General features: G+C 69.5%; 114 protein-coding genes, 3 tRNA genes and 1 pseudogene (1 of these 118 cut by a window edge). 42 read left to right on the top strand and 76 right to left on the bottom strand.

Going from position 1 to position 112,212, the window contains the following annotated elements; translation table 11 throughout:
* Positions 1–157: pseudogene (locus ACIHAX_RS04280) on the bottom strand (tRNA (N6-isopentenyl adenosine(37)-C2)-methylthiotransferase MiaB); the annotation flags it as partial.
* Positions 158–416: 259 nt separating this feature from the next.
* Here ACIHAX_RS04280 and ACIHAX_RS04275 point away from each other — a divergent pair.
* The 7 genes from ACIHAX_RS04275 (at position 417) to ACIHAX_RS04245 (ending at position 6,778) form a co-directional block, all read left to right on the top strand.
* Positions 417–1,145 (top strand): amino acid ABC transporter ATP-binding protein, encoded by a 729-nt coding sequence (locus ACIHAX_RS04275; RefSeq protein ID WP_355071010.1) that lies wholly within the window; start codon positions 417–419, stop codon positions 1,143–1,145.
* A gap of 51 nt (positions 1,146–1,196) precedes the next feature.
* Positions 1,197–2,033: a glutamate ABC transporter substrate-binding protein gene (locus tag ACIHAX_RS04270; RefSeq protein WP_355070239.1), complete on the top strand. Its 837-nt coding sequence runs from the start codon at positions 1,197–1,199 to the stop codon at positions 2,031–2,033.
* Between the two features lie 107 nt (positions 2,034–2,140).
* Positions 2,141–2,821, top strand: coding sequence for an amino acid ABC transporter permease (locus ACIHAX_RS04265; RefSeq protein ID WP_355070237.1), 681 nt, complete (start codon positions 2,141–2,143; stop codon positions 2,819–2,821).
* Positions 2,818–3,720, top strand: coding sequence for an amino acid ABC transporter permease (locus tag ACIHAX_RS04260; protein WP_364426824.1), 903 nt, complete (start codon positions 2,818–2,820; stop codon positions 3,718–3,720). The genes ACIHAX_RS04265 and ACIHAX_RS04260 overlap by 4 nt, the downstream gene beginning before the upstream one ends.
* A gap of 200 nt (positions 3,721–3,920) precedes the next feature.
* Positions 3,921–5,441 (top strand): flavin monoamine oxidase family protein, encoded by a 1,521-nt coding sequence (locus tag ACIHAX_RS04255; protein ID WP_397275717.1) that lies wholly within the window; start codon positions 3,921–3,923, stop codon positions 5,439–5,441.
* Positions 5,431–6,378 (top strand): DMT family transporter, encoded by a 948-nt coding sequence (locus ACIHAX_RS04250; protein ID WP_397275715.1) that lies wholly within the window; start codon positions 5,431–5,433, stop codon positions 6,376–6,378. The genes ACIHAX_RS04255 and ACIHAX_RS04250 overlap by 11 nt, the downstream gene beginning before the upstream one ends.
* Positions 6,326–6,778: a heme-binding protein gene (locus tag ACIHAX_RS04245; RefSeq protein WP_397275713.1), complete on the top strand. Its 453-nt coding sequence runs from the start codon at positions 6,326–6,328 to the stop codon at positions 6,776–6,778. Before ACIHAX_RS04250 ends, ACIHAX_RS04245 begins: the two co-directional genes overlap by 53 nt.
* A gap of 482 nt (positions 6,779–7,260) precedes the next feature.
* Here ACIHAX_RS04245 and recX read toward each other — a convergent pair whose 3' ends face one another.
* The 3 genes from recX to ACIHAX_RS04230 form a co-directional block, all read right to left on the bottom strand.
* The gene (recX, locus tag ACIHAX_RS04240; protein ID WP_379251273.1) at positions 7,261–7,917 is read right to left on the bottom strand and encodes a recombination regulator RecX; all 657 of its coding nucleotides are present in this window, start codon (positions 7,915–7,917) and stop codon (positions 7,261–7,263) included.
* Between the two features lie 196 nt (positions 7,918–8,113).
* The gene (recA, locus tag ACIHAX_RS04235) at positions 8,114–9,157 is read right to left on the bottom strand and encodes a recombinase RecA (protein WP_039799269.1); all 1,044 of its coding nucleotides are present in this window, start codon (positions 9,155–9,157) and stop codon (positions 8,114–8,116) included.
* Between the two features lie 170 nt (positions 9,158–9,327).
* Entirely contained in the window at positions 9,328–10,350 is a 1,023-nt protein-coding gene (locus ACIHAX_RS04230) for an Lrp/AsnC family transcriptional regulator (RefSeq protein WP_355070227.1), read from the bottom strand.
* Between the two features lie 98 nt (positions 10,351–10,448).
* On the opposite strand from ACIHAX_RS04230, the gene ACIHAX_RS04225 reads away from it, so the two are divergent.
* The gene (locus tag ACIHAX_RS04225) at positions 10,449–11,858 is read left to right on the top strand and encodes an MFS transporter (protein WP_364426840.1); all 1,410 of its coding nucleotides are present in this window, start codon (positions 10,449–10,451) and stop codon (positions 11,856–11,858) included.
* Positions 11,859–11,926: 68 nt separating this feature from the next.
* Here ACIHAX_RS04225 and ACIHAX_RS04220 read toward each other — a convergent pair whose 3' ends face one another.
* Genes ACIHAX_RS04220 through ACIHAX_RS04210 form a run of 3 tightly spaced genes read right to left on the bottom strand, consistent with a single transcriptional unit; the run spans position 11,927 to position 13,776 of the window.
* Positions 11,927–12,376, bottom strand: a complete 450-nt coding sequence (locus tag ACIHAX_RS04220) for a nuclear transport factor 2 family protein (protein ID WP_355070223.1) — start codon at positions 12,374–12,376, stop codon at positions 11,927–11,929.
* A 24-nt stretch (positions 12,377–12,400) separates the two neighbouring features.
* Complete coding sequence (locus tag ACIHAX_RS04215) at positions 12,401–13,285, bottom strand: pyridoxamine 5'-phosphate oxidase family protein (RefSeq protein ID WP_397275709.1); 885 nt, start codon at positions 13,283–13,285, stop codon at positions 12,401–12,403.
* A 29-nt stretch (positions 13,286–13,314) separates the two neighbouring features.
* A complete protein-coding gene (locus tag ACIHAX_RS04210; RefSeq protein ID WP_355070219.1) occupies positions 13,315–13,776 on the bottom strand; it encodes a VOC family protein in 462 nt (153 codons plus the stop codon).
* A 154-nt stretch (positions 13,777–13,930) separates the two neighbouring features.
* Here ACIHAX_RS04210 and ACIHAX_RS04205 point away from each other — a divergent pair, with 154 nt between their 5' ends.
* Entirely contained in the window at positions 13,931–14,446 is a 516-nt protein-coding gene (locus ACIHAX_RS04205) for a CGNR zinc finger domain-containing protein (protein WP_356962441.1), read from the top strand.
* Between the two features lie 3 nt (positions 14,447–14,449).
* On the opposite strand, the gene ACIHAX_RS04200 is transcribed toward ACIHAX_RS04205, so the two are convergent.
* The 7 genes from ACIHAX_RS04200 to ACIHAX_RS04170 form a co-directional block, all read right to left on the bottom strand.
* Positions 14,450–15,688, bottom strand: a complete 1,239-nt coding sequence (locus ACIHAX_RS04200; RefSeq protein ID WP_397275707.1) for a phosphotransferase — start codon at positions 15,686–15,688, stop codon at positions 14,450–14,452.
* The gene (locus tag ACIHAX_RS04195) at positions 15,685–15,879 is read right to left on the bottom strand and encodes a DUF3046 domain-containing protein (protein WP_355070215.1); all 195 of its coding nucleotides are present in this window, start codon (positions 15,877–15,879) and stop codon (positions 15,685–15,687) included. The genes ACIHAX_RS04200 and ACIHAX_RS04195 overlap by 4 nt, the downstream gene beginning before the upstream one ends.
* Before the next feature lie 64 nt (positions 15,880–15,943).
* Positions 15,944–17,101, bottom strand: a complete 1,158-nt coding sequence (locus ACIHAX_RS04190) for a nucleotide disphospho-sugar-binding domain-containing protein (RefSeq protein WP_364426851.1) — start codon at positions 17,099–17,101, stop codon at positions 15,944–15,946.
* Between the two features lie 59 nt (positions 17,102–17,160).
* Positions 17,161–17,334, bottom strand: coding sequence for a hypothetical protein (locus ACIHAX_RS04185; protein WP_355070211.1), 174 nt, complete (start codon positions 17,332–17,334; stop codon positions 17,161–17,163).
* A gap of 231 nt (positions 17,335–17,565) precedes the next feature.
* Positions 17,566–18,189, bottom strand: a complete 624-nt coding sequence (locus tag ACIHAX_RS04180) for a PRC-barrel domain-containing protein (RefSeq protein WP_397275704.1) — start codon at positions 18,187–18,189, stop codon at positions 17,566–17,568.
* Positions 18,190–18,268: 79 nt separating this feature from the next.
* A complete protein-coding gene (locus ACIHAX_RS04175; protein WP_355070207.1) occupies positions 18,269–18,436 on the bottom strand; it encodes a hypothetical protein in 168 nt (55 codons plus the stop codon).
* Positions 18,437–18,602: 166 nt separating this feature from the next.
* The gene (locus ACIHAX_RS04170) at positions 18,603–20,120 is read right to left on the bottom strand and encodes a bifunctional phosphatase PAP2/diacylglycerol kinase family protein (RefSeq protein ID WP_397275702.1); all 1,518 of its coding nucleotides are present in this window, start codon (positions 20,118–20,120) and stop codon (positions 18,603–18,605) included.
* A gap of 245 nt (positions 20,121–20,365) precedes the next feature.
* On the opposite strand from ACIHAX_RS04170, the gene ACIHAX_RS04165 reads away from it, so the two are divergent.
* Positions 20,366–20,566, top strand: a complete 201-nt coding sequence (locus tag ACIHAX_RS04165; RefSeq protein WP_067809022.1) for a hypothetical protein — start codon at positions 20,366–20,368, stop codon at positions 20,564–20,566.
* 10 nt (positions 20,567–20,576) lie between these two features.
* On the opposite strand, the gene ACIHAX_RS04160 is transcribed toward ACIHAX_RS04165, so the two are convergent.
* The 5 genes from ACIHAX_RS04160 to pgsA form a co-directional block, all read right to left on the bottom strand.
* Complete coding sequence (locus ACIHAX_RS04160) at positions 20,577–21,467, bottom strand: hypothetical protein (RefSeq protein WP_355070204.1); 891 nt, start codon at positions 21,465–21,467, stop codon at positions 20,577–20,579.
* Positions 21,468–21,605: 138 nt separating this feature from the next.
* Positions 21,606–22,427 carry a PspA/IM30 family protein gene (locus tag ACIHAX_RS04155; protein ID WP_355070202.1) on the bottom strand — a complete coding sequence of 274 codons (822 nt, stop codon included), beginning with the start codon at positions 22,425–22,427 and terminating at the stop codon, positions 21,606–21,608.
* A gap of 199 nt (positions 22,428–22,626) precedes the next feature.
* A complete protein-coding gene (locus tag ACIHAX_RS04150; protein ID WP_364426860.1) occupies positions 22,627–23,076 on the bottom strand; it encodes a helix-turn-helix transcriptional regulator in 450 nt (149 codons plus the stop codon).
* Positions 23,077–23,188: 112 nt separating this feature from the next.
* On the bottom strand, positions 23,189–23,716 hold the full coding sequence (locus ACIHAX_RS04145; RefSeq protein WP_356961469.1) for a nicotinamide-nucleotide amidohydrolase family protein: 528 nt from the start codon (positions 23,714–23,716) through the stop codon (positions 23,189–23,191).
* On the bottom strand, positions 23,713–24,372 hold the full coding sequence (gene pgsA, locus ACIHAX_RS04140; protein ID WP_364426864.1) for a CDP-diacylglycerol--glycerol-3-phosphate 3-phosphatidyltransferase: 660 nt from the start codon (positions 24,370–24,372) through the stop codon (positions 23,713–23,715). The genes ACIHAX_RS04145 and pgsA overlap by 4 nt, the downstream gene beginning before the upstream one ends.
* 142 nt (positions 24,373–24,514) lie before the next feature.
* Here pgsA and ACIHAX_RS04135 point away from each other — a divergent pair, with 142 nt between their 5' ends.
* Positions 24,515–25,081, top strand: a complete 567-nt coding sequence (locus ACIHAX_RS04135; protein WP_355070195.1) for an amino-acid N-acetyltransferase — start codon at positions 24,515–24,517, stop codon at positions 25,079–25,081.
* 25 nt (positions 25,082–25,106) lie between these two features.
* Positions 25,107–25,391, top strand: coding sequence for a YciI family protein (locus ACIHAX_RS04130; protein ID WP_355070193.1), 285 nt, complete (start codon positions 25,107–25,109; stop codon positions 25,389–25,391).
* A gap of 4 nt (positions 25,392–25,395) precedes the next feature.
* On the opposite strand, the gene ACIHAX_RS04125 is transcribed toward ACIHAX_RS04130, so the two are convergent.
* Positions 25,396–26,376, bottom strand: coding sequence for a TerC family protein (locus tag ACIHAX_RS04125; RefSeq protein ID WP_355070191.1), 981 nt, complete (start codon positions 26,374–26,376; stop codon positions 25,396–25,398).
* A 671-nt stretch (positions 26,377–27,047) separates the two neighbouring features.
* Between ACIHAX_RS04125 and ACIHAX_RS04120 the strand changes: the two genes are divergently transcribed.
* Positions 27,048–27,120: transfer RNA gene (locus ACIHAX_RS04120), tRNA-Trp, on the top strand.
* Positions 27,121–27,147: 27 nt separating this feature from the next.
* Positions 27,148–27,224: transfer RNA gene (locus tag ACIHAX_RS04115), tRNA-Leu, on the top strand.
* Between the two features lie 6 nt (positions 27,225–27,230).
* Here the strand turns inward: ACIHAX_RS04115 and ACIHAX_RS04110 are convergent.
* Both ACIHAX_RS04110 and ACIHAX_RS04105 read right to left on the bottom strand, forming a co-directional pair.
* Positions 27,231–29,837, bottom strand: a complete 2,607-nt coding sequence (locus ACIHAX_RS04110) for a DNA translocase FtsK (RefSeq protein WP_364426870.1) — start codon at positions 29,835–29,837, stop codon at positions 27,231–27,233.
* Between the two features lie 117 nt (positions 29,838–29,954).
* Positions 29,955–30,578, bottom strand: a complete 624-nt coding sequence (locus ACIHAX_RS04105; protein WP_364426873.1) for a TIGR03085 family metal-binding protein — start codon at positions 30,576–30,578, stop codon at positions 29,955–29,957.
* 410 nt (positions 30,579–30,988) lie between these two features.
* On the opposite strand from ACIHAX_RS04105, the gene ACIHAX_RS04100 reads away from it, so the two are divergent.
* Positions 30,989–31,369, top strand: a complete 381-nt coding sequence (locus tag ACIHAX_RS04100; RefSeq protein WP_356961462.1) for a DUF4189 domain-containing protein — start codon at positions 30,989–30,991, stop codon at positions 31,367–31,369.
* Between the two features lie 26 nt (positions 31,370–31,395).
* A complete protein-coding gene (locus ACIHAX_RS04095) occupies positions 31,396–31,953 on the top strand; it encodes a hypothetical protein (RefSeq protein ID WP_355070182.1) in 558 nt (185 codons plus the stop codon).
* 63 nt (positions 31,954–32,016) lie between these two features.
* On the opposite strand, the gene ACIHAX_RS04090 is transcribed toward ACIHAX_RS04095, so the two are convergent.
* A complete protein-coding gene (locus tag ACIHAX_RS04090; protein ID WP_397275695.1) occupies positions 32,017–33,975 on the bottom strand; it encodes a ribonuclease J in 1,959 nt (652 codons plus the stop codon).
* Complete coding sequence (gene dapA, locus ACIHAX_RS04085; protein ID WP_364426881.1) at positions 33,972–34,880, bottom strand: 4-hydroxy-tetrahydrodipicolinate synthase; 909 nt, start codon at positions 34,878–34,880, stop codon at positions 33,972–33,974. The genes ACIHAX_RS04090 and dapA overlap by 4 nt, the downstream gene beginning before the upstream one ends.
* A gap of 148 nt (positions 34,881–35,028) precedes the next feature.
* On the opposite strand from dapA, the gene ACIHAX_RS04080 reads away from it, so the two are divergent.
* Complete coding sequence (locus ACIHAX_RS04080; protein WP_356961457.1) at positions 35,029–35,472, top strand: hypothetical protein; 444 nt, start codon at positions 35,029–35,031, stop codon at positions 35,470–35,472.
* A gap of 10 nt (positions 35,473–35,482) precedes the next feature.
* On the opposite strand, the gene ACIHAX_RS04075 is transcribed toward ACIHAX_RS04080, so the two are convergent.
* The 8 genes from ACIHAX_RS04075 to ACIHAX_RS04040 all read right to left on the bottom strand — a co-directional run bounded on the left by ACIHAX_RS04075 (position 35,483) and on the right by ACIHAX_RS04040 (position 42,138).
* Complete coding sequence (locus tag ACIHAX_RS04075; protein WP_379251309.1) at positions 35,483–36,682, bottom strand: winged helix-turn-helix domain-containing protein; 1,200 nt, start codon at positions 36,680–36,682, stop codon at positions 35,483–35,485.
* Positions 36,683–36,714: 32 nt separating this feature from the next.
* The gene (locus ACIHAX_RS04070; protein ID WP_397275691.1) at positions 36,715–37,734 is read right to left on the bottom strand and encodes a hypothetical protein; all 1,020 of its coding nucleotides are present in this window, start codon (positions 37,732–37,734) and stop codon (positions 36,715–36,717) included.
* Positions 37,727–39,049, bottom strand: coding sequence for a sensor histidine kinase (locus tag ACIHAX_RS04065; protein ID WP_397275689.1), 1,323 nt, complete (start codon positions 39,047–39,049; stop codon positions 37,727–37,729). The genes ACIHAX_RS04070 and ACIHAX_RS04065 overlap by 8 nt, the downstream gene beginning before the upstream one ends.
* Positions 39,013–39,732, bottom strand: a complete 720-nt coding sequence (locus tag ACIHAX_RS04060) for a response regulator transcription factor (RefSeq protein ID WP_355071007.1) — start codon at positions 39,730–39,732, stop codon at positions 39,013–39,015. Before ACIHAX_RS04060 ends, ACIHAX_RS04065 begins: the two co-directional genes overlap by 37 nt.
* A 73-nt stretch (positions 39,733–39,805) precedes the next feature.
* Positions 39,806–40,258: a flavodoxin family protein gene (locus ACIHAX_RS04055; protein WP_355070171.1), complete on the bottom strand. Its 453-nt coding sequence runs from the start codon at positions 40,256–40,258 to the stop codon at positions 39,806–39,808.
* A gap of 28 nt (positions 40,259–40,286) precedes the next feature.
* Positions 40,287–40,787 (bottom strand): hypothetical protein, encoded by a 501-nt coding sequence (locus tag ACIHAX_RS04050; RefSeq protein ID WP_355070169.1) that lies wholly within the window; start codon positions 40,785–40,787, stop codon positions 40,287–40,289.
* Positions 40,788–40,824: 37 nt separating this feature from the next.
* Positions 40,825–41,571, bottom strand: a complete 747-nt coding sequence (dapB, locus tag ACIHAX_RS04045) for a 4-hydroxy-tetrahydrodipicolinate reductase (RefSeq protein WP_397275686.1) — start codon at positions 41,569–41,571, stop codon at positions 40,825–40,827.
* Between the two features lie 99 nt (positions 41,572–41,670).
* Positions 41,671–42,138: a hypothetical protein gene (locus tag ACIHAX_RS04040; protein WP_355070165.1), complete on the bottom strand. Its 468-nt coding sequence runs from the start codon at positions 42,136–42,138 to the stop codon at positions 41,671–41,673.
* Positions 42,139–42,193: 55 nt separating this feature from the next.
* Here ACIHAX_RS04040 and ACIHAX_RS04035 point away from each other — a divergent pair, with 55 nt between their 5' ends.
* Positions 42,194–42,628, top strand: a complete 435-nt coding sequence (locus tag ACIHAX_RS04035; RefSeq protein ID WP_356961451.1) for a MarR family winged helix-turn-helix transcriptional regulator — start codon at positions 42,194–42,196, stop codon at positions 42,626–42,628.
* 50 nt (positions 42,629–42,678) lie between these two features.
* On the opposite strand, the gene ACIHAX_RS04030 is transcribed toward ACIHAX_RS04035, so the two are convergent.
* Positions 42,679–43,791 (bottom strand): alcohol dehydrogenase catalytic domain-containing protein, encoded by a 1,113-nt coding sequence (locus ACIHAX_RS04030; RefSeq protein WP_397275683.1) that lies wholly within the window; start codon positions 43,789–43,791, stop codon positions 42,679–42,681.
* 91 nt (positions 43,792–43,882) lie between these two features.
* On the opposite strand from ACIHAX_RS04030, the gene ACIHAX_RS04025 reads away from it, so the two are divergent.
* Positions 43,883–44,275: a DUF4440 domain-containing protein gene (locus tag ACIHAX_RS04025; protein ID WP_397275681.1), complete on the top strand. Its 393-nt coding sequence runs from the start codon at positions 43,883–43,885 to the stop codon at positions 44,273–44,275.
* Between the two features lie 307 nt (positions 44,276–44,582).
* On the opposite strand, the gene ACIHAX_RS04020 is transcribed toward ACIHAX_RS04025, so the two are convergent.
* Complete coding sequence (locus tag ACIHAX_RS04020; RefSeq protein WP_356961448.1) at positions 44,583–45,071, bottom strand: FBP domain-containing protein; 489 nt, start codon at positions 45,069–45,071, stop codon at positions 44,583–44,585.
* A gap of 198 nt (positions 45,072–45,269) precedes the next feature.
* On the opposite strand from ACIHAX_RS04020, the gene ACIHAX_RS04015 reads away from it, so the two are divergent.
* Positions 45,270–46,226, top strand: a complete 957-nt coding sequence (locus ACIHAX_RS04015; protein ID WP_355070156.1) for a YihY/virulence factor BrkB family protein — start codon at positions 45,270–45,272, stop codon at positions 46,224–46,226.
* Between the two features lie 132 nt (positions 46,227–46,358).
* Positions 46,359–46,787 carry a low affinity iron permease family protein gene (locus ACIHAX_RS04010; protein WP_355070154.1) on the top strand — a complete coding sequence of 143 codons (429 nt, stop codon included), beginning with the start codon at positions 46,359–46,361 and terminating at the stop codon, positions 46,785–46,787.
* Positions 46,788–46,833: 46 nt separating this feature from the next.
* Here the strand turns inward: ACIHAX_RS04010 and ACIHAX_RS04005 are convergent, their stop codons facing one another.
* Positions 46,834–46,983 carry a hypothetical protein gene (locus ACIHAX_RS04005; RefSeq protein ID WP_355070152.1) on the bottom strand — a complete coding sequence of 50 codons (150 nt, stop codon included), beginning with the start codon at positions 46,981–46,983 and terminating at the stop codon, positions 46,834–46,836.
* 380 nt (positions 46,984–47,363) lie between these two features.
* On the opposite strand from ACIHAX_RS04005, the gene ACIHAX_RS04000 reads away from it, so the two are divergent.
* Entirely contained in the window at positions 47,364–48,317 is a 954-nt protein-coding gene (locus tag ACIHAX_RS04000) for a helix-turn-helix transcriptional regulator (protein ID WP_355070148.1), read from the top strand.
* Between the two features lie 43 nt (positions 48,318–48,360).
* On the opposite strand, the gene ACIHAX_RS03995 is transcribed toward ACIHAX_RS04000, so the two are convergent.
* The 5 genes from ACIHAX_RS03995 to ACIHAX_RS03975 all read right to left on the bottom strand — a co-directional run bounded on the left by ACIHAX_RS03995 (position 48,361) and on the right by ACIHAX_RS03975 (position 52,020).
* Positions 48,361–49,182, bottom strand: a complete 822-nt coding sequence (locus ACIHAX_RS03995; protein WP_355070146.1) for an RNA polymerase sigma factor SigF — start codon at positions 49,180–49,182, stop codon at positions 48,361–48,363.
* Between the two features lie 89 nt (positions 49,183–49,271).
* The gene (locus ACIHAX_RS03990; protein WP_397275676.1) at positions 49,272–49,769 is read right to left on the bottom strand and encodes an STAS domain-containing protein; all 498 of its coding nucleotides are present in this window, start codon (positions 49,767–49,769) and stop codon (positions 49,272–49,274) included.
* Between the two features lie 150 nt (positions 49,770–49,919).
* A complete protein-coding gene (locus ACIHAX_RS03985) occupies positions 49,920–50,573 on the bottom strand; it encodes a PAS and ANTAR domain-containing protein (RefSeq protein ID WP_397275745.1) in 654 nt (217 codons plus the stop codon).
* A gap of 317 nt (positions 50,574–50,890) precedes the next feature.
* The gene (locus ACIHAX_RS03980) at positions 50,891–51,889 is read right to left on the bottom strand and encodes a PfkB family carbohydrate kinase (protein WP_356961441.1); all 999 of its coding nucleotides are present in this window, start codon (positions 51,887–51,889) and stop codon (positions 50,891–50,893) included.
* Positions 51,889–52,020 (bottom strand): hypothetical protein, encoded by a 132-nt coding sequence (locus ACIHAX_RS03975; protein ID WP_364426928.1) that lies wholly within the window; start codon positions 52,018–52,020, stop codon positions 51,889–51,891. Before ACIHAX_RS03975 ends, ACIHAX_RS03980 begins: the two co-directional genes overlap by 1 nt.
* A gap of 204 nt (positions 52,021–52,224) precedes the next feature.
* On the opposite strand from ACIHAX_RS03975, the gene ACIHAX_RS03970 reads away from it, so the two are divergent.
* Entirely contained in the window at positions 52,225–53,334 is a 1,110-nt protein-coding gene (locus tag ACIHAX_RS03970; protein ID WP_397275674.1) for a glycosyltransferase family 9 protein, read from the top strand.
* A 168-nt stretch (positions 53,335–53,502) separates the two neighbouring features.
* On the opposite strand, the gene ACIHAX_RS03965 is transcribed toward ACIHAX_RS03970, so the two are convergent.
* Positions 53,503–53,578: transfer RNA gene (locus tag ACIHAX_RS03965), tRNA-Gly, on the bottom strand.
* 70 nt (positions 53,579–53,648) lie between these two features.
* Positions 53,649–54,863 (bottom strand): MFS transporter, encoded by a 1,215-nt coding sequence (locus ACIHAX_RS03960; protein ID WP_355070136.1) that lies wholly within the window; start codon positions 54,861–54,863, stop codon positions 53,649–53,651.
* A 93-nt stretch (positions 54,864–54,956) separates the two neighbouring features.
* On the opposite strand from ACIHAX_RS03960, the gene ACIHAX_RS03955 reads away from it, so the two are divergent.
* On the top strand, positions 54,957–55,286 hold the full coding sequence (locus ACIHAX_RS03955; protein ID WP_355070134.1) for a helix-turn-helix domain-containing protein: 330 nt from the start codon (positions 54,957–54,959) through the stop codon (positions 55,284–55,286).
* 21 nt (positions 55,287–55,307) lie between these two features.
* Here the strand turns inward: ACIHAX_RS03955 and ACIHAX_RS03950 are convergent, their stop codons facing one another.
* From ACIHAX_RS03950 to ACIHAX_RS03930, 5 genes are all read right to left on the bottom strand, one after another.
* Positions 55,308–55,730 carry a hypothetical protein gene (locus tag ACIHAX_RS03950; protein WP_397275672.1) on the bottom strand — a complete coding sequence of 141 codons (423 nt, stop codon included), beginning with the start codon at positions 55,728–55,730 and terminating at the stop codon, positions 55,308–55,310.
* A gap of 146 nt (positions 55,731–55,876) precedes the next feature.
* Positions 55,877–57,217, bottom strand: coding sequence for a pitrilysin family protein (locus ACIHAX_RS03945; RefSeq protein WP_355071003.1), 1,341 nt, complete (start codon positions 57,215–57,217; stop codon positions 55,877–55,879).
* Between the two features lie 38 nt (positions 57,218–57,255).
* The gene (locus ACIHAX_RS03940; RefSeq protein ID WP_355070130.1) at positions 57,256–59,544 is read right to left on the bottom strand and encodes a polyribonucleotide nucleotidyltransferase; all 2,289 of its coding nucleotides are present in this window, start codon (positions 59,542–59,544) and stop codon (positions 57,256–57,258) included.
* Between the two features lie 925 nt (positions 59,545–60,469).
* A complete protein-coding gene (gene rpsO / locus ACIHAX_RS03935) occupies positions 60,470–60,739 on the bottom strand; it encodes a 30S ribosomal protein S15 (protein WP_039799352.1) in 270 nt (89 codons plus the stop codon).
* 227 nt (positions 60,740–60,966) lie between these two features.
* Positions 60,967–61,938 carry a bifunctional riboflavin kinase/FAD synthetase gene (locus tag ACIHAX_RS03930; RefSeq protein WP_355070128.1) on the bottom strand — a complete coding sequence of 324 codons (972 nt, stop codon included), beginning with the start codon at positions 61,936–61,938 and terminating at the stop codon, positions 60,967–60,969.
* A 403-nt stretch (positions 61,939–62,341) separates the two neighbouring features.
* On the opposite strand from ACIHAX_RS03930, the gene ACIHAX_RS03925 reads away from it, so the two are divergent.
* The 4 genes from ACIHAX_RS03925 (at position 62,342) to ACIHAX_RS03910 (ending at position 65,380) form a co-directional block, all read left to right on the top strand.
* Positions 62,342–62,821, top strand: a complete 480-nt coding sequence (locus ACIHAX_RS03925) for a cupin domain-containing protein (protein WP_355070126.1) — start codon at positions 62,342–62,344, stop codon at positions 62,819–62,821.
* A gap of 1 nt (position 62,822) precedes the next feature.
* Positions 62,823–64,010 (top strand): PLP-dependent aminotransferase family protein, encoded by a 1,188-nt coding sequence (locus ACIHAX_RS03920; RefSeq protein ID WP_397275670.1) that lies wholly within the window; start codon positions 62,823–62,825, stop codon positions 64,008–64,010.
* Positions 64,007–64,501 carry a hypothetical protein gene (locus ACIHAX_RS03915; RefSeq protein WP_397275668.1) on the top strand — a complete coding sequence of 165 codons (495 nt, stop codon included), beginning with the start codon at positions 64,007–64,009 and terminating at the stop codon, positions 64,499–64,501. The genes ACIHAX_RS03920 and ACIHAX_RS03915 overlap by 4 nt, the downstream gene beginning before the upstream one ends.
* Before the next feature lie 210 nt (positions 64,502–64,711).
* Complete coding sequence (locus tag ACIHAX_RS03910; protein WP_355071001.1) at positions 64,712–65,380, top strand: metal-dependent transcriptional regulator; 669 nt, start codon at positions 64,712–64,714, stop codon at positions 65,378–65,380.
* Between the two features lie 272 nt (positions 65,381–65,652).
* Here ACIHAX_RS03910 and ACIHAX_RS03905 read toward each other — a convergent pair whose 3' ends face one another.
* A complete protein-coding gene (locus ACIHAX_RS03905; protein WP_355070120.1) occupies positions 65,653–66,735 on the bottom strand; it encodes a tartrate dehydrogenase in 1,083 nt (360 codons plus the stop codon).
* 10 nt (positions 66,736–66,745) lie between these two features.
* Positions 66,746–68,218 (bottom strand): NAD-dependent succinate-semialdehyde dehydrogenase, encoded by a 1,473-nt coding sequence (locus tag ACIHAX_RS03900; RefSeq protein ID WP_355070118.1) that lies wholly within the window; start codon positions 68,216–68,218, stop codon positions 66,746–66,748.
* A 134-nt stretch (positions 68,219–68,352) separates the two neighbouring features.
* On the opposite strand from ACIHAX_RS03900, the gene ACIHAX_RS03895 reads away from it, so the two are divergent.
* On the top strand, positions 68,353–69,594 hold the full coding sequence (locus ACIHAX_RS03895; RefSeq protein ID WP_355070116.1) for an aminotransferase class III-fold pyridoxal phosphate-dependent enzyme: 1,242 nt from the start codon (positions 68,353–68,355) through the stop codon (positions 69,592–69,594).
* Between the two features lie 59 nt (positions 69,595–69,653).
* Positions 69,654–70,148 carry a DUF3830 family protein gene (locus ACIHAX_RS03890; RefSeq protein ID WP_364426957.1) on the top strand — a complete coding sequence of 165 codons (495 nt, stop codon included), beginning with the start codon at positions 69,654–69,656 and terminating at the stop codon, positions 70,146–70,148.
* Between the two features lie 47 nt (positions 70,149–70,195).
* Here ACIHAX_RS03890 and ACIHAX_RS03885 read toward each other — a convergent pair whose 3' ends face one another.
* Both ACIHAX_RS03885 and ACIHAX_RS03880 read right to left on the bottom strand, forming a co-directional pair.
* Positions 70,196–71,596, bottom strand: coding sequence for an amidase (locus ACIHAX_RS03885; RefSeq protein ID WP_364426960.1), 1,401 nt, complete (start codon positions 71,594–71,596; stop codon positions 70,196–70,198).
* Between the two features lie 12 nt (positions 71,597–71,608).
* On the bottom strand, positions 71,609–72,574 hold the full coding sequence (locus tag ACIHAX_RS03880; RefSeq protein ID WP_397275664.1) for a D-2-hydroxyacid dehydrogenase: 966 nt from the start codon (positions 72,572–72,574) through the stop codon (positions 71,609–71,611).
* A gap of 86 nt (positions 72,575–72,660) precedes the next feature.
* Here ACIHAX_RS03880 and ACIHAX_RS03875 point away from each other — a divergent pair, with 86 nt between their 5' ends.
* From ACIHAX_RS03875 to ACIHAX_RS03865, 3 genes are read left to right on the top strand one after another with little or no spacing between them, the layout of a single operon-like run.
* Positions 72,661–73,401 carry an Asp/Glu/hydantoin racemase gene (locus ACIHAX_RS03875; RefSeq protein WP_356961417.1) on the top strand — a complete coding sequence of 247 codons (741 nt, stop codon included), beginning with the start codon at positions 72,661–72,663 and terminating at the stop codon, positions 73,399–73,401.
* A gap of 14 nt (positions 73,402–73,415) precedes the next feature.
* Complete coding sequence (locus ACIHAX_RS03870) at positions 73,416–74,147, top strand: maleate cis-trans isomerase (RefSeq protein ID WP_397275662.1); 732 nt, start codon at positions 73,416–73,418, stop codon at positions 74,145–74,147.
* Positions 74,134–74,799 (top strand): GntR family transcriptional regulator, encoded by a 666-nt coding sequence (locus ACIHAX_RS03865; protein WP_397275660.1) that lies wholly within the window; start codon positions 74,134–74,136, stop codon positions 74,797–74,799. The genes ACIHAX_RS03870 and ACIHAX_RS03865 overlap by 14 nt, the downstream gene beginning before the upstream one ends.
* Positions 74,800–75,003: 204 nt before the next feature.
* Here ACIHAX_RS03865 and truB read toward each other — a convergent pair whose 3' ends face one another.
* From truB to rimP, 11 genes are all read right to left on the bottom strand, one after another.
* On the bottom strand, positions 75,004–75,918 hold the full coding sequence (truB, locus tag ACIHAX_RS03860; RefSeq protein WP_397275658.1) for a tRNA pseudouridine(55) synthase TruB: 915 nt from the start codon (positions 75,916–75,918) through the stop codon (positions 75,004–75,006).
* Positions 75,918–76,586 (bottom strand): 4'-phosphopantetheinyl transferase Npt, encoded by a 669-nt coding sequence (npt, locus tag ACIHAX_RS03855; RefSeq protein ID WP_355070100.1) that lies wholly within the window; start codon positions 76,584–76,586, stop codon positions 75,918–75,920. Before npt ends, truB begins: the two co-directional genes overlap by 1 nt.
* Before the next feature lie 57 nt (positions 76,587–76,643).
* Positions 76,644–77,603, bottom strand: coding sequence for a metallophosphoesterase (locus tag ACIHAX_RS03850; protein ID WP_356961411.1), 960 nt, complete (start codon positions 77,601–77,603; stop codon positions 76,644–76,646).
* A gap of 58 nt (positions 77,604–77,661) precedes the next feature.
* Positions 77,662–78,987, bottom strand: a complete 1,326-nt coding sequence (locus ACIHAX_RS03845; RefSeq protein ID WP_397275742.1) for an MATE family efflux transporter — start codon at positions 78,985–78,987, stop codon at positions 77,662–77,664.
* 472 nt (positions 78,988–79,459) lie between these two features.
* The gene (locus ACIHAX_RS03840; protein WP_397275655.1) at positions 79,460–80,461 is read right to left on the bottom strand and encodes a bifunctional oligoribonuclease/PAP phosphatase NrnA; all 1,002 of its coding nucleotides are present in this window, start codon (positions 80,459–80,461) and stop codon (positions 79,460–79,462) included.
* A gap of 13 nt (positions 80,462–80,474) precedes the next feature.
* Positions 80,475–80,918 (bottom strand): 30S ribosome-binding factor RbfA, encoded by a 444-nt coding sequence (gene rbfA / locus ACIHAX_RS03835; RefSeq protein WP_355070094.1) that lies wholly within the window; start codon positions 80,916–80,918, stop codon positions 80,475–80,477.
* Between the two features lie 88 nt (positions 80,919–81,006).
* A complete protein-coding gene (locus tag ACIHAX_RS03830; protein WP_067810001.1) occupies positions 81,007–81,297 on the bottom strand; it encodes a DUF503 domain-containing protein in 291 nt (96 codons plus the stop codon).
* A 74-nt stretch (positions 81,298–81,371) separates the two neighbouring features.
* Positions 81,372–84,395 (bottom strand): translation initiation factor IF-2, encoded by a 3,024-nt coding sequence (infB, locus tag ACIHAX_RS03825; RefSeq protein WP_364426981.1) that lies wholly within the window; start codon positions 84,393–84,395, stop codon positions 81,372–81,374.
* A 106-nt stretch (positions 84,396–84,501) separates the two neighbouring features.
* On the bottom strand, positions 84,502–84,834 hold the full coding sequence (locus ACIHAX_RS03820; protein WP_355070089.1) for a YlxR family protein: 333 nt from the start codon (positions 84,832–84,834) through the stop codon (positions 84,502–84,504).
* 122 nt (positions 84,835–84,956) lie between these two features.
* Positions 84,957–85,985: a transcription termination factor NusA gene (gene nusA, locus ACIHAX_RS03815; protein WP_355070087.1), complete on the bottom strand. Its 1,029-nt coding sequence runs from the start codon at positions 85,983–85,985 to the stop codon at positions 84,957–84,959.
* Positions 85,982–86,647 carry a ribosome maturation factor RimP gene (rimP, locus tag ACIHAX_RS03810; RefSeq protein WP_355070085.1) on the bottom strand — a complete coding sequence of 222 codons (666 nt, stop codon included), beginning with the start codon at positions 86,645–86,647 and terminating at the stop codon, positions 85,982–85,984. Before rimP ends, nusA begins: the two co-directional genes overlap by 4 nt.
* Positions 86,648–86,807: 160 nt before the next feature.
* On the opposite strand from rimP, the gene ACIHAX_RS03805 reads away from it, so the two are divergent.
* Both ACIHAX_RS03805 and ACIHAX_RS03800 read left to right on the top strand, forming a co-directional pair.
* Positions 86,808–87,404 carry a hypothetical protein gene (locus ACIHAX_RS03805; protein WP_364426987.1) on the top strand — a complete coding sequence of 199 codons (597 nt, stop codon included), beginning with the start codon at positions 86,808–86,810 and terminating at the stop codon, positions 87,402–87,404.
* The gene (locus tag ACIHAX_RS03800; protein WP_355070081.1) at positions 87,401–87,835 is read left to right on the top strand and encodes a ferritin-like domain-containing protein; all 435 of its coding nucleotides are present in this window, start codon (positions 87,401–87,403) and stop codon (positions 87,833–87,835) included. Before ACIHAX_RS03805 ends, ACIHAX_RS03800 begins: the two co-directional genes overlap by 4 nt.
* A gap of 102 nt (positions 87,836–87,937) precedes the next feature.
* Here ACIHAX_RS03800 and ACIHAX_RS03795 read toward each other — a convergent pair whose 3' ends face one another.
* Both ACIHAX_RS03795 and ACIHAX_RS03790 read right to left on the bottom strand, forming a co-directional pair.
* Positions 87,938–89,689, bottom strand: a complete 1,752-nt coding sequence (locus ACIHAX_RS03795) for an acyl-CoA dehydrogenase family protein (protein ID WP_355070079.1) — start codon at positions 89,687–89,689, stop codon at positions 87,938–87,940.
* Between the two features lie 187 nt (positions 89,690–89,876).
* Positions 89,877–91,634, bottom strand: coding sequence for a proline--tRNA ligase (locus ACIHAX_RS03790; RefSeq protein ID WP_355070077.1), 1,758 nt, complete (start codon positions 91,632–91,634; stop codon positions 89,877–89,879).
* 58 nt (positions 91,635–91,692) lie between these two features.
* Here ACIHAX_RS03790 and yaaA point away from each other — a divergent pair, with 58 nt between their 5' ends.
* A complete protein-coding gene (gene yaaA, locus ACIHAX_RS03785; RefSeq protein ID WP_356961402.1) occupies positions 91,693–92,436 on the top strand; it encodes a peroxide stress protein YaaA in 744 nt (247 codons plus the stop codon).
* 107 nt (positions 92,437–92,543) lie between these two features.
* Here yaaA and ACIHAX_RS03780 read toward each other — a convergent pair whose 3' ends face one another.
* Positions 92,544–94,139: a PucR family transcriptional regulator gene (locus ACIHAX_RS03780; protein WP_397275650.1), complete on the bottom strand. Its 1,596-nt coding sequence runs from the start codon at positions 94,137–94,139 to the stop codon at positions 92,544–92,546.
* Positions 94,140–94,297: 158 nt separating this feature from the next.
* Between ACIHAX_RS03780 and ACIHAX_RS03775 the strand changes: the two genes are divergently transcribed.
* The 3 genes from ACIHAX_RS03775 (at position 94,298) to ACIHAX_RS03765 (ending at position 97,622) form a co-directional block, all read left to right on the top strand.
* On the top strand, positions 94,298–95,788 hold the full coding sequence (locus ACIHAX_RS03775; protein WP_397275648.1) for a CoA-acylating methylmalonate-semialdehyde dehydrogenase: 1,491 nt from the start codon (positions 94,298–94,300) through the stop codon (positions 95,786–95,788).
* A gap of 9 nt (positions 95,789–95,797) precedes the next feature.
* On the top strand, positions 95,798–97,147 hold the full coding sequence (locus ACIHAX_RS03770) for an aspartate aminotransferase family protein (protein ID WP_397275646.1): 1,350 nt from the start codon (positions 95,798–95,800) through the stop codon (positions 97,145–97,147).
* Positions 97,148–97,208: 61 nt separating this feature from the next.
* Positions 97,209–97,622: a PPOX class F420-dependent oxidoreductase gene (locus ACIHAX_RS03765; RefSeq protein ID WP_355070067.1), complete on the top strand. Its 414-nt coding sequence runs from the start codon at positions 97,209–97,211 to the stop codon at positions 97,620–97,622.
* A gap of 2 nt (positions 97,623–97,624) precedes the next feature.
* On the opposite strand, the gene ACIHAX_RS03760 is transcribed toward ACIHAX_RS03765, so the two are convergent.
* Positions 97,625–99,085 carry an MFS transporter gene (locus ACIHAX_RS03760; protein ID WP_355070065.1) on the bottom strand — a complete coding sequence of 487 codons (1,461 nt, stop codon included), beginning with the start codon at positions 99,083–99,085 and terminating at the stop codon, positions 97,625–97,627.
* Between the two features lie 335 nt (positions 99,086–99,420).
* On the bottom strand, positions 99,421–100,695 hold the full coding sequence (cobA, locus tag ACIHAX_RS03755) for a uroporphyrinogen-III C-methyltransferase (protein ID WP_355070063.1): 1,275 nt from the start codon (positions 100,693–100,695) through the stop codon (positions 99,421–99,423).
* Positions 100,696–100,893: 198 nt separating this feature from the next.
* Here cobA and ACIHAX_RS03750 point away from each other — a divergent pair, with 198 nt between their 5' ends.
* Positions 100,894–101,337 (top strand): nucleoside deaminase, encoded by a 444-nt coding sequence (locus ACIHAX_RS03750; protein ID WP_355070998.1) that lies wholly within the window; start codon positions 100,894–100,896, stop codon positions 101,335–101,337.
* Positions 101,338–101,354: 17 nt separating this feature from the next.
* Here the strand turns inward: ACIHAX_RS03750 and ACIHAX_RS03745 are convergent, their stop codons facing one another.
* Together ACIHAX_RS03745 and ACIHAX_RS03740 are read right to left on the bottom strand one after the other, a co-directional pair.
* Entirely contained in the window at positions 101,355–102,713 is a 1,359-nt protein-coding gene (locus ACIHAX_RS03745; protein ID WP_397275644.1) for a DoxX family protein, read from the bottom strand.
* A gap of 66 nt (positions 102,714–102,779) precedes the next feature.
* Positions 102,780–104,138 (bottom strand): DoxX family protein, encoded by a 1,359-nt coding sequence (locus ACIHAX_RS03740; RefSeq protein ID WP_397275642.1) that lies wholly within the window; start codon positions 104,136–104,138, stop codon positions 102,780–102,782.
* Between the two features lie 239 nt (positions 104,139–104,377).
* Between ACIHAX_RS03740 and ACIHAX_RS03735 the strand changes: the two genes are divergently transcribed.
* Complete coding sequence (locus ACIHAX_RS03735) at positions 104,378–105,508, top strand: phosphotransferase family protein (RefSeq protein ID WP_397275640.1); 1,131 nt, start codon at positions 104,378–104,380, stop codon at positions 105,506–105,508.
* A 2-nt stretch (positions 105,509–105,510) separates the two neighbouring features.
* Complete coding sequence (locus ACIHAX_RS03730) at positions 105,511–106,608, top strand: hypothetical protein (RefSeq protein WP_397275638.1); 1,098 nt, start codon at positions 105,511–105,513, stop codon at positions 106,606–106,608.
* A 29-nt stretch (positions 106,609–106,637) separates the two neighbouring features.
* Here the strand turns inward: ACIHAX_RS03730 and ACIHAX_RS03725 are convergent, their stop codons facing one another.
* From ACIHAX_RS03725 to mqo, 7 genes are all read right to left on the bottom strand, one after another.
* The gene (locus ACIHAX_RS03725) at positions 106,638–107,006 is read right to left on the bottom strand and encodes a cobalamin biosynthesis protein (protein ID WP_355070053.1); all 369 of its coding nucleotides are present in this window, start codon (positions 107,004–107,006) and stop codon (positions 106,638–106,640) included.
* A complete protein-coding gene (locus ACIHAX_RS03720) occupies positions 106,993–108,534 on the bottom strand; it encodes a cobyrinate a,c-diamide synthase (protein WP_397275636.1) in 1,542 nt (513 codons plus the stop codon). The genes ACIHAX_RS03725 and ACIHAX_RS03720 overlap by 14 nt, the downstream gene beginning before the upstream one ends.
* A gap of 79 nt (positions 108,535–108,613) precedes the next feature.
* Positions 108,614–109,228 carry a cob(I)yrinic acid a,c-diamide adenosyltransferase gene (gene cobO, locus ACIHAX_RS03715; protein WP_364427024.1) on the bottom strand — a complete coding sequence of 205 codons (615 nt, stop codon included), beginning with the start codon at positions 109,226–109,228 and terminating at the stop codon, positions 108,614–108,616.
* A gap of 20 nt (positions 109,229–109,248) precedes the next feature.
* Positions 109,249–109,395 carry a hypothetical protein gene (locus ACIHAX_RS03710; protein WP_397275633.1) on the bottom strand — a complete coding sequence of 49 codons (147 nt, stop codon included), beginning with the start codon at positions 109,393–109,395 and terminating at the stop codon, positions 109,249–109,251.
* Entirely contained in the window at positions 109,392–111,404 is a 2,013-nt protein-coding gene (locus ACIHAX_RS03705) for a magnesium chelatase subunit D family protein (RefSeq protein ID WP_397275740.1), read from the bottom strand. Before ACIHAX_RS03705 ends, ACIHAX_RS03710 begins: the two co-directional genes overlap by 4 nt.
* A gap of 156 nt (positions 111,405–111,560) precedes the next feature.
* The gene (locus ACIHAX_RS03700) at positions 111,561–112,016 is read right to left on the bottom strand and encodes a GNAT family N-acetyltransferase (RefSeq protein ID WP_356961386.1); all 456 of its coding nucleotides are present in this window, start codon (positions 112,014–112,016) and stop codon (positions 111,561–111,563) included.
* Positions 112,017–112,035: 19 nt separating this feature from the next.
* A protein-coding gene (gene mqo, locus ACIHAX_RS03695) for a malate dehydrogenase (quinone) (RefSeq protein ID WP_397275631.1) crosses the window boundary here: on the bottom strand, positions 112,036–112,212 show its 3' portion. Its footprint extends 1,338 nt past the window's final position; 177 of the gene's 1,515 nt are visible here — the last part of the coding sequence; the start codon falls outside the window, past its right edge; its stop codon occupies positions 112,036–112,038.

The following is a 112,212-nucleotide window of genomic DNA, read 5'->3' as shown; positions in this document are numbered from 1 at the left end:
CGGGCGCGGCCTTCACGTAGCCCGCGTCCTCCAGCAAACCCGACAAGCGTTCGGAATCGTGCACGTTCATCTGGCAACCGAAGGTGCGGACCTCGTAACTGCGTGCTGTGCCCTCGGCGGGCGCGGGAGACAACACTGCCTGTCCGATCGAATCCACCCGTCCAGGGTACGGGGCGGCCTCCGGTGGCTTTCGCGGGCATCGACGCAGGCTCGGGGCGGTCCACCGCCGACGACGGAGGAACCGCGAAGTTACGCGCACATGTCGAATCGGCGTGGCGAGAGGGTGTGTCGCCGAAAGTCGGGCAAATTTCCGATTTTTGCCTAAGGTCATGACCATGACCGACGACGACGCCGCGCCCGCCACGACCGGGGACGCCTCTGCCGGGGCCGTCAACGCCGCCACCAGCGGCCCACCGATGATCTTGATGCGCAAAGTGGACAAACACTTCGGCGACCTGCACGTACTCAAGGACATCAACCTCGAGGTCCCCAAAGGGCAGGTCGTCATCGTGCTGGGCCCCTCGGGATCCGGCAAGTCGACGCTGTGTCGCACCATCAACCGGCTGGAGCCGATCGATTCCGGCGACATCGCCATCGACGGTGTCCCGCTGCCCGCCGAGGGCCGCGCGCTGGCCGCGCTCCGCGCCGACGTCGGCATGGTCTTCCAGTCCTTCAATCTCTTCGCGCACAAGACGATCCTCGAGAACGTCGTGCTCGCGCCGGTCAAGGTCCGCAAGATCAAGAAGGACGCCGCCCGGACCCGCGCCATGGAGCTGCTCGACCGGGTCGGCATCGCCGATCAGGCCGACAAGTACCCGGCGCAGCTGTCCGGCGGCCAGCAGCAGCGCGTCGCCATCGCCAGGGCGCTGGCGATGAACCCGAAGGTGATGCTGTTCGACGAGCCGACCTCCGCGCTGGACCCGGAGATGGTCAACGAGGTGCTCGAGGTCATGGTGTCGCTGGCCAAGGACGGGATGACGATGCTGGTCGTCACCCATGAGATGGGCTTCGCGCGCCGCGCGGGGAATCGGGTGCTGTTCATGGCCGACGGCCAGGTGGTGGAGGACGCGACGCCGGACACCTTCTTCACCGCCCCGAAGTCCGAGCGAGCGAAGGATTTCCTGGGCAAGATCTTGAGCCACTGACCTGCCGGACACAGCGGCCAGCACACCCACTGGATAGGGAGAAGGAACTCGATGAGGATCAATCGCGCTCTGCGCATCGGTGTCGGGGCGATCGCCCTGACACTTGCCGCCGCGACCGCCACCGCGTGTGGCGGCGGCGGCGACAAGTCCGCCCTGGATCACGCCAAGGACGGCAAGCTCACCATCGGCATCAAGTTCGACCAGCCGGGTCTGGGCCTGCGGAACAAGGACGGGTCCTACAGCGGCTTCGACGTCGAAGTGGCCAAGTACGTCGCCGGGAAACTGGGTGTGCAGCCGAACGACATCACGTTCAAGGAAGCGCCGTCGCCGCAGCGTGAGACCCTGATCGAGAACGGACAGGTCGACTACATCGTCGCCACCTACTCGATCAACGACAAGCGCAAGGAGAAGGTCGACTTCGCCGGTCCGTACTACGTCGCGGGACAGTCGCTGCTGGTGCGCGCCGACAACACCGACATCAACGGCCCGGACAACCTGAAGGGCAAGAAGGTCTGCTCGGTGAAGGGCTCCACCCCAGCCCAGAACATCGAGAAGAACTTCCCCGACACGCAGTTGCAGACCAACGACACCTACTCGCTCTGCCTCGAGGGCCTGCGCGCCGGATCCTGGGACGCGGTGACCACCGACGACATCATCCTGGCCGGTTACGCGGCGCAGAGCAGCGGCGCGTTCAAGGTGGTCGGCAAGCCGTTCACCACCGAGAACTACGGCATCGGGTCGAAGAAGGGCGACAAGGAACTGCGCGACAAGATCAACGACGCGATCGAGGCGATGATCGCCGACGGTTCCTGGAAGAAGGCGTTCGACTCGACCGTCGGCGCCTCGGGCTACCAGGCCCCGCAGCCGCCGACGGTGAATCGGTACTGAGCGTCCGCACCGTTCGCCTCAGCACGGGTGGCCCGTCCCCGACCGGGCCGGGCCACCCGCCGCACCTCCCCTGACCATCGCGACCCGATCGGAGGAACGCGTCCGCCGTGTTCGACCTGATCTCGAGGTACGACAGCCAAATCCTCGAAGCCTTCTGGGTGACCATCCAGCTGACCGTGCTGTCCGCGGTCGGCGCGCTGATCCTCGGCACCGTCGTCGCGGCGCTGCGCGTGTCCCCCGTGCCGGTCGCCCGCTGGGTCGGCACCGCCTACGTCACCATCTTCCGCAATACTCCGCTCACGCTGATCATCGTGTTCATGTCGCTGGGCCTCTACACGACAATGGGCTGGCGCCTCGCCGGCGAGGGCCCGAACTCGCTGGCCCAGAACAACTTCCGCTTCGCGGTCGTCGGCCTGAGCATCTACACCGCCTCCTTCGTCTGCGAGTCGCTGCGCGCGGGCATCAACACCGTGCCGATGGGCCAGTCCGAGGCGGGCCGCTCGCTCGGATTCGGCTTCCTGCAGAACCTGCGGCTGGTCGTGCTGCCGCAAGCCTTCCGCTCGGTGATCGCCCCGCTGGGCAGCGTGCTGATCGCGCTGACCAAGAACTCCACCATCGCCTCGGCGATCGGCGTCGCCGAAGCGGCGACCCTGATGGCGGAGATGACCGAAACCGAGGCCGCGGTGCTGGCGATCGGCGCGATCTTCGCGCTCGGCTTCGTGATCCTGACCCTGCCGACCGGCCTGTTCTTCGGCTGGCTGGCCAAGAAATACGAGGTGTCCCGATGAGCGCAGGCGCTTCGGTCCTGTTCGACGCGCCGGGCCCGAAGGCGAGGCTGCGCAACAACGTCTACTCGCTGCTGGTCGTGGTCGCCGTGGCCGCGACGAGCTGGGTGCTCTATCGCGGTTTCGCCGACAAGGGGCAATTCACCGCGGAGAAGTGGAAGCCGTTCCTGGAGGCGGAGGTCTGGTCGACCTACCTGCTGCCCGGTCTGCGCGGCACCGTCGTCGCCGCGCTGCTGTCCATCGTGTTCGCGCTGATCATCGGCATGATCTTCGGCGTCTTGCGGCTGTCGGACCATCGCGTGGTGCGCTGGGTCGCGGGCACCGTCGTCGAGGTGGCGCGCGCCATCCCAGTGCTGATCCTGATGATCTTCCTGTTCGCGGTGTACTCCCAGTACGACGTGTTCCAGTCCGAGGATCTCGCGCTCGCCGCGGTGGTCACGGCGCTGACCGTCTACAACGGCTCGGTCATCGCGGAGATCGTGCGCGCGGGCATCCGCTCGCTGCCGAAGGGGCAGACCGAGGCGGCCGTCGCGCTGGGCATGCGCAAGAACCAGCTGATGCGGTTGATCCTGCTGCCGCAGGCGATCACGGCCATGCTGCCCGCGCTGGTCTCACAGATGGTGGTCGCGCTCAAGGACTCGGCGCTGGGCTACCAGATCACCTACGTCGAAATCGTGCGCTCCGGCCAGCAACTCGGCGCGGCCGAACAGAACACGATTCCGGCGCTGATCGTCATCGCGATCGTCATGATCGCGCTCAACAGCGCGCTGACGCTGGTGGCGACCAGGCTGGAACGGCGGCTGCGGGCGCGCAAGCGCGGAAAGGGCGGCGGCGCGGTCCTCGCCGCGGACTCGGTCATCACCGATGCCGCGCCCGGCGTCGACCTCGGCCAGAAGCCCTGAGCCGGGCTGCGGAAACCTTGCCGCGCAAGCGAACTGGCTAGCGCGCGGCAATTCCGCACGGGTGCCGGAGTGTTGTGCTCGAGCTGAGCGCAACACTCGTGCCCTCGGCGGCGTCCCGTCAATCTCGTAGGCATACGCCGATCCCCGGTATTCGACCGGTGGGACGGTCATCAGCGCGTCATACCTGCGGGAGTTGATCGATGACCAGCCGTACCTCCGACCTTCTCTTCGACGAGTCCTTCTCCTTCCCCGGCGAACTGCGCCACCCCGGGAACGCGGGCCCCGCACGGGTCGCGGTGATCGGCGCGGGCGCGAGCGGTCTGGCCGCCGCCTACGAGCTGCAACGCCACAGTCTGGACGTGACCGTCTATGAGCGCACGGCACGCCCCGGTGGGCGGGTCCGCACCTGGCGGTTCTGGGACGGCACCCACGGTGAACTCGGTGCGATGCGGATCCCGGGCAACCATCACTGCACGCTGCACTACGTCGACGAGTTCGGCTTGGCCACCAGGCCTTTCGTCAACGCGAATCCGGATGCGTACTACCTGCTGCGGGGCCGTCGGGTGCGCAGGTCCCAGGTGGAACAGGTGCTGCCCGCCTACCAGCTGGAGGAGGCCGAGCGCACCGACCCGCTCCTGGTGCTCGAGCGGCTGCTGCGCGCCGCCTGGCAGGGTCTCGGCGATCATCGGCGCAAGGCCCTGCTGGCCGGTGACGTGGCCGACCCGGAGCTGGACCGGCTCGCGGCGACCTCGCTGTGGCAGTTCACCCGGCAACGCCTCTCGCCGGACGCCTGGGATCTGATCGGGCATGCCAGCGGGCTGCTGCACTACGAGCACGCCTCGCTGCTGGAAGTGCTCGTGGATTACTTCGGGTTGTTCAATGTCGACCAACTGGAGCTGGTGGACGGCACCGATGCGCTCATCCGCGGTTTCACCGACGCGCTGCGCCCGGGCAGCCTGCGGCTGGCCACTCGCATCACCGAACTGCACGTCACCGGCGACGGCGTGCGGTTGCGCGGCGAGCGGCACGGCGCGGCGTTCACCGACGAAGTCGACTTCGTGATCTGCGCGGTACCCGCGCCCGGCCTGGATCAGATCGACATCTCCCCCGCGCTGCCCGCGCCCCAGCGGCAGGCGATCCGCGGCATCAGTTACGCCAGCAGCACGAAGACCCTCGTCCACGTCCGTGCGCGGCACTGGGAGCACGTCGACGGGATCTTCGGCGGCGGCAGCTTCACCGATCTGCCGATCCAGCAGGTGTGGTACCCGTCCGACAACGCTCGGCTCGCCCCCGAGTCGGCCCGCTGGAGTGCGGCGGATCCCGAGCGCTCGCACGCACCGGCCGTGCTCACCGCGGCCTACCTGTGGGAGAACAACGCCCGGCGGTTCGCGGCGCTGCCCGAGACCGACCGCACCAGAATCGTGCTCGCCTCGCTCGAACAGCTGCATCCCGGCCTGACCGCCGTCGTCGACGACGTCGTGCACTGGGCCTGGGACGAGCAGGTCGGCATCGGCGGCGGGGCGTTCGCCTACCTGGCGCCGGGACAGCACGCGCGCTACCTCGCGGAAATCGGCGCACCGCATCCGCATCCGGCGCCGCGGGTGTTCTTCGCAGGCGAGCATCTCTCGGTCGCGCACGCCTGGATCCAAGGCGCGCTGCAATCGGCGCTGGAGTCGGTGCGCCACGTGCTGGATCAGGTGAGCGTGCCGCGTGCGGCTTGATCGCGCGACCTGGGCGCTCGCCTCGGTGAGCACCGTATGGGGCGCCAGCTACACGGTCACCGGCTGGGGTCTGCGCGAACTGGACGTGGTGACCTTCAACGCGATCCGCTTCGCCGCGGCCGCGCCACTGCTGCTGGTCCTCGCGTGCGCCGTGGAGGGCAGGCCCGCCATCGCGAGCCGGTGGTGGCCGCGGCTGGCGCTGTCGGCCGCGATCGGCATCGTGGCGTATCAGCTGGCCTTCAGCGCCGCGGTGGCGCTCACCACGGTCACCGAGTCCGCCATCCTGATCGCTTTGTCGCCGTTCTGGACCGCGCTGCTCGCGCGGCTGAGCGGTGAGCCCGTCCGCGCCGCCGTGCTGATCGGCGCGTGCGTGGCGATGGCAGGCGTGGTCCTGGTCGTCCTCGGCCGCGAGGCGGGCCACGCGGCGCCGAACCGCGCGCTCGGGGATCTGGCCGCTTTGGTCGCGTCCGCGCTGTGGGGCGCCTACCCGGTCGTCACCCGCCCCCTGCTGGTCGATCACAGCCCCCTGCGGGTGACGGCGTGGGCCTCGGTGATCGGCGCCGCGGTACTGCTGCCCGCGGCGTCCGCACTGGCACCGCCGCGCGATGCGCCGAGGCTTTCCGGAACAACCCTGGTATCACTGGCCTTTTCCGTGCTGGCCGTGACCATTTACGGCCTCGTGGCGTGGTACTGGGGCGTGCGGCGGGTGGGGTCGGCGCAAACGATGGTCTTCATGTTCGCGGTGCCGGTGGCGGCGGCGGTGTTCGCCGTCGCGGCCGGCGCAGAACGCGTCACCTGGCCGCAGGTCGCCGGTGCGGGGCTCGTGCTCGCGGCATTGACCTGTAGCCGACGCAATCCGAAAGTCCTCGACACAGGAGTAGGAAATGACGGTTACCACGACCTCGATCACGCTGGAACGCGCGACGCTCATCGTTAGCGAGGCGCTGGCCTACGGCGCCGCGCACGGGTTCGACCCGCTCACGGTGGCGGTTCTGGATCCCGGCGGCCATCTCGTCGCGTTACAACGCCAGGACGGCTCCGGCATCCTGCGACCACAGATCGCGATCGCCAAGGCCTGGGGCGTGCTCGGCCTCGGCGTCTCCAACCGCGAGATCGCCCGCCGCGCGGCGGCCGCGCCGACCTTCTTCACGTCGGTGGCCGCGCTCGCCGAAGGGCGCATCCTCGATGTCCCCGGCGGTGTCTTCATCCGGGACTCGGCGGGCGGGATTCTCGGCGCGGTCGGTTCGACTGGGGCCGAGACTTCCTTGGAGGACGAACGCGCCGCCGTGGCGGGTATCGAGGCCGCCGGTCTATCCGCCGATACAGGAGAGGTGTAGACCGACGATGCCGCACCCGAAACCCGCGCAGCGTTGCACCTCCGCCGCGGCGGTACGAAGGGTACAGACCTCGACCGCCGCGGGCCGGGCCCCGATCGGCTGTCCGAGCAGCGACAATCAGCAAACCGATCGAAAACGCCGTAGTCGCCCGCGTTTTCGCTAGCACGGCGGCTGCGCCGGGCCGTACCCCGAGCAGTAGCCGCACACCGACCATCCGTATCCCGCACAGCCGACCGGCGTGGAGCGCAGTTGTGAGCGGGATAGGGCTTCCCCCCACCGGGCCGGATCCGGTCGGCGCCCACCGTGCGCGCTCCCCCGCACGACCACACATCGCTTCGGCAGCGGTGACCGTGCCGATTCCGGTGAGGTCGGTACCGCCGACGAACTTCCACCAACTCGCTTGGTTCGACTGCCTCAGGTATACGACAACGCCTCGACCTGGTGAAGCACGGCTCCGATCGCCGGGAGCCGCATGGGCGAGTTCAGTCGATGGTCTCGTCGAGATCGCCCTCGAACCCCTGATCGGCCAGTTCGGCCTTGACCACCCGATACGCCGTGGACTGACCGTAGCCACGGCGGGCGAGCATGCCGACGAGGCGGCGAATCATCTTGTCCCGGTCCAGATCTCGCGGCAGAGAGCGCAATTTGCGGCGGACCAGCTCGGCGGCGCGGGTTTCCTCGTCGTCGGTGGTGATGGCGTCGAGGGCGGCCACGGCATCCGATTGCGCGACGCCCTTGCGCCGAAGTTCTTGCGCGAGCGCCTGCTTGCCTTTACCGGAGAAGGTGTGCCGGGAGTGCACCCATTGCTCGGCGAAGGCGGCGTCGTCGACGAGACCCACTTCGCCGAGGCGATCGAGCGCCCGTTCGCTCACTTCGGCCGAGTACCCCTTGGCGGCCAGACGCTGAGCCAGCTCGGCACGGCTGCGGGCGCGAACGGCGAGCAATCGGAGACACGCCTCCTTCGCCTGTTCGACCGTTCCGGCTTCGGATCCGGCCGCCCCCGGATCGGCCGTTGGTCCTTCGGTGAGACCGGAGTCGGCCGAAGGCGAGCCGATACGCGCCCGCGCACCCCGGGGACCACGACGGGACCCAGCCGGGCGCGCCCGCTGCGGATCGGACGCGCCCGGCCGAGTTCCCATGGTGTCCGGCGCAACCGAACCACCTTCGGCCCTCCGGACGAGCTCGGCGTCCTGTCCGCGGGACCGGGCACCGTCTGGCGGACCGGAAGCGGACAAGAGTTCTTCCAGCCGACGCCGCATCTCCTGCACCGCGTCGGCCCGTGGCCGCCCGGAATCGGCCGGACCCGTTCCGGGCGAGCGACGGCTGTGCGTCGGCTCAGAAATCGGCGGGCACCTCCGCGGCCGCATCGGCCGTCACGTCGGCGCCGATGCCGAGCTTCTCCTTGATCTTCTTCTCGATCTCGTCGCGGACGTCGACGTTCTCCAGCAGGAACTTGCGGGCGTTCTCCTTGCCCTGGCCGAGCTGATCGCCCTCGTAGGTGTACCAGGAGCCGGACTTGCGGATGAAGCCCTGCTCGACACCCATGTCGATGAGCGAGCCCTCCTTGGAGATGCCGTGCCCGTAGAGGATGTCGAACTCGGCCTGCTTGAACGGCGGGGAGACCTTGTTCTTCACGACCTTCACGCGGGTGCGGTTGCCCACCGCGTCGCTGCCGTCCTTGAGCGTCTCGATGCGGCGCACGTCCAGGCGCACCGACGCGTAGAACTTCAGCGCCTTGCCGCCGGTGGTGGTCTCCGGCGAGCCGAACATCACGCCGATCTTCTCGCGCAGCTGGTTGATGAAGATCGCGGTGGTGCCGGAATTGTTCAGCGCGCTGGTCATCTTGCGCAGCGCCTGACTCATCAGGCGGGCCTGCAGACCGACGTGGCTGTCGCCCATCTCGCCCTCGATCTCGGCGCGCGGCACCAGCGCGGCCACCGAGTCGATGACGATGATGTCGATGGCGCCGGAGCGCACCAGCATGTCGGCGATCTCCAGCGCCTGCTCACCCGTGTCGGGCTGGGAGACCAGCAGCGCGTCGGTGTCGACGCCCAGCTTGCGGGCGTAGTCCGGATCGAGCGCGTGCTCGGCGTCGATGAACGCCGCCACGCCGCCCGCGGCCTGCGCGTTGGCCACCGCGTGCAGCGCCACGGTGGTCTTACCCGAGGATTCCGGGCCGTAGATCTCGACGATGCGGCCGCGCGGCAGGCCGCCGATGCCCAGCGCCACGTCGAGCGCGATCGAGCCGGTGGGGATCACCGAGATGGGCTGGCGCGCCTCCTCGCCGAGGCGCATGACGGCGCCCTTGCCGAAGCTCTTCTCCACCTGGGCCAGCGCGAGTTCGAGCGCCTTGTCCCGGTCGTACGCCTGTGGTGCCATGGTCCTGCTCCCCTTTTCGACGGGTAAGTCTCGTTCTGTGGTTGGCGCCTACAGTAGAGCGCGGCACCGACAAGTTCTGGCGACCAGCCTAGACGAACAGGTGTTCGAGTCAAGCGACGCGCCCGGCGCGCAGCACACCGCTCGCGCCCTCTCCGGCGAACGCCGCGCGATCAGCGCACCAGGGCGATCCGGTCGGTGTCCAGCAGCGTCTGCGCCTGTTTGAGCACGCGCAGGGAAGGCGTCACTTCCACGTCGGTGATCCCGTCCAGCGCGCCGAGGCGCTCGGTCACGTACCGGTAGAGATCCGCGGTGTCGCGGCAGATGATCGAAGCGAACACATTGGACGGCCCGGTGGTGGCGGCGACGAACACGATCTCCTGGTGCGTCGCCAGCGCGCGCCCCACCGCGTCCAGATCGGCGGGCCGCACGCGCAGCCAGAGCGCGCCGCGCACGCCGTAGCCCATCCGCTCGATCGCGAAATCGACGTCGAAGTACAGCACGCCCGCCGCGGTCAGCTCGGCCATGCGCCGCGCGACTCGCGGCGCTGTCCACCCGGTTTCGGCCGCGAGCTGGGCGTACGGAGCGCGCCCGTCCCGGCCGAGCAGCGTGAGCATCGCCTCGTCGGCCGCCGAAAGGTGCACCGGTGCGTCCGGTCCCGCGTCCGCGGTCCGGGGCCGGGCGGGGCCGAGTGCGTCGAGCTGGGCGGCGGTGAGCAGGTGCCGATAGCGCGGCCACTCCTCGTCGAGCGGAAAACGATGGATGACCTCGTACGCGGTCAGCGCCAGCACTTGCGGGGCGCGCGGCAGGATCTGCAACAACAGCGCGTCGCGCCGCTCGATCGAGCGCGGCCTGCCCACGCAGGTCACCTCGGAGCCGGTGGACAGCAGGGTCACCCAGCTCAGATCCGGGAACCGGGACAGGGATTCGGCCAGCCGCAGCGCTTTGTCCGGTGTCGATTTCAAGCGCAGCACCCAGCGCGCGTGACCGAGCGGCGCCGCGTTCACCTGTCCGGCCACGTGCAGGATGCCGCATTGCCGCAACGCGCGGTAACGCCGCGCCACCGTCTGCTCGGAGACGCCGAGAGCGCCGCCCAGCCGGGCGAACGGCATCCGGGCGTCGTGAACCAGCGCGTGCACGATCTGTTTGTCCAGGACATCCAGATCAGAAGATTCCCTCGGGCCATCGTCGCGCACAGGAGGAATCTAACGCAATTGCCGCTGTGGCTAGGGGGATCCGTCCGATTGCCGCACGCTTGGCGTCGAAATCATTCGAATCCGCCGTGGAGGCTCCCGTGAGGAAATGGCTCCCCCTGTTCGCCGCGTGCCTCGGCACGCTGATGCTGCTCATCGACGTCACCATCGTGAACGTCGCCCTGCCGGATATCGCCGCCGATCTGGACACCGGATTGTCCGGCTTGCAGTGGGTGGTGGACGGCTACGCCTTGGCGCTGGCGGCGCTGCTGCTGGTGCTCGGCTCGCTCGCCGACCGGGTCGGCGCGAAGCACGCCTACCTGGCCGGACTGGTCGTCTTCGCGATCGCGTCGCTCGGGTGCGGCGTCGCCGAGAACGCGGCGGCCCTCGTCGCGGCGCGGGCGCTGCAAGGCGTCGGCGGCGCGGCCATGTTCGCCACCACGCTGTCGCTGCTGCACGCCACCTACACCGGCCGTGACCGCGGCGTCGCCTTCGGCGTCTGGGGCGCGGTGTCCGGTGCGGCGGCGGGCATCGGAGTGGTGCTCGGCGGCGTGCTCACCGAGGCGTTGTCGTGGCGCTGGATCTTCTTCGTCAACCTGCCCATCGCCGTGCTGGCGATCGGGCTGACCGCCACCGTGTTCCCGCCCGTCCAGCGGCGCGTGGGCCGAGCGGTGGACCTGCCGGGCATGCTGGCCTTCGCGACCGCGGCGACGGCGGTCACCTACGGCGTCATCCGCGGCGGCGAGCACGGCTGGACGGACGCGGCCGCGGTGACGGCGTTCGCGCTGGGCGCCGCCGCGACCGCGATCTTCGGCTGGGTCGAAGCGCGCGGCGCCGCACCGATGTTCCCCTTGGCACTGCTGCGCAACCGCGATTTCGGCGCGACCCTGTTCGGCGCGTCCGGACAGACGTTCGCCGCGTTCGCGAGCACTCCCCTGGTCTCGCTGTGGCTGCAACAGCAACTGCGCATGTCGCCCCTGCACGCGGGTCTGGCGATGCTCCCGATGGCCGCGACCGCGTTCGTGGTGGCGGGCGCCTTCGGTCGGCTGCTGCACGATGTCGCGCCGAAATGGACCATCGGCGCGGGGTTGGTGGTGGTCGGCCTGGGCAGTTGGCTGCTGATGATCGTCGGCGCCGAGTCCTCCTGGGTCGCGCTGATCCCGGGATTCGTGGTGATCGGCATCGGGATCGGCGTCAACGCGCCCGCGCTGGTCTCGGTCGGCATGGCGGCGGTCGCCCCGGAGCAAGCGGGCACCGCCGCGGGTGCGGTGAACACTGCCCGGCAACTGGGCCTAGCGCTCGGCGTCGCGGTGCTCGGCACCGTCTTCCGCGGGGTGGCCGACGCCGCGCAGCCGATGACGTCGCCGCACTTCGTCGCCGGGCTCGACGCGGCGTTCGGCATCGCGGCGGCGGTGGGCATGGGATTCGGACTGGTCGCGTTCGGACTGTTCCACCGGAAGCGCGCGGACGCCGGATCGCCCGAAGCCGAGCGGCAGGCCGTCGCCGCCTGATCGCGATCCGGCACGAAGAGACGGCGGCGTCCCGGACGGGCGCCGCCGTTTCCCGTGCCCCGGCGGCCCTAACGCTGCGGCAGCACCGACTCGTCACCAGGCTCGCGTGGCCCGAAGATGCGCCGCTCGGATTCCCCGATCGGGACATCGTTGATGCTGGCCTCACGCCGGGACATCAGCCCGTCCGGCGCGAACTCCCATTGCTCGTTGCCGTAGCTGCGGAACCACCGGCCGGACTCGTCGTGCCATTCGTACTGGAACCGCACGGCGATGCGGTTGCCGTGGAAGGCCCATAGATCCTTGCGCAGCGCGTAGCCGTTCTCGATGGACCACTTCCTGGTGAGGAACTCGACGATGGCGTCACGGCCGGTGAAGAACTCGTCGCGATTGCGCCACACCGAATCTTCGGTGTACGCGGCGGCGACCCGTTCGGGATCGCGCGTGTTCCAGGCGTTTTCCGCAGCCCGCACCTTGGCTTCGGCGGATTCCGCGTCGAACGGGGGTAGCGGAGGTCGCATGGGACAACTCCTTTTCTCGAAGTCTCAGGGATTCACGGGAGAAAGTTCGGCAGGGCCCCATCGCAGCGCTCCCGTGGATCGCTCGACCACCTCTTCGATGGTGAAATCGAGGGAGCACTGCGCGCCCGCCGTGAAGGTCTCGGCTGCCCAGACCAACTCGGCCGTGCCGGTGAGCTGCAACGTGGCGCCCGTGGACCAGTCCGGGATCAGGATCCCGCAGCGGGGGTTGACCGCGAGGTTACCGAGCGTCATGAACATCGAATTGCCCCGATAGTCCGGCCAGCGCAGCCGCGTGGGCGAGAGCACTTGCAGGAAGCCGGGATTCCCGCCGCGATGCGAGGCGTCGGCGTTGCCTTCCTCGTCCGCGGTCGCGACGAAGAACGTGTCGGCCGAGGCGATCGCGGACCGCTGCTCGGCATCCAATTCGACACCGCGACGCACCGCGGGCGTCGTAGCGCCGGGCGTGTAGCTCGCGACGTCCCGGCGGGAGATGTACTTGGGACAATTCGAGTACACCTGATCGGTGACTATGCGCACGCCCGCGTCCTCCGGCGCGGACCTCCCATTGACGCGCATCCGCCTGCGCCGCTGCGGTTGCAGGGCGATCATGCCGACGCGAGACCGGCGGGTCAGCGCTTCGTGCAGCGGGTCGGCGGCAGCGGGCATGGTGCCGATCGAAATGGTCCGGTCATCCACCGCTCGGACGAATCCCGGCTGCCCGACCAGCTCGCTCGCCCACAGCCTGCCCGCCGCGTCGGCGGCGGCGAGCACCACCATCCGTTGTTCGGCCAGGAAATCGGCCGCGACCGCGGGGATATCGGCGCGGATCATGCGACCGACCCGTCCGGCGATGTCCGCCTGCCCCATCCGGCGCTGCACGGCGACCTCCCCGCGGTGGAACGCCTCCATCGCGATACTCCCTTCGCTACGCGGCCGGATCAGAAGAAGCCGCAGGTCGGTGCCGCACCGCTGGGCGCGGGAGCGGATTCCGCGCCACTGGGCGCGTACACCTCCAGCCGGATGCCGTCGGGATCGGTGAAGAAGATCCCACCGGAGGCGACGCCCTCGCCGTGCGCCACCACGCCGTCGTGGGCGAAGGTGACCGAGAGTTCACGCAGCACCCGTTCCACCGCGCGTACCTCGTCGATGCTGTCGACCTGGAACGAAAGATGATGCAGCCCAGGCGTTTCGGTGGAGAACGCGCCGCCGCTCTGCTGCCACAGCGTGACCACCAGCTTACCGTCGCGACCGAGGAAGGCCCAACGGCGCTGCTCGTCGGCGCTCGCGGCGAGCTGTTCGAAACCAAGGGCCCGGCGGTAGAAGTCCACCGAACGATCCAGATCCGAGACGTTCAGGCCGATGTGCCCGGTGCTGAGCTGAGGCGCGGCAACCGTGGTCATGAGTTCCTCCTCGGAAGATTCAACCGCCTTATGCGGTTTCACTGGTTAGAACGTACCGACCCGGGAACAATGGTGTCAACCATCTAAATAATTTTCAACGGTTAGAAAGGAGGTGACGGCCGTGGACGACGGCGCCCACTCGGTACCCTCGGGCATGCCCGATCCACGCCCCCACCTCGGTGAACCCCTGGCGCTCGATCTGCTGAACACGAGATGGATCGAGCACGGACCACAGGACCTGCTCACCGATGTCACCGGCCTGCACACCTGGCTGGCGTCGGCGGGCCTCACCGATCGCGCGACCGCCGACGAAGCCACCTTGAACGCGGTGCTGACCGCCCGGACCGCCATCTACGACGTGGTGGTGCACGCTTCCCCCGCCGGACTCAACGACGTGCTGGAACACGGCCGCGTCCGCCGCGCGCTCACCGCGTCCGGGCCCGCCGACCTGGTGGACGTCCCGGAGCAAGCTTGGTTGCCCGGCTGGCTGGCTGCCGACAATCTGCTGGAGCTGCTGCGCACCGCACCCGATCGGATCCGCCAATGTGCGCATCCGGAGTGCGTGCTGTTCTTCTACGACACCTCGAAGAACGGAACCCGCCGCTGGCACTCCATGGCCACCTGCGGCAACCGCACCAAAGCGGCGCGGCACTACGCGCGAAAACCCTGAGGCTCAGAACAATTCGTCGAGCAGCCGGTAATACGTCAAGCGGCTCTCGTCCGGCTCGGCCAGTCCGTAGGCCGCGAAGAAGGCCGTCACCTCCGCTTCGCCGAAATCCGCGCGCAGGTCGCGGACGGCGAGCGCCAGATCACGGTAACGGTCGGAAACACCGAGCCCGCCGACATCGAGGAGGACGCCGTTCACCAGCACATTCGGCGGGGTGAAATCACCGTGCGCCACCACCAGATCCTCACGCTCCGGCCGCTGTGCCAGCAGCCGCTCGAGGATCTCCGCGGGGGTGGACCCGGCGTTGTCGTCGTCGAAATCGTCCGCGTCGACGAGACCTTCGACCACGTTGCGGCGCGCCCGCGCCAGCACGACGTCCAGGCGTCCGTCGAACGGGCACTCGCCGACCGGAATGCTGTGCAGCCGGCGCAACAGCGCGCCGAGCACGGCGCCGATCGAGGCCGCGTGAGCGCCGCCGGAGCCCGCCGACAAGCTGGGCGCGCCCACGTCCGCGAGCACCAGCACGTCGTCCTCGAACGCCGTCACCTCCGGCACGGCGATCCCGCGCTCACGCAGCCAGGTGAGCCGCCGATACTCGGCGACGGCCTTCGGACCGCGTTTGAGCCAGTAGGCGCCGTCGACGCGCACCACACCACCGCTCATGCCCTCGTGCTCGTCCGACCAGCTCGGCACCTCGCCGAACAACGCCGCGACGGTGGGCGGCAACGGAATCGGCAGCTCGCCCAGCGTGTCCAGCGCGGTGCGGGTGGCTTCGATCTCCTCGGGATCGCCCTCGGCCACGCGCAGCCGCATCGCCTCGGCCAGCAGTTCGCGCGCCTCGGCCAGGTGGTTCCGTTCGGCGAGCGCCTTGCCCAGGTGCTGCACGGCGAACGAGAGCACCTCCGGCGCGGCTACCCGCGCGTGTTCCACGGCGCGGCGGTACAACGTCTCCGCGGTGCCCGCGTCGCCGCGATAGCGGTAGACGTCGCCCAAGTTGATCCACACGGTGATCCGGCGCCGCTCCGTGTCCACCAGTTCGAGCGCGCGATCGAGGTGGTCGAGCGCCTCGTCGTAGCGGCCGAGCAGCATCAACTCGATGCCGGTCTGCCGATAGCTCGCGAAGTCGTCGGGGTGTGCCTGCGCCACCCGGACCGCCAAACGTTCCGGGTCGTGCGGGATCATCCGCTGCCGCTCGTCGAACCGGTACAGCGGCTCGTCGCGCTCCACCTGCCCGGGGGCGCTCACCAGCGCGTCCTCGGCACGTCGAATTCGGCGCACAGGGCGCGCCAGACGTCGCGGGGATCGGTTCCGGCCTCGATGGCGGCGGCGCCGGTGCGCCCGCCCAACGCCGGGATCACGTGGTCGGTCAGCAGGGCGTCGCCGCGGGCCACACCGAACTCGGTGTGCAACAGTTCCTGAAACTCGGTCAACCGCACCGTCCCGAACTTACTCCCGTCCCCCGCGTTCGCTGGTCAGGGGCACGCCCGGCACCCGCTCCGGTCAGGGTTGGACGGCGTAACAGACCTGGTGGCACAGGGCGACCGGGTCCGGGAAATCGCGCGTGGCGGCGGCCTCCCTCGCCGCTCGGGTGTAGCGCGGGTCGGCGAGGATCGCACCGACCGCGGCACGGACGGCCTCGGGTGAAAGCGGCCGGACGACGATCGAACTACCTTGTCGCGCCGCGCGATTGGCCAGCTCCCACTGGTCGCCGCCGCCGGGAACGGTGACGATCGGGACGCCGGCGGACAGCGTTTTGGCGAGCAGGCCGTGACCGCCGCCGCCGACGACGACGGACGCGTGGGTCAGCAGTTCGTCCTGCCGCCCCAACCCCGCCGTGGCCCATGGCGGAAGATCGGCGGGCGGCGTGTCCAGCATCGAAATGGCCACGCGGACACCGGTTCCCTCCAACGCCCGCAGGACGGTCTCGGCCATGCCCGCCACACCGGTGTGCGCGGTCGAGGGCGCGACCATGACCAGCGGCGCGTCCCCGGGCGGCAGGTCCAGGATCGCGTCGGTCGGCTCCCACAGGAGCGGGCCGATCACGTGGGCGGATTCCGGCCAGTCGGGGCGCGGTACCTCGAGCGCGGGCAGGGTGGCGATCAGGCGCGCGGCGGGCCCGGGATCGACCGCAGGCAGGCCGACGCTCTCGCGCGCCCGCTCCCGCTGGCGACGCCCGCTCCGCAGCGCGCGTGCGGTCATGCCGCGCAGTACGCCGTCGCGCACCCGACCGCGCAGACCCGAGCCGGGCGCGAGCCCGCTTCCGATGGGCGGCAACCCTTTCGACGGCAGGTACAGCGGATGCGGGGACAGCTCAACCCAGGGGACGCCGAGCCGTTCCGCGGCCATGCCGCCGCCCGCGGTCAGCACGTCGGAGATCACCAGTTCGGGCAGCATGGCGCTCAATTCGGGCAGGATCTCGGTAGAGATGTGCGCGGCCCGCTCGTGGATGCGCTGCCCGGCGTCGGCGTCGTCGTCCACCGGTCGCGGCGCCAGGCCTTTCAGTCTGCGCACCCCGATTCCGGCGGCGAGCGCGGCGTCGAACCACCGCGGACCGGTGAACAGGACGGGCTCGTCACCGGCCGCCAGGAATTTCGAGCACAACGCGATAGCGGGGAACGCGTGACCGGGATCGGGCCCTGCGACGACGGCTACTCGCATCCGCCTAGCCTGCCACAACCCCTTCGAGGTCGATCACACCCGCATCGCGGCACCGCTCGCTACAGCTTGCTCACCGTCGACTTGTCCGAGCCCGAGACCGCCTTGTACAGCAGGTACAGCCCGAACACGATGGCGCTGATCACCAGGATGGGGAACAGGCCTTTGATCAGCGCGCCGATGACGGCCAGCGCGATCCAGACGACCGCGACGATGCCGATGATCTTCCACAACATTTCGATGCCTCCAAGAAGTCGGTTTCCGCTTCGAGCATGGCACTTGGATCAGCGGAAATCACCAGGTGGGGAGGCATTTCGGGGTGTAAATCAGGGTTCCCCCTTAGGCCGGCGCCCCGCTTGTCGCGCGGCGATCGGGGTTTCGCCGCCGACCGAAGATCTCCCGTCCCGAACACGCCACGATGGTGTGCGCGTCGGAGGACGCGCACACCATCGTCGAGGACGAGCCGATCAGCGGGGCTCGGCGTCCGGCAACTCGCCGGCCAGAGGATCGTCGTGCGGCATGCCATCCGGTTCCCGCATACCGAGATCGGCAGTGTCGACCGCGTAGGGGTCGACCATCGGATCCAGGCCCATGCGCGACCGATCGCCGGACGCCGGCATCCGCAACGTCTCCTCGTCCGGACCCGTATTGTTCCGCATACGCGTGGTGGCGACGCCTCCCGGCTCCCCGGTCCGCCGCTCCGGCGGGCGGGTCATCGCGGGGCGGGTGCGCGGCGGCTGCGGCACCGGCTGCCTGCCGTAGACATCCCAGGCGGACTGATCCGGATCGATCTGATAATGGTCGAACAGTTCCTGCTCGGCCTGTGGGCTGATCTGCCCGTTGTGGTCCAGCTGCGGCGAGGCCTTGACCGCGTCCTTACCGACTCGCACCTGCAACACGGCCGCCTCGGGGCGATGCTCGGCGCCCGCAAGCGGGACCAACGCGTCGGCGCTGAACAGACCGGTGGATACCGCGATCCAGGTGGGCGATCCGGAATTGTTGTCGACGTAGACCCGTTTGACCTTGCCGATCTTCTCGCCTTCGGGGCCGTACACCGAGCTGCCGATGAGCGTTTCCAGCATTTCAGTCATGGGTTCCTCCGCAGTTCGTCCGTGCGATGCGCAGCTCGACAGAACGCGGCTGTCCACCGCGCGTGCTGGGAAAAGCAGTTCAATCGCTGGTGGGTCGATCCGTGACGTCGGGGCTCGCGACGACGCGCTGCGTTCTGCGCGACAGCCGCACCGGGTCCTCGGCGCTGTCACACGTCAGATACCGGCTGACGTCCAGCCGCTGCGTGTCCTGGTCGAGCAGCGATCGACGGTAGGAAACATCGAGCATGACGTGCTCCTGCCAGTAGTGCATGTGCCCGGCCCCAGACGAGACCGGAAATGATCAGCTACATGATGGCAACTACCCGTGCATTCCTCGACCAAACCAGGCTCAGTAACCAATTCGCCGACACGCCGCGCCAGAAGCGACGACACAGCTATCTGATAGCTATTCGTTATGTATTTCGCTGCGAGTTCCCCGCGCGCCCACGCTTGATCAGCATCAGCGCCGACGGTCCGCTGGTGAATCGGAAGTCCTTGCCGCGATGGTCGACCTCGCCATCGGTGGCCAGCGACACCGCCTCCTCGGCGACCCGCACATCCACCCGGGAAACCCTGCGGTGCCGATAGGTGGGCGAATACTCCAGCGTGCCGGTGAACGTCGCGAAGACCAGCCGCAGCCGCGAGAACGGGACATCGGCGCGCAAGTAACGGACATCGAGGGTGCCGCCGCGCAACTCCGGACGCGACATGGGGATCTGGTCGGCCGGGTGGTAGGTGCCGTTGCCCACGAACAGCATCCAGAGCGCGGTGTGGGCGCCATCGACGGTGACGTGCAGCGGCTGGGCGCGGAACAGCACGCGCACCATGGCGATTCCCGCCGCGGGCCATTTGCCGATCCGCCGTTCCCAGCGCTCGCGAACACGGACGAAATCGGGATAACCGCCGAGACTGGCGGTGTTCACGAAGGTGCGCTGCTCGGCGCCGTCCAAACAGACACCCGCCACGTCGACCCGCACCGCTTCGCCCGCTTCCAGCCCGGCGACGGTCACGTCGGTCCGCTCCACTCCGGCGTCCCTGGCGAAGTGGTTCAGCGTGCCACCCGCGAATACCGCCAGCGGCAACCGGTGACGGACCGCGTACTCCGCGACGGCCGACACCGTTCCGTCCCCGCCGACGACGCCGAGAGCGCGGAGATCGTCGCGCCTCATTAGTTCGTCGACCCGCTCCTCGAAATCGTCGCCGCCCAGTTCCAGCACCTCGGCGGCGGGCAGTCGCTCACGCAGGTCGGCGAGCGCGTCGTCGCCATCGCCCGATCCCGCGTGCGGATTGCCGATCAGCAGCAATCCGGCGCCCTTCGGCAGCGGGTCGATGTGTTCGACCGGACCGAGCGCGGCGGGTTCGTCGTCGCGCACCGCCCACCACCGCCGAGTGACCAGTGCGACCGCGCTACCGAACAGCGCGCCCGCGACCACATCGGAGGGCCAGTGCACGCCGATGTGCACACGCGAATATCCCACCGCGGCGGCGACCGGGGCCACCGCGACGGCCGCCGCGGGCGATTCCAGCGCCAAGCCCGTCACGAAGGCCGCGGCGGAGGCCGCGTGCCCGGAGGGGAACGATGACGAGACCGGCGGCGCGACCAGCCTGCGCACGAACGGAACGGATTCGTCCGGCGGACGACGGCGCGGGAACAGCGGCTTGGCCACACCGTTGGCCACGCCGCTGGCGATGCTCAGCGCGAGCAACCCGCGCACCGCGCCGCGCCGGGCCGAGCGATCTCCGGCGACGAACAGGACCGCCCCGAGCGCCATCCACAAGCGACTCTTGTCGGCGGCGGTGCTCAATGCCTTCAATGCCCGGTCCGCAGGAGTCGCACGCACGCGCGCACTGCGGCCGACCAGCCAGCGATCCAGGCTGCTCGTCATTCCGATCACCCCACCGTCGCGTTCGCGAGTCGAGAGAAACCGCATCGCCGCAGCCTACCGACCGCTCGAGCGCCGCGCCCACACGACCGCTCCATGCGGACGCGAGTGCTCAGGCGTGCGCCGGATCCCCGGGCGCGGTCGAGACCGGTGCGACTTCAGTGCACGGATGTACTCTGATCTTCAACGCCAAACGGCGCTGCGCGACAACAGGGAAGGGATGATCCAATGACGCAGACACCCCAATCAGCACACAGTCATGCACTGAATCTCCTCTGACGGCCGGGACCCCGATGGAACAGACGAACGAGCTGGCACAGGAACTCGCGGCCGCGGCCCGGCGGCACGGTTCGGCGATCGCGGGAATCGTCGGATCGGCCGCCCGCAAAGCGTCGTGGGAAGTGCTCGACCTCATGGCCGAGAGCCGCGAACTCGTCGGCGCGGCGTTTCGGGCCAGGGCCGAGGAACTTCGCCGCCGGGACCGGCCGAGCTGACCGGCCCGGATCAGATCGGTGGCCGCGGCGACGCGGGCACCGATTTGTCGGCCACCTCGATGAGGGCCTGCGCCCACCCGTCCAGCCGGTCGGAGGCGTGGCGCAGATCCGCCACGATGGTGTCGAAGTTGTGCCGCACCACGGTGGTCTCCGGCACCGCGAGAATCCGGCCCGCCGCGGCCACCACCTGCTCGTACTCCGTGACGCCCGCGTCGAGCCTGGCCAGGATCAGCCGCAGATTCTCGGTGAGCGCCACCGCCGCGGGCGAATTCGCGCTTCCGATGGCCCCGAGCCCCTGTTCCATCGCCGTGATATCGGCAGCCAGCGCATGGAGCGCCGCCGCGCCCGAGGCGGCGGTCTCGAGCATGTCGGCCAGTTCGTCCGGGGGCAGCCGATGCGAGCGGGCGATCTGAACGCCCAAGCCGTGCAAGGCCTTCTCCGCGCGCACCAGACGCGCGATCGACGGCCGGGCGTTCGACCATACCGGTGGCTGCTTACGCGGGAGGAACGCCGCATGCGGCAGCGGCGCTCCCCGCAGTCGCAGATAGCGACGAGTGCTCAGCGCCGCGCCGGTGACCAGTGCCACCGCGCCGCCGCCGACCACGACCACGGCCCACACCGGCGCCGAAAGGGCGACGAGGCCAACGGTTCCCACTGTGGTGAGGCCGGACACCGTGCCCAGCTGGAAGGTGCGGCGGCGGGCCCTGCGGCGGCGGCGCAGCTCCCGCTCCCGTGGATCGGCCCAGCGCCGCACGGCGACGAGCGCGTTCTCACCGACTTCGCGAAGACTGTCCGGCAGGCTGCCCGGCTGTGGCGCGAGCGCGGCTTGGGCCCGGATCATCGCCGTCCCGCGCAGGCGCCGCGTTTCGGGCCGACGCTCGCGAAATGCACTGCCGCTCATACCTTCTCTCCCACCGGTTGCACACATCGGACAGACCGGGACCCGACTCGGCCGACGGCCGGCCGGTCGGGTCCCCACGCCTTGTCCTCCAGTGAACCAGCCCCCACCGACACGTGTTCGCCGAACACCCGGAGGCGGCTACTGCTGCGCGGCCTGTCCCTTGTTCATCTGCGGCTGTGCCGAACCCGCCTGTGCCGGATTGATGGCGGGCTGGGCGCCACCGGCGGGCAACTGGTCCCCGCGCATGGACGCGCGGATCTGCTCCAGTTTGCTGTGCCCGGCCATCTGGATGCTGGCCTGCTGCACCTCGAGCATGCGGCCCTGCACCGAATTCTGCGCGAGTTCCGCTGCGCCCAGCGCGTTGGCGTAGCGGCGCTCGATCTTCTCGCGCACCGCGTCCAGGCTCGGCGTGCTGCCGGGCGCCGACAGCGTCGAATCCATCTGCTGCAGCGAGGCGGAGACCTGCTCCTGCATCTTGGCCTGCTCCAGCTGGCTGAGCAGCTTGGTGCGCTCGGCGACCTTCTGCTGCAACAGCATCGCGTTCTGCTCCACGGCCTTCTTCGCCTGGGCGGCCGCCTGCAGCGACTGGTCGTGCAGGACCTTCAGGTCCTCGACGGACTGCTCGGCGGTGACCAGTTGCGCGGCGAACGCCTCGGCGGCGTTGGTGTACTGGATCGCCTTCTCGGTGTCGCCCGCCGCGGTGGCCTGATCGGCCAGCAGGACGGCCTGACGTGCGTTGGCGTTGAGCTTCTCGACCTCGTCCAGCTGTCGGTTCAGCTTCATCTCCAGCTGACGCTGGTTGCCGATGACCGAGGCGGCCTGCTGCGAAAGGGCCTGATGCTGCCGCTGGGCTTCCTCGATAGCCTGCTGAATCTGGACCTTCGGATCCGCGTGCTCCTCGATCTTCGCGTCGAAGAGGGCCATCAGGTATTTCCAGGCCTTGACGAACGGATTAGCCATCGATTGATCCCGCCTCCATCTGACATGCCGCGCTCCGGCGCGACTCCAGTGCGCGACCGTCACGCACCCGATATGTGCCTATCCTCCACCATGTGGCACCAGGGCCGGGCGAACCCGGCCCAACCGACGCCTACGGAGAATCTATCCGCTTTCCGCACCGGCCCGCAGCGTTGCCGCCGTGGCCGCAACTCGTCGCCGGTCACGCACCTTTCACCAGGACCAACATGTCCGATCGCGGAGCCGGGATGACGATCCGGGTGTCCTCCGCCAGCGGCAGCGGCCGCGCCGCGGCGTCGGCCGACATGGTTGCCGCCGCGGATGCGGACTCGGCCTGCGCGGCGGACTCGGCCGCCGTCCGCTCCGGCTCGGCCGCAGCGGCCGCGGCCTCGTCCGCGGGCGCGCCGGCCGTCGCCGCGTCGACACCGGCCATGATCGTGCTCACATCCCACAGCACCCGCGACAGCGGGACGTCCAGCGCTTCGCAGATGGCGGCAAGCAGTTCGCTGGAGGCCTCCTTGCGACCCCGCTCGACTTCGGAGAGATAGCCGAGACTCACTCGCGCCGATGTCGACACCTCGCGCAAGGTCCGGCTCTGGGCGAGACGCGCACGCCGCAGACTGTCCCCGATCGCCTCTCGCAGCAGCGTCATCTCGTTCTCCTTCGCTCCCGGTCGCGAGGCCGACGCGATCGCCGACCCCACGCATGCCGTTCTTTCTGGCACAACGTCGGAACCGGGGTGGATGGTTCCCGCCGGAAGCACCTCAGCCGCTCCGCCCGACGCGGTCGGCCGGGTCCGTGCCCGCCTCCCGCACACACCGCAGCAATTCCGCCACCGCCGTGCGCGTCGCACCGATTCTGATCGTCCACCGGTCGCCGGGGAGTTTCAACCGCATCACTTCGGTGTGCCCGGGACCGGCCAGTCCGAGGAAGACCGTGCCGACCGGGTGCCCGTCCTGGGAATCGGGGCCCGCCACGCCGGTCAGCCCCACACCCCAGTCCGCGCCGCAGCGCGTGCGCGCGCCGACGGCCAGCTGTTCGGCGGTGCTCGCCGCCACCGGGCCTTCGGCCGCGAGGACCTCCGCGTCGACACCCGCGAGGCTGTGCTTGAGGTCAGTGGCGTAGACCACCAACCCGCCGCGCAGCACGGCACTGGCGCCCGGTACCCCGGCGATGGTCGCGGCGAGCAGACCCGCGGTCAGCGATTCCGCGGTGGCTACCGTTTGCCGCACAGTCACCAGCGCACGAACGAGATCGATGGCGGGCACGTCGGCGACCAGCGGATCGCTCATGCGCCGCGGTTCCGCCCCGGGCCGCCCGCGAACCACACCCGGGCCGCCTGACCGACGTAGTCGAGGCCGGTGGCCACGGTCAGCGCGACCGCCACATACATCAGCAGCATGCCGATACCGGCGACCCAGCCCGACAGCGGCAGCAGGAGCATGGCGATGGCCACCGACTGGACCAGTGTTTTGAGCTTTCCCCCGCGCCCTGCGGGAATGACTCCGCGCCGCACGACGATCAGACGCAGCAGTGTGACGCCGATCTCCCGGCCGCAGATCACCAACGTGATCCACCAGGCCAGGTCGCCGAGCACGGACAAGCCGATCACCGCGGACCCGATCAGCGCCTTGTCCGCGATGGGATCGGCCAGTTTGCCGAAATCGGTCACCAACCCGTATTTGCGAGCCAATTGCCCGTCGAACCGGTCGGTGATCGCGGCGAGGCCGAACAGCGCCGCGGCGGCGATCCGCCAACCGGTCTGGTGACCATCTCCGGCGAACAGCGCGACGACGAACAGCGGCACGATCGCGATGCGCAACATGGTGAGCACGTTCGCGATGTTCAGCAGCGGAGGGCCGCTCTCGGCCTGCGCGGGCGCGAAGCCGGGACGGATCGGGGCGGGCGCGCTCCAGGGGCGGTCCGTCTCGTCGGGTTGCACGCTCATGCCATCGCCTCACCGGCGATCGGCTCGCTCACGGCCGCCTCGTCGGACCGCCGCGCCGCCCGGCGCGATGCGGTGAGTTGGACGAGTGGATCTGCGGCACACGTTCAGACTATCGGTAGCCGAGCCGACTACTGTGCACCCCATGACCTCTCGGGGACCACTAGGTGGTTCGACCAGCGACGCGTATCCGGGCGCGGCTTCGGCCGCGCAGAGCTCCCTCCCGGTCGTCCGACGCGCGCGAACCTCCGACGTGCCCGAGATCAAACGCCTCGTCGACGTCTACGCCGGCCGCATCCTGCTGGAGAAGAACCTGGTCACCCTCTACGAGGCGGTGCAGGAATTCTGGGTCGCCGAACTCGACGGCCGCGTGGTCGGCTGCGGCGCGCTGCACGTGCTGTGGGCCGATCTCGGGGAGGTGCGCACGGTCGCGGTGCATCCCGACGTCAAGGGCAGCGGTGTGGGCAAGCTCATCGTGCAACGTCTCGTCGCGGTGGCGCGCGAACTCGAGCTGGAACGGCTGTTCGTGCTGACCTTCGAGGTGGAGTTCTTCGGCAGGCACGGCTTCGTCGAGATCGACGGCACGCCGGTCACCGCCGAGGTGTACGCCGAGATGTGTCGCTCCTACGACACCGGCGTGGCCGAGTTCCTCGACTTGAGCTATGTGAAGCCGAACACTCTCGGCAATACTCGGATGCTGCTGACGCTCTGAGCCCAACCCACAGGAAGCGATACCCGTGCCGATCTTCGCCGTTCACTACGCCTATTCCGAGGCCACCGCCGCAGACCGCGACGTCCACCGACCCGAGCACCGAGCCTGGCTGGCCGGGCTGCTCGAGTCGGGCACCCTGCTGAGCAGCGGTCCGTACCCGGACGGGTCCGGAGCGCTGCTGCTCTTCCGCTCGCCGGACGCGGGACAGCTGAAGGACCTGCTCGCCCAGGACCCGTTCGCCCGCGCGAACCTCATCGACGAGGTCCGCGCCGTGGAATGGGCTCCCGTCTTCGGCGCCTTCGCGCCCTGAGCGGCTACCGGTCCGCTCGGACCCGCGTGCGGAGCAGGCTGGCGACCGTCGCGACCACCAGGATGACCAGGATCACACCCAGCGAGACCGACGTGGAGATCTCCGGGACCGCGACGTGCTCGCCGCCGTTGACGAACGGCAACGTGTTCTCGTGCAGGGCGTGCAGCACCAGCTTCATGCCGATGAACGCCAGGATCGCCGCCAGTCCGTAGGACAGGTACACCAGCCGGTCGAGCAATCCGCCGATCAGGAAGTACAGCTGCCGCAGGCCCATGAGCGCGAACGCGTTCGCGGTGAAGACCAGGTACGGCTGCTCGGTCAGTCCGTAGATGGCCGGGATGGAGTCCAGCGCGAAGAGCAGGTCGGCGAACCCGATGGCCAGTAGCGCCAGCAACAACGGCGTGACCACCCGGCGTCCGTCCACCCTGGTCACCAGCTTGTCGCCGTCGTATTCATCGGTGGTCGGCAGGACCCGCTTGGCCAGTGCGACGATCCGGCTGTCTCGTTTCTCCTCGACCTCGACCTCGTGGCCGCTCTCGCGCAGCAGCTTGACCGCGGTGTAGACGAGGAACATGCCGAACAGGTAGAACACCCAGCTGAATGCGCCGATCGCGGCCGCGCCGACGGCGATGAACGCGCCGCGCATGGCCAGGGCGAGCACGATGCCGATCAGCAGCACCTTCTGCTGGTAGATCCGCGGCACCGCGAAGGTGGACATGATGATCAGGAAGACGAACAGATTGTCGACCGAGAGCGCTTTCTCGGTGACGAAACCCGCGTAGTACTCCCCGGCGTAGGTCGAACCCCACTGCCAGGCGACCACGCCGCCGAACAGCAGCGCCAGCCCGATGTAGACCCCGGACCAGAAGCCGGATTCCCGGAACGTCGGCTCGTGCGGAGTGCGCACGTGGGCGTAGAAGTCGAAGACGAACAGGCCGAGGATCACCACGACGGTGATCCCCCATTCGAGTGCGGTTACGTGCATGCGGTGTGCCGATCGAGGAACATGACGTCCATAATGCCCGATTTGTCCGTTACTACGCGATAGCGAGGTGATTGCCGACCATAATTCCACATGCGTTCACCCGGCCGTTCGTGCCACCGTCGACGTTCGTGGCCGACGACTACCGCACCGCCTACTTCGAGACCGACGCCTGGTTCAGCCGGACCACCACGCACGAACGGAACCTCTCGGCGAGGTCGTGACCGCGCTGCCGCGGCGGACCTCACGCTGACCGGCCTGGTCGAACATCGCAGTGTTCCGTGGAACGCGCTGCCCGGCCTGATGACAACGGGCCGGGACGGTGAATGGCGGCTGACCCGGCACCCGGAAAGGCTACCGTTGAGCTATACCCTTCAGGCACGGAAGAACTGACCGGGTAGGGTCGTCGGCTAGGGAAAAGCGGTTCCCAACACCGACATCCGGTGTTACCTTCTGAGCCGGCGAAGATCAGACCACAGGAAGGCGAGACGATGACCGGGACGGCGGAGCGACAGGTGTCGCCGAGCGATGTCTCGCGCACCGGCGCCGCGCTATCGGCCTGGTCCGTCTCCTGGCGAGCCGCGCGGAGCCGCCCCTGAACGTGTCTTTCGCAGACCGTATCGAAAGGGGTCACTCCGCGGCGAATCGCCAGGAGCGACCCCTTTTTCGTGCGAACGGACGTAGCTCAGCCGGTAGAGCAGCGGTCTCCAAAACCGCCGACCGGGGGTTCGAATCCCTCCGTCCGTCAATCCTTCAGGTCGGAACCCCGACCGATCCCTCGTAGCCCAATCGGTAGAGGCGCCGGACCTAGATTCCGGTAGATGCGAGTTCGAATCTCGCCGAGGGAACCAGCCGGATCACTCCGACTCGTCGGAGTCGCCGCCGTCCCCGCCGCCGCGGATCGACCACAGCAACCCTTCCAGTTCATCGGGTTTCACCAGCACGTCGCGCGCCTTGGACCCCTCGCTCGGGCCGACCACGCCCCGGGTCTCCATGAGGTCCATCAGCCGTCCCGCCTTGGCGAAGCCGACGCGCAGCTTGCGCTGGAGCATGGAGGTGGACCCGAATTGCGAGGTGACCACGAGTTCCACCGCCTGCAAGAAGACGTCGAGATCGTCGCCGATATCGGGGTCGACGTCCTTCTTCTCGCCCGCCTTCGCGGCGGTGACGCCTTCTTGGTATTCCGGCTCCGCCTGGTTCTTGGTGAAGTCGACGACGCCGTGGATCTCCTCGTCGCTGATGAACGCACCCTGCAACCGGGTCGGCTTGCCCGCCCCCATCGGCAGGAACAAGCCGTCGCCCATGCCGATCAGCTTCTCCGCGCCGGGCTGGTCGAGGATGACGCGCGAGTCGGTCAGCGAGGAGGTCGCGAAGGCGAGCCGGGAGGGCACGTTGGTCTTGATCAGACCGGTTACCACGTCCACCGATGGCCGCTGCGTGGCCAGCACGAGGTGGATGCCGGCCGCACGAGCCTTCTGCGTGATGCGGACGATGGCGTCCTCCACGTCGCGCGGAGCGGTCATCATGAGATCGGCCAGCTCGTCGACGATGGCGAGGATGTACGGGTAGGGCCGGTACACCCGTTCGCTGCCCAGCGGCGCGGTGATCGCCCCCGACTTCACCTTCTTGTTGAAGTCGTCGATGTGGCGCACCTTGTTGGCCTGCATGTCCTGGTAGCGCTGCTCCATTTCCTCCACCAGCCAGGCCAGGGCGGCCGCGGCCTTCTTCGGCTGGGTGATGATCGGCGTGATCAGGTGCGGAATGCCCTCGTACGGCGTCAGTTCCACCATCTTCGGATCGATCAGGATCATCCGTACCTCGTCCGGCGTCGCCCGCTGCAGCAGCGACACCAGCATCGAGTTCACGAAGCTGGACTTACCCGAACCGGTGGAACCGGCGACCAGCAGGTGCGGCATCTTGGCCAGATTCGCCGAGACGAACTCACCCTCGATGTTCTTGCCCAGACCGATCACCAGTGGATGGTGGTCGGTACGCGTGGAGGGCGCCTTGAGCACGTCGGCCAGCCGGACCAGCTCGCGGTCGGCGTTGGGCACCTCGATGCCGACGGCGGACTTGCCGGGGATCGGCGCGAGCAGCCGGACGTTCTCGGTCGCGACGGCGTAGGCGATGTTGCGCGCGAGCGCGGTGATCTTCTCCACCTTCACGCCGGGCCCGAGTTCGACCTCGTAGCGTGTCACCGTCGGGCCGCGCACGAACCCGGTCACCGCGGCGTCGATCTTGAACTGCACCAGCACCTCGGTGATCGCCTCGATCATCGATTCGTTGGCGGCGCTGCGTTTCTTCGGTGGATCCCCGTCGGTCAGCAGCGACAACGGCGGCAACGTGTAGTCGCCTTCGACCTCACGGTCGGTGACGAACTCCAGCTGCTTCGGCGGCGGTGGCGTCTGATCCTCCACCACCGCGGCGGGACGCTGCTTCTTCGGCTTCGGTTTCGGCGCGGGTTCCTCGGCCCCGATCTGCTTGGCGTCGCGCAGCGGGGGCTCGCCCAGCGACTCGGTGACCGCGTCGGGATCGCCGAACTCGTCGGGCGGGTAGTTCTCCGCGGGCGTGCGACCGCGCCGCTTGGCGGTGGCGCGATGCACCGGGAATCCGTCGGCGTCGTAGTCGGCCGGGTCGTAGTCCCTGCGCTCACCGTCGAATTCGCCGTATTCGTCGCCACCTGTCTCGGTGCCGAGGTAGCGCCGCAGCTTGGCGGGGACCTCGCGCACCGTCGTCCCGGTCACCAGCAACGCGCCGAAGACGATGGCCAGCAAAAGGATCGGGACCGAGAGCCAGGCGGTGAGGCCGTCGGTCAGCGGCCCGCCGGTCACGAAGCCGACGAAACCGGCTGCGCGGGAACGCCCGTGCGCGTCGGTGGGGGCGCCCGCGGCGATGTGCCACAGCCCGAGGACGGGCAGGCCGATCAGCAGGCCGCCGAGCACAAGCCGCGGCCGGATCTCGGGGCGCGGTTCGGTGCGCATCAGGACGACGGCGATTCCGGAGGCGACGAACGGCAGGCATGCGGAGGCCGATCCGGAGATCGCACGGATCACGTCCTCGACCAGGTGGCCGATGGGACCGCCTGCCGACAACCAGACCGCCGCCGCTATCACGGCGCTCACCGCGATCAGCGCCAGCGCTACGCCGTCGCGCCGATGTCCGTGTTCGATCTCGCCCGCACGGCTCAGGGCGCGTGTGGTGGCGCCGAGCCCGCGGGCCAGCATGGTCCAGCCGCTGCCGATACCCCGGGTGATCACCGTCAGCGGAGCCGTGTCGGACGGACGGCGCGCCGGGCGCCGGGCGGCGGTGGCGCGTCGGCGGGGCGTGGCGGTCGCCCTGGGCGTGGCTGTGCGGGGCGTGGCCGTGCGGGGCGTGGCCGCGCGAGACCGCGCCGCAGTGGTCCTCCCCCGCGCCGATCCCGCCCGCGCCCGACTGGTCGTGGTGCTGCGGGACTTACCTGCCATGGCCCCAGGCTAGCCGCAATCGCCCCATCCGGACCATCCGCAACACTGGCGCCGTTGCGCCTCTGGCGGCTTTTCGCCGATCCCCCGGTCCCGCGCGACGGGATGGCGGCGCGGAAATCAGAACGACCGGTCGGACTCGAGTACCGCCCGAACGGCCTCGGGAGATCCGGCGGTCTCCAGCCGCACTTCGTCCCGGCCGAAGGCATGCAACACCAGTTCCGACGGCTTGCCGGTCAGCGTGACGACGTCCTCGGCGGCGGACCGCACCACCGTGCGCCTGCCGTCCGGCGTCGCCAGCTCCACCGTGACCGGCGCCTTGCGGTAGGCCATCCTGGCCATCTTGCGCAGCACCGACCACAGCTGTTCCTCGTCGGCCGCGGGCAGTTCACGTGGCTGCCAACCGGGCTCGGCGCGGCGCACGTCCTCGTGATGGACGAACATCTCCGACAGATTGACCACGGCGTCGACCGGTCGCAGCGGCGACCACCACGGTGGGCCGGTACGCACCAGCTCCAGCAGTTCGGGGAACGGCTTGCCCGCCGCCTTCGCTTGCACGCGCTCGAGATACCCCGCAAGCGGCTTCAGCAGGATGCCCGGCGCGGCGTCGGGCCGCCGTTCGCGAACCACCAAGTGCGCGGCCAAGTCCCGCACCGTCCACGCACCGCAGAGCGTCCGCGCGTCCGGTCCCGCGGCCTCCATCGCCTCGACGACTCCCCGGCGTTCCCGCTGTGCCATAGTCACACCCTGAACATACCGACCGCTCGGCCATGCCGCCGCGCGGCGCGACGCACCGCGATCACCGCAACCGCCGCGCCACCAGCCGATCCCCCACCGGGATCTGACCGCAGCGCGCGGCCGACCGCGGAAACCGAACACTGCCGCACCTCGGCCTCATCCGGAACCGGATCGTTACGACCTTGCGGTTCAGCGGTTTTCACCGCACAAAAAGGCAGCGTGAGTCCCGCCTCCGGGTTGCGAGGCAGCCGACCGTGGGCCACACTTGGCGCCACGCCGATCGACGTGCATCCATAGCATGGCATTCGCGGCTCTCCCTGCCGGGAAATCTCCGGCTAGCGTAATGAGAATCGGCTCTGTACCTTGTCACTCGGTCCATCGGGTCGTGGGCCAATGACAAGAAGGGGCAAATCCTCGTGAAGAAGTTTGCTACCGGTGTGGCCGCGCTCGCGGCGGTAGGTGCCGCGCTGGCTGTCAGCGCGCCCGCCGCGAATGCCTACACCAACAACTACGGCGCGATCGCGCTGTCCACCTCCACCGGTCTGATCGGGTACTCCTACGACTACCCGAACTCGGCTGCCGCGGAGCAACGCGCGATCAGCTCCTGTGGCGCAGGGGATTGCCAGTCGGTGGTCTGGTTCCGCAACGGCTGCGGCGCCGTGGCGTACTCCAGCGGCACCGGCACCTGGAGCTGGGGGTACGCGTCGTCGCGGCGCAGCGCGCAGGGGCAAGCCTTGGCGCACAACGATTCCGATGCCTACATCGTGCACTGGAACTGCACGTCCAACCACGGCTGACGCCCGGAATTCGAGAAGGAAACAACGTGAAGCACCGCACTTTCCGGACCACCGTGGCCGTCGTCCTCACCGCACTGGCCTGCTCGCTGACCGCCTGCGCCTCCAATGACGACTCCTCGTCTCCGAGCACCAGCGCCGCTCCCGGGCACCCCGCAGGTGAATTGGAGGGCGGCTCGGGCAAGGGCGACAAGGAGGCAGGCTCCGCGCCGACCACGCCGTCCTCGCCCGTATTGCCGAAGCCCACCACGCAGCAGCTCAACGAGCGGCTGCAGAAGGCGTTCGACCCGAACGTGCCGAACACCGAGAAGATCAGCTGGATCCAGGCCGCCGAGCAGGATCCCTATCTGGTCGCCAACCTCGTCGACGCCGCGAAGAAGCAGAAGGTCACCGTCGAGGTCACCAACGTGGGCGACCCGAAGGACGGCAAGCTCAAGGCCGACGCCAAGGTCACCATCGACGGCACCCCGGTGGACAGCGCGTTCATCCAATTCGTGTCCGAGGGCGGCCAGTGGAAGGTCGACCACACCTTCGCCTGCAACATCGTCAAGAGCGCGAAGATCGAGTCCGCGGCCTGCCAGGAGTAAGCCGCTACCGCGTGAGAAGCGCCGGGCAGCTGGGCTGCCCGGCGCTTTTCGCTGTGCGGAAGGTCAGACGCCGATCACCGTCGGCACGATCATCGGACGACGACGGTAGGTATCGGCCACCCAACGGCCCACTACGCGGCGCACGCCCTGCGCGATGCGGTGGGTGTCGGTGACGCCCTCGCCCGCCAGCCGCAGCAGTTCGGCTTCCACCAGTTCGGCCGCATCGACCAGTGCGGTGGGATCGTCGGAGAAGCCGCGTCCGCTCAGCTCCGGCGTGCTCACCGCCTTTCCGGTGGTCTCGTCGATGGCGACGGTGATGGCGATGAAACCGCCCTCGCCGAGCACCAGCCGGTCCGACAGCGTCGATTCCCCGACGTCGCCTACCGAAAGCCCGTCGACGTAGACGTGTCCCACCGGCACCCGTCCGACGACCGAGGCTATGCCGTCGACCAGGTCGACCACCACGCCGTCCTCGGCGAGCACCACCCGCTCCTGCGGCACCCCGGTCGCCACCGCCAGCGCCGCGTTCGCACGCAGGTGGCGCCACTCGCCGTGCACCGGCATCGCGTTGGTCGGACGCACCGCGTTGTACAGGTACAGCAGCTCGCCCGCCGAGGCGTGCCCGGAGACGTGCACCTTGGCGTTCTGCTGGGTGATCACCGTGGCTCCGAGCCGAGCCAGGCCGTTGACCACCGCGAACACCGAGTTCTCGTTCCCCGGGATGAGCGAGGAGGCCAGCACCACCAGGTCGTCGGGGCGGATGTTGATCTGCCGGTGGTCGCCGCGCGCCATCCGCGACAGCGCCGACAGCGGCTCGCCCTGCGAACCCGTCGAGATCAGCACCAAGCGATGGCCGGGCAAGGTGGCGGCGACGTCGAGGTCGACGACCACGCCCTCCGGCACGGTGAGATAGCCCAGATCCTGGGCGATCTGCATATTGCGGACCATCGAGCGGCCGACGAAGCACACCCGCCGCCCGTACTTCTGGGCCACGTCGACGACCTGCTGGATGCGGTGCACGTGACTGGCGAAGGACGCGACGATGACCCGGCCGCGTGCCTTGCCGATCACCGAGTCCAGCACGCCGCCGATCTCCCGCTCCGGCGTGACGAAGCCGGGGACCTCGGCGTTGGTGGAGTCCACCAGGAACAAATCGACGCCCTCGTCACCGAGCCGGGAGAATCCGGCCAGGTCGGTGAGCCGACCGTCCAGCGGAAGCTGGTCGAGCTTGATGTCACCGGTGTGCAGGGCGACGCCGGCCGGCGTGCGGATGGCGACGGCGAGCGCGTCGGGAATGGAGTGGTTGACGGCGAAGTACTCGCAGCCGAACGGGCCGTGCGCGGTGTGCTGCCCCTCGGTCACTTCGATGAGCTTCGGGTGCAGGCGGTGTTCCCGGCACTTCGCGGCGACCAGCGCCAGGGTGAACTTCGAGCCGACGACCGGGATGTCGGGCCGCAGCCGCAGCAGGAACGGCACCGCCCCGATGTGGTCCTCGTGCCCGTGCGTGAGCACGACGGCCACGACGTCGGCGATCCGGTCCTCGATGGGGCGGAAGTCCGGCAGGATCAGGTCGACACCGGGCTGCTGGTCCTCCGGGAACAGCACGCCGCAGTCGACGATCAGCAGTTGGCCGCCGTACTCGAAAACCGTCATATTGCGGCCGATTTCGCCGATGCCGCCGAGGGCGACCACGCGCAGGCCGTTCTCGGGGAGGGCGGGCGGAGCGCCGAGCCGGTCGTGCGCGGCGATCGGATCCGCCTGCGCCGGAGGCTCTTCGACCCGCCGCGCACCGGACTGTCCCCGTCCACGGCCCGCTCGCCGGGATCCCGCATCCTGCGTCCTGGTCTCTCGACGCGCCTGCACGGGCGCGGGCCGCTCGACTGAAACGGCGGGCACCGTCGTCTCGTCGAGTGCCGGTTCGGGCAGCGCGACGGTTTCCGGCGGCGTGTGCTCGGCGGGGGCGGGCGCTCCGGCGGGACGGGACGCGCCGCGACGGCGGCGACGGGGTAGGGACTCGCTCACGAAAGCACTCCGACCGCTCGCAGGTCCGCGGCGAGCGCTTCCAGCTGCTCACCGGTCGGCATCAGCTGCGGCAGGCGCGGTTCGCCGACCTCCACGCCGAGCAGCCGCAAACCACCCTTGCTCATCGCGACGCCGCCCAGCCTGGCCATCGCGGCGTGCAGCGGCAGCAGCGTGGTGTTGATCTCGCGGGCGCGCACGACCTCGCCCGCCGTGTACGCCTCCAGCAGCGCGCGCAGCCGTTCGGGCGCGAGATGTCCGATGACGCTGATGAATCCGGCCGCGCCGACCGACAGCCAGGGCAGGTTGAGCGCGTCGTCACCGGAGTAGAACGCCAGACCGGTGCTCGCGATGAGTTCGGCGCCCATGTTCAGGTCGCCCTTGGCGTCCTTGACCGCGACGATGCGCGGATGCTCGGCGAGCTTGCGGATGGTGTCGCTGGCGATCGGCACCACCGACCGTCCGGGGATGTCGTACAGCGTGACCGGCAGATCGGTGGCATCCGCGACGGCGGTGAAATGAGCGATCAGTCCCTCCTGCGAGGGCCGGGAGTAGTACGGCGTCACCACGAGCAAACCGTGCGCACCCGCCCGCTGCGCGTTGCGCGCGAGCTCGATCGAATGGGCGGTGTCGTAGGTGCCCGCCCCCGCGATCACGGTCGCCCGCTTGCCGACGGCGTCGACGACGGCGCGCAGCAGATCGGCCTTCTCCGATTCGGTGGTGGTCGGCGATTCACCGGTGGTTCCCGAGATCGCGAGCAGGTCGACGCCGCGGTCGACCAGGCGGGCCGCGAGCGCGACCCCGGCATCGACGTCGAGCTTGCCGTCGGCGCTGAAGGGGGTCACCATAGCGACACCTACCGTGCCGGACGCACGCAGCTCCGTTGGCGTCGATTCACCGTTCTTCATGGTCAGAAAGGCTACCCGGTCGGGGACACGCCCTCGACACCGTCGTCGGCGATCAGGCCGCAACAAGGACGCGAATCCATATCGACGACGGTGAGATGATGTCATTTCGCCGCTTGCCTGATGTCATTCATGACGTCACACTGACATCATGGATTTGAACAAGTACACCGGCCAACTGCGCGAGAGCCTGATCGCCGCCGCGGCGCTCGGTGACGAGAAGACGCAGGCCACGGCGGCCGCACTGGCCGCGGCGACGGAAGGCCCGGCCCGCTTGGTGCTGCTCGCCGCGCTGTCGGACCTCGCCGCCGAGGTCAGCGCCGCGCTCGGCGACCGCACGGTGCACGTCTCGGTCGACGGCACCGACGCCTCCATCGATGTGCGCAAGAGCACGGTGGGCGAGCAGAGCCCCTCCTTCGAGGAGATGACCGGGGACATCAGCAGGGTCACGCTGCGGCTGGTGGAACAGATGAAGGCGCGTGCGGAAGAGGCTGCCGCACAGAGTGGTCAGTCCCTGAACTCGTGGCTGTCGAGCGCCGTCCACGGAGCATTGCGCGATCAGATGCGCGGGTACGGGCCCAAACGAGACATCTGACCCGAACGCGCTACAGCAATGCGGCGAGATTGCCGCGATCGCCTGTCGCGACCTCGTCCAGTTCGAGCCAGTCCGCCAGCTCGCGCAGCGCGCCGCCGAGGGCCTGCGCGGTGGCCGGAGTGTCGTAGCCGGGCTCGGCGAACGCGGCCGGCACCCACAACCGGCCGTTCGCGCGTTCCGCCCGCAGATCGACGCGGCCCACGAGTTCGCCGTCGAGCAGGAACGGGAAGACGTAATACCCGTGCACCCGTTTGTGTTCCGGGGTGTAGATCTCGATGCGGTAGTGGAAGTCGAAGATCCGCTCCGTGCGGGCGCGGAAGAAGATGAGCGGGTCGAACGGGCACAGCAGCGCCGCGCCTTCGATGCGACGCGGCGTGGGAGTGCCCGCCCGCAGATAAGCCGGTTTCCCCCAGCCCGCCACCTCCACCGGGATCAGCTCGCCCGCGTCCACCAGATCGGCGATGGCGGGTTCGGTCTGGGTGCGTTGGAGGCGGTAGTAGTCCCGCAGGTCCGCTTCGGTGCCGATGCCGTGCGCGGTGGCGGCACGCAGCACGAGCTCACGAACGGCGTCCTGCTCGGTGACGTCGCGTGCCAGCACCTCGGCGGGCAGCACCCGCTCGGTCAGGTCGTAGTGCCTGGTGAACCCCACACGCGTGGCCACAGACAGCGCGCCCGCCGCGAAGAGCTGCTCGCAGATCATCTTCGTATCGCTGAGATTCCACCAGGAGCCCTTCGGCCGCGGCTTGTCCAGCTCCAGGTGACGCTCCACCTCACCCGCGGTGGCCGGGCCCACCGCGGTGATCACGTCCAGGATGTCCTTGCCCAAGGTCGGATTGCGCTCGACCACCTTGCGCATGCCGGACCAGCGCCCGTGCTCGTAGCGCCGCATCCGCCAGCGCAGCAGCGGCCAGTCCTCGACCGGGATGAGCGCGGCCTCGTGCGCCCAATACTCGACGAGCGACCGTGGCCGCCGCGAGCCGTTGCTCCACGCGGCCTGATCCAGGAGCGTGCGGTCGTAGGGCCCGATCCGGCTGAACACCGGCGCGTAATGCGCCCGCACCACCGCCGACACCGAATCCAGCTGCAGCAGTTGCGTCCGGTCCAGCACGCCGAGCACCGTCCGCCGCGTGATCCGACCGGGCTTGCGCGCCCCGAAGCCCTGCGCCGCCAACGCCGTTCGCCGCGCCGCCGCCGCACCCATCTTCCGCATAACCGACAACGATGCCATGGGGCACCGACAGGTCAGGTGGATACCGTGACCGCGCCCGTGGCGTCGATCTCCGTGCGGCGGTCGCGGTCCGACGCGGTAGCCAGGACGGTAGCCAGGATGCGGCGGCCGGTCGGGAGGATGCGGACGGTGACCGAACCGTCATTGGCGGCGTCCAGTTCTTTGGTGGCGGCGTCGATCACCTGCTGGCGCACCCGATGCGGGACGCCGGTGAAACCGCCGTCGTCGAGCAGGATCACCTCGACACCGCGGGAGCGCGCTCCGCGGGCGGCGCTGCTGAGTTGATCGGTGGCCAGCTGCGGTGCCCGAAGCCCGTCGCGGAGGTCGGCTTCCAGGAGCCTGCACTGTTCCCGCTCGGCGGCGGTGAGTTCGTCGCCGTCGGCGATGCGTTCCAGGATCGGGCGCGCCACCGCGTCCAACCGAGCCAGCTGACGGGTGCGTTCGGAGTTCTCCGCGGCCATGGCGGCTTCGGCGGCGGCGCGCATGGCCGCTTCGTCGCGCAGCAGCCGCAGCGATCGCTGGGTGGGCCGCATGATCGCCGCGAACAGGGAAACCCCGGCGACCGTGGCGACCGGCACGATCGAACCGACGACGACGCCCTCCCGCAGGCCCGCCACCACACCGACCACGGCGATCACCACGCCGATGCCGGCGACACCGAGCCAGGCCGCGGCCGATCGTCCGCGCAGCACCAGCACGGCCAGCACGTAGGACGCGGCGAACGCCGTCCACACCTGCTTCGACCAACCGTGCTCGACATCGAACGAGGTCAGGGTGGTGGCCAGCGGTCCGGAGGCGGCGACGAACACGGTCGCGGGCCAAGGCAGCGGGTCGGTCGGCGCCGCCATCACCACGACACCGGCCAGCGCCAGCACGACCAGTGCCGCGACCGCCGCGGCCACCGGCGATTCCGAGAAGTTCCGGACCATGTACAGCACGATGGTCGCTTCGAGCACGACCAGGAACAACCAGGCCGCGCGGTCGCGGAGCCCGAGCAGATCGCGCAACCCGAATTCGGTTTCCGTCTCAGCCATTTCCGCCCCACACCAGCGTCACGGTCGTTCCCTCGCCCGGCTCGGATTCCACGAACCCGGCGCCGCCGGACAGCTGACGCATGCGGCCCAGGATGCTCACCGAGATGCCGAGCCGATCGACGGGCACCGCGCTCAGGTCGAAGCCCGCTCCGTCGTCGCGGAACACCACGCGAATCCCGCCGGCGCTGATCGTCACAGTGACGGTCCGGCGCACCTCTCGCCCGACGACGGTGGCGTGCCGCAGGCTGTTGCGCACGGCCTCGGCCAGCGCGGCCGCGATCGTGCTCGCGGCGTCCACCGGCAGGTGCAGATCGTCGAATCCGGCCCAGCGCCGCGTGGTGAACCGGATACCGGGGTTCACCTCGTGCACGGCCGAGCGCAGGAACCCGATCGCGGATTGCGCGTCCAGCCGGTCGGGTTCGATCTCGGCGCCCCGGCACTCGTCGAGTTGTTCCAGGGTCCGTTCAGCTTGGCGGCGCAGCACCGGAGATTCGGTCCCGGTGCGAGAGGCATCCAGCAGAGTGGACAGCACGGCGTCGTGGATCAGCGCGGCGAATCGCGCTCGTTCCCGTTCCCGGGCCGCCGTGCCCGCGACCGCCGCCGCGCGGCTGCTCTCGATCGCCGACTCACGATCCACTCGGGCCGCCGCCGCCCTGGCATAGATCACGCACCACAGGAACAGCGCGCTCAGTCCCGCCGCCCTGGCGAAATCGCCCAGCAGCGCGAGTGCGGTGGTCTCCCGCAGCACGACCAGATTGGCCAGCGCGCTGAACGCCGCACCCACCACCAGGTAGGCCACGGCCAGCGGTGGGCGCCAGGCGAGCACGGCCGCGAGCACGCCGAGTGCCAACACCCGATACAGCCACACCGAAGCCGCTTCGGCATTCGGCGCCGCGTACGCCACCGGAACCACCGCCATCGCCCCGAGGAAACTCACCGCCGCCGCACCGGCCACCCGCTGGATCACGTGCGGGCCCATTCCGACCGAAACGACCGCGAGCACCGGGAACAGTCCGAACGCCAGCACCACCTCGACGATCGTCCACTGAACGGGCACGAAACGGCCTTGATCGGCGATCTCGGGCAGTTCCACGATCGCGGCGATCACGCCGGCGATGCCGATGGCGAAACCGAACCGGCGCAGGATGCGATCGGCGGCGCCCTCGGAGACCTTCTCCCTGGACAGCGCGACGACTCCGCGACGCCAACGGCTCGCACGCGGCCGGTCGAGCGGGCGGGAACGGGGGTGCGACGGAGTGTCCAGCATGCTGGACGCGGTCATCCGCGCGGCTGCCGCTCGGGAACCGGCAGCCACCCGTCCTCCACCGCCCGCTTGTAGAGGTCGGTCTTGGTGGGCGCCGGACGACCGGCGTCGGCGTACTTCTGCCGGATCCGGCCGAGGTAGTCGTTGACCGTCTGCTCGGACAGGCCGGTCAACCGCGCGACCCGGGATGCCTTCTCTCCGGACGCGTACAGCGTGAGCACTTCCTCCTGGCGCGGGCTCAGGCCCACGTCGGACAACTGCGGATCGCCGTCGATGGCGGCCGCCCAGTCGGTGGTGACCACCTGTTCGCCGCTGGCCGCACGGCGCACGGCGGCGACGACCGTCGGCACGTCCTCGGACTTGCGCACCACACCGAGCACCCCGGCGCGCGCGGCGGACCGCACCAGGAAGGCGTTGTCCGCGCCGGTGAATACCAGCACCTCGATGCCGCGGTCACGCAGGGCGCGCACGTTGTCCTCGGGCGAGGACCCGTCGGCCAGCCGCAGGTCCAGCACCACCAGATCCAGCTTCGGCGCGCCGTCGGCGGCGGACAGCAGTTCCGGCACGGTGCCCGCGGTCAGCACCAGATCGAGATCCGTTTCCCGCGCGAGCATCGCGGCGAGACCGATCGCGACCGATTCGTGGTCCTCGACCAATCCGATTCGGCGCGGGGCGTTCTCGCTCCCTTCGGCCCAGGTCACCTGGCTCTCCCATCCCGAGGTACTCGTCCACATCCCCACCGCGACAACATCGCAGACAGTATGCCGGGCAATGGTGCGCCATGGTCAGACACCAGAATTCGGGGGATCAGGGCATCAGCCCGGCCGCGAGCGTGGCGCCCAGCTCCCAGCACCGCTGCAAATCCTCCTTGGCGGGCGGACCGGAGACCACGACCGCGGCGGAGGCCTGCTCCCAGCCCAGTCCGGTGGTGATGCTCGCCACCCCGCGCTCGGCGCCCTCGGTGCCTTCGTTGCCGTGCAGATACATGCCGTACGGACGCCCGCGCGTGGAGTCCAGGCACGGATAGTAGAACGTGTCGAACGCGTGCTTGAGCGCACCACTCATGTATCCCAGGTTCGCCGGACTGCCCAGCAGATATCCGTCGGCGGCCAGCACGTCGGACGCGGTGACGGCCAGCGCGGCTCGGCGCACCACCTCCACGTTTTCGATCTCGGGGTCCGTGGCCCCGGAGACGACGGCCTCGAACATCGCCTGCATGTGCGGGGACGGCGTGTGATGGATGATCAGCAACCGGGCCACCCTGCGATGGTATCGGCCCGCGCGCTCGTCAGTCGGTGCCGCGCTCGTGCCGTTCCAGGGCGACCGCGCGGCGCATGGTCTCGCGGGCCCTGGTGCGGTCACCGGCGTAGTCGTAGGCGCGCGCGAGGCGGTAGGAGACGCGCCAGTTGTCCGGGTCGGCCTCCCACTCCGCCTTGACCGTCGCGAAGAGCTCGTCGGCGGCCGCACGTTCGATGCGGCCGGACGGCAGGCGCGGCAACGCGGAGGTGTCGAGTTCCAGGCCCTCGTCGTGGATGCGCCGCGCCAGTTGCTGATGCGCCAGGGCCGCACGCACCGTGGCCACGACGATCCAGACGCCCAGCAGCGGCAGGATCAGCACGCCGACGCCGATCACGATCGCCGCCACCTCGCCCGAACCGATCAGGCTGAACGCGATCCGGCCGAGCAGCAGGAAATAGAACACGAGCACCAAGATGAGCACCGCGATCGGCGCGACCACCTTGACGATTTCCCCGCTGCCCTTGCGCTCGGCAGGCTCCGAGCCGCTCACGGTCGCGCTCCAGCCCGCCGCGGCGCTCGCCGCCGGCTCACAGGTCCAGGAACGGGTCGAGCCCGACGGTGAGGCCGGGGCGGTTCGCGATCTCACGCACGCCGAGCAGCACACCGGGGGCGAACGACGAGCGGTCGATCGAGTCGTGCCGGATCGTGAGCGTCTCACCCTGCGTGCCGAACAGCACCTCTTGGTGGGCGACCAGACCGGCGAGCCGCACCGAGTGCACCCGCACCCCGTCCACCTCGGCGCCGCGCGCACCCTCCAGCTCGGTTGTCGTCGCGTCGGGACTGCGGTTCAGGCCCGCTTTGTCCCGGGCGGCGGCGATCAAGCCCGCGGTGCGGTAGGCGGTCCCGGACGGCGCGTCCGCTTTGTTGGGGTGGTGCAACTCGATGACCTCCACCGATTCGAAGAACCGGGCGGCCTGCTCGGCGAAACGCATGGTCAGCACCGCGCCGATGGCGAAGTTCGGCGCGATCAGCACGCCGACTCCTGGGCGACCCGACAACCAGCTCCGCACCTCCGCCAAGCGAGCCTCATCGAAACCGGTGGTGCCGACCACCGCGTGGATGCCGTGCTCCACCAGGAACTTCAGATTCCCCATCACCACGTCGGGGTGGGTGAAGTCGACGACCACCTGGGTATCCGCCGCGACGAACCCGTCGAGCGAATCGTCCTTGTCGACGGCGGCGACCAGTTCCAGATCGTCCGCCGCCGTCACCGCCGCGCAGATCGCCTGTCCGACTTTGCCTCGCGCTCCGAGCACTCCGACCCGAATGGCCACCGCACCTCCTCGTTCCGTTTCCGGTCGGGATCAGCCTAATGGGCCGGGCCGACCGCGAACCCGCCGCCCGACAGTGCCCCGCGAAAGGGCGGCAACCGCCTATCGCGCCCGCTGCGGTTCCCCGATCTCCGAGTTCGGCGCGCCGCCGAGATTCTCGACCATCCGCTGCAGGGTCCGCACGGTCGCGGCGAACTGTTCGTCACTGATTCCCTCCGCGAATTGCCTTCTACGCTCGGCGATCCGAACGAATGCCTGGTCGTGGGTGATGCGGCCCTCAGCGGTCAGCGACAGCACGCCACCGTCGTCGGAGACCAGCCCGTCGGCGACGAGTCCGGCCAGTTCGGTCGGCCATTCGGAGTCGTCGGTCCAGAACGTGTCGAGCGCGTGGCGGATGTCATCGGCGCGCTGCGGTCCGTCGGCCAGCGAGTGCGTCACCTGCCAGCGCCTGCGAGTGAGTCGACCCGAGGCGAGGTCTTCGTCGAAGCGCTGGTTGATCAGTCGATCGAGCTCCACCAGCCAGTACCCGATGGGGCGATGAACGGCCATGACCACTTCCAATCTATGCATGTCAACAACTACATGTAGTATTACATATAAATTCCGGGCATGACAAAGTGAGCGAATGGACGAGGACGATGCGATCACCGTCGCCGTCGAAGCGGCGATGGTTCGGATCCGGCGCAGGCAGACACGCGGTGCGCTGAGCGACGGCGCGATTCCGGTCGCGGTGTTCCGCGCGCTGGACGCCGTGGCCGACGGCGCGGCCGACACGGTCGGCGCGCTCGCTCCCGCGCTCGGCGTGGATCAGCCGAGGGCCAGCCGCCTCGCAGCCCAGGCGGTGTCCTCCGGCCTGCTGGAACGCGTCGCCGATCAGCGCGACGGACGGCGTTCGGTCCTGCGCCTGACCGCCGCCGGGAACCACGCGGTGGCCGAGGCCAGAGCGGGCAGGCGCGCCGCCATGGCCGCCGCCATGGCCGACTGGACCCCCGCCGAGCGCGCCGAGTTCGCCCGCCTGCTGGAGCGATTCGTCGACCGGATGGACCGGCCCGCCGGTTGAGCGACGCGCGCCGCACGCCGCGGTCGAGCGGGCTCCTGCGACGCGCCGGGTCAGTCGAAGACGATGACCTGCCGCAAGGCGTGGCCCGCGGCGAGTTCGTCCATGGCGCGGTTGATTTCGTCGAGCCCGACGTGCGCCGAGACGAGCCGCTCCACCGGCAGACTTCCCGCCCGCCACATGCGGACATACTCGGGGATGTCCCGCGACGGCACCGCGGAACCGAGGTAGCTGCCGACGATGGAGCGCCCCTGGGCGACCAGCGCCAACGGCGAGATGCTGGCACGGGCGTCGGGAGCGGGCAGTCCGACCGTCACGGTCGTGCCGCCCGGAGCGGTCGCGGCGACGGCGGTCTCGAAGGCACGGACGTTGCCCGCCGCCTCGACCACCACCTCGGCCTGCACACCGAGCTCGGCGACCTCGGCCGGGGTGTACGCCGCGTGCACGCCCAATTCCCGGGCGAGCGCCAGCTTCTCCGGCACGGTGTCGACCGCGATCACCTCGTGTCCCTCGGCGGCGAGCGACACCGCGACCAGCACCGCCGCCATCCCGACGCCGCCCAGGCCGACGACCATCACCCGGTCACCGGCGCCGGGTCGCGCCGAGTTCAGCAGAGCGCCACCGCCGGTCAGCACGGCGCAACCGAGGACGGCGGCGACCTCGGCGGGCACGTCGTCCTCGACCGGCACGACCGACCTGCGATCCACCACCGCGTGGGTGGCGAAAGCGGACACACCCAGGTGGTGGTGCACCTCGGCGCCGTCACGGGACAACCGCCTGCCGCCGTTGAGCAATTCGCCCGCGTTGTTGGCGACGCTGCCGGGCACGCAAGGCGTGCGACCGTCGGTCGCGCACCCCGCGCACTCACCGCACCGCGGCAGGAACGTCATGACCACGCGCTGCCCGACCGCGATATCGCCGTCACCGGGACCGACCGCTTCCACCCGGCCCGCGGCCTCGTGGCCAAGCAGCATGGGCACCGGCCGGACCCGGTTACCGTCCACCACGGACAGGTCCGAATGGCAGATCCCCGCCGCCTCGATCCGGACCAGCAGTTCTCCCGGCCCCGGCTCGCGCAGCTCCAGATCGCACACGGTGATGGGCGCCGACTCGGCGAAGGGCGCCTGCGCCGCGATCTGCTCCAGGACCGCTCCACGAATCTTCATGCCGCCGACGCTACCGCGCCCTGCGGTCCGGGCACATGGGACGGTCGCCGCTCCTCGCCACGTCGGTCGCCGCCTGCGTACGATGCCGCGCATGGGTGTGGATCTGGTGGATGCGGTCGAGCGGTTGCACGCCGACCTCGCCACGTGGCTCGGGTCGCAAGCGCAGGCGGAGGTGTTCGAGCGATTCGCCGCGGCGCAGCACGAGCGGTTCAGCATGGTGACGACCGGTGGCGAAGTACTCGGGCGCGGCGCGTTGCTCGCGGGTGTCCGCGGCGCGCGAAACGCTCTGCCCGGATTGGCGATCGAAGTGTCCGAAGTCGAGGAACTCCTGCGCTCCGGCGACATCGCGGTGGTGCGATTCCTGGAGACACATCGGACGGCCGGAAGCGTCAACAGCCGCCGGGTGACCGCCGTGCTGACCACCGATGACCCCGGCGCGGTTCGCTGGCTGACGGTGCACGAGACCGAGTCCGCACCGACCTGACCCTTCCCAGCATCGGGATGCGCGCGATGCGTTCTGGTCCCCGGCGCCCCCAGCTTGCCCGCGGTGTGGGAACCCGCGCACGACGAACCGACGGGCTGATGCGCTCGGTATCTCCGGAGCGGTGATTCCTCGCCGGACGGGACGACCCGGGCGCTCCGGGCCGACTCGACCGGCGAGGAATCACGGCCACCCCGAGTCCCGTTGCGGTGTGAGGTGGCTCGATAGTGCGGTTGTCGAATGTCGGCACATGGCATCTACCTCCGTTCTGGCGGGCAGCGCACGGGCTGCCGGTGGATGGGCGCGAGAATCAGGCGTACAGCTTCGCCAGGAACGTGTTCAGGTTGTCGCGCACCCGCTCGATCTTCTCTTCTGGCGTGAGGTCCTCGCGGTATCGGCTCCCGAGCGCGGGGCGCTTCTTGTTGCGCGCGTAGAGCGAGCAAGCGAGATCGGTGCACATGTAGGTGCCGACCGAGTTGCCCCTGCGGCCGGATTCGCCCGCCTTGTGCGCGGTCATCAGCGAGACCCCGCCGCCGGTATGGGTGGTCAGGCAGATCGTGCACATCTGCGCCCGGCCGGTGCCGCCGGTCGCATAGCGCAGCGCCACGCCCACCAAGCGGTCGTCCCGCGGGACGACCAGGTAGCCGCGCCCGGGCAGAGACGGATCGCTCCAGCCGAGGAAGTCCAGATCCGCCCAGGGCCGTTCGTCCAGGTCCTTGGGTACCGGCAGCCGTTTGGCGTCGCCTTTCGAACAGTTGACGAACGACGACCTGATGTCGCGTTCGGTGACGGGTTCCACGATGGGTCTCCTTCGGTCGATCGGTGGACAAACTCGAGCGACGTTACGGTTCCGCGCTACGGGGAACAACGGATTTTCCGCCCTCCGCGCACCGCGCCCAGCACCCATCGAGTGCGCCGAAATCATCGAACATCACTGCCTCCGAATCTGTTTCGGAGCCCACCTGCCGGGTATCCGTCGCGAGCGGAGGTGAGGCGGGTGGCGCAGGGATTGCAGAAGAGGTTTGCGGTGCGACGCCGGCTGCGCGGGCCCGCGGATCTGCCGTGGCGGTCGTGGTGGGGCGTGGTCGAGCGGTCGGTCGGCGAGTTCCAAAGGGACAATCTCACCGACTGGGCCGCGGCGCTGACGTACTACAGCGTGCTGTCGCTGTTTCCGGGGTTGATCGTGTTGACCGCAGGACTGGGCATGCTGGGACGCGACGACACCAAGGCGCTGATCGACACCATGCGCGAGATCGCGCCGGGCAGCGGTACCGATCTGCTTGTCGACGCGGTGAACAACATAGAGCAAGCGCAAGCACCCGCCGGACCGCTGGCATTGCTCGGATTGGCGTCGGCGCTGTGGACCGCGTCCGCCTACATCGGCGCGTTCATGCGCGCGACCAACGCCATCTACGACATCGCGGAGGGGCGGCCGGTCTGGAAGACCGTGCCGGTGCGGGTCGCCCTGACCGCCGCGGTGGTGGTCTTGCTGGGCGCCTGCACCGTCGGCGTCGTCGTCAGCGGTTCGCTGGCCGAGCAGATCGGCCGGTGGCTCGGCCTCGGGCACGCCACGATCACAGTGTGGGGCATCGTCAAGTGGCCGGTGATGATGGCACTGATCGGTCTGGTCTTCGCCCTGCTGTACTGGGCGGCGCCGAACGTGCGGCAGCCGGGATTCCGCTGGCTGACGCCCGGTAGCGCCATAGCCGTTCTCCTCTGGGCGGGCGCGTCCTGGGGGTTCGCTTTCTATGTCGGCCACTTCGGCTCCTACAACCGGGTCTACGGCTCTCTTGGTGGCGTGGTCGTCTTCCTCGTCTGGCTGTGGATCTCGAACATCGCGATCCTGCTGGGGGCGGAACTCGATGCCGAACTCGCGCGTGCGCGCAGCATCGCAGGCGGCCACCCCGAGGAGGCCGAGCCCTACTTGCCGCCGCGCGACGAGCCGGACGAATGAGCGACAACCGCAAGGGTTTCGCGGGGAAGCGCCGGCGCATCGGTGACACAGCCACGCCGCACACGGCGTTTGAACCCGTCCGGTCAGGTAAATCGAAGCCCGTCTGGATCGGGCATTTTCGAGAGGATTCGCATGGCTCAGCGCACTGAAAACCCCGTCGCCGGAAAGCCCGCCACCATGCCGTCGGACATCAAGGGGAAACTGTCGGTGTTCGACCGCTTCGCGACAGCGGCCAGCGCACTGGCCTCCAAAGCGGGATTCTTCGTCTTCTGTGTGATCCTGGTCTTGGTGTGGGCGCCGACGATCTTTCTGCTGCCGAGCGTCGACACCTGGCAACTGGTCATCAACACCGCGACGACGATCATCACCTTCCTGCTCGTCGCGTTGCTGCAGAACACCCAGAGCCGCTCCGACGCCGCCATCCAGCAGAAGCTCAACGCCATCGCCGACGGGCTTGGCGATCTGATGCGCGAGCTGAGTTCCGAGCACCCCGAACTTTTGCGTCACCGCCGCGAACTCACCGACGCCGTCGGCCTCGAGAACCGGGAGAGCGCGGGATGATCGGCGCGCAGGCCGGCAGCAGCCGGCCTGCGCGTCCGCCGATCCGTCACCGCTGCTCGGTCTCGCCGCTCTTGTCGGCTTCCCGGATCGCTTCGGCGAGCTCACGGCGCAGGCGCTCGGCATTCGCCTCGTCACCCGCGTCCGAGGCGGTGGTGATGTCCTGGCGCAATTGCGCGATCGTGTCCTGCGAAACCATAGGGCCTCCTCGTCTCTCGGGACGGCGTTGTAGAAGGACGCCACCGCGCCCTTCGTGGTCAGGGTGGCCGCTGAGGTGCGGACGAAACACGTCGATGCCCGCGCCACCCGCCCGTGCTCCTCCCAGCTGCCCGGTGCGATCGCCGCGCGGCGGGTAGAGTAGGAGTCTCCCGACGGTTGAAACGCAGCCGGAGCGGGTATTCACCTCATCTCGGTGCGTGCGGGATCGGAGCCTCGTCGCAGTTGGTGGTACCAACCGCGCGCCTCGCCTGAATCGACCACGGTTGTGACCAGGCCGCACGTCGAAGCAGAGTTGCTCGACAAACCTTTTACGACGTGCTGGGCGGGATGCCTTATCGAAACAGCAGGAGTGTCGCAGCAATGGAGTCATTGGCCTTCCACAGCGACAGTTTGGGCGACACAGAGGAATTCCTCAATTCCAACTACACCAGGATGCGGATCGGCACCAGCACCGGTGTGGCGGTGCGCACGGACATCACCCGGAAAATGCTCGGTCCGGTCAGCCTGGATGATCTCGACCTGAGCTTCGACATGAAGTACGACGCTCAGCCGCTGGGCAAGATCTGCCTGTGCGAGGTGGACTCGGGATCGATCGAAGAGAACTATGCCGACGGCACCACCGACTTCTTCCAGCCCGGTGAACTCGGGCTGCTCACGCCACCGGACCTGCCGTACTCCGGGGTGGTCCACCACGCCCGCTACCGCATCACGATGTTCGATCCCGCGCTGCTGACCCGGGTGGCGGCCGCGAGCCCCGAGCACGACCTGGAGCCGGTTCGCCTGACGGGTCATCGCCCGGTCTCCGCGGTCGCGGCGAAGCATCTGTCCGACGTACTGGGGCATATGCGCGGTGTCGCCGCGGATCCTGTGGCCAGCGAGGCGCCGCTGATCGCATCCACCGCCGTGCAGTACCTGGCCGCCACCGTGCTGCACACCCTGCCGAGCACCGCACACCTGGATCCGACGGCTGGCGACCGCAACGACGCCCATCCCGACACCGTGCGGCGCGCAGTGGCGTACCTCGAGGCACATGTGTGCGAGGACATCAGCGTGGCCGACATCGCCGCGGCCTCCTATGTCAGCGCCCGTGCGCTGCAACTGGCGTTCCGCCGCCATCTGGACACCACGCCCATGGCGTATCTGCGGCGGCTTCGCCTGCGCGGGGCGCACGAACAACTGCGCGACTTCTCGCCCGACGACGGGCACACAGTGACCTCCATCGCCGCGGCTTGGGGCTTCGCTCACCCGGGACGATTCGCGACCGCCTATCGCGGCGCGTACGGCCGACCCCCGCACACGACGCTCAGCGCGTGACGCGGCGGGGCCTTCGGCCCGCGACGAGTCCGGGCGACCGCGGTCAGTCCCGCATGGCGCGCTCGCGCAGCTCGGCGAGCGTCCGTGCCAGCACCCGGGAGATGTGCATCTGCGAGACGCCGAGCACCGCGGCGATCTGTGCTTGCGTGCGCGATTCGAAAAAGCGCATGTGCAGCACGCGCCGCTCTCGCTCGGGCAGTTCGGCGAGCAGCGGAGCGATCGCCAGGGCCTCGTCGGTCAACTCGTAGGACGGGTCCTCCTCGCCGAAGGTCTCCGCGATCCGGACCGAGGTGCTGCCGGTGTCGTCGTCCTCGACGACGGCGTCGATCGAGTTCGTGGAATAGGCGTTGCCTGCCAGCAGCGCTTGCGTGACTTCCGTCAGGTCGAGGTTCAACTCCACGGCGATCTCCAGCGCGGTCGGCATCCGTTCCAGGCGCTGGGAGAGCCGCTCCACGGCCGGGCCGATCGTCAACTGGATCTCCTTGATCCGGCGCGGCACCCGCACCGCCCAGCTGTGATCGCGGAAGTGGCGACGCACCTCGCCCATGATCGTGGGGACCGCGAACGACAGGAACGACGGTCCCCGCGCCGGGTCGAACCGATCGACCGCGAGCACCAGCCCCACAGTCGCGATCTGGTACAGATCGTCGTAGTTTTCCCCGCGACCGACGAAGCGACGGGCGATGTGCTCGGCGAGCGGTAGACACCGCCGCAGAATCGCTTCCCGCAATCGCGAGCGTTCGGGATCGTTCTCGTCCATCGCGGACAGTTTCTCCAGCCACGGTTCAATGCCGTCGTAGCTGTCGGTTCCGCGCCGCGTACGGCGGGGTGTGGCGGTCCTGTGGTTCGCGGTCGCCAATGACATGAGCTTCCTCGATTCCCGTTCTCCAGCGATCGACGCGCTCACCGGTGGTGAACGAGGCGATGATCGCGGGGTACCGCCCGGCGGCTGCCTCAAGCGCTCGTGGGCGGTCTTATTCGTAAATCGGACGGCCGACAGCGTGGATCTGCGTTCTCGGGACCGCGGGTCAGCGGCGGACGCCGCCGGAGCGGAACTCCGGACGTACGGCACTCACGCGGGTCGTGGGCACCGCCGTGTACCGCAGGCGCCGGGCACGCGACGACCGGCACGCTCCGTCCCACTCCGAGGACGTCCACGATGCGCCGCACAGGGCCGTCTTCGGGCACGGTCATGCCGACCGAGATGCCCGATCGCGCAGCCCATCCCGCCAGCCGCAGCACCATACTGACGCCCGCGCAGGAAAGGAAACGCAGCTCGCAGAGGTCGATCACGACCGAAGTAAGATTCGCAGTTGTGTCGCAGTAGTTTTCGACGACATCGATGATCGCGGTGAAGCACTCGTCGGCGCTCGCGGCGTCCAGTTCACCGTGCGTCACCACGAGCAGACCATCCGCGGTCCGGATGCCTTTCACGCCGTACTGACAGGTCATGCGCACCTCCCGCGGCCGGTGTCGGCACGAGACCGCATGCTCGAGCCTGACAGCCATCGACGTGCATGTCAGCGCGTTAGACGAAGTCCCACGGAACATCGGTCCGAAAAACGAAATGCCCGCACCGCCGGGGGGCCGCCTCTCGCACGATCAGTCGGGCGGTATCCGGTGATGGACGGTGAGCAGGATGTGGTCGAACGCGGCGACCAGGTCCGCAGGTGGCGGCGGGACGAGCGGAAGTTCGGCGATCAGTTGCTGGGCGAGCGCTCGCAATTTGGTGTTGGTCTCCTGAGAACGCCAGCGCAGCACTTGGAACGCCTGATCTGCGCTGATCTGATAGATGCGCATGAGCACCCCTTTGGCCTGCTCGATCACCGCGCGATTCTCGTAGAGTCCGGGCAGGGTCGCGGCGAGCATGGCTTGGTGCGCTTCGGCGATGGTGCCCGAGAGGTCGACGTAGAAACCGGAGGTGCCGACGGCGGTGCCGGTGTCGTCCAGGATCCGGTCGGCGACGACGAGCACGGTGTGTTCCTGACCGGACAGGTCGATGAACCGGTGCCTGCTCGAGAAGGTCTCCCCTCGGTCGATGGCGCGCTCGATGATCTCGGCGACGTGCGTGCGGTCGTCCGGGTGCTTGTGCGCCAGCAACAACTCCGTGGTGGGCTCGATCTCACCGGGCCGGTAGCCGTGCATGCGATACACCTCGGCCGACCATTCCCAGCGACGGGTGGCGAACCAGAACCGGAAGCTTCCCACCGCGGGCTGGTCCGACGGCATGGAGCTATCTGCGAGCACATCGGACATGTGGGGTTGCACGTGTTGAGTCATGAATGCAATGCCTCTCCGAGGTACAGGGGCTTGCGGCCGCGACACCACGGCACCGCCGCCATCCCTTCGACGGGATCGCGCGGACACGGGCGCGTTCGGCCGAGAATCCGCTGTTGACTCAACGGCCGGCGCGCGCACATCGTGATGGCAGCCGGTGACCTGCGAACCCAGTATGTCATCCGCGGCGGGCTCGGGCACGAGGAGGTTCGGTTACCGCCGGAGAAGCGAGGCAGGACTCGGTTTCCGAACTTCGGGGTGATCGCTTGGTACACAAGGTTTTCGAGGCAGGCGGATCAGGTCCACAGCCGGTCCCAGGCGGCGGACGCTCCGGAAACCGTCGCCGCTTCCGTCTCCGAGAACGCGGCGGCGGCGCCCGACCCGACGAACTCGGCTGCCGCGAGCACCGCGCGGCGCACCGCGCTCTCCGGTCCACGCCCCTCGGCCAAGCGGGCTGCCGCGGCAACGGCGAAGCTGTCCCCCGCACCGCAGGTGTCGGCGCCATCCGGCGCCTTTGCCACGGACGGAAGCGGGATGCGCAGGCGTTTGCCCGACGCGCGCAGGCAGACCAGGGCCCCTTCCGTTCCGAGGGTCACCGCGATCGCCCCGACAGCCCACCCTTTGGCGAGCCTCCACAGGTCAGGTCCGTCGTCGAGCCGCCCGGACAGCAGGGTGAGCGCTTCCGCGTGATTCGGGGTGACCAGGGCCGCGCCCGGGATCGGTACGGGTCCGCGGGGATGGGGGTCCCAGACGATCGGAACGTGGTCGGCGTGGGCGCGCAGCAGCCCACGGATCTGCGGGTGGGCCGCGGCGCCGCCACCATAGTCCGAGACCAGGACCGCGCGCGCCGCCGCAAGCACGGCGACCGCCTCGTCGGGAAGCAGGTCGGCGCCGACCTGCCCGGCGCCGGAGTCGATTCTGGTGATCAGGATGGGCCGCCGGGACTGCCGGGCACGGGCGTGGCCGTTCGGGGCGCAGGGGCCGATCGCCCGCACTCGCTGCTTGCAGACCGTCGAACCGCGCTGGGGAAGGGCGATGACCCGCACGTGCGAGTCCAGCAGCCCGCGCAGCCGGGCAGCCGCCTCGTCTTCCGCGAAGCCCGCGATCAGCACCACTTCGCGCTCCTGCGCCGCGGCGAGCCGGGCCGCCAATCCCGCGCCACCGGGGCGGAACGTCCGGTGCGCGACGTCGACGACGGGAGCGGTCGTATCCGGGCTGCATCGGTCGGCGCGGCCCTCGACATCGATGTCGAGCAGCGCGTCGCCGATCACGACGAGCGGGTCGCCCGCTGCCATCACGGCCGCTCCAGCTGGGAAGACCCGAAGTCGGCCGACAGGTGCCGGGCTTCGGCGGCGCTCCCGCCACGGCCGTCGCCACCGGATCCGGCCGTCGGGCCCGCGTGCTCGGACACCGTGACGATCTGCACTGCTGTCTCCGTTCGCCGAGGACGATTGGATGGAACGCGCAGTTACCGATCCGGGCCTCACGGCGAAGCCCGCACGTGCGGACATGCCCGGACCGACCGCGCCGAAACATTCCGTCTCGGATGCGGCGCGGTTTGTGCCGTCGGACCCCGGGTAGAACGACGACATTCGTTCCGGGCCGTCGGATCGTCTCCACAGGAGGTCGCATGGGACAGACGAGCGCGATCGATGCGGAACTCGTCTCCTCTCGTCCGGTGCTCGGCCCGCTCGGCGAGACCTTCCCCGATGTGCGGCGCATCGCGGTACTGCGCGGCGGCGGTCTCGGCGATCTGCTGTTCGCCCTACCCGCGATCCATGCGCTGGCGGCGAAGTATCCCGACGCCCGCATCATCTTGCTCGGTTCCGCCGAGCACGCCGCGCTGCTGGCCGACCGGCCAGGCCCCGTCGACGAGGTGGTGGTCGTCGAGGGGGAGGGCAGCGACGGAGGCACGGGCGGGCACCGGTTGGGCCCGATCGATCTGGGTGTGCAGCTGCACGGCGGAGGCGCGTGGTCGAATCCCTTCCTGACCAGCTTGCGGCCACGGTGGACGGTGGGTTCCCGCGCCGAAGGGGCCGCTCCCCTGTCCCGCATGCTGCCGTTCCGCTACTACCAGCACGAGACCTTGCGAGCGCTCGAGGTGGTCGGCCTGGCCGGCGCGGCGCCCGTGCTGCTCGAACCCCACCTCGAGCCGACGCCGGCGGATCGCTCCGCCGCCGCCGAGATCCTGCGCGGCCTGCACGGCCCGGTCGCGGCCGTTCATCCCGGAGCCAGAGATCCCCGCCGCCGATGGCCTCCGGAACGCTTCGCCGAGGTCGCCGGCCACTGCCTCGACCGGGACATGGCGGTCGTCCTCTTGGGCTCGGAGCCCGATCGCGACCTCGTCGAGGACCTCCGCTGGCGTATCGGCGCGCGATCGTCCGACGGCGTGCGGACCCGGCAGGTCCGCACGCTGATCGGCGCGCCGCTGCCCACGCTGTGCGGCGTCCTGGCCCGCAGTGCGATCTTCGTGGGCAACGACAGCGGACCCCGTCATCTGGCCAGGGCGTTCGGTACCCCGACCGTGGGCATCTTCTGGATCGGCAACGTGATCAACGCCGGGCCACTCGGCCGCGCCCGTGACCGGGTGCTGATGTCGTGGACCACGGCCTGCCCGGTCTGCCACCGCGACTGCACCGACGAAGAACTCCCCCGCTGCCCGCACGACATGTCGTTCGTCGCGGGCGTACGGGCCCGAGACGTCGTCCGCGACATCGATGATCTGCTCGATCACCGCTGACCACAGACCGGTGCACACCCGCGCGAGTCCGGGGAACCGCTCACCAGGCGACTGATACACGTTCTACGCTGGTTGGCCGGTACCGCGCAGCAGGTCCACCGGGGGATGGCGAGTGACCATCGACTGGATGTGATCGCGTGAACCCGGCGGAGCGGCCGGGTGATTTCGTGGAGCGGATGACGGGATTCGAACCCGCGACCCTCACCTTGGCAAGGTGATGCGCTACCAGCTGCGCTACATCCGCATTCGCATCGCGGTGACCGTGATGCGACACAGAACATTAGCGGACACTCGTGACAAAAAGCCAATCGCCGCTATGCCCGTACGACCCCAGACCGGTCGCGGCGCAGGCCGAGACCGGCCGCGATCAGGCAGGCGACGGCGACGACACCGACGAACCACGGGAACACGGCGCTCAGGCCCCAGGTGGTGGCCGCCCAACCGGCCGCGATAGTGGGCAGCGCCATGGCCGAATAGGCGAGCAAGTAGTACGCCGACATGGTCTCGCCGCGCTTGTGTTGCGGCACGACATCCGACAGGTGGCGCAGCGATCCGCCGAAACCGAGTCCGAAGGTCGCGCCCAGCGCGACGCCCGCGGCGAGCACCACCACCCAGTTGTGTGTGGCCAGCGCGGGCACCGTCAGCACAAGCGCCAGCGCCATGCCGGTGTCGCCGAGGATCGCGGCCCGCCGAGCGGGCACGCCGGTCGCGAACAGCTGCGCGGTGGCGCCGGAGAGGGCGGTCGAGGCGACGACGGCGCCGCCGAAGACCAAGTTGTGGATGCCGGTCTGCTGCGTGGCCAGCGAGGGGTACAGCGACAGCAGCACGCCCAGCACCGACCAGGCCGCCATCACGCCGATGGCCGAGAACCAGAAGTCGGCCCGAATCTCCGGCGGCACGGCGGGTTTCGCGATCCGGATGCGCCCGGCCACCCGGGCCGAATGCGGTTCGCGCAGCGCGAGCACGCCGACGCCGATCGCGAGGCAGACGACGGTGATCACGACGTACGGCGTCCGCAACGGATGCGGCGCGTACTGAGCCAGCAGCGCCGAGCCCAAGATCGCCACCGCCATTCCCACGTTGAACGCGACGCCGCTGAGTTGCCCGGACCGCGCGCCGCGGTGCGGACGCAGATCCAGCAGCGCGGCCGCGCCCGCGACCACGGTCGAGCCGACCGCGACGCCGTGCAGCGCACGGGCCAGCAGCAGCATGGGCACACTGTCGGCGAGCACGAATACCAGCAATCCGGCGACCATTGTGGCGAAGGCGCCGAGCAGCACCGGTTTCCGGCCGACCACATCGGAGATCCGCCCGGATACCAGCACCGCGCCCAGGGCGGCCACCGCGTAGACCGCGAACACGATGGTCGTGGTGAGCGGCGAGAGATGCCACTGTTTCTGATAGATGCCGTAGAGCGGCGCGGGAACGCCCGAAACCCCCAGCGCCACGCCGCTGGCCGCCAGCACCAGGGCGTAAGCCCAGCGCTGTGAGGTCTGCTCGTCGACGGCCACCGCCATCGTCGCTGCCATCGGAACTCCGATCAGGTAGGTTTGATGATGATCGAACAGCAGTCGACGATACATCCGGTACGACGATCATCAAACCCGAGAGTGAGCCAGATCATGGTCGATGTCCGAGACGCGGACCAGCAGGCGCCCCCGGTGGCCACCCTGCCCGCGGTGCTCAGCGCGCTGCAGGACCCGGTGCGCCTGGAAATGGTGCGCCGGCTCAGCAACGCGGGAACGGCGGTCCGCTGCGGCGCGCTCTACGAGGTGATCAACAAGTCGACCGCCACCCACCATTTCAAGATCCTGCGCGACGCGGGCGTGATCGAGCGCCTGGTCATCGACGGCCAGACCTGCCAGCGTCTGCGCACCGACGACCTCGAGTCCGCTCTGCCCGGACTGGTGCCGACGATCGTGGCGGCCGCCAACCGCGCCCGGCCGGAATGACCCGGCCGAGCGGGTCTGCGGTCAGCAGTTGTCGAAGCGCCACTGCCCGTCGACGAATGTCCAGGTCTTGGGCTTCGAGTCGTCCTGGGCGGCGCGGGCGTCGAAATTCTTGACCGTGACCGTCCCGGTCGATCCGGACGTGGTGACGGTGATCTCCGACGGCTTCGACTTCAGGTCCCGGCCGTCGTACAGCTGCGCCATGGACGCCACGTAGTCGTCCTCGTTGAGCGTGAGCCTGCAACGCGCGGAACGGAATCGGTACGCGGCGGCGTAGTCGTGACTCGCCAGCGCCTCGGTCATCTTCGTGGCTTCCGTGCGCAGTGCGGCCTCGGTCGGCTCACCCGGCTTGCCCGCGTCCGCGTCCGTTCCGCCGCACCCGGCCAGCACGACGACGGACAGCGAAACCGCGCCGAGCAGGCGAAGGGCACGACTTGTTCGGTTCATCTCGACTCCTTGCCAGAGATCGCCGGATCCGACACCCGGACAATCGAGTTCAGCGCCCTCCGGCGAAGAACCGACGGCCGGGCGGCCGAAACAGTATCGCGGCGGGGGATGCTCCGCCAAGCGGCAACCCCGCGCCCGCGTGCGGATCAGCTCGGCACCAGCCGCCGGACGGCAGCGGGCAGATCACGGGTGCGCTTGTACGGTCCGGCGACCGACGCGGCGAACGGCCGCGCCAGCAAGGTCCGCGCGACGGCCGACACTTCCTCGGTCGTGACGGCGTCGATGCGGGCCAAGGTCTCCGACACGGTGCGGTGGTTGCCGTAGCTGAGTTCGCTGCGCCCCAACCGGTTCATGCGCGAGGCCGAATCCTCCAGACCGAGCACCAGCCCGCCGCGCAACGAGCCCTTGGCGCGGGCGCACTCGGCGTCGCTGATGCCGTCGGCTGCGACTTCCTCGAGAACGCCGCGGGCCAATGCCGCCACCTGACCGAGGTTCTCCGGCTGGCAGCCGATGTAGACCGAGAACGCTCCGGTGTCGGCGAAGGTGTCCACGCTGGAATACACCGAATAGGCCAGTCCGCGCTCCTCCCGGATGCGCTGGAACAGACGGGAACTCAACCCGCCGCCGACCACGGTGTTCAACACCGACAGCGGCCAGCGCCGGTCCCCTTCGTGCCGCCCGAAGGCGCGCACGCCGAACACCAGATGAGCCTGCTCGCTGTCGCGATGGCTCCAGTGCAGCTGCGGGTCGCCGTGTGGGCGGAACCGGCCCTCGCGCCGCCGGGCGGGCGCCGCCGCCAGGTCGAGCCGGTTCTCGAAGGCACGATGCACCAATTCCACGGTGTGGTCGTGCTCCACGTTGCCCGCGACCGCGACCACCATCCGGTCCGGCCGGTAACGCCGCAGGTGGAACGACCGCAGCTGCGCGGCCCGCATCCCCTCGATGGATTCGATCGAGCCGATCACCGGACGCCCGATCGGATGATCGCCGAACAACGCCGCCAAGAAGGAGTCGCCGACCAGGTCCTCGGGGTCGTCGTCGCGCATGGCGATCTCCTCGAGCACCACCTGCCGCTCCACGTCCACGTCCGAGGCCCGGCACAAGCCGTTGAGCACCACGTCGGAGACCATGTCGACCGCCAAGGGCAGGTCGTCGTCCAGGACATGCGCGTAGTAGCAGGTCTGCTCCTTCGCGGTGAACGCGTTCAGCTCGCCGCCGACCGCGTCCATCGCCTCGGCGATGTCCAGGGCCGACCGCGTCGGCGTCGCCTTGAACAGCAGGTGCTCCAGGAAGTGGGCAGCTCCCGCGACGCTCGGGCCCTCGTCACGCGATCCGACACCGACCCAAACACCCACGGACGCCGAACGCACCCCGGGCAGATGCTCGGTGACCACCCGCAATCCGCCGGGCAGTACGGTACGCCGCACGCCGCTGTCCGAGTCCGCCCGCAGCTCGAGTGACGAACCCCCCTGCCCGGTGCTGAGCAGAGGGGTTGTCGTCTTCTTCTTCGTCACAGAGACAAGTACTACTCGGTCCCGGCCGAACCCGCATCGGCCGTGTCGTCGCCGGTCTCCTCGGCGTTCTCCTCGACCGGCACGAGCGAGATCTTGCCGCGATTGTCGATGTCGGCGATCTCCACCCGCAGCTTGTCGCCGACGTTCACCACGTCCTCGACCTTCGCCACGCGCTTGCCGTTGCCCAGCTTGGAGATGTGCACCAGACCGTCGCGGCCCGGCAGCAGCGAGACGAACGCGCCGAAGGCGGTGGTCTTGACGACCGTGCCCAGGAAGCGCTCGCCGACCTTCGGCAGCTGCGGGTTGGCGATGGCGTTGATGGCGTCGATCGCGGCCTGCGCGGACGGGCCGTCGGTCGCGCCGACGAACACGGTGCCGTCGTCCTCGATGGAGATGTTGGCGCCGGTGTCCTCGGTGATCTGGTTGATCACCTTGCCCTTGGGGCCGATCACCTCGCCGATCTTGTCGACCGGGATCTTGATCGCGGTGACGCGCGGCGCGTACGGGCTCATCTCGTCCGGGGTGGTGATGGCCTCGGCCATCACGTCCAGGATCGTGGTGCGCGCGTCGTGGGCCTGGCTCAGCGCGCCGGCCAGCACCTGCGACGGGATGCCGTCCAGCTTGGTGTCCAGCTGCAACGCGGTGACGAACTGGCGGGTGCCCGCGACCTTGAAGTCCATGTCGCCGAAGGCGTCCTCGGCGCCGAGGATGTCGGTCAGCGCGACGTAGCGGACTTCTTCCTCACCCTGGTCGTTGGTGATGGTGTCCGACACCAGACCCATCGCGATGCCGGCGACCGGCGCCTTCAGCGGCACACCGGCGTTGAGCAGCGACAGGGTGGAGGCGCACACCGAACCCATCGAGGTGGAGCCGTTGGATCCCAGCGCCTCCGACACCTGACGGATGGCGTAAGGGAACTCCTCCTGGCTGGGCAGCACGGGAATCAGCGCCCGCTCGGCCAGCGCGCCGTGGCCGATCTCGCGACGCTTGGGCGAACCCACCCGGCCGGTCTCGCCGGTGGAGAACGGCGGGAAGTTGTAGTGGTGCATGTAGCGCTTGCTGGTCTCCGGGCCGAGCGAGTCGACCTGCTGGGCCATCTTCACCATGTCCAGCGTGGTGACGCCCAGGATCTGGGTCTCGCCACGCTCGAACAGCGCCGAGCCGTGCGCCCGGGGCACCACAGCGACCTCGGCGGACAGCGCGCGGATATCGGCCAGCCCGCGGCCGTCGATGCGGAAGCCGTCGGACAGGATCCGCTGACGGACCAGCTTCTTGGTGACGGAGCGGAATGCCGCGCCCAGTTCCTTCTCCCGCCCGGCGTAGTCGTCGGCCAGGCGGTCGAGCACGGCGAGCTTGATCTCGTCGATCTTCTCCTCGCGCTCCTGCTTGCCGGAGATGCTCAGCGCCTCGCCCAGCTCACGCTTCGCGGTTCCCTCGACGGCCTCGTACACGTCCCGGCCGTACGGCGGGAAGAGCGGGAACTCCTCGGTGGGCTTGGCGGCCAGTTCGGCCAGGTCCTGCTGCGCGCGGCAGAGGCGGGCGATGAACGGCTTGGCGGCCTCGAGCCCCTCGGCGACGACAGCCTCGGTCGGCGCCTGCGCACCGCCGTCGACCAGCGCGATGACGTTCTCGGTCGCCTCCGCCTCGACCATCATGATCGCGACGTCACCTGACTCGACCACGCGGCCCGCGACGACCATGTCGAATACCGCGCCCTCGAGCTGCTCGGTGGTCGGGAAGGCCACCCATTGGGATCCCGCCCCGTCGTGGATCAGCGCGACGCGCACGCCGCCGACCGGGCCGGAGAACGGCAGGCCCGCGATCTGGGTGGACGCGGACGCGGCGTTGATGGCCACCACGTCGTAGAGGTCCTTGGGGTCCAGGCTCAGCACGGTGACCACGACCTGGATCTCGTTGCGCAGGCCGTCGACGAACGACGGACGCAGCGGACGGTCGATCAGGCGGCAGGTCAGGATCGCGTCGGTGGAGGGGCGGCCCTCGCGGCGGAAGAACGACCCGGGGATGCGGCCCGCGGCGTACATCCGCTCCTCGACGTCGACCGTCAGCGGGAAGAAGTCGAACTGGTCCTTGGGCTGCTTGCCCGCGGTGGTGGCCGACAGCAGCATGGTCTCGTCGTCCAGGTAGGCGACGACCGAACCGGCGGCCTGCCTGGCGAGGCGTCCGGTCTCGAACCGGATGGTGCGGGTGCCGTAGCTGCCGTTGTCGATCAGCGCTACGGATTCGAACACGCCCGGCTCGACCTCGACGGCCGAGCTCTTGCGTTCAGTTGTTTCGGTCATTCTTCTCTCTCAACCTCTCGTCTTCGCCGGCTCCAGCGCACGCTGGCGCGATCCGGCTGTCGTCAGCCGTACCGGGTACGGACGCGCGGCAACCCTCCTGGCTGCGGCGCGCACACCCGGCCGAATCCCCTTGGACACGGCGACGCGGAGGCGGTCATCGATCGAAGCCCGACGGCGCCAACTCGCTGCCGATAGGCCACTACCGAAGACCGACGCCACGCGACGGGTGCATACGGCTGTGCAATGTTGTCGTGCGACGGGGGCAATCCGCACCCCTGTACACATATAACCAACGGTGCGATTGTACGTCTCCCCGTTGGCCGAACCAGCGACCGCCTCGGACACCCCCGTGTCGAGCAGCCGCCTACCACTCCGTCCATCGGCGCACCGGCTGCCCGGTGGCCACGGCCGGAGACCGCGCAAGCAGGGCCGGACCGATACCCCTGATTTCTGACGCGGCAGGCGCAACAACCCCCGGCCCGCGTCGGGTCCGTATGAACCACGACGGATCGCCTCACGAGCACGTAGGCGTGCACGACTCGGCAGCGCGAAAGCACCACGAGCAATGGTTACCAGCGGCGACCCGAACGCTTAGAACAGCAACTCTCCATCGACGGCCCCGCCGGACGGCGAACGAACAAACCGACACCGCAGCCCCACCAACGGATACTTCCCGAACAACACGGCCTCGCCGACGGATAACCCTCGACAACACGGTCCCGCCACCCGGACCGCACCGTCAGCACAAGGCGCGCTCAGCTCACCTCGACCACGTCTTTCGAGCGAAGCGAGACCAAGCCTGTTCCGTTCGCCGCCCGGCTCGCGTCCGAGTGGCCGCTGCGTCCGCGACGAAGTCGCCAGCAGTGGCCGCTCGGACGCGAGCCATGAAGGGGCGGCGAACACCCAGCGCCGCTGGCGCTGGAAATCAGCGCCTGAGCCCGAGCCGCTCGATCAGCGAACGGTAGCGGTTGATGTCGTTGTCCTGCAGGTACTTCGACAGCCGCTTGCGACGACCGATCAGCGCCATCAGGCCGTGGCGGGTGTGGTGGTCGTGCTTGTGCTTCTTCAGGTGCTCGGTGATGTCGGCGATGCGCTTGGAAAGCAGCGCGATCTGCGCCTCCGGGGAACCGGTGTCCTTCTCGTGCAGGCCGTACTCGGCGAGAATCGCCGACTTCTGCTCGGTGGTCAGTGCCATGGGGCATCCACTCCTGTTTCTCAGTTCCGCGCTCGAATGTCCGGTTACCCGGGTGCGGGCGCCACCGCGGACCGCAGCAAACCCGAGGGACCACCCTACCGGACCGGGATCTTCCCGCCGAAATCGCGGGCCGACCGAGTCCCATCCGGGCAACGACGCTCGCCCGCGCTGATCGAGCACGAGACCCGCCGCTACAGCGATCCGCTCGAGTTCGGAATTCCCGACGCTCAGCGGGCGTCGACGGCGGTGAGGATTTTGCGCGCGGTCTCCACGTCGCGGCCCATGCACTCGATGAGCTCGTCCACCGAGTCGAATTTGCGCTGGCCCCGGATGTGCTCGACGAAGTCCACCGCGACGTGCTGACCGTAGAGATCGGCCTCGCCGTCGAGCACGTACGCCTCCACCGTGCGGGCGCGTCCGGAGAAGGTCGGGTTGGTGCCCACCGAGACGGCGGCCATGGCCCGCTCGCCCGGGGTGACGGTGCCGATGGTGGGGCCGGGGCCGAGCACGGTGAACCACCCGGCGTACACGCCGTCGGCGGGAATGGCGGCATGCATCGGCGGCGCGACGTTCGCGGTCGGGAAGCCGAGTTGCTTGCCGCGGCCGTCACCGTGTACGACGACGCCCTCCACCCGGTGCGGACGCCCGAGCGCCTCGGCGGCGGCCGCCATGTCCCCCGCGTCGACGCACGAGCGGATATAAGTCGAGGAGAAGGTCACGGCGTGTTCGGCGAGCAGCGTCACGCCGTCGACCTCGAAACCGAATCGCTTGCCGAGCTCGCGCATGGTCTCGACCGTGCCCGCGGCCTTCTTGCCGAAGGTGAAGTTGTCGCCGACCACCACCTCCACCACGTGCAGCCGCTCCACCAGCAGGTCGTGGACATAGCTCGCCGGAGTCAGCTTCATGAACTCCTGGGTGAAGGGCATGACGCAGAACACGTCGACACCCAGTTCCTCGGCCAGTTCGGCGCGGCGGGTCAGGGTGGTCAATTGCGCGGGGTGCGACCCGGGGCGGACCACTTCCATCGGGTGCGGATCGAACGTCATCAGCACCGCGGGCACGCCGCGCGCGGCGGCGGACTTCACGGCCCGGCTGATCAGCTGCGCGTGGCCGCGGTGCACACCGTCGAACACACCGATCGTGAGGACACAGCGCCCCCAGTCCGCGGGCACCTCGTCGAGACTTCGCCATCTCTGCACAGTGCGCAGCCTACGCAAATCAGGTAGCGAACAGTATTCGGGCGTGCTGATCTCACACAACGGTTGCGCGGCCGTGAGCCGACGTGGAGGTGCGAAGCGCGCCAGGGCCCCGCGCGCAGGTCGCGCGCCGCGCGGCCGCGCCGCGAACCGGTCGGATCATCCGAACCGCGGCACGACTCGTGCCGCAACCGCGGCGGTGGGATAACCGGCAGGTCGCCGTGGCCGTCGCACGACGGCGCGCCGCGGGGCCGCTACGTCGGGGTCGGCGACATCGCCGCGGAAGTCTTCGCGCACCGGAAACTAACCGGACGGATTCGCGAAAGCGCCGATATACCCCGGGTTTTCCACGGGCCCGCAAGCTGGTCTCACCAGCAGCGGGAATGGTCTAGCGTCCAATTCGTCGATGACGGAATGCCCCGGAGTAGCCATGAAAAGCGCAGTCAAGCACGTGCGTGTGATCAAACCGTCCGATGCGGCCGAAACAATCGGACGGCAACGACAACGCCTCATTCCTTGCATCACCACGGAAACCTGTGGCGCCACCGGCATTTCGGCGGGCATGGTCAACATGGCCCCGGGAGCGATGTCGAAAGCGCATTATCACGCGCACAGCGAGATCGTCGTCGTTTGCCTGCGCGGGCGAGCGGCCACCTTGATCGGCCCGGAACTGACGCCCTATTTCCACGGTCCCGGTGAGTTCATCTACATCCCCGACGGCGTCGTGCACGTGGCGGTGAACCTCGACGATGCCGAGGACCTGGTCGCGGTGGAAATGCGGACCGATCCCCTGTTCAACGACGACGTGGTGCTGACGCCGGAGTACGACGCCCACGTGCCCGAAGCCGTTGCCCGCCTGCGGCGGCGCGGGCCGGCCGGCGCCTGACATGGCCGTCGGCAAACGCAGCCGCGGCGCGGCCGAGGTGACCAGCGGTCCCATCGACGATATCTTCGCGGCACTGGCAGGCCGCCCCGACGTGGTGTCCTTCGCGGTCGGAGCGCCCGATCCCGCTCTGCTGCCGAGCGAGCTCGTGGCGACGCTGGCGCAAACGGTCATCGGCAGATACGGCAGCGCCGTCCTCCAATACGGCATGACCCGGGGATTCGCTCCGCTGTTGGACGAAGCCCGAAACCTTCTGCACGGCCGCGATATTCAGTGCACGCTCGAGCGCCTGCATATCTCGACCGGCGGCTCCGGCGCATTGCACAACGTGTGTTTGGCGCTGCTCGACCCGCAGGACGTGGTTCTGGTCGAAACCCCCACTTACGGCCCGGCGGTCAAGGAATTCCGCAGCCACGGAGCGACCGTCGTGGCGGTGCCGTCCGACGAATTCGGCATCGTTCCGGAAGCGCTCGAAGAAGCCCTGGCTCGATACGATACGGCATTCGTCTACCTACTGCCGACTTTCCAGAATCCGACCGGCCGGACGATGCCCGTCGATCGGCGCGAACGAATCGCCGAGATCGTCGTCCGCCACGGCACGCTGGTCATCGAAGACGACGTCTACACCGACCTGCGCTATCGCGGTGTGGCACCGCCCGCGTTGTCGTCTTTCGCCCCGGACAACTCGGTGTACATCACGTCCCTGTCGAAAACTCTCGCTCCTGCGATCCGCGTCGGGATCACCGTTATGCCCCCGGATCTGCTGCGGACCGTGCTCGCGTTGAAGCAGGGCATCGACATGCAGACCTCGACATACTGCCAGGCGATTGCGGCCGAATTTCTCGGCAGTCCGGACGGGGCCGCGCACCTCGCTCATGTCGTCGACGCCTATTCGGCCAAGTTGGACGCGTTGACGGTCGCGCTCGAGCGGCATTTCCCGGCCGGGTTCCGGTGGGTCGAGCCGGAGGGCGGGATGTTCCTGTGGGTCGAGGGGCCGCCGGGTTTCGATGCCGACGCGCTGCTGGCGCGGGCACTGCGGCACGGAGTCGCGTACCTGCCCGGCAGCGCGTTCTACGCCGACGACATCACCGAGCACCGCAACACCATGCGGCTGAGTTTCGCGAACGTGCCGCGCGACGCCATCGATCGGGGCATCGCCGCACTGGCGTTCGTCTGCGGGGAGACGGTATGAGTGGTCAGGCCCGGAGGCGGCAGCGCAGCGTGATCGCGCAGAGGCCAACTCGTGCCGGCGACGAACACAGCGCGAGCGATCGGCATCCGGTGCTCGGCACCTGGGAGGTTCGCGCCGACGGCGCTCCGTTCGGCTACCACGTGATGCAGTTCCACCCTGGCGGCACGATGCTGCAATCGAATCCCGACCACGGCAATCGCGCCACGAGCGACAGCAACGGCATGGGCACCTGGCACGGCGCGGGCAACCGGGTCACCGGCGCCTTCTTGGAGTTCACCGTCGATCGCACCTACCCCGCCGTAGTCCGCAAAGGGATCGTCGCCTTCGAACTCGACGTGACCGGCGACGACTTCACCGGACGCGCCACGGCGACGTTCTACGAGTTGTCCGGCGAGCCGGTCGGCGCGCCCGCGACCGCCCGGTTGGCCGGTCGCCGATTCGACGGCGTGGCCGCGCATCGGAACACGCTGGATCTGTCGAGAACGGTATGACCCAGGCGGACCGGCATCGGTCCACCGCTTCCAAATGGGTGAACGGCGAATAGCGATTCGCTGTCGATCGGCCGACGGCAGGTCGAGGATGTGTGTATCGGCGCGCCAGTGCCTAAGCTCGGGTATGTGCCAGGTAAACGAGATATCGCCACTCGACGCGAGTTGGCCGACGCCCCGGCGCCGGGCGATGCGCACGGCGGTACCGCGACGATCGCGCCTGTGCTCTCGTCGGTCGCCCAGGACTACCTGAAGGTCATCTGGACCGCGCAGGAGTGGTCGCAGGAGAAGGTGACCACCAAGTTGCTCGCCGAACGGATCGGCGTATCGGCCTCGACCGTGTCCGAAGCCGTCCGCAAGCTCGCCGACCAAGGGTTGGTCGAGCACGCCCGCTACGGCGCGATCGCCCTCACCCCGGAGGGCCGCCGAGCCGCCGTCGCGATGGTGCGCAGGCATCGGCTCATCGAGACCTTCCTGGTGAACGAGCTCGGCTACGGCTGGGACGAGGTGCACGACGAAGCCGAGGTGCTCGAGCACGCGGTCTCCGAGCTGCTGATGGCCCGGATCGACGCCAAACTCGGATACCCCGATCGCGATCCGCACGGCGACCCGATCCCGTCGGTGGACGGCGCGGTGCCCACCCCGCCCGCGCGCCAGCTCAGCGACTTCCATGCCGGTGAATCCGGCCGGGTCGCGCGCATCTCCGACGCCGATCCCGACATGCTGCGCTACTTCGACTCCGTCGGCATCGCCCTGGACACCGCCATCGCCGTCGTCGAACGCCGCGACTTCGCGGGCACCATCGCCATCCGCATCGGCGCCACCGAATCACCGACCGACCTCGGGCGCCCCGCCGCCGAGGCCATCTGGCTCACCGCCTGACCGGGGCTCCACAGATCAGGCCCACTCCGCCGAACCGGCGGTAGCGGATGCGGCGGGCAGCGTCGGGCTCGGACGCCGCCGGGCGTGCCATCGGTGCCGCACTGGGTAACGGCATGGCGCAGGACCGGGGTCACGCAGCCCTCCGCCGGTCACGCGACGACTCGAGCCCGGCGATAGATGACCACCGCGAAGCCTGATGCCCGAAAACTGGCGAAACGATCCCGCCCAGACCGCTTCCGAACCCCCCGGTTTCAAGGGTTCCGGCCGAGGGCTCAGCCCAGATCGGCCCCGAGGGCGGGACGCACCAACTCGGCCGCGCGGGCGGCGATGGCGTCGCCCAGTTCGTCGGTGGTCGAGGTGCCACCGAGGTCCGGGGTGCGGACCTCCCCCGCGGCGAGCACGTCGCACACCGCTCGGTCCACCGCGGCCGCCGCGGCGGACTCGCCGAGATGATCCAGCAGCATCGCGCCCGCGAGGACCTGCGCGACGGGGTTCGCGATGCCCTGACCGGCGATGTCGGGCGCGCTGCCGTGCACGGCCTCGAACATCGAGGGGCCGGTGCGCTCGGGGTTGACGTTGCCCGACGGCGCCAAGCCGAGCCCGCCGGTCACCGCGGCGGCGAGGTCGGAGAGGATGTCGCCGAACAGGTTCGAGCCCACGATCACGTCCAGCCGGTCCGGGTGCAGCACGATTTCGGCGGCCAGCGCGTCGACGTGCATCTGCCGCGTCCGCACCTGGGGATACTCGGTCCCGACGCGTTCGAACACACTGTCCCAGTAGGGCATCGAATGGATGAGCCCGTTCGACTTGGTCGCCGAGCACAATCGCCCGGATCGTTCGGCGGCCCGCTCGAAGGCGTAGCGGATGATTCGCTCGCATCCGGTGCGGGTGAACACCGATTCCTGGAGCACGAATTCGTCGGGGCGGCCCTCGTTGTGGATGCCGCCGATCCGCGAGTACTCGCCCTCGGAGTTCTCCCGCACGATGAGGATGTCCAGATCGTCGGCGGTCCGGCCGCGCAGTGCCGATTCCGTGCCGGGCAGCAGGCGCACCGGGCGCAGGTTGACGTACTGACCGAAAGCGCGGCGCAGCGGGATCAGCAGGCCCCACAGCGAAACATGGTCGGGCACACCGGGAAAGCCGACAGCGCCGAGCAGGATCGCGTCGAAGCCCGCGAGCCGCTGCGCGCCGTCCGGCGGCATCATGGCGCCCGTGCGCACGTAGTTCTCGCACGACCAGTCGAATTCGGTCCATGCCAGACCGGGCAGCACGGCGTCGAGCACACGTACCGCCGCCGCGGTGACGTCGACTCCGATCCCGTCACCCGGGATGGTGGCGATGCGGTACTCGCTCACTGGCACTCCTTCACAGTCGCACTCCGATGTACTTGGTCTCCAGGAATTCGTCGATCCCGGTCAGCCCGCCCTCGCGTCCGAGCCCGGATTCCTTGACGCCGCCGAAGGGCGCGGCCGGATTCGACACCACGCCCTGGTTGAGGCCGACCATCCCGGTTTCCAGCGCCTCGCACACCCGCAGTCCGCGCCGGAGATTCTCGGTGAACACGTAGCTCACCAGCCCGTAGGGAGTGTCGTTGGCCCGGCGCACGGCTTCGTCCTCGGTGTCGAAGACGCCGATCGCGGCGACCGGTCCGAAGATCTCGGTGTGGCACAACTCGGCGTCGTCGGGGACGTCGACCAGGACGGTCGCGGGATAGAAAGTGCCCGGTCCGTCCCAGGCCGCCCCTCCGGTGAGCACCCCGGCCCCCCGGGCGCGGGCATCGTCGACCAAGCGCTGCACCTTGGCGACGGCCTCGGTATCGATCAGCGGGCCGACCACGACGTCCGGCTCGGTGCCCCGGCCCATCGGCAGGGCCGCCAGCCGCTCGGCGAGCCTGCGCGCGAAGACCTCGGCGACGCCGCGCTGAACCAGAATCCGATTGGCGGCGGTGCACGCCTGACCGATGTTGCGCATCTTCGCCGCCACCGTGCCCTCGACCGCCTCGTCGAGATCCGCGTCGTCGAAAACCAGCAGCGGCGCGTTGCCGCCCAGTTCCATCGAGGTGCGCATCACCGTCTGCGCGCACTGCGCGAGCAACTGCTTGCCGACCGCCGTCGAGCCAGTGAACGACAGCTTGCGCGAGCGGTCGTCGAGGATCAGCGGAGTCATCACCGCGGCGGGATCCGCCGTCGTGACGACGTTGACCACCCCGGCCGGCAACCCGGCGTCCGCCAGCACCTGAGCCAGCGCCAGCATCGAAAGCGGCGTCTGCTCCGCGGGTTTCACGACGCAGGTGCAGCCCGCGGCGAGCGCGGGCGCGATCTTGCGCGCGCCCATGGCGACGGGAAAGTTCCATGGCGTGATGAGCAGGCTCGGACCGACCGGCTGCCGGGCCACCAGAAAACGCGAGCCGCCGGTCGGCGCGGGCATGTACCCGCCGTCCAGGCGGACGGCTTCCTCGGCGAACCAGCGGAAGAACTCCGCGGCGTAGGCGATCTCACCGCGCGCCTCGGCCAGCGGCTTGCCCATTTCGAGGGTCGCGATCAGCCCGAGCCGGTCGGTGTCGGCCAGCAACGCGCGATGCACGCGCATCAGCAGATCGCTGCGCTCGCGCGGCGCGGTGGCTGCCCAGTCGGCCTGCGCCGCGCACGCCGCGTCCAGCGCCGCGCGACCGTCGTCCGGCGTCGCGTCGGCTACTTCGCACAGCAGTCCACCCGTCGACGGATCGAAGACCGGCAGCGTGCGGGTCGTCGCCCGCCACTGCCCCTGGACGAACAAGCCGCGCGGCACCGTGTCGATCGCGGCGCGTTCGGGCGCGCTCAGCGCGCTTTCGGTGAGCATGGTCGGTGGCTCCTTTCGGCAGCGCGCAGCGTCCGGCCATTGCTGCGACCCGTGCGGCCATGTTATGCATATTGTCGACAATCCGACAATAGACAATGACCCTCCATCCCACCCGCACCGGGAGGCGAACCACCATGACCGAGCTCTCGCCCATCCTGAAACAGGCCACTCCGGTGACCGTCGACCACGGCGCGGGGTGCTACCTCTACGGCACCGACGGACGCCGCTACCTGGACTTCACCGCCGGCATCGGCGTGACCAGCACCGGCCACTGCCATCCGAAAGTGGTCGCCGCCGCGCAGGCACAGGTCGCTTCGCTGATCCACGGCCAGTACACGACCGTGCTGCATCGGCCGCTGCTGGAGCTGACCGAACGGCTCGGCGCGGTGCTTCCGGAAGGACTGGACACGCTGTTCTTCGCGAACTCCGGCAGTGAGGCGGTCGAGGCCGCGCTGCGACTGGTGCGCCAGGCCACCGGGCGGCCGAACGTCGTCGTCTTCCACGGCGGTTTCCACGGCCGCACCGTGGCCGCCGCGACCATGACCACCTCGGGCACCCGCTTCTCGGCCGGGTTCAGCCCGCTCATGCCGGGCGTGCACGTCGCGCCCTTCCCCACCGCCTACCGCTATGGCTGGAGCGAGCGGGAGGCCACCGCCTTCGCGCTGCGCGAACTCGACTACTTGTTCGCCACGCTCACCTCGCCCGCCGAGACCGCCGCGTTCATCGTGGAGCCGGTGCTCGGTGAGGGCGGTTACGTCCCCGGCAACACCGAGTTCTTCCACGGGCTGCGCGAACGCGCCGACCGGCACGGCATCCTGCTGGTCTTCGACGAGATCCAGACCGGTTTCGGCCGCACCGGGAAGTTCTTCGGGCATCAGCACTTCGGCGTCCGGCCCGACGTGATCACCATCGCGAAGGGCCTGGCCAGCGGCTTTCCCCTGTCCGGCATCGCGGCGCCGCGCGAACTGATGGCGCGGGCGTGGCCGGGTTCGCAGGGCGGCACCTACGGTGGCAACGCGGTGGCGTGCGCGGCGGCGATCGCCACGCTCGACGTGATCGAATCCGAAGGGCTGGTGGACAACGCGGCCGCCCGAGGGGCGCAACTGCTGCGCGGTATGCGCGAGAGCGCCACCAAGGCGATCGGCGACGTCCGCGGCCTCGGACTGCTCGTGGGCGCCGAGTTCACCACGGCCACCGGCGAGCCCGACACGGCCACCGCCGCGGCCGCCCAGCGCGCGGCGGTGGACAAGGGACTGCTGCTGTTGACCTGCGGCGCGCACATGAACGTGGTGCGGATGATTCCGCCGCTGATCGTGACCGATACTCAGATCGAGGACGCTCTGGCGATCTGGTCCGAGGTGCTCGCCGAGTTGTAGCGCGCACCCCACCCGTCCGCAGTGCCCGCCCGGCGGGCCCGATCAGGAAGCAGGACCGCATGGCCCGCTACATCACCATCACGCTCACCAAAGCCGCGGTGACCTGCCGCGCCCGTTTGCTGGACGAGGAAGCGCCGCAGACCTGCGCCGCGGTGTGGAACGCGCTGCCGCTGGAAGGCGACGCCTTCCACGCCAAGTACGCCCGCAACGAGGTGTACACCCTGCTCCCGCGCATCGGCGCGGCCCCGCATCGGGAGAATCCGACGGTCACGCCCATCCCCGGCGATGTGTGCCTGTTCGACTTCGAGCCGTGGGAGATCGGCAATCCGGCCTACGGCTACGAGCCCGGTTCCGCGGCCGAGCACGAGCGCGGGGCGACCGATCTCGCGCTGTTCTACGGCCGCAACAATCTGCTGATCAACGGCGACCTCGGGTGGGTGCCGGGCAATGTGTTCGCCACCATCGAGGAGGGGCTCGCCGAGATGGCCGCGGCCTGCAACACGCTGTGGTTGCACGGTGTGCAGGGCGAGACGCTCGTCTTCGCCCGCGCCTGAGCGACGGTGACGAGTGGCCCCGCGGTCTTCCGCGGGGCCATTCGCTTTCAGGAAGCCAGCACGAATTCGGCGTAGCGGGCTACCGCGAGGATCAGATCGTCGGAGTGGCGTGGGCCGATGATCTGCATCCCGACCGGTAGACCCGCGCGAGTCGTGCCCGCCGGGATACTGATCGCGGGTTGCTGGGTCATGTTGAACGGGTAGGTGAACGGCGTCCATTCGGGCCAGCTGCGCAGGCCGCTGCCCGGTGGCACGTCGTGTCCCGCTTCGAACGCGGGAATCGGCACCGTCGGAGTGATCAGGATGTCGTAGTCGTTGTGGAAGGCGCCCATGGTGATACCGATCTGGGCCGCGACGTTGCGCGCGTCGAGATACTCGACGGCGGTGACGGTTTCACCGCGCTCCCAGACCGCGCGCAGGCCCGGATCCACCCGTTCGCGCGTACCTTCCGGGTACCCGGACAGCATGGTGGCCGCGCCGGCCGCCCACAGCAGCTCGAACGCCTCGCGCGGATCGGCGAATCCGGGATCGGCGGCGCTCACCCGGAGTTCGGCGTCGGCCAGCCGGGTCACCGCCGCTTCCACGATCGCGGCGACCTCGGGGTCGACCGTGGCGTAGCCGAGCGCAGGTGAGTACGCCACGCGCAATCCCCGCACGTCGCGTTGCATTTCGGCGCGGAAGGCGGCGAGCGTGGGAGCCAGCGCGGTGGGATCGCGCGGATCCGGTAGCGACAGGATGTCCATCAGCAGCGCCGCGTCCTCGACGGTGCGCGTCATCGGTCCCGCATGCGCCAGCGGACCGAACGGGCTGGCCGGGAACAGCGGAATCCGGCCGTAGGTGGGCTTGAAGCCGACGATGCCGCAGAAGGCGGCCGGAATGCGCACGCTGCCACCGCCGTCCGTGCCCACCGACACCGGGCCCATGCCCGCGGCGACGGCCGCGGCGCTGCCGCCGGAGGAGCCGCCCGCGGTGGTCGACGGGTCGGCCGGATTCCGCGTGACACCCGCCAGCGGACTGTCGGTGACCGCCTTCCACGCGATCTCCGGGGTGGTGGTCTTGCCGAGGAAGACCATCCCGTCCTCGCGCAGCCGCGCAGCCACCGGACTGTCCACCAGCCAAGGTCCCGCCGGGTCGATGGACGTGGAGCCGCGCCGGGTGGGCCAGCCCTCGGTCAGGAAGACGTCCTTGATCGAGATCGGCACGCCGTCGAGCAGCCCTCTGGCATGACCGGACTGCCAGCGCGCCTCGGAGTCCTTCGCCTGCACCAGGGCGCGATCGGGATCGACCAGACAGAAGGCGTTGAGCGCGCCGTCGCGATCGGCGATCGCGCGCAGGATCGCCTCGGTCGCCTCGACGGGCGACAGCGCGCCCGCCGCGTAGGCCGAGACCAGCTCGACCGCGGTCATGGCGGTCGGGTCGGTGGGTTGGTTCTTTTCGGGGTAGCTCATGGATGGGCTCCTTCAGCCGGGCACATACCCCAGCCTTTTGTCGACCACGTTGTCCAGCGGACGTCCGGCGATCCAGTTGTCGAAGTTCTCGGTGAACGCGTCGACGATCTCGGTGCGCCATCCGATGAAGTCACCGGAGTTGTGCGGGGTGATCCGGACGTTCGGCAGTTCCCACAGGGGGTGATCGGCGGGGAGCGGCTCGGGGTCCACCACATCGAGCGCCGCCGCGGCGATCGATCCGGTGCGCAGCGCGGCGACGAGATCGTCGGTCACAACGAGTTCCCCCCGGCCGACGTTGACAAACCTGGCGTGCGGCTTCATCGCGGCGAAAGCGGCGGCGTCGAACATGTTCCTGGTCCGCTCGGTGAGCGGAGCGATCGCGACGACGTAATCGGCGCGGGCCAGTTCAGCGTGCAGATCGGTGGTGACCTCGCCGAAATCCGGGTCCGCCGCGCGCTCCCGCCTGCCGACGGCGCGCACGGTCATGCCGACCGCGCGCAGCAATCGGGCGATATGACGCCCGATCGAGCCGGTGCCCACGATCAGCGCCGTCGACCCCGCGACCCGTTCGGATTCCCGATGCCGCCACTCGTGCCGTTGTTGCAGCAGCAACGAACCGGACAGGTCCTTGGCGAAACCGAGAATCTGCCCGAGCACGTACTCGGCGATCGCGGCGTCGAAGACGCCTCTGGTGTTGGTCACGACCACGTCGCTCGCCCGCAGTTCGGGAAACATCGCCGGATCGACGCCGGTGGATCCCATGTGCACCCAGCGCAGCCGGTCGGCGGCATGCCAGGCGCCGGGCAGCGCCCGGGTGCGAAAGTCGTAGACGAACAAGATCTCCGCTCCGCGCAGGGCGTTCGCCAACCCGGGCGCCTCGGTGTACCGGATGGTGGCGCGGCCTGCTACTCGGTCCATTCGTTCGTCGTCGGGCACACTCTCACTGTGCAGGACGACGACAATCGGGCCCTGTTCCACATTGACACACTAAGATCACATCGTATGATTGTCAACAATCCGATCGTGTTCGGAGGTCGTCCCGGCTGAGCGCGAGAGGGGCCGTAGTGGATTTGAGCTTTCCCGACCTCGAAGGGCCCGTTGCACAACGGGGTATCGGGATCATCGCACCGTTCGACCTCGCCCTCGAACGAGAGCTCTGGCGCTGGGCGCCTCTGGAGGTGAGTCTGCACCTGGCCCGTACCCCCTACGAACCGGTTCCGGTGTCGCTGGAGATGGCCGAATTGGTCTCCGACGCGGCGCATCTCACCGCGGCCACACGCAACGTCCTGCACGTGGAACCCGAAGTCGTGGCCTACCTGTGCACATCGGGCAGTTTCATCAAAGGCCTCGCCTACGAGAAGTCGTTGCGCGACACCATCTGCCGTGCCGGGGCGCTGGACGCGGTCACCACCTCGGGCGCGTTGCTCGAAGCGATCCGCCATCTGGACCTCACCCGGATCTCGGTACTGACCCCGTACGACGAGATCCTCACCCACCGGCTGCACGAGTTCCTCGCCGAAGCCGGCTGCACGGTGGTCCGCTCCGATCACCTCGGGCTCGGCGGCGGCATCTGGAAGGTCAGCTATCGCACGATCGCCGAACGCATCGTCGGCGCCGACGACCCCGAGGCCCAGGCCGTCTTCGTCAGCTGTACCAACCTGCCCACGTACGACGTGATCGAGCCGCTGGAGAAAGCCCTCGGCAAGCCGGTGCTCACCGCCAACCAACTCACCATGTGGGCATGTCTCGGCCGGATGAAGCTCCCGATGATGGGCCCGGGCAAGTGGCTGCTCAACGTTTTCTGAAGGAAGAACATCACATGCACGCACCCACCGTCGGTTTCATCTACCCCGACCACGCGGCCGAGGACGACTACCCGCTCGCGGCGGCAGCGCTCGGCGCGCACCTTCCGGTGGCCCACATCTACGGCACCGATCTGCACGCCGTCCCCGAACTGCTCGAACTGGGCAGCCCGGAGAAATTGCGCCTCGGCGCCTCGCTGCTCGCCCGGCACCGCCCCGACGCGATTGTCTGGGCCTGCACGTCGGGCAGTTTCGTCTACGGACCCGAGGGCGCGCGCGATCAGGTGCGCGCGCTGGCCGAGGTCGCGGGCGTCCCGGCGACCAGCACCAGCATCGCGTTCGCCGACGCCGTGCACACGCTGGGCCTGCGCACCGTCGCGGTCGCCGCCAGCTATCCCGACGAGGTCGCCCGGCTGTTCGTGGAGTTCCTCGCCGACGCGCGCATCGACGTCGTCTCGATGTCCAGCGCGGGGATCGACACCGCCGCTGAGGTCGGCACCCTCACCCCGGCCCAGGTGCTGCGGCTGGCGGCGGACAACGACCATCCCGACGCGGAGGCGCTGCTCATCCCCGACACCGCGATGCACACCGTGGCGGTGCTGCCGGACCTGGAGGCTACGCTGGGCAAACCGGTGCTGACGGCCAATCAGGTCACGATCTGGGCAGGGCTGCGGCTGGCCGGCGCCGAGCCGGTCGTTCCCGGATTCGGGACCTTGTTCGCGGAAAGGCAGATCGATGTCCGTCATTGATTTCGAGCCGGTGAACCGGCAGTCGACCGCGGAGATGATCGCAGATCGGCTCCGCGAGGCGATCATGCGCGGCAGTCTCGCGCCAGGGTCGCAGCTCGGCGAGGCCGACCTCGCGGCGCGGTTCGCGGTCTCGCGCGGGCCGGTGCGCGAGGCGATGCAGCGCTTGGTGTCCGAGGGTCTGCTGCGCAGCATCCGCCACCGCGGCATCTTCGTCATCGAACTGAGCCTCGACGACGTCGTCGACATCTACCGGGCCAGGACGGCACTGGAGGGCGGCGCACTGGAGCTGATCCTGGACGGTCGCCGCCCCATCGCCTACGAGGCGCTCGGTCCCAGCGTCGAGGAGATGATCGCGTGCGCCGAACGCGGCGACGCGGTCGGCGTGTCGGAGGCCGACCAGGCCTTCCACGAGGCGCTGGTGGAGAGTGCGGCCAGTCCGCGGCTGGTACGCGCGGCTCGCACCTTGCTGATCGAGACGCGCATGTGCTTGGGCGCCTTGCAGACGACCTATCCGGACCTGCGGGAACAGTCCCGCGAACACATCGGCCTGCGCGACGCGATCGGCGCGGGCGACCCCGCGCGCGCCCGCGCTCTGCTCGTCGAGCACATGGACGACGCCGTGCAACGCCTCCGGCACCAGATCGGCTCCTGAACGCCGACTCACCGCGACCGCTACCCGGCCACTGCCGCCGCAGGCGACTTTCCCACACTGCGCGAATTTCCTTGCGGCGGTGGTTATGCGATGAACGCCCTCGGCGGGCCGGAGCCGGTCACGGAAATCAGCAGACGAGGCTCGAATCCTGCGGCACGGGCAGGTGCGAGCATTGCACAGTGCCGAGCAAGCGCCGCGAGGTGGTCAACCACTATCGCCCGGGAGATTGGCGGGGCGGACGACCATCACCGAGGACGCGCGATTACCGGATTCCCGGAGCAGTGCGATAGCGCGGCCTTCCGGATCGATGGCGGCGTAGACGCCGGGCATTCCGGCCGGAGCGAGCCAGCGTCCGTTGCGCAGGTCGTCGGCCTGCTTGTCATCGATGTCGCGGCGCGGGAACGCCGTTCGCACCGCGGCATCGATATCGAGGCTCAGTGGCGGCACGCCGGACTCAGCGGCGGCGGCCAGATCGTCCAAGGTGCGTGCATGCTCGAGCGTGAACGGCCCGACGCCGGTGCGGCGCAACGCGGTCAAGTGGCCGCCGACGCCGAGCCCGGCGCCCAGGTCTCTGGCCAGCGCGCGCACGTAGGTGCCCGAGGAACATTCGACCACCACGTCCAGGTCGACGAAATCGCCGACATCGCGCCGCGCGAGCACGTCGAACCGCGACACCGTGACCGGGCGGGCGGCCAACTGCACGTCCTCGCCCGCACGGTGGCGGGCATAGGCACGTTCGCCGTTCACCTTGATCGCGCTGACGGTGGCGGGCACCTGCTCGATGTTCCCGGTCAGTTCGGCTGTGCGCGTGGCGATGTCGGCGTCGGCGAGATGACCGGCCGGTGTCGTGGCCAGCACCTCGCCCTCGGCGTCGTCGGTGCTGGTCGCCTGCCCCAGCCGGATGGTCGCGGTGTACGCCTTGGTGGTCAGGGTGAGCAGGCCGAGCAGTTTGGTCGCGCGTTCCACGCCGAGCACCAGCACACCGGTCGCCATCGGATCGAGCGTGCCCGCGTGGCCGATCTTCTTGGTGCGCAGCAGCTTCCGGCATTTCGCGACGACGTCGTGACTGGTCCAGCCACCGGCCTTGTCGATGACGAGCAGCCCGCCGAGTCCGTCCATCAGACGTGCGCGATCGCGGTCAGGATGTACCCGTCGGTGATCAGCCAACGACCGTCGAACGCGATCAGCGGCGTGCCGCCGTCGGTGGTCTGCCCCGGCACCAGCAGTTCGGTATGGAAGCTTCCGCGCCCGGAAGCGGCGGAGCTGTCCTCGATCTCGAACGTGATGTGCGCGTCCTCGAAGCCGAGCCAGCGCAGCGTCAGCGGGAACCACGCCTTATAGGTGGCCTCTTTGGCGCAGAACAGCAACCGGTCCAGGTGCAATTCGGACTCGGTGGTCTTCAGCCATTCCCGCTCCGGCGGCAGGCTGACCGAGTCCAGTACGCCGTCCGGCAGGGTGGCGTGCGGCTCGGCGTCGATGCCGATGGAACGGAACCGCAGTTTGTGACCGAGCGCGGCGGCCTGGTAGCCGTCGCAGTGGGTCAGGCTGCCGACGATTCCGCGCGGCCACACCGGAGCGCCGCGCTCGCCCTTGCCGATCGCGACCGGCTGCTCGCCGAGTTGCGTGAGCGCAAGGCGGGCGCAATGCCGCGCGCCGATGAAGTCACGGCGCCGCTTCTCCACCGACTTGGCGATGAGATGCTCCTCCGCCGGATGCGGCCGCAGATCCTCCGGGTACGCCAGCAACTCGGCCGAGGCCACACCCGCGGGCAGAATGTTCTCGATCATCACCGACGAGCGTAGTCGAGCCGCACCGGGTGGGATCGCAGCGCCATGTGCGTGGGACTACGCCAGCCCGCGCCGCTGCTGCGCTTTGCTGCGCATCTCCGCGGCGGCGGCTTCCATCTCGGGAGTCACCTGGAAGTGTCCGCCCCACTTGTTCAGCGTGCCCGGCGGATACTGCGGGGTCGGCAGGATCTGGCGCAGCAATCGCTCGGGCAGGCCGCGGCGCTGCCACTCGCGCGGGTAGCCGAGCGAGACCTCCTCGAATCGGACGCCGTCGTAGTGCGAGGTCCGCGGGATGTGCAGGTGACCGTAGACCGAGCAGACCACGTTGTAGCGGGTGTGCCAGTCCGCGGTGAGTTCGGTGCCGCACCACAGCGCGAACTCCGGGTAGAACAGCACGTCGGTCGGCTGCCGCACCAGCGGGAAATGGTTGATCAGGACGATCGGGGTGCCCGGGGCGAGCGCGTCGAGCTTGCGCTTGGTCACCTGCACCCGGGCGTGGCACCACGCGTCCCTGGTCAGGTACGGATCCGGCGAGAGCAGGAATTCGTCGGTGGCCACCACGTTGCGCTCACGCGCGATCGCCAGGCCCTCCGCTTTGGTGGTGGCTCCTTCCGGCAGGAACGAGTAGTCGTACAACAGGAACATCGGAACCAGCGTGACCGCTCCGCCGTGCTCTTCCGCGCCCGCGCCCTGCCACACCGGAAACGGATCCTCCGGCGTCAACACATCCAGGTCGCGGCAGATCGACACCAGGTAGTCGTAGCGTGCCACCCCGACCATCTGCACCGGGTCCTTGGCCGTCGTCCACAGCTCGTGATTGCCCGGCACCCAGATCACCTTGGCGAACCGACGGCGCAGCAGCTCCAGCGCCCACCGGATGTCCTCGGTCTTCTCCCCCACGTCGCCGGCCACGATGAGCCAGTCCTCCGGCGAGTCCGCCTTGATCTGCTCGACGACCGGCCGATTCCCCTGGTGCCCGACATGAATGTCGCTCACCGCCATCAACTTGGGTATCACCACACCTACCTTGGCACATCGTTTCGGATTCGCGCGCACCGGCCGAGCCGGGTGTCGCTCACCTCGGTACTTCGGCGCCGACCAGGGCCCACCGGCCCGACAGCGCCCGCCCCGCGACGGCGATCAGCCGCAACAGCATGAACGCGGCGAGGCCGGACCAGATTCCGGCGACGCCCCAGTCGAAGGCCAGCGACAACCAGATAGCGGGCAGGAAGCCGAGCAGGGCCGCTCCGAGCGTGGTGGTGCGCAGGTAGGCCGCGTCACCGGCTCCGAGCAGGATGCCGTCGAGCGCGAAGACGATGCCCGCCACCGGAATGAGCGCGACGAAGAACCACCACACCACGTGCGCGCGCTCCAGCACGTACGGGTCATCGGTGAACAGCGCGGGGATCGCCACCGCCCCCGCCGCGAAGCAGGCGGCGAGCCCCAGGCTGAAGATCTCCGACCAGCGGGTCACGCGCCGGGCGATCCCTCGGGCGCCGGTGGCATCACCCGCGCCCAGAGCCGCGCCCGTGAGCGTCTGCGCGGCGATGGCCAGCGCGTCCAGGGCGAGCGCCAGGAAGTTCCACAGTTGCAGCACCAACTGGTGGGCCGCTACCGACGCGGCGCCGAAACGCGCGGCGACGGCAGCTGCCGAGACGAAGCACGCCTGGAAGGCGAAACTGCGGACGATCAGGTCGCGTCCGAGGACGAGCTGGGCACGCATCACCGACCAATGCGGGGCGAGGGAAACCGCCTCGCGGATCAGCGCGTTCAGGAACAGGACCGCGGTGACGATCTGACCCGCCACGTTCGCCGCGGCCGAGCCCGGCAGACCCAGGCGCGGTGCGCCGAACAGTCCGTGCACCAGCGCCGGGCAGAGCACCGCCGACACCCCGAGTCCGGCGACGACGTAGACCAACGGCCTGCGCGTCTCCTGGACGCCACGCAGCCACCCGTTCCCCGCCATGGAGATCAGGATCAGCGGCACGCCGAACAGCGCGATCCGCACCCAGTCCAGCGCCTGCGCCGCGATGTCACCACCGCCCGCGATGGCGCTGGTCACCGGCACGGCGAACGCTTGGACCAGCAGCAGGATCGCGACGCCGACGGCCACCGCGATCCACGTGGCCTGCACGCCCTCGGCGACGGCTCCTTGATGGTCGCCCGCGCCGTGACGGCGCGCCGAGCGCGCGGTGGTGCCATAGGACAGGAAGGTCAGCTGCGAACTCGTCTGCGCGAGGATCAACCCGCCCACGGCGAGCCCGGCCAGCGCGAGCGCGCCGAGCCTGCCGACCACGGCCAAGTCGAACAACAGGTAGATCGGTTCGGCGACCAGCACACCGAGGGTGGGCAACGCGAGGCCGAGAATGCGTTTGGGCCCGGCGGCGGCGGCCCGGTCGATAGTTTCCGGCTCGCTCGCGCGCAGGACCGGGTCACCGATATCCGCCCCACTACAACCCCGCGCGCTCACGAACACCTCCCCCGCATGTCGTCCTTCGATACCACCGTCGTTGCGATCCGGCTCCCACCTTGGCACGGCCCACCGACAAACTCGGCGGCGTCCGGCTCCGGTCGCGGAGAGGGTCGCATCACCGGTGATTCCGGATGTGTGGCACGACGCCGAACCAGGTTCGGATGGCGCGGCGGGCGAACCGGCTCGACTTCCCGCGCCACTCGACAGGCAGGCGCCCGCAGGGCACCGGGCACGAACGCGGGGCGCCCCGCACATGCCAGGAGTGCGCCGCATCCGCACACCGCCCCGGTCGACCCGCGGACCCGTCCGGACGACGAATTCGGCCTCAGCACTCGAAAACCCGTCGGACCGGAACGTTTTGGTGAGAGCCGACCCGGCATTCGCCGATGATCGAACACGATCATCCGAGCGCGGTCAGCAGCGCGCCGATCAGGTCCTCGGGCGCGCCGTGTGCGGTGTACCCGGCCGCGAAGCGATGCCCACCACCACCCAGTGTCGTGGCCACCTCTGCGACGTCCACCCCGTCGCCCGCACACGCTCCGCTGTCCCGTGAGCGCAGCGATACCGTCCACCGATCCGGCACCACACGAGATTGCTTGAACACCGCGGCGATTCCCGCTTCGGCGGTCGTGCGCACGATATCTATGACGCTCTCGACTTCCTCCGAACGCACGTCGTCGATGTCGTCGCGCCGCACGAACGCGTACACCAATCCGACGCCGCCGCGCGCCTCCGGGACGAGCTGCGCCGTCCCGAGCACCCGCGCCAACATGGGCAGCCATCCGAACGGGTGCGTGTCCATCAAGGTGCGGGCGATATGCGCGCCGTCGATTCCGGTGGCCAGCAGCCGCTCCGCCAGTTCGTGGGTACCCGGCCGCACCCACCGGAACGAGCCCGTGTCGGTGACCAGACCGGCATACAGGCAATGCGCCACGTCCGCATCGATCGGCACACCCCACGCGTCGAGCATTCGCGCGATCAGGCTCGTGGTGGACTCCGCGGCGGGATCGACCACGTTGATCGCTCCGAACCTCGTGTTCGACCGATGGTGATCGATCACCAGTGTCGTTGCGGCACCGGACAATCGGTCGACAAGCGCACCGAGCCTGCCCGCGCTGCCGCAGTCGACCGCGACCAGCAGGTCGACCTCGGCGCGCACTTCGGCGGGCGCCACCAGGTGCCTTACGCCGGGCAGCGACCGCATCGATACGGGCAATTCCGCCGGCTCGGCGAACGACACCTGCACCGGGACGCCGCGCCGGTGCAGCACCAGCGCCAGCGCCAGACCACTTCCTATGGTGTCCGCATCGGGCTGCACATGGCAGACGATGGTCACCGAGCGCGCGGCGTCGAGCGCCGCCACGGCCGTGTCCAAGCCGGCCGTTTCTCGCATCGTCGTCATCGACTACCGCATGTCACTCGTCGGCGTCGCGTTCGATCTTGTATGGGTCGGCGTCGCCCGCGGGCCTGGCGGTGGCGGCCACCTTGGCGACCTCGTCGTCCGCGGCCCGCGCCCTGGCGAGCAGTTCCTCCATCTGCCGTGCCGCGTCGGGCACGGTGTCCAGTACGAATGCCAGCGTCGGGGTGAACTTCACCCCGGTTCCCGCGCCCACCTTGGAGCGCAGAACTCCCTTGGCCTTCTCCAGTCCGGCCGCCGCACCGTCGTAATCCGGTTCGGCGTCGAGGGTTTCACCCATCACGGTGTAGTACACCGTCGCCTCCCGGAGATCGCCGGTCACCTTGGCGTCGGTCACGGTCACGAAACGCAGCCGCGGGTCCTTCACCTCGTATTCGATCGCGGTCGCGACGATCGAGGAGATCCGCTTGGCGAGTCGGCGTGCCCTGGCTTGATCCACCATGGCCGTTTCCTCCTCACTATCAACTCTGTTCGATGGCGGTCGGAGCGTGGCTCGCGGCCGCCACCCGAGCTCCGTCGCTGCGCCGCGGTCAGTCCTCGGGCCCGAAGATTCGGCGGCGCACCGCCAGCAACTGTAACTCCGGACGGGCCGCGACGTGCCGTTCACATTTGTCCAGCACCTCGGTCAGATGATCCATGCCCGCACTGACCATGGCCACGCCCAGCAGCGAACGACGGTATAGATCGTGTTCCCCGCCTTCGGCGGCACTCACACCGAAACGCTGCAATTCGGCCAGGATAGGCCGGATCACCGAGCGCTTCTGTTTCAGTGAATGCACATCGCCGAGCAGCAGGTCGAACTCCAGTGCACCCAGGTACACCCACACCCTCCCCAGTCAGGAAGACCCGCCGGGCGCCGCGCACTTCGCGCGGCGCCCGGACTCGTCTCGGTCTATCAGTCGCGCGGCTTCTCGCGCAGTTCGTAGGCCTCGATGATGTCGCCTTCCTTGATGTCGGAGTAGGTGACCGTCATACCGCATTCGAAGCCCTCGCGGACCTCGGTGACGTCGTCCTTCTCCCGGCGCAGCGACGAGATCGACATCGTCTCGGCGATCACCACGTTGTCCCGGAGCAGGCGCGCCTTGGCGTTGCGCTTGACCGAGCCCGACGTGACCATGCAACCGGCGATGTTGCCGATCTTCGACGAACGGAAGATCGCCCTGATCTCGGCCCGCCCCAGCTCGACCTCTTCGTAGATCGGCTTGAGCATGCCCTTGAGGGCCTTCTCGATCTCGTCGATGGCCTGGTAGATCACCGAGTAGTACCGGATGTCGACGCCCTCACGGTTGGCCAGCTCGGTCGCCTTGCCCTCGGCGCGGACGTTGAATCCGATGATGATCGCGTTCGACGCCGAAGCGAGGTTGACGTTGGTCTCGGTGACGCCACCGACGCCGCGGTCGATCACCCGCAGCCGCACCTCGTCGCCCACCTGAATCCCGAGCAGCGCCTCTTCGAGGGCCTCGACCGTACCCGAGTTGTCGCCCTTGAGGATCAGGTTCAGCTCGCTGGTTTCCTTCAGCGCGGCATCCAGATCTTCCAGGCTGATCCGCTTGCGGCTGCGTGCGGCCAGCGCGTTGCGCTTGCGCGCGTTGCGCCGATCGGCGATCTGCCGGGCGATCCGGTCCTCGTCGACCACGAGCAGGTTGTCACCCGCGCCGGGCACCGACGTGAAGCCGATGACCTGAACCGGCCGCGACGGCAGCGCCGCCTCGACGTCGTCGCCGTGCTCGTCGACCATCCGGCGCACTCGGCCGTAGGCGTCTCCCGCCACGATCGAGTCGCCGACCCGCAGGGTGCCGCGCTGGATGAGCACGGTCGCCACCGGGCCGCGGCCACGGTCGAGGTGCGCCTCGATGGCCACACCCTGCGCGTCCATGTCCGGGTTGGCCCGCAGGTCCAGCGCCGCGTCCGCGGTCAGCAGGACCGCCTCGAGCAGCGCATCGATGTTGATGTTCTGCCTGGCGGAGATGTCGACGAACATGGTCTCGCCGCCGTATTCCTCGGCGACCAGGCCGTACTCGGTGAGCTGCTGACGCACCTTCTGCGGGTTGGCGCCTTCCTTGTCGATCTTGTTGACCGCCACGACGATCGGCACGTCGGCCGCTTGCGCGTGGTTGATCGCCTCCACCGTCTGCGGCATGACGCCGTCGTCGGCTGCGACCACCAGGATCGCGATGTCGGTGGCCTTCGCACCACGGGCGCGCATGGCGGTGAACGCCTCGTGACCCGGGGTGTCGATGAAGGTGATCAGCCGGTCCTCGTCGCCGAGGTGGGTGAGCACCTGGTAGGCGCCGATGTGCTGGGTGATGCCGCCTGCCTCGCCCTCGCGGACGTTCGCCTTGCGGATGGTGTCCAGCAAGCGGGTCTTACCGTGGTCGACGTGACCCATGACGGTCACCACCGGCGGACGCTGTTCGAGGTCTTCCTCGCCGCCCTCGTCCTCGCCGTAGGTGAGGTCGAACGACTCCAGCAGCTCGCGGTCCTCGTCCTCGGGGCTGACCACGTGGACGACGTAGTTCATCTCGCTGCCCAGCAGCTCGAGGGTCTCGTCGTTCACCGACTGGGTCGCGGTGACCATCTCACCGAGGTTGAACAGGGCCTGCACCAGCGCGGCCGGGTTCGCATCGATCTTCTCGGCGAAGTCCGACAGCGACGCGCCGCGAGCGAGCCGGATGATCTCGCCGTTGCCGCGCGGCAGCCGCACGCCGCCGACGGCGGGCGCCTGCATCGAGTCGTACTCTTGCCGCTTCTGCCGCTTCGACTTGCGGCCACGCCGGGGCGCGCCACCGGGACGGCCGAACGCGCCTGCCGCACCACCGCGGCCACCGGGACCGCCAGGACGACCGCCGCCGCCACCGCCACCACCGGGACGACCGCGGAAGCCACCGGCCGCACCACCGGCACCGGGCGCACCCGCACCCGCACCGGGAGCGCCGCCACCGCCACCGCGGTAGCCGCCGCCACCGCCGCCACCGGGACGACCGGCACCGGCGCCACCGGGACGACCGGGACGACCCGCACCGGGGCCTCCGGCGCCGCCGGGACGCGCCGCACGCGACGGCATCGCGCCGGGATTCGGACGAGGCGGCATCGAGCCGGGGCTCGGCCGCGGGCCGCCGGGACGCGGACCACCAGGGCCGGGCGCCGGACGCGGGCCACCCTGAGCGGGGCCGGGACGCGGACCACCCTGGGACGGACCGGGACGCGGACCACCCTGAGCGGGGCCGGGACGCGGACCACCCTGGGACGGGCCGGGACGCGGGCCACCCTGACCGGGGGCCGGACGCGGCGCGGGACGCTCGGGAGCCGAGGAATAGGGGTTGTTACCGACGCGCGGGGTCTTCGGCCCAGGACGCGGGCCGGGAGCCGCGCCACCCGGGCGATGTCCACCCTGGCCGGGGCCGCCGGGACGCTGCTGCTGCCCGGGGCGCGGGCCGCCCGGCGTCGGACGCGGACCGGCCGGAGCGGGCGCGGAACTCGCGCTCGCGCCCGAAGCCGCGGCGGCCTGCGGGTTGATCGATTCCCGGGCGGCGGGCTTGGGCGCCGGGGCCGGTCCGGGACGCGCGGCGGGGCCCGGCTTCACGGCCGGGGATTCACCGGTACGCGCGGCCGGGGCCGCGGTCTCCTGCGCGGTGGGCGCCGGAGTGGGCGCCGACGGACGGGGACCTGGACGCGGGCCTCCGCCCGCGGGCTTGGGGGCCGGACGACCGGACGGTCCGGGGCGTGCACCCGGCTTGTTGCCGTTGGACGGGGCGGATTTCGCCGCGAACGACTCACGCAGCCGGCGGGCGACGGGAGCTTCCACCGTCGAGGACGCCGACTTCACGAACTCGCCCTGCTCCTTGAGCGTTGCGAGTAGTTCCTTGCTCGTGACACCGAGTTCTTTTGCCAACTCGTGCACGCGGGCCTTGCCTGCCACTGCTCTCCTCACTGAGAGGCCGAGCAGCGCCACCGTTGGGGACGGCGGCCCGCACGACCTCGGGTTATCTCCGATGGACGTTCATCGTTGGTACTTCACGGTGTGCTCATGAGTGCTCGTGCCTGTTCTCGAGGTAATGCTCCAGGGCTGAGATATCCAGATGTCCGGACACTCGTAGTGCTCTGCCGATCGCTCGGCGCCGCTCTGCCGCGCGCAGACAAGCCGAAAGGGGGTGCAGCCAGGCACCCCGTCCGGGAAGTCTGCGCCGCGGATCGGGAACGATCTCGATGACGTGGGAGCCGTCTCCGGTCTCACGGTCCCGAGCCACGATCCGCAACAGATCGACGGCCAGCTCGCGCTTCCGGCACCCGATACACGTCCGTACCGGAGCCGCTCGGCGCCGGGGCGCCTGGTGCTGCTCGGTGGTGCGGTCGGGCATGGAAACCGAAGACTCGGACTGAACCTTGGACCACTCTACCGCTGCCACGCTCGGAACGCCGAACCCCTCCCCCGCGGAAGTTACGAACCTGTCATCCCGAGCACTCCGCGGGCGGGCTCCGGTCAACTGCGATGCGCCTCCGTCCGAACGGATCCGCCCATGTCGGGCGCGGCGTCGCTGCGGATATCGATGCGCCAGCCGGTCAGCCGCGCGGCCAGGCGGGCGTTCTGCCCCTCCTTGCCGATCGCCAGGGAAAGCTGGAAATCGGGGACCACTACGCGGGCCGCCCTTGCCTCCGGGTCGACGATAGTGACCGAAACCACTTTCGACGGCGAGAGCGCATTGCCGACGAAGGTCGCCGGATCGTCGGCGTAGTCGATGATGTCGATCTTCTCGCCGGCCAGTTCGCTCATCACGTTGCGCACGCGCTGTCCCATGGGCCCGATACAGGCGCCCTTGGCGTTGACGCCGGGCACCGTGGTGCGCACGGCGATCTTGGATCGGTGCCCCGCCTCGCGCGCCACGGCGACGATCTCCACCGAGCCGTCGGCGATCTCCGGCACCTCCAGCGCGAACAGGCGCCGCACCAGATTCGGGTGGGTGCGCGACAGCGTGATCTGCGGTCCACGCGGCCCACGGGAGACCCCGACGACGTAGCACTTGATCCGGTCGCCGTGCTCGTAGGTCTCGCCGGGCACCTGCTCGGCGGGCGGGATCAAGCCCTCCGCGCCGTGCAGTTCGCTGCCGATGCGCACCACGATGGTGCCGCGGGCGTTGGCGCGCGCGTCGCGCTGCACCACACCGCCGACGATGTCGCCCTCGTGGGTGGAGAACTCGCCGAAGGACTTCTCGTTCTCCGCGTCGCGCAGCCGCTGCAGTACGACCTGCCTGGCGGTGGTCGCCGCGATCCGGCCGAACCCCTCCGGGGTGTCGTCCCATTCGGAGATCACGTTGCCGTCGGCGTCCACCTCGCGCGCCATCACCCGGACCACGCCGGTCCTCTGGTTGATGTCGATGCGCGCGTTGGGCTGGTGGCCCTCGGTGTGGCGGTACGCGGTGAGCAGCGCCGACTCGATCGCGGAGATCACGGTCTCGATCGAGATCCCCTTGTCGGCGACGATCGCGCGCAGGGCTTCGATTTCGATGTTCATTCCACGATCCCTTCGGTCGGCGAATCGGACGCTGTTACGGATTCGGACAGTGCATTCGGTGTTCCTCGGAGCTGCGCGGCGTCCTCGACCGCCACCGCGTCGTCCGCACCCGGAGCGGGCCGCCCCGGAACGACTCCGCCCGTGAGTTCCAGCTCTCGAGCACTCGGCGGGGAGAACTCGACTTGGACGACGGCCGTGGCGATGTCGGCGAGCGGGACCGTCACCCGGTGCGGGTCGCGTTTGCCGCCGAGCACCAGCGCCACCGAATCACCGGTGAGCGCGCCGACCCTGGCCTCGAAGGTCGCCGACCCCTCCGGCGGCTGTGCGCCTTCGCGTAGTCGCACGCGCACCTTCCGCCCGCGCGCCCGACGCCAGTGCCGGTCGGCGGTCAACGGGCGGTCGATCCCGGGGGTCGTGACTTCCAGCAGGTAGGGCGTCTCGCCGAACTCCCCCGCGTCGTCCAGCAGCGCCGACAGCTCCGTACTCAGAGTCGCCAGGGAGTCCAGATCGGAGGTGTCGCGGTCCACGGTCACCTGTACCCGAGCCTGCGCGTCCACGCGCGTGCCCGCCGTCGAGATCTCGACGCCCTCGAGATCGAATCCTCGGCGTTCGACGAGACCAGCTACTAGCTGGCTCACCCTTTCCTCGGTCGGCATCGGCATGTGGGCGGCTCCTGGTTCAGTTGTGACGCGGCGGGAAATTTCTCTACCGAAGGTCTAGCGTAACGCGCCACGAGAGTGTAAAGGACCAGCGGTCTCGGAGTCCGCACGCCACGGCCGATGCTCGTCCGGCGACGCCCCGCGAGTCTGGCACGATAGTGCCGTGCCCATCCGCCTTCCCGCCCCGCCGCGTGCCGGGCGCACTACCGGCATGCCCTCCGACCGGCACGAGCCCCGCCGCGCCGCCCTGGATCGTCGCAGCGCGCTACGTCTCGCCGGCGGCGGAACGGCCGGGGTGCTCGCCCTCGGCGCGCTGGTCGGCTGCACCGGTGACGACGTGGTCCACGAGCCGGATCCGCTTGCCGCACAAGAGGTCGCGGCCCGCTCCGACGCCGCGGCGGCGACCGCGGCCATCGCCGTCGCGCCCGACCGGCACGCCGCGTTGGCGGCGATCGCGGCCGAGCGCACCGCCCACGCCGACGCCTTGCGCACCGAGATCGACCGCGCGATCGGCGTCTACGCCGACGGCACCAAACCGGCGCACCGCACCCGCGCCGGTGCGTCCGGCCCGTCGGCCGTGGCTTCGGGCAGCGCCGTGCCGCCCACCGCGCCGCCGAGCGTCGAGACGCTGCGCACGCAGCTCACCGCCTCCCAGAGATCGGCGGCCGAACTCGCCCGCGCCCTGACCGGCTATCGGGCCGGTCTGCTCGCTTCGATCAGCGCGGCCTGCGCGGTGCAGACGGGGGTGTTGCTGGCATGACCGAGGACGAACGCCGAGCGCTCATCGGCGCGCTGAACGCCGAATACGGCGCGGTGTACGCCTACGGGGTGATCGCCGCCTACGCCTCCTCCGAGCGCACCAGGCTGGTCGCCGAGCACACCGCCGCGCACCGGGCTCGCCGCGACACCACGGTGGACGCCCTCGCTCTGGGCGGCGCGACGGCGCCGCCGCCGGACGCGGCCTACACGGTGCCGTTCGCCGTGACCGATCCGATCTCGGCCGCCAAGCTGGCCGTGACGGTCGAGTCCGACACCGCCGTGGCCTGGCGGTCGGTGGTCGAGCGCGGTGACTCCATGGCCATCCGGCGCACCGGTGTCGAAGCGCTCACCGAGGCCGCCGTCCGGCTGGCCGCGTGGCAGTCGATTCTCGGCGCGAATCCGCCCACGGTCGCGTTTCCTGGCAAAGCCTGACCCGTCGACCTGATCGACTGCCCGAGATCTGATGCGCCGCAAAGGAGACGACGCGAACGGCGGCCGCGGGCGACCCGGGCCGCCGTTCGCTCGACAACCGACCTACGGCCGCATCTCGTACGCGCCGTCGTAGGACGCGACCTCGGCCCACACCCGGTCGAAGCGCGGGCGATCGGCGACCGGCGGCCGCAACGCGGATGCCGCCCAGCCCTGCTGGTCCGGCGTGGCCGACGGCTTGCCGTACAGCGCGGTGGCGTAGCCGTTGAAGTCGCGGACCTGGAAGTCGAAGATCTGGTCGATCAGGTCGCGGTCCAAGCCGGTGATCGCGGCCTGCTCCAGAATCAGCTGCCCGTAGACCACCAGGGAGAACAGGTGGCCGATGGTCAGCATGAAGTCCAGGTCCTTCTGCTGCGCGGCGTCCGGTGCCGCCGTGGTCAGCAGCGTGCGCAGCGCCTGCGCCTGCTCGTAGAACCGGCTCACATTCGGGATGTCGGCGTGCTTGTCGTAGATCGGCGCCCAGTCGGCGAAGCGCACCTTGCCCGCGCCCCGCGCCGGGCCCTGGCGCCAGAAGAACGCGTCGTCGGCCGCGTCCTGCCGGGTGCCGATCTCCGGGTAGTCCTGCGGGTCGAACAGATAGTTGGGCATGAACTTCAGGATCTGCCCGACGTTCACGTGCACCGTGCCCTCGAGCCGGGGCAGCGTGCTGATCAGCCGTTGCACCTCGGCGAAGTAGGTGTTCTTCTCGAATCCCTTGGCGGCCAGCACATCCAGCAGCAGCGTCATGACGGTTTCGCCCTCGGAGGTCACCTTGGACTTCGTCATCGGGTTGAACAGCAGGTACCTGCGATCCTCCAGGCTCGCGCCGCGGAAGTAGTCGATCGCGCGGTCGCTGAACAGCTTCATCGCGATGATGCGCGCGTAGGCGTCGACGAAATTCGCCCGCACGTGCGGGAATTCGGTGACCGGGTTGCCGTAGAGGACGCGGTTGTTCGCATGGGTGATCGCCTCGTAGAAGGAGTGCTCGACCATGCCGATCCCGCCGTGGCACAGATTGAACTTGCCCACGTTCACGGTGTTCAGCGCCGCGGAGAACGCCTCGGGGCCGGTGTGCAGGATGTCCTCCGCGCGCACCGGGTAGTTCTCCAGCCGGAAGGTGCTCACGTACATCTGCTGGTGCACGACGTTGCCGAGCAGGCGATAGTTCTCGTGCCGGGAGTCGGCGGCGAACCAGACGTACGCGTCGGCGCCTTCGAGGTCGGCGCGGCGGGAGAACACCGACACCATGCTGGCCACATTGCCGTTGCCGATGTAGTACTTCTCGCCGTTGGCGCGGAAGAGGATTCCGGCTTCGGCGTCCGCGCTTCCCGGCTCGGTCGGGGTCAGCACCAGGTCGGTGTTGTAGATGTCGGCGCCGTGGGTCTGCTCGGACAGACCGAACGCCATCACCTCACCCGCGGCCAGGTCGGCGGCCGCGCGCTTCTTGGCCGCCTCGTTGTCGCTCTGCCAGATCGGGCCGAGACCGAGGATGGTCACCTGCTCGGCGTACCAGTACGCCAGACCGTAGAAGCCGAAGATCTCCGACAGCGCCGCGTTGCGCGCGGCGTCCCAGCGGCGGTCCGGGTCACCGTCGGCGTACGCCGCGGGGGTCAGGAAGGTGGCGAACAACTTCTCCTTCTTCACGAAGTCGAGGAAGTCCGCGGTCCACACCGCATTCGCGTCGTCGGCGAGCAGACGCTGCTTGCCCCGCCCCTCGAACCACTCGATCGTGGCGCGCAGCAGGCGCCGCGTCTCGGCGTCGAACTGCTGCGGATCATAGGTGGCGGGGTTGAACAACCGCACGTCGGTGTTTGTCATGCGGGTTAACTTACCAGCGGGTAACAGCAGCGTGGACGAGGTCTGCGGATCTGTGACCAGCGAATTCAGGTTACGGTCGCGTAGGTGGACACCGTCCCCGTTCCCGCGTGCGCATTCTCCTGCGGCCTTCGTGCCGATAGCGAACGGCCCCCGGCATTTTCTGCCGGGGGCCGTTCGGGGAAACGAGTCAGCCGCGAACTCTGGCCACCACCGCGTCCACCGCGGAGGCGGCGGGCAGTTCCTCGGTCTCGCCGGTGAAGCGGTCGCGCAGTTCGACCTTGCCCTCGGCCCAGCCGCGGCCGATCACCAGCACCAGCGGCATGCCGAGCAGCTCGGCGTCCTTGAACTTCACGCCCGGCGAGGCGGTGCGATCGTCGAAGAGCACGTCCAAGCCCTGCGCGTGCAGGCCGGACACCACCTCTTCGGCGCCCGCGCGGGCCGCGTCGTCCTTGTTCGCGATGACGACGTGCACGTCGTAGGGCGCGACCGCCGCGGGCCAGCGCAGCCCCTTGTCGTCGTGCTGCTGCTCGGCGATCACCGCGACCATGCGGGAGACGCCGATGCCGTAGGACCCCATGGTCAGCCGCACCGGCTTGCCGTTCTCACCGAGCACGTCCACCTCGAACGCGTCGGTGTACTTGTTGCCGAGCTGGAAGATGTGGCCGATCTCGATGCCGCGCGCCGCCACCAGAGTGCCGCGCCCGTCGGGCGAGGGGTCGCCGTCACGGACCTCGGCGGCCTCGATGGTGCCATCCGGGACGAAGTCGCGGCCCGCGACCAGGCCGACGACGTGCCTGCCCGGCTCGTCGGCGCCGGTGATCCAGCTGGTGCCGGTGCCGACGCGGGGATCAACCAGGTAACGAATGCCGTTGGCCTGCAACGCCTTCGGGCCGATGTAGCCCTTGACCAGGAACGGATTCTCGGCGAAGTCCGCTTCGGTGAGCAACTCGACCTCAGCCGGTTCGACCGAGGCGCCGAGGCGCTTGTCGTCGACCTCGCGGTCACCGGGGACGCCGATGCCGACGATCTCGGTCTTCCCGTCCGGGTGGCGCAATTTGACCATCACGTTCTTCAAGGTGTCGGCCGCGGTGACGGGGCGACCGTAGCGCTCGGCGATGCCCGCGCCGTTGGCCCAGTCCACCAGCGTCGCGATGGTGGGAGTGTCCGGGGTGTCGTGCACGACCGCCTCGGGCTGTCCTTCGATGGGCAGCGGCTCGGGAGCGGGCGTGACCACCGCCTCCACGTTGGCCGCGTAGCCGGATTCCGGGCAGCGCACGTAGGTGTCCTCGCCGACCGGGCTGTCGGCCAGGAACTCCTCCGACGCGCTGCCGCCCATCGCGCCCGAGGTGGCGGCCACGATGACGTACTTGACCCGCAGCCGGTCGAAGATGCGCTGGTAGGCCTGGCGGTGCGCGTGATAGCTGGCCTTGAGGCCGTCCTCGTCCAGATCGAAGGAGTAGGAGTCCTTCATCACGAACTCGCGCCCGCGCAGGATGCCCGCCCGCGGGCGCTCCTCGTCGCGATACTTGGTCTGGATCTGGTACAGCGTGACCGGCAGGTCCTTATAGGAGCTGTACTCGCCCTTCACGGTGAGCGCGAAGAGCTCCTCGTGGGTGGGCCCGAGCAGGTAGTCCGCGCCCTTGCGGTCGCGCAGCCGGAACAGGCCGTCGCCGTATTCGGTCCACCGGTTGGTGGTCTCGTACGGTTCGCGTGGCAGCAGCGCGGGTAGCGATATCTCCTGCCCCCCGATCGCGTCCATCTCCGCGCGCACCACGTCCTCGACCTTGCGCAGCACACGCAGGCCCAGCGGCAGCCACGAGTAGACACCCGGGGCGACGCGGCGCACGTAGCCGGCACGGACCAAGAGTTTGTGGCTGGGCACCTCCGCGTCGGCGGGATCGTCGCGGAGAGTGCGCAGGAACAGGCGGGAGAGGCGGGTGATCACGGAAGCACAGGGTAGTCGCTGGCCGGACGCAGGTCCCAGCGCATTACCGTATTCGTTCGTGCTGGTCCTGCTGCCTCCCTCCGAAACCAAGTCCGACGGCGGCGCCGGGGCGCCGCTCACCCTGGACTCGCTGGCGATGCCGCAGCTCACGGCGGTGCGCGCCCGGCTGATCGAGGAAGTGGTGCGCCTGGCGGCCGACCCGGAACGCTCCCGGCACGCGCTCGGCCTCGGCAAGGGGGCCGACGGCGAGATCGCCCGCAACGCCGCGCTGCGCACCTCGCCGACGCGGCCCGCGCTGGAGCGCTACACCGGCGTGCTCTACGACGCGCTCGACGCGCGCTCGTTCACCAAGGCGCAGCGGGCCAAGGCGGATGCCCGGCTCGGTATCGGCTCCGCGTTGTTCGGCGCGGTCCGCGCCGGTGACCCGATTCCCGCGTACCGTCTGTCCGGCGGCTCGAAACTACCCGGGCTGCCTACTCTTTCGGCCGTCTGGCGCGACGAGCTCGCGGCGGCGCTGCACGCCGAGGCGGCGGGCGAACTCGTCGTCGACCTGCGCTCGGGCACCTATCAGCAGTTGGGGCGGGTGCCCGGCGCGATCACCGCCAACGTCCTCACCGAGCATCCGGATGGGTCGCGCACGGTGGTGAGTCATTTCAACAAACACCACAAGGGTCTGCTGGCGCGTGCCCTCGTGCTCACCAGGGCCGAACCAGCCGACGTGCGGGGCGTCGCACGGGTGGCGGCCAAAGCGGGGTTGCGAGCCGAGATCGCCTCTGCCACCGAACTTCTGATAATCACCTGAGCGCGTCCGGCTGTTCCGTGGTGAGCGCGGCGAGTTCGGCCGCGAGGTTGGCTCGGGCCCAGTCTCACGCGAACCGCGGTCGCGCGACAACGGCGTGGCGACCGGGATCACCCCTGACCCGGACCCGCCGTGAGATCACGGATCAACAGCGCGGTGTGCAGGGAGGTGCGGGACTCGCCGTCGTCGAGATCGACTTCGAGGATGCGCGCGATGCGGGCGAGCCGTTCGTAGAGGGTGGGGCGGCTGATTCCGAGCCTGCGGGCGAGTTCGGTCTTGTTGCCCGCGAGATCGAGGAACTGCCGCAGCGTGCGGGTCAGATCCGCGTCGTGGCGGATGTCGTAGCGCAGCAGCGCGCTCAGCTCGGTCTCGGCGAAGCGCTGCACGCCCGGCTCCGCCCGGATCAGCGACAGCAGTCCGCGCAGCCGCACGTCGCCGCTGCGATAGAACGGCCGAGACGCCGAAGTTCGCAGCGAGAGCGCGACTTCCGCGACGTGCGCGGCGTGCGGGAGGCCGTGGGCGGTGTCCAGCAGTGTGTCGGATACCGCGCCCGCGCCGATCACCACTCCGCGCACGCCGTCGACGCGCCGGACCTCGCCGAGCATCGCGGCGCACGCGGCGGCCAATGCCTCGTCCGGATCACCGGCCCGGGGCAGCGCGACGATCAACGACACCCGGTCGCCCGGCTCGGTGGCGACCAGCGCGGTCACCTTGGCCAGCCCCAGCCCGTGCGTCACCGCGTCCACGATGCCCGCCGTGCGGCGCTGACCCGCCAGCGGATCGGACTCGGCCGCCGCGGCGACCTCGACGGCCAGCGGCACGTAGACGGCACGGCGAGCCAACCCGAGCGCGGCGGCGCGCGCGAGGGCGTCGCGCTCGTCCAGTCTGCCGTTGACCAGGTCGTCGATCAGTCCGGTCTGCGCCTGGCGGTGCAGGCCGAAGCGATCCCGCTCGATCATGCGGTGCAACGTCAGCGTCTGGGCGGCGCGTTCGAGCACCATGCGCGCCCGTGCGGTCGGCACGCCGTCGGCGCGCAGGATCAACCGTCCCCAGCGCTGCGGGTGCGGGCCGACGGCCACCGCGTTCCAGTCGTCCGGCAGCAGGCGGGAGGTGGCCTCCCAGTTCTCCAGCACCGCCGAGGCGGACGCGTGGCGCGCGGACAGGGCGAGCACCCGGTGCGCCAGGTCCTCCAGCACCACCGAGGCGTCGAGCATCGCCGCCGCGGTCTGCACGATCTCGGCCAGCGCGGCGCGACGCACACTCAGCTCCGTGAACGTCTCGTGCACGGTGCGCGCGAACTCCACTTCCGCGTATTGCTCGGCGACGATCACCCGGTGCACCGCCTCGGTGATCTCCACGAATCGGGTCACCCGGTGCAGCGCGATCAAAGGAAGCCCCAGCGCGTCGGCCGTCGCCCCGACAGCGGGCGACACCTCGGGCACGTGGTCGCCCAGTTCGACCACCAGTCCCGACACGCCCGCACCGGCCAGCGCGGTCAGATACCGCGTCGTCGCCGCATCGCCGTGGCTCATGGGCTGCCCGGTGGTCAAGATCAGCTCGCCGCCGACCAGCAGGTGCGCCACGTCGGCCACCTCGCTCACGTGCACCCAGCGCACCGGCCGCGCCAGCGATACCCCGCCGACGACCTCCGGTTCACCGGCACGCAGCACCGGCATCGCCAGCACATCGGCGACAGAGAGAAGCATTGACGAATCGTAATACTCGCTCCCGAATTCCTTACTGATCGTCGGCACACCGAGAAGGGTGTATGCCGGACAGTGGTAGTCAGGCCGCGTTCTCGCCCCCGTCCGGTCCAGGCGGGAACCACGGCACCGCCGATGCTCACCGATCGAATCGAGGAGACATGCAAACCATCGCGCACTGGCTCGACGGCAAGGCTTTCGCGGGCACCAGCGAGACGACGGCCCCGGTGACCAACCCGGCGACCGGCGAAGTGACGGGACAGGTCGCGCTGGCGACCGTCGCCGATACCCGCGCGGCCATCGATTCCGCCGCGAAGGCCTTCCCGGCTTGGCGGGACACCTCGCTGGCCCGGCGCACCCAGATCCTGTTCCGGTTCCGTGAGCTGCTGAACGAACGCAAGGAGGAGCTGGCCCGGCTGATCACCGCCGAACACGGCAAGGTCGTCGCCGATGCCGTCGGCGAGGTGAGCCGCGGCCTGGAAGTCGTCGAATTCGCCTGCGGCATACCGCATCTACTCCAGGGCGGCTACACCGAGAACGCCTCGACCAAGGTCGACATCTTCTCCATCCGCCAGCCGCTCGGACCGGTCGCGATCATTTCGCCGTTCAACTTTCCCGCGATGGTGCCGATGTGGTTCTTCCCGATCGCCATCGCAGCGGGCAACACGGTGGTGCTCAAACCGAGCGAGAAGGACCCGTCCCCGTCGCTGTGGCTGGCGCGGCTGTGGGCCGAAGCCGAACTGCCCGCGGGGGTGTTCACCGTGCTGCAAGGCGACAAGGTGGCGGTCGACGAACTGCTGGACAACCCGGGCGTCAAGGCCGTCTCGTTCGTCGGCTCGACGCCGATCGCCCGGTACGTCTACCAGCACGGCACCGCTGAGGGCAAGCGGGTGCAGGCGCTCGGCGGCGCGAAGAACCACATGGTGGTACTGCCGGACGCGGACCTGGAACTGGCCGCCGACGCCGCGGTGAACGCCGGGTTCGGCTCGGCGGGCGAGCGGTGCATGGCGATCAGCGTGGTGGTCGCCGTGGGCGGGGCGGGCGACGCGCTGGTCGGCAAGATCGCCGAGCGGGCCGGGACCATCAAGACCGGCGACGGCACCCGGGGCGCCGACATGGGCCCGCTGGTCACCCGGGCGCACCGCGACCGGGTCGCCGAGTACATCGCGGCGGGTGAATCCGCCGGAGCCACCGTGGTTCTCGACGGCCGGGGCGTCGAAGCGGACGGCGCGGCCGACGGCTTCTGGCTCGGTCCGACGATTCTGGACCGGGTCACCACCGACATGAGCGTCTACACCGACGAGATCTTCGGACCCGTGCTGTCGGTGGTGCGCGCCGACAGCTACGACGACGCGCTGGCGCTGATCAACGCCAACCCCTACGGCAACGGCACCGCCCTGTTCACCAACGACGGCGGCGCGGCGCGCCGCTTCCACAACGAGGTCGAAGTCGGGATGGTCGGCATCAACGTGCCGATCCCGGTTCCGATGTCCTACTACAGCTTCGGCGGCTGGAAGAACTCGCTGTTCGGCGACGCGCACGCGCACGGCGCCGACGGCGTGCGGTTCTTCACCCGCACCAAAGCGGTCACCACCCGCTGGCTCGATCCCAGCCACGGTGGACTGAACCTCGGCTTCCCCCGGAACAGGTAGGCGGACGCGATGACAGAAAGCAAGGCCCGGGCGTCGGTCGACCGGGCCGACGACCTCGATCGCAGGCACGTCTTCCACTCCTGGTCGGCGCAGGCGCATCGGGACCTCATGACGATCACCGCGGCGGCGGGTTGCTACGTGTGGGACGGCGAGGGCAACCGACTGCTCGACTTCTCCTCGCAGATGGTCAACACCAACATCGGCCACCAGCACCCGAAGGTCGTCGCGGCCGTGCAGCAGCAGGCGGCGAAGCTGTGCACCGTCGCGCCGCAGCACGTCAACGAGGCCCGTTCGGAGGCGGCGCGCCTCATCGCCGAGCGCACTCCCGGCGACCTCGACCGGATCTTCTTCACCAACGGCGGCGCCGACGCCGTCGAGCACGCGGTGCGGATGGCGCGGCTGCACACCGGCCGCTACAAGGTGCTCTCGCGTTATCGCTCCTACCACGGCGGCACCGAGACCGCGATCAACCTGACCGGCGACCCGCGGCGCTGGCCCAACGACCACGGCAACAGCGGCGTGGTCCATTTCTTCGGACCGTTCTTGTACCGCAGCCAGTTCCACGCGACCACCGAGGCCGAGGAAGCCGAGCGCGCGCTCGCACATCTCGAGCAGACCATCGCGTTCGAGGGTCCGGAGACGATCGCGGCGATCGTGCTCGAAACGGTCCCCGGCACCGCGGGCATCATGGTCCCACCGCCGGGATACCTGGCCGGCGTGCGGGCCCTGTGCGACGCGTACGGGATCGTGTTCATCGCCGATGAGGTGATGTGCGGCTTCGGCCGGACCGGCAAATGGTTCGCCCTCGAGCATTTCGACGGCGTCGTGCCGGACCTGCTCACCTTCGCCAAGGGCGTGAACTCCGGATACGTGCCGCTGGGCGGGGTCGCGATCGGTCCGGCCATCGCCGCGACCTTCGCCGACCGGGCCTACCCCGGCGGGCTCACCTACTCGGGGCATCCGCTGGCCACGGCCGCGGCGGTGGCCACCATCACCGCGATGCGCGAGGAGTGGATCGTGGAGAACGCCGCCGACATCGGCGCCCGCGTGCTCGGACCGGGCCTGCGGGAACTCGCGCAACGCCATCCCAGCGTCGGCGAAGTGCGCGGCCTGGGCGTGTTCTGGGCGGTCGAGCTGGTCCGCGACCGGGAAACCCGCGAGCCGCTGGCACCGTACGGCGGCTCGAGCCCGGCGATGACCGAACTGGTCGCGGCATGCCGGGCGGCCGGGTTGCTGCCGCTGGTGAACTTCAACCGGCTGCACGTCGTGCCGCCGTGCGTGCTCACCGAGACCGAGGCGAAGGAGGGGCTGGCGATTCTGGACCACGCGTTGGCGGCGGCGGACCGGCACACCGTCTGAGTGACAGCGTCTTTCGCGGCCGACGGGAATGCGGGGCCGTCTGGCGCTGTTCGCTCAGAGCGTGACCACTACCGCTGAGTTCTCCGACGAACTGAAGAAGTACCTGGACGAAGAGAAGGTCTTCGCCACCGCGGCCACGATCGGCCCCAACGGGCAGCCGCACCTGACCGTGATCTGGCTGAAGCGCGACGGCAACGACCTGCTCTTCTCCACCACGACAGATCGCCAGCAGGGCAAGAACCTCGCGCGCGACCCGCGCATCACCGTGCTGATCAATCCGCCGGACAACCCGTACGTCTACGCGGAGATCCGGGGCAGCGCGACCCTCACGCCCGATCCGGAGAAGACGCTGCCCAACGAGCTGTCGGCGAAGTACACCGGACAGAAGTACGTGGACTTCAACCCCGCCTCCGTCAACGACGGCCCGCGCGTCATCGTGCGCGTGACACCCCGTCGAGTAGCGGGGAGGTTCTGAGTTCAGGCCTGCTGGGCTTCTTCTTGGGCGTGCTGGGCCATGGCCAGTTGCTGCGGGGTGAAGCGCAGGGTCAGGGCGACCAGCCCGGCCGCGAACGCGGCGAAGGCGCAGACGAACAGCACCAGGGTGTAGCCGTTGCCGAGCGCGGCGATCTCCGCGGACGTCATCCCGGCCACCTTCTCGGTGCGGCCGCCGAGCGAGAGGGTGCGGGAGGCGGCGATCGGGGTGAGCAGGCCGATGGCCACGGGAGTGGCAAGGTTCATGAACATCTGCCCGACCGCGGCCAGCGGGCCGATATTGGCGGGCGGCACGCCGACCAGCACGCACAGCGGTGCGAGCACCATGGCGATGCCGACGCCGAAGCCGATCACCACCAGCAGCGGCAGCAGCGTGGCGAAGTACATGACCTCGCCGTCGAGGGTGGAGCCGAACAGCAGTCCGACACCGAGCACCACGGCCGCGCCCGCGAGCAGCCAGCGCGGCGCGATGTACAGCGCCGCCTTGGAGGCCACCGCGCCGCCGATGCCGATGCCGACGGTGAACGGAATCGCCGCGACGCCCGCCTTGAGCGGCCCGTACCCGATGACGTTCTGCATGAACTGGGCGACGAAGAAGGTCATCGCGCCCAGCACGCCACCGGCCAGGAAGATCAGCAGGAAGGTGGCGACGCGGTCACGGCTGTCGAACAGCGACCACGGCAGCAGCGGGTCGTCCACCCGCCGTTCCAGCGCCACGAAGACGATCAGCAGCACGACACCCGCGATCAGCGAACCGATGATCGCCGGGTGCCCCCACCCCATCTCCGGCCCCTCGGTCGCGCCGAACACGATCGACGCGCAGGCGAAGGTGCCGAGCACCGCGCCGGGGATGTCGAGGGCCGAACGGTGATGTTCGGTGTCGGCGAGCTTGTAGGCCGCGCCGAGGATGATCAGCGCGCCGATCGGGACGTTGATCAGGAAGATCCACCGCCACGACAACTGGGTCAGCGCGCCGCCGACCACGAGGCCGCCGACGGAGCCGATGCCGACCATCGACCCGACGATCGCGATCGCCTGGTTGCGTGCCTTGCCCGGCGCGAAGGTCGTCGCCACGAGCGCGAACGCGGTCGGCGCCGCGACGGCCGCGCCCGCGCCCTGGAAGGCCCGCGCGGCGAGCAGCATCGCCTGGTTCTGCGCCAATCCGCACAACAGCGAGGCCAGCGTGAACACCGCGACACCGACCACGAGCATGCGCTTGCGGCCGAACGCGTCACCGAGCCTGCCGCCGAGCAGCATCAGACCCGCGAAGGTGAGCCCGTAGGAGGTCACCGTCCACGCGCTGCCCGCGCTGGACAACCCCATTTCCTCTTGCAGCCGCGGCAGCGCGAAGATCACGACCGTGCCGTCGAGCACGACCATGAGCTGCAATCCGCTCAGGACTAGGATCGCGAGCCCGAAGGCCCGCTGCGTCACTGGATACTGCATCGTCGCAGCGGGGTTCCGAAGCACAGTGAGTCACTGTAATTGATGCCGCTGCCGTATTTGTCCGCCCACCGGCCCGGCCGGGTACACGACGGGGAGCGCGCCCTGTGATCCGGGCGGCCCGAAAGGTCTCCGGCTCGTCCACTCCAGTGCCAGCCCTCGGTCGACTGAGCGACCTGCTGTGCGGCACGTCGCGGGGCGGATCGGGCGCCGGCCCGCGAGCGACGACGCGCGCACTCGGCGGGCGGCCACCGGCACGGGTGCCACCGCGACCGGGACGGGCGGCGGTCGATGCGGCCATGGTCTCGCGGAATCGGATCGCCGCACCGCCGCGGACGCTAGCCCGCCGCGGAGTCGGCGTGCGGAACGAGCGCGTCGGCGGAGAAACCGGCGGTCGGGCCGATCACCACGATCGCGGGTGGGCGGATGCCCTCGGCGCGAACCCGGGCGGCCACCGTGCCGAGATCGGCGCGCAGCACGCGCTGCGTGCGCAGCGTGCCCTCCTGGATGACGGTGGCGGGGGTACCCGCCGGACGACCGCCCTCCAGCAGCGCGGCGGCGAATTGTTCGATCCGCTCCACCGCCATCATCAGCACCAGGGTGCCGCGCAGCCGGGCCAGTGCGGGCCAGTCCACCAGCGAATCCGGGTGATCCGGCGCGACGTGCCCGCTCACCACCACGAACTCGTGGGTGACGCCGCGATGGGTGACCGGGATACCCGCCGCGGCGGGCACCGAGATGGGACTGGTGACGCCGGGCACCACCGTGACCGGGACCCCGGCGGCCACACAGGCCTCCAGCTCCTCGTACCCGCGCCCGAACACGTACGGGTCGCCGCCCTTGAGCCGCACCACGAACTTGCCCGCCTTCGCGCCTTCGATCAGCGCGTTGTTGATCGCTTCCTGCGCCATCGCCCGTCCGTACGGGATCTTGGCGGCGTCGACCACCTCGACCTCGGGCCCGAGCTCGGCGAGCAGTTCCGGCGGCGCGAGCCGGTCGGCCACCACCAGATCCGCCCTGGCCAGCAGCCGCCGTCCGCGCACGGTGATCAGGTCGGGATCACCGGGCCCACCGCCCACCAGGGCGACACCGGGCGCGATCGGCGTCGAGTCGTCGCTCACGACACCGGATTGCAGGGCTTCCAGCAACGCGTTGCGCACGGCCGCCGAGCGCCGGTGCTGCCCGCTTGCGAGCACACCGAGGGTGAGCCCGTCGTAGCGCGCGGTGGCCGGGGTGACCGCCGTGCCCAGCCGTGCCGTGTCGGCCCGCACGCAGAAGACCCGCCGCCGGGTCGCCTCGGCCACCACCGCCGCGTTGGTCTCGGGTTCGTCGGTGCACGCGATCGCGTACCAGGCGCCGTCGAGGTCGCCGTCGGCGTAATCGCGCAGCGTGACGGTGATCTGCCCGGAGCTCGCCATTCCCTCGACCGCGGGCGTGACGGCACGACTCACGACGTGGACGTCCGCGCCGGAGGCGATCAGCAGGCCCAGCCTGCGCTGCGCCACCGACCCACCGCCGACCACGACGACACGCCGTCCGTGCAGATCGAGCCCGACCAGGTAGTTCGGGTCGCCGGTGGGCTGCTCTTGCGTTGCGTCTGACGTGTTCGGCACAAGTTTCGAGCCTACGGCGTGACCGTCGGGCACCGGCAATCGACCGGCACGCCCGCACGGACGACGCAACGACCGCGCGGCCGGGCAAACCTACTGTGACCAGCGGTAACAAGCGATTCGGCGGTCCGCGGCGGTAGGTTGCGGTGTAGTCGTCCAGCTCGGAAAGGCGGACCGATGAAGCAGCCGACACCGGCACGACTGCTCGACGTGGCCTACGACGAGGCGCTGCGCGGGCTCGCCGAGGGCGGGATCCCGATCGGCGCCGCCCTCTTCGACGCGGGCGGCACCCTGCTCGGGCGTGGCCGCAACCGCCGGGTGCAGTCCGGCGACCCCAGCATGCACGCCGAGACCGACGCCTTCCGCGCGGCGGGACGTCGCCGCGATTACCGCGACACCATCATGGTCACCACGCTTTCGCCGTGCTGGTATTGCAGCGGCCTGGTCCGTCAGTTCGGCATCGGTTCGGTGGTGGTCGGGGAGTCGCAGACCTTCTCCGGCGGGCACGAATGGCTCGCCGGGCACGGCGTCGCCGTCACCGTCCTGGAAGACCGGCGCTGCATCGACCTGATGACCCGCTTCATCGCCGAGCATCCCGCGCTGTGGCACGAGGACATCGGATTCGCCGACGATCTCGAGGCTTGACCCGAGCCGCGGGCGGCTCAGCGGAAATACGGATATTCCTGCACCCAATGAAAACCACGGCTGCGCAAGGGGAAGTCCTCGAGCGCGACCGAGGTCAGCGCCACCGATACCGGCTGCCCGGCGAGCGTGCCCGTCAAGGTCAGCCGTTCGGGCGCGGGCCGGTCGAAGCCGAAACTGCCCAGCGGTTGCGGTCCCCCGCTGACGGCCGTCGGCGGCGCGGCCATGACAAGCGTGCGCGCGCCGGGATCGACCATGGCGAGCACCGGGACCAACTGACCGTCCATTCGTTGCACGGTCGCCCCGTCCCGGTCGAAAACGATTTTCTGCCAACGTAATTGATCGGTGCTCAACGGTGGAAGCGGGTTGCCGTCCACGCTGAAGTCGGTGACCGCCCAGATGCCGTACAGCGGAGGTTCCGGCCGCCCGGCTCCCTCTTCGTTCCACCTTTCCCAGCCGGTGTAGGCGTTCGAGAACACCAGCCACACCCCGAGCGCGATCTGCGCCGCGGCCGCGATCCGACGGGCACGGGGCGAGTGCAGCAACGGCGGTGTCGTCGACGGTCCGGTGGGCCGGTCCAGTACGAGCGCGTTCGCCAGACGCCCGGCCTCCGGAACGAGCAGCACCAGGCACAGCGACATCAGGTGGAACGACAGGATTTTCGCGGGCACGTCGTAGGTCATGTCCAGCACGAACACCTGTGTCGTGCATACCAAGGCGAGCATGGCGCCCACCAGCGCGGTGCGCGGTACGAACAGCAGCACACCGGCGAGCAGTTCTGCCGAGCCCAGCAGGATCTCGTACTGCGGCGACACCCCGATGTGGTTCCAGAGCACCGCCATCGGACTGAAGTTCCCGTAGGGCTCGAGCAATCGGCTCAGCGGTGTGGGCGGCATCTGGGTCGGGACGGCCTTCGCCATGCCGTAGGAGACCAGCTGCCCCGCCAGGCACAAACGCACGAACAGCAGGAACCACGGTTGCACGGCGCGGTAATGCGGCCGCTGCCGATCCAGCACGCTCCAGAGCAGGGTTCCGAACACCGCGGCCACCAGGACGACGAACACCAGCACCCAGAAGTACGCCTGGTCACCGCTGATCGAAGCGGTGTTCGCCGCGACGGACGCGCCGAACACGCGCGTCCCGACCCCCTCCACCACCGGACGCAGCGCGCGGGCCGCGCCGTAGTTCACCCAGTCCGGCAGCCTTTCGCGCGTCAGTCCGAGGAACTCCGGGACGATCGACGGATACGCCAGGCAGAACAGTCCGAAGTACAGGAAGCCGAAACGGAACGTCACCCGGGTCGCCCCGCTCCACGGCCGGACTCCGGCGTCCTCCGCGCTAGCGGCGGCGTCTGTCCGATCCAGGATCGCTTCGGTCACGACGGCCCTCCAGTCCGAGTCGATGCAGACCGAAGGTATCGAAAAGAGCCGTGGCCGTAGGGGATTTCAGCGGAAGTACGGGTATTCCTGAACGAAGTGGAATCCCCGGCCGCGCAGCGGGAAGGAATTCAGGTCCATCCGGTCCAGCGACAGGGTCACCGGCGTTCCGTTCAGCTCACCCGTCAACGACAGCGTGTCGGTACCGGGTCGGGTGAAGGTGAAGGCGCCGAGGCGGGCGGGCGGAGCGCCTGCCGACTGGGGAGCCTCCGACAGAACAATGGTGTGCGCGGCCTCGTCGACCACCGCCACGACGGGCACGAACGAGTCGTCCATCTTCTGCACGGTCGTGCCATGGCGGTCGAAGACGAGCCGCCGCCAGCGGCCGTCGTCGGTGAGCAGCGGCGGCGCCGGATGCCCGTCCCTGGTGAACTCGCCGACGGTCCAGATGCCGTAGAGCGCGGGCTTCGGCGCGCCGTCACCCGACTCGCGCCAGGTGTGCCAGCCGATGTACACACCGCCGATCAGCACCCACAGGCCCAGAGCCACTTGCGCCGCCGCCGCGATCCGGTTCGCGCGGCGGGAACCGAACAGCGGCGGCTGCGCGGCCGGTTCGGACGGGCGTTCCAGCACGAGCAGGTTCGCCAACCGCCCGGCCTGCGGCGCCAGCACCACCAGCGAGAGCAGCAGCAAGTGGAACGAGAGGATCTTCACCGGCACGTCGTAGGTCATGTTCAGCACGAAGACCTGCGCCATGCTCACCAGACTGAGCAACGCGCCCGCCGTCGCGGTGCGCGGGAGGAACAGCAGCAGGCCACCGAGCACCTCGGCCGTACCGAGCAGGATTTCGTACATGGGCGCGGCGCCGACCTGGTTCCAGAGCACCGACGCCGGGCTCATCGTCCCGTACGGTTGCAGCAGCGCGGTCAGCGAAGGCGCGGGCATCTGCGACGGAATCGCCTTGGCCAGACCGTAGAAGAGTATTTGGCCGCCCAGGCACAGCCGGATGAACACCAGGAACCAGTTGCGCAGTGCCGTGTAGTCCCGACGGCGGCGATCGAGGATCGACCAGACGATCGTGATCAGCGCCGCGGCGACGAGTTCGCAGAAGATCAGCAGCCAGATCGCGGCCTGGTCGCCGCTGCCCGAATTCTCGTGCAAGACGGCTTCGACCCCGAAGACATGCTCGCCGACCCACCCGACCAGCGGGCTCGTCGTGCGCATCTGCCACAGGATCGCGCTCTCGGGCAGCCACTTGCTCAGTATCCCGGTGAAGACGAAGAGGATCTGGGCGAACAGCAGGCAGAACAGACCGAAGTAGGCGAAGACGAAGCGGAACGCGATCCGGGCCGGCAGGCTCCACGGCCGCCGCTCGCCACCGGTTCGCGCCTCGCCGCTCGTCAGGACTTCCATTTCGACGGTACGCACACCGCTCCCCTCGCAGGCCGACAGATTGGCCAGCCGAAAGTATCCGACCAGGTCATGGGATGACCTCCGGGAAAACCCTGGATTTCCGGGTACTTCTTTCGGCCTACGTGCCCGCCGCACCGAGCGGCGCCGGGATTCGTTCCCGGTTCCGGCCCGTCAATAACTAGAACGCGTTACAGTCGCGTATCCCGGCGCACCGCCAGCGGTGCACCCGGGCCGCACGTGTCAGGAGGACAATGATGACCGACGATCCGGACCCGGCACAGCGACAGCAGCTGACCGTCAGCGAACGCGACCTGGACACGCTCGCCGGGAACCTGGCGCGCTGGCTGAACGCGAAGGTCGCCGCGGACGAGTTGCCGCGCATCTCGGATCTGTCGCGTCCACAGTCCGGCGGCATGTCCAGCACCTCGATTTTGTTCGACGCCGAATGGACCGTCGGGGGTCGGGCGGAGCGCGGGTCGTTCGTGGCGCGGATGGCGCCCGAGGCCGGATCGTTCCCGGTCTTCGAGACCTACGACCTGGCCACCCAGTACCAGGTGATGGCCGGTGTCGCCGCGGCCACCGACGTGCCGGTGCCGGGCCTGTGCTGGCTGGAGAACGACGAAAAGCCGCTCGGCGCACCGTTCTTCGTCATGCGCCGGGTGGACGGACGGGTGCCTACGGACAACCCGCCGTACGTGTTCATCGGCTGGCTGTTCGATGCCGATCCCGCCGACCGCCTTCGGCTCACCCGCAACACCGTCGAGGTGATCGCGAAGATCCACGGCATCCCCGACCCGGCTGCGCACTTCCCGATGCTGAGCGGGCCGGGTGACTCGCTGCGCAGGCACGTCGCCGCGCAGCGCTCCTGGTACCGGTGGGCGCTCGCGGACGACGGCTACGAGATCCCACTCATCGAGCGAAGTTTCACCTGGCTGGAGGAGCACTGGCCCGCCGACCCAGGTCCGGATGTGCTCACTTGGGGCGACGCCCGCCCGGGCAACATCATCTACCGCGAATTCGACCCGGTGGCGGTGCTGGACTGGGAGATGGCCGCCCTCGGGCCGCGGGAACTCGACCTGGGCTGGGTGATCTTCATCCACCGGTTCTTCCAGGACCTGGCCACCCGCTTCGGGCAGCCGGGGCTCCCCGATTTCCTCCGCCGCGACGACGTGGTGTCGAAATACGAGGAGCTGACCGGTCACACGGTGCGCGATCTCGATTTCTACCTCGTGTACGCCGCGCTGCGGCACGCGATCGTGATGGCGCGTGTGAAACGCAGGATGATCCACTTCGGCGAGGACACCGACACGCCGGACCGCGACGACTACGTCATGCACCGGGCAAGCCTGGAAGCGCTGCTCGACGGAACCTACGAATGGGACTGATCATGCCTGTGCCCTTGGACGAGTACCCGATCCACCAGACCCCGCTGTCGCTGGCCCGGATGGCCAGTAGCGATCGGAACTTCTACGACCGCAGCTACTTCAACGCGCACGACCGCGACGGCGGCACGTTCCTGATCACCGGTCTCGGCGTGTACCCCAACCTCGGGGTGACCGACGCCTACGCCGCCGTCCGGCGCGGCGACACGGTGCGCGCGGTGCGCTTCTCCGACGCGCTCGGCGACCGGAGCCTCGACCAGCGCGTCGGCGGCTACCGCGTCGAAGTGATCGAACCGCTGCGGCGCATCCGGGTGGTCTGCGAGCACGACGATCTCGGCTTCGACCTGACCTGGACCGGGGCCTTCCCCGCCGTGCAGGAACAACCGCACCTGATCCTCGCGGGCAACCGGCCGATCATCGACGCGTCCCGATTCGCGCAGGTCGGCTCGTGGGCGGGAACGCTGCACGTGGACGGCGACGACATCATGGTCGACCCGGCGGTGTGGACCGGGACCAGGGATCGTTCGTGGGGCATCCGCCCGGTCGGCGAGACCGAGCCGGCCGGACGCGCGGCCGCCGAGCCCTCGGGCGGATTCTGGTGGCTCTACGTGCCGCTGCGGTTCGACGACTTCGCCGTCGTGGTCATCGTGCAGGAGGAGCCGGACGGCAGGCGCACCCTCAACGACGCGACCCGGATCTGGCCGGACGGACGCACCGAACAGCTCGGCTGGCCCCGCATCGCCATCGACTATCGTTCTGGCACAAGGTTTCCCGTCGGGGCGCGACTGGAGCTGACCACGCCGGACGGCAAACCCCTGGAGATCGAGATCACGCCGGGCACGGGCGTTCCCTTGCACGTCGGGTGCGGCTACGGCGGCGATCCCGACTGGCAGCACGGCCAGTGGAAAGGCCGCGACTGGTCCTCCTCCAGCCGCTACGACCTCACCGACCCCGGGATCGCCGCCCGCATCCCCTACGGCGTCACCGACCACGTGGCCCGCGCCCGCTGCGGCGACGCCGAAGGCTGGGGCCTGTTCGAGCACGCCAGCATCGGCCGCCACGACCCCACCGGCTTCGCCGACTGGGGCTCGGTCGCTCCCTGAAACAGGGGCCGGAGCAGGGTCGAACGGCTCTATCGCTCATACAGCGCTGCAGCGAGCACCACGCCGTGCACGACGCGCTTGGACAGCACCAGCGGCCCGCCTTCGGCGGCGAGCAGCGCCGCGGCCTCCGCGACGCTGGCCGTGCCGATGGCGGCACGCGTCCGGTCTCCCGGGTTCGGGACGGTGACCGCCGCCAGTTCGTCGGCGGAGTAGGACCGTAGCGGCACCCTGAGGTCAGCGGCGACCGCGCGCAGTCCGGGTTCGGCGGAGCGCCGCGTGATGGTGGCGAGGCACACGATCCGATGGTCGCCCACGCTCTCGTGCAGGGCAGCGCGAATCGTGCGGGCCGAAGTACGCGGTCGCAGGCCGATGCCGACGACGATCTCAGCGGACGGCACGGGAACTCGCGAAACGCACTGTCTCCGTTACGAATCGACGCACCGCCTGGGGATTCCCCGCCGGATGTGTATGCAGGTACGAGGCATGCACGTTGCCGCTGAGCGCCCCTTCCTGGACGCGCTCTCCCGCGCTTCCGCGCCATCCCCACGCCGGATTCCGTGGCGGCGCGGACACCACGCGCGTGCGGTGGAATTCGTGCCCACGGACCCGTTCCCCGGCCCGCCACAACGGCGAGTCGGCGAGCGCGACGGCGTCTCGGTAACCGAGCGTCAGGCGCGGCCCGAACGCGGCGTCGGCCTCCACCACTCCGGCCATCGGGTGCCCGTCCAGCGAACGGGTCAGATACAGCAGCCCGGCGCATTCGGCATGGACCGGCATCCCGTGGCGGGCGGCTTCGGCCACCGCCCGCAACAGGCCGGAATTGGCGGCCAGCTCTGCGGCGTGCTCCTCGGGGAAGCCACCTGGCAGCACCAACCCTGCTGTCCCGGCGGGCAATTCGTCGTGCAGCGGATCGAAGACGACCACTTGTGCCCCCGCGGCCGTCAGCAACTCGCGGTGCTCGGCATAGCCGAACGTGAACGCCGGGCCACCCGCCACGGCGATCAGCGGACCCTCCCGATCGGCGGGTCCGCCGATGACGATCGCGCCGTCCGTGCTTTCGTCGGCTCGCGAGATACCACCAGGCTCCGTGGAGACGCGCGAGTCCCGATCACCGCCGACAAATGTCGTCGCCGCCATGTCACCGGCTTCACCGAGCGACGCCGCGGTGTCCTCTACCCCTTCGAGCCCACGCACGGCCGCGGCGGGATCCCACGCGGGTCCCGCCACCGACGAGCGAGCGAGTGCGGCGACGGCGTGCAGGTCCACATGCGCGGCGACAAGGTCCGTCATCGCCGCCACCGCCGCTGTCGCGGCAGAACCGTGTTCCACGGCCGGGATCAAGCCGAGATGCCGGGAAGGCACCTCGAGTTCGGCCAGGCGCGGCAACGACCCGAGCACCGGCAGCCCGACGCGATCGCAGGCGGCGCGCAGCACTTGGTCGTGCCGTTCGCTGCCGACCCGATTCAGGATCACACCGCCGAGCCGGACGCCGCTGTCGAAGGTCGCGAATCCGTGCAGCAGCGCCGCCAGGCTCTGGCTGTGCCCGCGCGCGTCGACCACCAGCACCACCGGCGCCCCGAGCAGAGCCGCGACCTGCGCCGTCGAACCCTCCGCCACCGCGCCGGAATAGTGTTCATCGATCCGCCCGTCGAACAGCCCCATCACGCCCTCGACCACGGCGAGATCGCACCCCCGCGCGCCGTGCCGGTACAACGGCACAACCCGTTCCTCCCCCACCAGCACCGGATCCAGATTCCTCCCCGGCCGCCCCGCCGCCAACCCGTGATATCCCGGATCGATGTAATCCGGCCCCACCTTGAACGGCGCCACCCGATGCCCCACCCGCCGCAACGCCCCCACCAACCCGGTCGCCACCGTCGTCTTCCCGCTCCCCGACGCCGGCGCCGCCACCACAACGGCTCTCATCCCCGCCTCCGCTTCACGAGTGGTACACCCTCGTGCGGCCCTCTCGCGATTCGCCGCAGCCATGTGCCACTCGCGGAGATCACCATTCGATGCCTCGTTGGCCTTTGCGGCCCGCGTCCATGGGGTGTTTGAGTTTGGTCATTTCGGTGACCAGGTCGGCGGCTTCGAGGAGGGGTTGGGGGGCGTCGCGGCCGGTGATGACGACGTGTTGGTTTCCGGGGCGGGTGCGGAGGGTTTCGACTACTTCGGCGGTGTCCACCCAGCCCCATTTGAGGGGGTAGGTGAATTCGTCGAGGACGTAGAAGCGGTGTTGTTCGGTTCCCAGGCGGCGGGCGATCTCCTGCCAGCCCGCCAGCGCGGCCGCGGCGTGGTCGTCTTCGGTGCCCTGTTTGCGGGTCCAGGACCAGCCCTCGCCCATCTTGTGCCATTCGACCGGCCCACCCGCGCCGGTCTGCTCGTGCAGTGTGCCGAGAGCGCGGAAGGCGGCTTCCTCCCCGACCTTCCATTTGGCGCTCTTCACGAATTGGAACACCGCGACGTCGAAACCTTGGTTCCAGGCCCGCAGCGCCATCCCGAACGCGGCCGTCGACTTGCCCTTGCCCGGCCCCGTGTGCACGGCGAGCACCGGCTGGTTGCGCCGCTGCCGCGTGGTCAGTCCGTCGTCGGGAACGGTCTCGGGAACACCCTTGGGCATCGAATCTCCTTGCTCTCGACCTACAGCGTGTCCAGGTCGGAAGCCACGACCTCACACAACCGGCCCGGACCGAACGGGCGCGTGCTCGCTCGACCGATCGCGCCGCCCACCAGGCGAGTGCCGCCGAGCGGCACGTAGTGGACACGCCGATCGAAAGTCGCGGTCACGCCGCTCGAACCGCACCACTCGGGCGTGCGGAACTCGACCGCACGACATCGGCGACCGAATCGCCGGTCAGCTCGGCCAACCGCAGATATCCGCCGCGCAGGTCGCGAGCCAGATCCGCGGCGAGACCGAGGCGGATCATGCCGCGTTCGCAGTCGACCACGATCGAGGTGACCGCGTCCCTGGCGAGCAAGCGGGCCGCGGCACGGGCGCGGGGAACCGGGTCGGCGCCACCGGTGGCGCGGCCATCGGTGAGCAGCACCAGCATGGGCCTGCGGCGCGGATCCCGCACCCGCTCGCGCAGCACGATCTCGCGCGCCTTCAGCAGGCCCGCGGCCAGCGGCGTCTTCCCGCCCGTGCGCATCCCGGACAACCGGCGCACCGCGATGTCGACCGACGAGGTGGGCGGCAGCACGAGTTCGGCCTCGGCACCCCGCACGGTGACGACGGCGACCTTGTCGCGGCGCTGGTAGGCATCGCGCAGCAGCGTGACGACCGCGCCGGTGACCGCGGACAACCGGTCGCGGGCGGCCATCGAGCCGGAGGCGTCGACGACGAACACGACCAGATTCCCTTCGCGGCCTTCCCGATACGCACCACGGAGGTCCTCGGCAGCCAGCCGCAACGGCCCGGCGGCCCGCCCGCGCGCATGCTGATGCGGCGCGGCCGCGAACACGGTGCCGAGCAGGTGCAGCCCCGAGGAGGTGTCGGTGCTGGAACGCACCGCTCGCCCGTGCCGGGATTCCGCGCGTGAGCGGCGCCCCGGAGCGCCCTCGCCGACTCCGGGCACTTCCCAGCGCGGTGTCCGCGCACCAGCGGAAACCGGTATGCCGGTATGACCTTCACCCGAGCGCCCGCCACCCGGACCGTCCGGCGGCGACGGGTCTTCATGGCCTCCGCCCGGACCTTCCGGCGGTAGGGGGTCGTCCGGGGCGTCCCCGGGACGAGCCCGTCTTTCGTCGTCCGTCACCGCACCGTCGGCCTCCCCGGCGTCCTGCTGCGCGGACGACGGCTGTTCGCGTTGCGCCTCCGCGGCGGCGTCGCGCATGGCGTCGTCGAGCTGTTGCTCGCTGATGCCGGGCTCGTCGAACGGATCGCGCCTGCGCCGGTGCGGCAACGCCAGTTCGGCGGCCACCCGCACGTCGTCCTCGGTCACCGCGTCGCCGCCGCGCCATGCGGCGTGCGCTGTCGCGGTGCGCGCGACGACCAGGTCGGCGCGCATGCCGTCGACGTCGAACGCGGCGCACAGCGCGGCGATCCGGCGCAGCTCCACATCGTCGAGCGCCACCTGTCCCAGCCGGTCGCGAGCGGCGAGAATCCGTTCGGCCACTTCCTGGTCGGCCTCGGCGTACCCGGCGGCGAATCGGGCCGGGTCGGCCTCGTAGTCCAGCCTGCGGCGCACCACCGCCATGCGCACGTCCACGTCCCGGGAGGCGGCCACGTCCACGGTCAGGCCGAATCGATCCAGCAGCTGTGGACGCAGCTCGCCCTCTTCTGGATTCATGGTGCCGACCAGAACGAATCGCGCCGGGTGCGAATGCGACACACCGTCGCGCTCGATGTGCACCCGGCCCATCGCCGCGGCGTCCAGCAGCACGTCCACCAGATGGTCGTGCAGCAGATTGACCTCATCGACGTACAGCACACCGTGATGGGCGGCGGCCAGCAGGCCGGGACGGAACGCCTGCTCCCCGTCGCGCAGCACCCGCTCCAAGTCCAGCGAGCCGACCACGCGGTCCTCGGTCGCACCCACCGGCAACTCCACCAAGCGAGCGGGCCGGGCGCCGGTCTCGTCCACCACCGGCGGGAGCAACTGCGCCAGCGCGCGCACCACGGTCGATTTCGCGGTGCCCTTCTCGCCGCGCACCAGCACGCCGCCGATACCGGGATGCACCGCGCAGAGAATCAGCGCCAGTTGCAGCCGTTCCTGCCCGACCACCGCCGAGAAGGGAAATCCCGCCTCACCGTCCGAGGTGGAAAGTGTTCGGCCGCGCTGATCGGACGTAGGCACTGTTTCGGCATGGGACAGGGACACGCCCCAACTCTAAGGGCGCGCCCGCACCCATCCGACAGGGCCCTTCGATTCAGAACCGATGCGGGCGGGCCCCGAAAGCGCCGCACCCGCCCCGGAGACTTCCGGAGCGGGTGCGAATGGCGGGTGGAGTGGCTACTCGCCTCCCCTGCGCATCGGCACGTGCGCGATGCCGTCTTCCTCGAACTCCGGGCCGTCGACCTTGAAGCCGTGCTTGGTGTACAGGTCGATCAGGTAGCTCTGCGCGCTCAGGCGCACCGTCGCCGAACCCACCTCGGCCAGCGCCGCCTGCAGCAGTCGCGTGGTGTACCCGTGTCCGCGAGCGGGGACCGCGGTGCAGAGCCTGCCGATGCGGAAGCTCTTCACACCGTCGCGGTGCTCTTCGCACAACCGCAGCGTGGCGATGACCTCGCCCTCGTCATCGAGCCAGAAGTGCCGGGTCTCGGGAAGCAGGTCCTTCCCGTCCAGTTCGGGGTACGCGCACTTCTGTTCGACGACGAAGACTTCGACGCGAAGTTTCAACAGCTGGTAGAGCGTCGCGGTATCGAGATCCTGCGCCCAGGAGCGTTTGAGAGCAACCGTTGACATCATCGCGCCTTGCTATCACAACCTAGGCGTTCGCCGCGACCCCTGCACGTCTCGGCGTGTTGTCGCCGCCGTCGACGAGGTTGAGCGCCTTGGAGGTCCAATCCCACACTTCGTGGAACAGCGCCGGGTCCTCCGAGAGCTTGACGCCCAGCGAGGGCACCATTTCCTTCAGCTTCGGCGTCCATTCGGCGTACTCCTG

It is taken from the genome of Nocardia sp. NPDC051929 (genome assembly GCF_044548645.1).
Taxonomy (GTDB): Bacteria; Actinomycetota; Actinomycetes; order Mycobacteriales; family Mycobacteriaceae; genus Nocardia; species Nocardia sichangensis.
This window is presented reverse-complemented; position numbering and strand designations above follow the sequence as displayed.

Bases quoted from the DNA above. Each gene is read 5' to 3' on its own strand.
- recX (WP_379251273.1), bottom strand. From the start codon at position 7,917: ATGGGAACTCGGCCGGGCGCGTCCGATCCGCAGCGGGCGCGCCCGGCT.
- ACIHAX_RS04185 (WP_355070211.1), bottom strand. From the start codon at position 17,334: ATGTTGTGGAAGATCATCGGCATCGTCGCGGTCGTCTGGATCGCGCTG.
- ACIHAX_RS04145 (WP_356961469.1), bottom strand. From the start codon at position 23,716: ATGAGCGATCCGCTGGTCGCCGACGTGCCCGCCATCGATCTCGTTCGT.
- ACIHAX_RS03900 (WP_355070118.1), bottom strand. From the start codon at position 68,218: ATGCTCACCGAAAGCGCGCTGAGCGCGCCCGAACGCGCCGCGATCGAC.
- ACIHAX_RS03730 (WP_397275638.1), top strand. From the start codon at position 105,511: ATGCCTGTGCCCTTGGACGAGTACCCGATCCACCAGACCCCGCTGTCG.
- ACIHAX_RS03840 (WP_397275655.1), bottom strand. From the start codon at position 80,461: ATGACGACGATGCGAGAAACGGCCGGCTTGGACACGGCCGTGGCGGCG.
- ACIHAX_RS04220 (WP_355070223.1), bottom strand. From the start codon at position 12,376: ATGCGACCTCCGCTACCCCCGTTCGACGCGGAATCCGCCGAAGCCAAG.
- ACIHAX_RS03890 (WP_364426957.1), top strand. From the start codon at position 69,654: ATGGCCCGCTACATCACCATCACGCTCACCAAAGCCGCGGTGACCTGC.
- ACIHAX_RS04010 (WP_355070154.1), top strand. From the start codon at position 46,359: ATGGCTCAGCGCACTGAAAACCCCGTCGCCGGAAAGCCCGCCACCATG.
- recA (WP_039799269.1), bottom strand. From the start codon at position 9,157: ATGGCACCACAGGCGTACGACCGGGACAAGGCGCTCGAACTCGCGCTG.
- ACIHAX_RS04170 (WP_397275702.1), bottom strand. From the start codon at position 20,120: ATGCGGTTTCTCTCGACTCGCGAACGCGACGGTGGGGTGATCGGAATG.
- ACIHAX_RS04080 (WP_356961457.1), top strand. From the start codon at position 35,029: ATGGATTTGAACAAGTACACCGGCCAACTGCGCGAGAGCCTGATCGCC.
- ACIHAX_RS03955 (WP_355070134.1), top strand. From the start codon at position 54,957: ATGGTCGATGTCCGAGACGCGGACCAGCAGGCGCCCCCGGTGGCCACC.
- ACIHAX_RS04000 (WP_355070148.1), top strand. From the start codon at position 47,364: ATGGAGTCATTGGCCTTCCACAGCGACAGTTTGGGCGACACAGAGGAA.
- ACIHAX_RS04205 (WP_356962441.1), top strand. From the start codon at position 13,931: ATGCCCGATCCACGCCCCCACCTCGGTGAACCCCTGGCGCTCGATCTG.
- ACIHAX_RS03800 (WP_355070081.1), top strand. From the start codon at position 87,401: ATGACCGAGGACGAACGCCGAGCGCTCATCGGCGCGCTGAACGCCGAA.
- ACIHAX_RS03865 (WP_397275660.1), top strand. From the start codon at position 74,134: ATGTCCGTCATTGATTTCGAGCCGGTGAACCGGCAGTCGACCGCGGAG.
- ACIHAX_RS04210 (WP_355070219.1), bottom strand. From the start codon at position 13,776: ATGACCACGGTTGCCGCGCCTCAGCTCAGCACCGGGCACATCGGCCTG.
- ACIHAX_RS04060 (WP_355071007.1), bottom strand. From the start codon at position 39,732: ATGTGGACGAGTACCTCGGGATGGGAGAGCCAGGTGACCTGGGCCGAA.
- ACIHAX_RS04030 (WP_397275683.1), bottom strand. From the start codon at position 43,791: ATGAAGATTCGTGGAGCGGTCCTGGAGCAGATCGCGGCGCAGGCGCCC.
- ACIHAX_RS04175 (WP_355070207.1), bottom strand. From the start codon at position 18,436: ATGCTCGATGTTTCCTACCGTCGATCGCTGCTCGACCAGGACACGCAG.
- pgsA (WP_364426864.1), bottom strand. From the start codon at position 24,372: ATGAGCGTGCAACCCGACGAGACGGACCGCCCCTGGAGCGCGCCCGCC.
- dapA (WP_364426881.1), bottom strand. From the start codon at position 34,880: ATGAAGAACGGTGAATCGACGCCAACGGAGCTGCGTGCGTCCGGCACG.
- truB (WP_397275658.1), bottom strand. From the start codon at position 75,918: ATGGACGGACTCGGCGGGCTGCTCGTCATCGACAAGGCCGGTGGCTGG.
- ACIHAX_RS03770 (WP_397275646.1), top strand. From the start codon at position 95,798: ATGACAGAAAGCAAGGCCCGGGCGTCGGTCGACCGGGCCGACGACCTC.
- ACIHAX_RS04135 (WP_355070195.1), top strand. From the start codon at position 24,515: ATGACCTCTCGGGGACCACTAGGTGGTTCGACCAGCGACGCGTATCCG.
- rpsO (WP_039799352.1), bottom strand. From the start codon at position 60,739: ATGGCACTGACCACCGAGCAGAAGTCGGCGATTCTCGCCGAGTACGGC.
- ACIHAX_RS03870 (WP_397275662.1), top strand. From the start codon at position 73,416: ATGCACGCACCCACCGTCGGTTTCATCTACCCCGACCACGCGGCCGAG.
- ACIHAX_RS03980 (WP_356961441.1), bottom strand. From the start codon at position 51,889: ATGGCAGCGGGCGACCCGCTCGTCGTGATCGGCGACGCGCTGCTCGAC.
- ACIHAX_RS03720 (WP_397275636.1), bottom strand. From the start codon at position 108,534: ATGAGAGCCGTTGTGGTGGCGGCGCCGGCGTCGGGGAGCGGGAAGACG.
- ACIHAX_RS03950 (WP_397275672.1), bottom strand. From the start codon at position 55,730: ATGAACCGAACAAGTCGTGCCCTTCGCCTGCTCGGCGCGGTTTCGCTG.
- nusA (WP_355070087.1), bottom strand. From the start codon at position 85,985: ATGAACATCGAAATCGAAGCCCTGCGCGCGATCGTCGCCGACAAGGGG.
- ACIHAX_RS04075 (WP_379251309.1), bottom strand. From the start codon at position 36,682: ATGCGGAAGATGGGTGCGGCGGCGGCGCGGCGAACGGCGTTGGCGGCG.
- ACIHAX_RS04110 (WP_364426870.1), bottom strand. From the start codon at position 29,837: ATGGCAGGTAAGTCCCGCAGCACCACGACCAGTCGGGCGCGGGCGGGA.
- ACIHAX_RS03895 (WP_355070116.1), top strand. From the start codon at position 68,353: ATGACCGAGCTCTCGCCCATCCTGAAACAGGCCACTCCGGTGACCGTC.
- ACIHAX_RS04190 (WP_364426851.1), bottom strand. From the start codon at position 17,101: ATGCGAGTAGCCGTCGTCGCAGGGCCCGATCCCGGTCACGCGTTCCCC.
- ACIHAX_RS03970 (WP_397275674.1), top strand. From the start codon at position 52,225: ATGGGACAGACGAGCGCGATCGATGCGGAACTCGTCTCCTCTCGTCCG.
- ACIHAX_RS04255 (WP_397275717.1), top strand. From the start codon at position 3,921: ATGACCAGCCGTACCTCCGACCTTCTCTTCGACGAGTCCTTCTCCTTC.
- ACIHAX_RS03925 (WP_355070126.1), top strand. From the start codon at position 62,342: ATGACGGAATGCCCCGGAGTAGCCATGAAAAGCGCAGTCAAGCACGTG.
- ACIHAX_RS04180 (WP_397275704.1), bottom strand. From the start codon at position 18,189: ATGACTGAAATGCTGGAAACGCTCATCGGCAGCTCGGTGTACGGCCCC.
- ACIHAX_RS03775 (WP_397275648.1), top strand. From the start codon at position 94,298: ATGCAAACCATCGCGCACTGGCTCGACGGCAAGGCTTTCGCGGGCACC.
- ACIHAX_RS04155 (WP_355070202.1), bottom strand. From the start codon at position 22,427: ATGGCTAATCCGTTCGTCAAGGCCTGGAAATACCTGATGGCCCTCTTC.
- ACIHAX_RS04125 (WP_355070191.1), bottom strand. From the start codon at position 26,376: ATGCACGTAACCGCACTCGAATGGGGGATCACCGTCGTGGTGATCCTC.
- ACIHAX_RS03700 (WP_356961386.1), bottom strand. From the start codon at position 112,016: ATGATGTCAACGGTTGCTCTCAAACGCTCCTGGGCGCAGGATCTCGAT.
- ACIHAX_RS03915 (WP_397275668.1), top strand. From the start codon at position 64,007: ATGAGTGGTCAGGCCCGGAGGCGGCAGCGCAGCGTGATCGCGCAGAGG.
- ACIHAX_RS03960 (WP_355070136.1), bottom strand. From the start codon at position 54,863: ATGGCAGCGACGATGGCGGTGGCCGTCGACGAGCAGACCTCACAGCGC.
- ACIHAX_RS03990 (WP_397275676.1), bottom strand. From the start codon at position 49,769: ATGACCTGTCAGTACGGCGTGAAAGGCATCCGGACCGCGGATGGTCTG.
- ACIHAX_RS03795 (WP_355070079.1), bottom strand. From the start codon at position 89,689: ATGACAAACACCGACGTGCGGTTGTTCAACCCCGCCACCTATGATCCG.
- ACIHAX_RS04215 (WP_397275709.1), bottom strand. From the start codon at position 13,285: ATGGAGGCGTTCCACCGCGGGGAGGTCGCCGTGCAGCGCCGGATGGGG.
- ACIHAX_RS03920 (WP_397275670.1), top strand. From the start codon at position 62,823: ATGGCCGTCGGCAAACGCAGCCGCGGCGCGGCCGAGGTGACCAGCGGT.
- ACIHAX_RS03735 (WP_397275640.1), top strand. From the start codon at position 104,378: ATGACCGACGATCCGGACCCGGCACAGCGACAGCAGCTGACCGTCAGC.
- ACIHAX_RS03820 (WP_355070089.1), bottom strand. From the start codon at position 84,834: ATGCCCGACCGCACCACCGAGCAGCACCAGGCGCCCCGGCGCCGAGCG.
- ACIHAX_RS03985 (WP_397275745.1), bottom strand. From the start codon at position 50,573: ATGTCCGATGTGCTCGCAGATAGCTCCATGCCGTCGGACCAGCCCGCG.
- ACIHAX_RS03885 (WP_364426960.1), bottom strand. From the start codon at position 71,596: ATGAGCTACCCCGAAAAGAACCAACCCACCGACCCGACCGCCATGACC.
- ACIHAX_RS04160 (WP_355070204.1), bottom strand. From the start codon at position 21,467: ATGAGCGGCAGTGCATTTCGCGAGCGTCGGCCCGAAACGCGGCGCCTG.
- ACIHAX_RS04275 (WP_355071010.1), top strand. From the start codon at position 417: ATGATCTTGATGCGCAAAGTGGACAAACACTTCGGCGACCTGCACGTA.
- ACIHAX_RS03940 (WP_355070130.1), bottom strand. From the start codon at position 59,544: ATGACCGAAACAACTGAACGCAAGAGCTCGGCCGTCGAGGTCGAGCCG.
- ACIHAX_RS04150 (WP_364426860.1), bottom strand. From the start codon at position 23,076: ATGACGCTGCTGCGAGAGGCGATCGGGGACAGTCTGCGGCGTGCGCGT.
- ACIHAX_RS04245 (WP_397275713.1), top strand. From the start codon at position 6,326: ATGACGGTTACCACGACCTCGATCACGCTGGAACGCGCGACGCTCATC.
- npt (WP_355070100.1), bottom strand. From the start codon at position 76,586: ATGATCGAGAACATTCTGCCCGCGGGTGTGGCCTCGGCCGAGTTGCTG.
- ACIHAX_RS04165 (WP_067809022.1), top strand. From the start codon at position 20,366: ATGGAACAGACGAACGAGCTGGCACAGGAACTCGCGGCCGCGGCCCGG.
- ACIHAX_RS04005 (WP_355070152.1), bottom strand. From the start codon at position 46,983: ATGGTTTCGCAGGACACGATCGCGCAATTGCGCCAGGACATCACCACC.
- ACIHAX_RS03760 (WP_355070065.1), bottom strand. From the start codon at position 99,085: ATGCAGTATCCAGTGACGCAGCGGGCCTTCGGGCTCGCGATCCTAGTC.
- ACIHAX_RS03780 (WP_397275650.1), bottom strand. From the start codon at position 94,139: ATGCTTCTCTCTGTCGCCGATGTGCTGGCGATGCCGGTGCTGCGTGCC.
- ACIHAX_RS04260 (WP_364426824.1), top strand. From the start codon at position 2,818: ATGAGCGCAGGCGCTTCGGTCCTGTTCGACGCGCCGGGCCCGAAGGCG.
- rbfA (WP_355070094.1), bottom strand. From the start codon at position 80,918: ATGGTGGATCAAGCCAGGGCACGCCGACTCGCCAAGCGGATCTCCTCG.
- ACIHAX_RS04025 (WP_397275681.1), top strand. From the start codon at position 43,883: ATGGGTGTGGATCTGGTGGATGCGGTCGAGCGGTTGCACGCCGACCTC.
- ACIHAX_RS03995 (WP_355070146.1), bottom strand. From the start codon at position 49,182: ATGTCATTGGCGACCGCGAACCACAGGACCGCCACACCCCGCCGTACG.
- ACIHAX_RS04270 (WP_355070239.1), top strand. From the start codon at position 1,197: ATGAGGATCAATCGCGCTCTGCGCATCGGTGTCGGGGCGATCGCCCTG.
- ACIHAX_RS04035 (WP_356961451.1), top strand. From the start codon at position 42,194: ATGGACGAGGACGATGCGATCACCGTCGCCGTCGAAGCGGCGATGGTT.
- ACIHAX_RS04040 (WP_355070165.1), bottom strand. From the start codon at position 42,138: ATGCATAGATTGGAAGTGGTCATGGCCGTTCATCGCCCCATCGGGTAC.
- ACIHAX_RS04070 (WP_397275691.1), bottom strand. From the start codon at position 37,734: ATGGCTGAGACGGAAACCGAATTCGGGTTGCGCGATCTGCTCGGGCTC.
- cobO (WP_364427024.1), bottom strand. From the start codon at position 109,228: ATGCCCAAGGGTGTTCCCGAGACCGTTCCCGACGACGGACTGACCACG.
- rimP (WP_355070085.1), bottom strand. From the start codon at position 86,647: ATGCCGATGCCGACCGAGGAAAGGGTGAGCCAGCTAGTAGCTGGTCTC.